General features: G+C 34.4%; 114 protein-coding genes, 1 pseudogene and 1 other annotated feature (2 of these 116 only partly in view). Of the genes and pseudogenes, 19 read left to right on the top strand and 96 right to left on the bottom strand.

What is annotated here, in order from left to right:
* A protein-coding gene (locus IGL98_RS05190; protein ID WP_206911427.1) for a helix-turn-helix domain-containing protein crosses the window boundary here: on the top strand, positions 1-1,313 show its 3' portion. Its footprint begins 181 nt before the window's first position; only the last 1,313 of its 1,494 coding nucleotides appear in the window; its start codon lies beyond the left edge, outside the window; its stop codon occupies positions 1,311-1,313.
* A gap of 49 nt (positions 1,314-1,362) precedes the next feature.
* Here IGL98_RS05190 and IGL98_RS05185 read toward each other — a convergent pair whose 3' ends face one another.
* The gene (locus IGL98_RS05185; RefSeq protein WP_206843673.1) at positions 1,363-2,739 is read right to left on the bottom strand and encodes a hemolysin family protein; all 1,377 of its coding nucleotides are present in this window, start codon (positions 2,737-2,739) and stop codon (positions 1,363-1,365) included.
* A 166-nt stretch (positions 2,740-2,905) separates the two neighbouring features.
* Positions 2,906-4,042 (bottom strand): AI-2E family transporter, encoded by a 1,137-nt coding sequence (locus IGL98_RS05180; protein ID WP_206911426.1) that lies wholly within the window; start codon positions 4,040-4,042, stop codon positions 2,906-2,908.
* 384 nt (positions 4,043-4,426) lie between these two features.
* Between IGL98_RS05180 and IGL98_RS05175 the strand changes: the two genes are divergently transcribed.
* Together IGL98_RS05175 and IGL98_RS05170 are read left to right on the top strand one after the other, a co-directional pair.
* A complete protein-coding gene (locus tag IGL98_RS05175; RefSeq protein ID WP_242590047.1) occupies positions 4,427-6,415 on the top strand; it encodes a C40 family peptidase in 1,989 nt (662 codons plus the stop codon).
* Between the two features lie 126 nt (positions 6,416-6,541).
* Positions 6,542-6,976 (top strand): GNAT family N-acetyltransferase, encoded by a 435-nt coding sequence (locus tag IGL98_RS05170; RefSeq protein ID WP_206911425.1) that lies wholly within the window; start codon positions 6,542-6,544, stop codon positions 6,974-6,976.
* Positions 6,977-7,050: 74 nt separating this feature from the next.
* Here IGL98_RS05170 and bph read toward each other — a convergent pair whose 3' ends face one another.
* The 3 genes from bph to recX all read right to left on the bottom strand — a co-directional run bounded on the left by bph (position 7,051) and on the right by recX (position 9,750).
* Positions 7,051-7,584 carry a biofilm phosphatase Bph gene (gene bph / locus IGL98_RS05165; protein ID WP_010773241.1) on the bottom strand — a complete coding sequence of 178 codons (534 nt, stop codon included), beginning with the start codon at positions 7,582-7,584 and terminating at the stop codon, positions 7,051-7,053.
* A 200-nt stretch (positions 7,585-7,784) separates the two neighbouring features.
* On the bottom strand, positions 7,785-8,960 hold the full coding sequence (gene mutY, locus IGL98_RS05160; protein WP_206911424.1) for an A/G-specific adenine glycosylase: 1,176 nt from the start codon (positions 8,958-8,960) through the stop codon (positions 7,785-7,787).
* Positions 8,950-9,750 carry a recombination regulator RecX gene (gene recX, locus IGL98_RS05155; RefSeq protein WP_069645391.1) on the bottom strand — a complete coding sequence of 267 codons (801 nt, stop codon included), beginning with the start codon at positions 9,748-9,750 and terminating at the stop codon, positions 8,950-8,952. Before recX ends, mutY begins: the two co-directional genes overlap by 11 nt.
* A 137-nt stretch (positions 9,751-9,887) precedes the next feature.
* Between recX and rlmD the strand changes: the two genes are divergently transcribed.
* Positions 9,888-11,258: a 23S rRNA (uracil(1939)-C(5))-methyltransferase RlmD gene (rlmD, locus tag IGL98_RS05150; RefSeq protein WP_206911423.1), complete on the top strand. Its 1,371-nt coding sequence runs from the start codon at positions 9,888-9,890 to the stop codon at positions 11,256-11,258.
* Positions 11,259-11,323: 65 nt separating this feature from the next.
* On the opposite strand, the gene IGL98_RS05145 is transcribed toward rlmD, so the two are convergent.
* Genes IGL98_RS05145 through IGL98_RS05130 form a run of 4 tightly spaced genes read right to left on the bottom strand, consistent with a single transcriptional unit; the run spans position 11,324 to position 14,703 of the window.
* Positions 11,324-12,748 (bottom strand): glycoside hydrolase family 1 protein, encoded by a 1,425-nt coding sequence (locus IGL98_RS05145; RefSeq protein WP_206911422.1) that lies wholly within the window; start codon positions 12,746-12,748, stop codon positions 11,324-11,326.
* Between the two features lie 18 nt (positions 12,749-12,766).
* On the bottom strand, positions 12,767-13,111 hold the full coding sequence (locus IGL98_RS05140; protein ID WP_206843685.1) for a PTS lactose/cellobiose transporter subunit IIA: 345 nt from the start codon (positions 13,109-13,111) through the stop codon (positions 12,767-12,769).
* 4 nt (positions 13,112-13,115) lie between these two features.
* On the bottom strand, positions 13,116-14,369 hold the full coding sequence (locus tag IGL98_RS05135; RefSeq protein ID WP_206911421.1) for a PTS sugar transporter subunit IIC: 1,254 nt from the start codon (positions 14,367-14,369) through the stop codon (positions 13,116-13,118).
* 22 nt (positions 14,370-14,391) lie between these two features.
* Positions 14,392-14,703 carry a PTS sugar transporter subunit IIB gene (locus tag IGL98_RS05130; protein ID WP_206911420.1) on the bottom strand — a complete coding sequence of 104 codons (312 nt, stop codon included), beginning with the start codon at positions 14,701-14,703 and terminating at the stop codon, positions 14,392-14,394.
* 317 nt (positions 14,704-15,020) lie between these two features.
* Between IGL98_RS05130 and IGL98_RS05125 the strand changes: the two genes are divergently transcribed.
* Both IGL98_RS05125 and IGL98_RS05120 read left to right on the top strand, forming a co-directional pair.
* Positions 15,021-16,205 carry an IS110 family transposase gene (locus IGL98_RS05125; protein WP_206912427.1) on the top strand — a complete coding sequence of 395 codons (1,185 nt, stop codon included), beginning with the start codon at positions 15,021-15,023 and terminating at the stop codon, positions 16,203-16,205.
* 292 nt (positions 16,206-16,497) lie between these two features.
* Positions 16,498-18,396 (top strand): PRD domain-containing protein, encoded by a 1,899-nt coding sequence (locus IGL98_RS05120; protein ID WP_206913302.1) that lies wholly within the window; start codon positions 16,498-16,500, stop codon positions 18,394-18,396.
* A gap of 86 nt (positions 18,397-18,482) precedes the next feature.
* Here the strand turns inward: IGL98_RS05120 and IGL98_RS05115 are convergent, their stop codons facing one another.
* The 7 genes from IGL98_RS05115 to IGL98_RS05085 form a co-directional block, all read right to left on the bottom strand.
* On the bottom strand, positions 18,483-18,725 hold the full coding sequence (locus IGL98_RS05115) for a GlsB/YeaQ/YmgE family stress response membrane protein (RefSeq protein WP_010760581.1): 243 nt from the start codon (positions 18,723-18,725) through the stop codon (positions 18,483-18,485).
* A gap of 125 nt (positions 18,726-18,850) precedes the next feature.
* Positions 18,851-19,114 (bottom strand): hypothetical protein, encoded by a 264-nt coding sequence (locus IGL98_RS05110; RefSeq protein ID WP_206913303.1) that lies wholly within the window; start codon positions 19,112-19,114, stop codon positions 18,851-18,853.
* Between the two features lie 160 nt (positions 19,115-19,274).
* Positions 19,275-19,640: a 50S ribosomal protein L7/L12 gene (rplL, locus tag IGL98_RS05105; protein ID WP_025872833.1), complete on the bottom strand. Its 366-nt coding sequence runs from the start codon at positions 19,638-19,640 to the stop codon at positions 19,275-19,277.
* A 60-nt stretch (positions 19,641-19,700) separates the two neighbouring features.
* Positions 19,701-20,201, bottom strand: coding sequence for a 50S ribosomal protein L10 (rplJ, locus tag IGL98_RS05100; protein ID WP_025872835.1), 501 nt, complete (start codon positions 20,199-20,201; stop codon positions 19,701-19,703).
* 142 nt (positions 20,202-20,343) lie between these two features.
* Positions 20,344-20,470: a sequence feature (ribosomal protein L10 leader region), on the bottom strand.
* Positions 20,471-20,535: 65 nt separating this feature from the next.
* Positions 20,536-21,225, bottom strand: a complete 690-nt coding sequence (gene rplA, locus IGL98_RS05095; protein ID WP_069640995.1) for a 50S ribosomal protein L1 — start codon at positions 21,223-21,225, stop codon at positions 20,536-20,538.
* Positions 21,226-21,336: 111 nt separating this feature from the next.
* The gene (gene rplK, locus IGL98_RS05090) at positions 21,337-21,759 is read right to left on the bottom strand and encodes a 50S ribosomal protein L11 (RefSeq protein WP_069645399.1); all 423 of its coding nucleotides are present in this window, start codon (positions 21,757-21,759) and stop codon (positions 21,337-21,339) included.
* Between the two features lie 234 nt (positions 21,760-21,993).
* Complete coding sequence (locus tag IGL98_RS05085) at positions 21,994-22,302, bottom strand: hypothetical protein (protein ID WP_206913305.1); 309 nt, start codon at positions 22,300-22,302, stop codon at positions 21,994-21,996.
* Between the two features lie 221 nt (positions 22,303-22,523).
* On the opposite strand from IGL98_RS05085, the gene sdaAB reads away from it, so the two are divergent.
* Positions 22,524-23,192: an L-serine ammonia-lyase, iron-sulfur-dependent subunit beta gene (gene sdaAB / locus IGL98_RS05080; RefSeq protein WP_206843745.1), complete on the top strand. Its 669-nt coding sequence runs from the start codon at positions 22,524-22,526 to the stop codon at positions 23,190-23,192.
* Between the two features lie 25 nt (positions 23,193-23,217).
* On the top strand, positions 23,218-24,105 hold the full coding sequence (sdaAA, locus tag IGL98_RS05075) for an L-serine ammonia-lyase, iron-sulfur-dependent, subunit alpha (RefSeq protein ID WP_206913321.1): 888 nt from the start codon (positions 23,218-23,220) through the stop codon (positions 24,103-24,105).
* Positions 24,106-24,226: 121 nt separating this feature from the next.
* Here the strand turns inward: sdaAA and rbsK are convergent, their stop codons facing one another.
* The 9 genes from rbsK to rpmG form a co-directional block, all read right to left on the bottom strand.
* Positions 24,227-25,126 (bottom strand): ribokinase, encoded by a 900-nt coding sequence (gene rbsK / locus IGL98_RS05070; RefSeq protein WP_206913338.1) that lies wholly within the window; start codon positions 25,124-25,126, stop codon positions 24,227-24,229.
* Between the two features lie 16 nt (positions 25,127-25,142).
* A complete protein-coding gene (locus IGL98_RS05065; RefSeq protein ID WP_206843752.1) occupies positions 25,143-25,610 on the bottom strand; it encodes a GNAT family N-acetyltransferase in 468 nt (155 codons plus the stop codon).
* A 37-nt stretch (positions 25,611-25,647) separates the two neighbouring features.
* Complete coding sequence (dcuC, locus tag IGL98_RS05060) at positions 25,648-27,021, bottom strand: C4-dicarboxylate transporter DcuC (protein ID WP_206913349.1); 1,374 nt, start codon at positions 27,019-27,021, stop codon at positions 25,648-25,650.
* 15 nt (positions 27,022-27,036) lie between these two features.
* On the bottom strand, positions 27,037-27,957 hold the full coding sequence (rihC, locus tag IGL98_RS05055; RefSeq protein ID WP_206843754.1) for a ribonucleoside hydrolase RihC: 921 nt from the start codon (positions 27,955-27,957) through the stop codon (positions 27,037-27,039).
* A gap of 143 nt (positions 27,958-28,100) precedes the next feature.
* Positions 28,101-29,117, bottom strand: coding sequence for a LacI family DNA-binding transcriptional regulator (locus IGL98_RS05050; RefSeq protein WP_206843756.1), 1,017 nt, complete (start codon positions 29,115-29,117; stop codon positions 28,101-28,103).
* A 36-nt stretch (positions 29,118-29,153) separates the two neighbouring features.
* The gene (locus tag IGL98_RS05045; RefSeq protein ID WP_206843759.1) at positions 29,154-30,014 is read right to left on the bottom strand and encodes an alpha/beta fold hydrolase; all 861 of its coding nucleotides are present in this window, start codon (positions 30,012-30,014) and stop codon (positions 29,154-29,156) included.
* An 88-nt stretch (positions 30,015-30,102) separates the two neighbouring features.
* Positions 30,103-30,648 (bottom strand): transcription termination/antitermination protein NusG, encoded by a 546-nt coding sequence (nusG, locus tag IGL98_RS05040; protein ID WP_010760566.1) that lies wholly within the window; start codon positions 30,646-30,648, stop codon positions 30,103-30,105.
* 174 nt (positions 30,649-30,822) lie between these two features.
* Positions 30,823-30,993 carry a preprotein translocase subunit SecE gene (gene secE / locus IGL98_RS05035; RefSeq protein WP_206843760.1) on the bottom strand — a complete coding sequence of 57 codons (171 nt, stop codon included), beginning with the start codon at positions 30,991-30,993 and terminating at the stop codon, positions 30,823-30,825.
* A gap of 17 nt (positions 30,994-31,010) precedes the next feature.
* Positions 31,011-31,163: a 50S ribosomal protein L33 gene (rpmG, locus tag IGL98_RS05030; RefSeq protein WP_010760564.1), complete on the bottom strand. Its 153-nt coding sequence runs from the start codon at positions 31,161-31,163 to the stop codon at positions 31,011-31,013.
* A 148-nt stretch (positions 31,164-31,311) separates the two neighbouring features.
* Between rpmG and cbpA the strand changes: the two genes are divergently transcribed.
* Positions 31,312-31,956 (top strand): cyclic di-AMP binding protein CbpA, encoded by a 645-nt coding sequence (gene cbpA / locus IGL98_RS05025; protein ID WP_206843762.1) that lies wholly within the window; start codon positions 31,312-31,314, stop codon positions 31,954-31,956.
* 278 nt (positions 31,957-32,234) lie between these two features.
* Here cbpA and IGL98_RS05020 read toward each other — a convergent pair whose 3' ends face one another.
* Positions 32,235-34,886 carry a scabin-related ADP-ribosyltransferase gene (locus IGL98_RS05020; RefSeq protein WP_206843764.1) on the bottom strand — a complete coding sequence of 884 codons (2,652 nt, stop codon included), beginning with the start codon at positions 34,884-34,886 and terminating at the stop codon, positions 32,235-32,237.
* Positions 34,887-35,253: 367 nt separating this feature from the next.
* Here IGL98_RS05020 and IGL98_RS05015 point away from each other — a divergent pair.
* Positions 35,254-35,499 (top strand): annotated as a pseudogene (locus IGL98_RS05015) (transposase); the annotation flags it as partial.
* Between the two features lie 53 nt (positions 35,500-35,552).
* On the opposite strand, the gene murB reads toward IGL98_RS05015, so the two are convergent.
* The gene (murB, locus tag IGL98_RS05010) at positions 35,553-36,455 is read right to left on the bottom strand and encodes a UDP-N-acetylmuramate dehydrogenase (protein ID WP_206846746.1); all 903 of its coding nucleotides are present in this window, start codon (positions 36,453-36,455) and stop codon (positions 35,553-35,555) included.
* Positions 36,456-36,526: 71 nt separating this feature from the next.
* On the bottom strand, positions 36,527-37,441 hold the full coding sequence (locus IGL98_RS05005) for a Gfo/Idh/MocA family protein (RefSeq protein ID WP_206912647.1): 915 nt from the start codon (positions 37,439-37,441) through the stop codon (positions 36,527-36,529).
* Between the two features lie 173 nt (positions 37,442-37,614).
* Here IGL98_RS05005 and IGL98_RS05000 point away from each other — a divergent pair, with 173 nt between their 5' ends.
* Both IGL98_RS05000 and IGL98_RS04995 read left to right on the top strand, forming a co-directional pair.
* Positions 37,615-38,373: an exodeoxyribonuclease III gene (locus IGL98_RS05000; protein WP_206912649.1), complete on the top strand. Its 759-nt coding sequence runs from the start codon at positions 37,615-37,617 to the stop codon at positions 38,371-38,373.
* A gap of 126 nt (positions 38,374-38,499) precedes the next feature.
* A complete protein-coding gene (locus IGL98_RS04995) occupies positions 38,500-39,033 on the top strand; it encodes a 3'-5' exonuclease (RefSeq protein ID WP_206912652.1) in 534 nt (177 codons plus the stop codon).
* A gap of 47 nt (positions 39,034-39,080) precedes the next feature.
* Here IGL98_RS04995 and IGL98_RS04990 read toward each other — a convergent pair whose 3' ends face one another.
* From IGL98_RS04990 to IGL98_RS04895, 20 genes are all read right to left on the bottom strand, one after another.
* On the bottom strand, positions 39,081-40,769 hold the full coding sequence (locus tag IGL98_RS04990; RefSeq protein ID WP_206846742.1) for an FAD-dependent oxidoreductase: 1,689 nt from the start codon (positions 40,767-40,769) through the stop codon (positions 39,081-39,083).
* A gap of 96 nt (positions 40,770-40,865) precedes the next feature.
* Positions 40,866-41,429, bottom strand: a complete 564-nt coding sequence (ahpC, locus tag IGL98_RS04985; RefSeq protein ID WP_087639415.1) for an alkyl hydroperoxide reductase subunit C — start codon at positions 41,427-41,429, stop codon at positions 40,866-40,868.
* Between the two features lie 273 nt (positions 41,430-41,702).
* Positions 41,703-42,548 (bottom strand): alpha/beta hydrolase, encoded by an 846-nt coding sequence (locus IGL98_RS04980; RefSeq protein WP_206912654.1) that lies wholly within the window; start codon positions 42,546-42,548, stop codon positions 41,703-41,705.
* 83 nt (positions 42,549-42,631) lie between these two features.
* On the bottom strand, positions 42,632-43,258 hold the full coding sequence (locus IGL98_RS04975) for an endonuclease III domain-containing protein (RefSeq protein WP_206846740.1): 627 nt from the start codon (positions 43,256-43,258) through the stop codon (positions 42,632-42,634).
* A 76-nt stretch (positions 43,259-43,334) separates the two neighbouring features.
* A complete protein-coding gene (locus IGL98_RS04970) occupies positions 43,335-44,015 on the bottom strand; it encodes a class I SAM-dependent methyltransferase (protein WP_206846738.1) in 681 nt (226 codons plus the stop codon).
* 142 nt (positions 44,016-44,157) lie between these two features.
* Positions 44,158-45,045, bottom strand: coding sequence for a phytoene/squalene synthase family protein (locus IGL98_RS04965; RefSeq protein ID WP_242590260.1), 888 nt, complete (start codon positions 45,043-45,045; stop codon positions 44,158-44,160).
* Positions 45,026-46,522 carry a phytoene desaturase family protein gene (locus IGL98_RS04960; protein ID WP_206846736.1) on the bottom strand — a complete coding sequence of 499 codons (1,497 nt, stop codon included), beginning with the start codon at positions 46,520-46,522 and terminating at the stop codon, positions 45,026-45,028. Before IGL98_RS04960 ends, IGL98_RS04965 begins: the two co-directional genes overlap by 20 nt.
* A gap of 163 nt (positions 46,523-46,685) precedes the next feature.
* A complete protein-coding gene (locus IGL98_RS04955) occupies positions 46,686-47,690 on the bottom strand; it encodes a lipoate--protein ligase (protein WP_206846734.1) in 1,005 nt (334 codons plus the stop codon).
* A gap of 13 nt (positions 47,691-47,703) precedes the next feature.
* Positions 47,704-48,444, bottom strand: coding sequence for an MBL fold metallo-hydrolase (locus tag IGL98_RS04950; RefSeq protein WP_277989064.1), 741 nt, complete (start codon positions 48,442-48,444; stop codon positions 47,704-47,706).
* A 162-nt stretch (positions 48,445-48,606) separates the two neighbouring features.
* The gene (locus IGL98_RS04945; protein WP_206846731.1) at positions 48,607-50,589 is read right to left on the bottom strand and encodes a MucBP domain-containing protein; all 1,983 of its coding nucleotides are present in this window, start codon (positions 50,587-50,589) and stop codon (positions 48,607-48,609) included.
* A 238-nt stretch (positions 50,590-50,827) separates the two neighbouring features.
* Positions 50,828-51,625 (bottom strand): DUF975 family protein, encoded by a 798-nt coding sequence (locus IGL98_RS04940; RefSeq protein WP_206912657.1) that lies wholly within the window; start codon positions 51,623-51,625, stop codon positions 50,828-50,830.
* A 20-nt stretch (positions 51,626-51,645) separates the two neighbouring features.
* Positions 51,646-52,728 (bottom strand): M42 family metallopeptidase, encoded by a 1,083-nt coding sequence (locus IGL98_RS04935; RefSeq protein WP_206846729.1) that lies wholly within the window; start codon positions 52,726-52,728, stop codon positions 51,646-51,648.
* A gap of 886 nt (positions 52,729-53,614) precedes the next feature.
* Positions 53,615-57,952 carry a SpaA isopeptide-forming pilin-related protein gene (locus IGL98_RS04930; RefSeq protein ID WP_206911582.1) on the bottom strand — a complete coding sequence of 1,446 codons (4,338 nt, stop codon included), beginning with the start codon at positions 57,950-57,952 and terminating at the stop codon, positions 53,615-53,617.
* Between the two features lie 154 nt (positions 57,953-58,106).
* Complete coding sequence (gene dltD, locus IGL98_RS04925; protein ID WP_206846397.1) at positions 58,107-59,378, bottom strand: D-alanyl-lipoteichoic acid biosynthesis protein DltD; 1,272 nt, start codon at positions 59,376-59,378, stop codon at positions 58,107-58,109.
* Positions 59,378-59,614, bottom strand: a complete 237-nt coding sequence (dltC, locus tag IGL98_RS04920; protein WP_069645427.1) for a D-alanine--poly(phosphoribitol) ligase subunit DltC — start codon at positions 59,612-59,614, stop codon at positions 59,378-59,380. The genes dltD and dltC overlap by 1 nt, the downstream gene beginning before the upstream one ends.
* Positions 59,615-59,661: 47 nt before the next feature.
* On the bottom strand, positions 59,662-60,867 hold the full coding sequence (gene dltB / locus IGL98_RS04915) for a D-alanyl-lipoteichoic acid biosynthesis protein DltB (RefSeq protein ID WP_206911583.1): 1,206 nt from the start codon (positions 60,865-60,867) through the stop codon (positions 59,662-59,664).
* Positions 60,864-62,381, bottom strand: a complete 1,518-nt coding sequence (dltA, locus tag IGL98_RS04910; protein ID WP_206911584.1) for a D-alanine--poly(phosphoribitol) ligase subunit DltA — start codon at positions 62,379-62,381, stop codon at positions 60,864-60,866. The genes dltB and dltA overlap by 4 nt, the downstream gene beginning before the upstream one ends.
* A gap of 14 nt (positions 62,382-62,395) precedes the next feature.
* Positions 62,396-62,545 (bottom strand): teichoic acid D-Ala incorporation-associated protein DltX, encoded by a 150-nt coding sequence (locus tag IGL98_RS04905; RefSeq protein WP_069645430.1) that lies wholly within the window; start codon positions 62,543-62,545, stop codon positions 62,396-62,398.
* A 264-nt stretch (positions 62,546-62,809) separates the two neighbouring features.
* Positions 62,810-64,894, bottom strand: a complete 2,085-nt coding sequence (locus tag IGL98_RS04900) for an ABC transporter permease (RefSeq protein WP_206846400.1) — start codon at positions 64,892-64,894, stop codon at positions 62,810-62,812.
* A complete protein-coding gene (locus IGL98_RS04895) occupies positions 64,884-65,651 on the bottom strand; it encodes an ABC transporter ATP-binding protein (RefSeq protein ID WP_206911585.1) in 768 nt (255 codons plus the stop codon). The genes IGL98_RS04900 and IGL98_RS04895 overlap by 11 nt, the downstream gene beginning before the upstream one ends.
* Positions 65,652-65,961: 310 nt before the next feature.
* Here IGL98_RS04895 and nrdD point away from each other — a divergent pair, with 310 nt between their 5' ends.
* The 3 genes from nrdD to IGL98_RS04880 all read left to right on the top strand — a co-directional run bounded on the left by nrdD (position 65,962) and on the right by IGL98_RS04880 (position 70,051).
* On the top strand, positions 65,962-68,154 hold the full coding sequence (gene nrdD / locus IGL98_RS04890; RefSeq protein ID WP_206846401.1) for an anaerobic ribonucleoside-triphosphate reductase: 2,193 nt from the start codon (positions 65,962-65,964) through the stop codon (positions 68,152-68,154).
* 323 nt (positions 68,155-68,477) lie between these two features.
* Complete coding sequence (gene nrdG / locus IGL98_RS04885; protein ID WP_069645434.1) at positions 68,478-69,080, top strand: anaerobic ribonucleoside-triphosphate reductase activating protein; 603 nt, start codon at positions 68,478-68,480, stop codon at positions 69,078-69,080.
* A 182-nt stretch (positions 69,081-69,262) separates the two neighbouring features.
* Positions 69,263-70,051 (top strand): SDR family oxidoreductase, encoded by a 789-nt coding sequence (locus tag IGL98_RS04880; RefSeq protein WP_206846403.1) that lies wholly within the window; start codon positions 69,263-69,265, stop codon positions 70,049-70,051.
* Positions 70,052-70,106: 55 nt separating this feature from the next.
* On the opposite strand, the gene IGL98_RS04875 is transcribed toward IGL98_RS04880, so the two are convergent.
* The 11 genes from IGL98_RS04875 to tmk all read right to left on the bottom strand — a co-directional run bounded on the left by IGL98_RS04875 (position 70,107) and on the right by tmk (position 79,857).
* Positions 70,107-71,525: a cryptochrome/photolyase family protein gene (locus IGL98_RS04875; RefSeq protein ID WP_206911586.1), complete on the bottom strand. Its 1,419-nt coding sequence runs from the start codon at positions 71,523-71,525 to the stop codon at positions 70,107-70,109.
* Between the two features lie 113 nt (positions 71,526-71,638).
* Positions 71,639-72,787 carry a DNA polymerase IV gene (gene dinB / locus IGL98_RS04870; RefSeq protein ID WP_069645439.1) on the bottom strand — a complete coding sequence of 383 codons (1,149 nt, stop codon included), beginning with the start codon at positions 72,785-72,787 and terminating at the stop codon, positions 71,639-71,641.
* 45 nt (positions 72,788-72,832) lie between these two features.
* Positions 72,833-73,810, bottom strand: coding sequence for an HD domain-containing protein (locus tag IGL98_RS04865; RefSeq protein WP_206846406.1), 978 nt, complete (start codon positions 73,808-73,810; stop codon positions 72,833-72,835).
* 130 nt (positions 73,811-73,940) lie between these two features.
* Positions 73,941-74,282 (bottom strand): P-II family nitrogen regulator, encoded by a 342-nt coding sequence (locus tag IGL98_RS04860; RefSeq protein ID WP_069645441.1) that lies wholly within the window; start codon positions 74,280-74,282, stop codon positions 73,941-73,943.
* Positions 74,283-74,293: 11 nt separating this feature from the next.
* Positions 74,294-75,511: an ammonium transporter gene (locus IGL98_RS04855; protein ID WP_206846408.1), complete on the bottom strand. Its 1,218-nt coding sequence runs from the start codon at positions 75,509-75,511 to the stop codon at positions 74,294-74,296.
* A 260-nt stretch (positions 75,512-75,771) separates the two neighbouring features.
* Positions 75,772-76,638 carry a 16S rRNA (cytidine(1402)-2'-O)-methyltransferase gene (rsmI, locus tag IGL98_RS04850; RefSeq protein WP_206846409.1) on the bottom strand — a complete coding sequence of 289 codons (867 nt, stop codon included), beginning with the start codon at positions 76,636-76,638 and terminating at the stop codon, positions 75,772-75,774.
* 84 nt (positions 76,639-76,722) lie between these two features.
* Positions 76,723-77,070 carry a DNA replication initiation control protein YabA gene (locus IGL98_RS04845; protein ID WP_010773302.1) on the bottom strand — a complete coding sequence of 116 codons (348 nt, stop codon included), beginning with the start codon at positions 77,068-77,070 and terminating at the stop codon, positions 76,723-76,725.
* Positions 77,063-77,902, bottom strand: a complete 840-nt coding sequence (locus IGL98_RS04840; protein ID WP_069645444.1) for a PSP1 domain-containing protein — start codon at positions 77,900-77,902, stop codon at positions 77,063-77,065. Before IGL98_RS04840 ends, IGL98_RS04845 begins: the two co-directional genes overlap by 8 nt.
* A gap of 14 nt (positions 77,903-77,916) precedes the next feature.
* Positions 77,917-78,867, bottom strand: a complete 951-nt coding sequence (gene holB, locus IGL98_RS04835) for a DNA polymerase III subunit delta' (RefSeq protein WP_206846411.1) — start codon at positions 78,865-78,867, stop codon at positions 77,917-77,919.
* 1 nt (position 78,868) lies between these two features.
* Positions 78,869-79,198: a cyclic-di-AMP receptor gene (locus IGL98_RS04830; RefSeq protein WP_206846412.1), complete on the bottom strand. Its 330-nt coding sequence runs from the start codon at positions 79,196-79,198 to the stop codon at positions 78,869-78,871.
* Positions 79,199-79,212: 14 nt separating this feature from the next.
* On the bottom strand, positions 79,213-79,857 hold the full coding sequence (tmk, locus tag IGL98_RS04825) for a dTMP kinase (protein ID WP_069645447.1): 645 nt from the start codon (positions 79,855-79,857) through the stop codon (positions 79,213-79,215).
* A 202-nt stretch (positions 79,858-80,059) separates the two neighbouring features.
* Between tmk and IGL98_RS04820 the strand changes: the two genes are divergently transcribed.
* On the top strand, positions 80,060-80,725 hold the full coding sequence (locus IGL98_RS04820) for an O-methyltransferase (protein WP_206911587.1): 666 nt from the start codon (positions 80,060-80,062) through the stop codon (positions 80,723-80,725).
* Positions 80,726-80,896: 171 nt separating this feature from the next.
* Here IGL98_RS04820 and recR read toward each other — a convergent pair whose 3' ends face one another.
* From recR to IGL98_RS04665, 31 genes are all read right to left on the bottom strand, one after another.
* A complete protein-coding gene (gene recR / locus IGL98_RS04815) occupies positions 80,897-81,493 on the bottom strand; it encodes a recombination mediator RecR (protein WP_206846415.1) in 597 nt (198 codons plus the stop codon).
* 79 nt (positions 81,494-81,572) lie between these two features.
* Positions 81,573-82,730, bottom strand: a complete 1,158-nt coding sequence (locus IGL98_RS04810) for a tyrosine-type recombinase/integrase (protein ID WP_206911588.1) — start codon at positions 82,728-82,730, stop codon at positions 81,573-81,575.
* Position 82,731: 1 nt separating this feature from the next.
* Positions 82,732-82,917: a DUF3173 family protein gene (locus IGL98_RS04805; RefSeq protein ID WP_206911589.1), complete on the bottom strand. Its 186-nt coding sequence runs from the start codon at positions 82,915-82,917 to the stop codon at positions 82,732-82,734.
* Positions 82,918-83,010: 93 nt separating this feature from the next.
* Entirely contained in the window at positions 83,011-83,523 is a 513-nt protein-coding gene (locus IGL98_RS04800; RefSeq protein ID WP_206911590.1) for a hypothetical protein, read from the bottom strand.
* Between the two features lie 302 nt (positions 83,524-83,825).
* The gene (locus tag IGL98_RS04795; protein ID WP_206911591.1) at positions 83,826-84,350 is read right to left on the bottom strand and encodes an EF0163 family protein; all 525 of its coding nucleotides are present in this window, start codon (positions 84,348-84,350) and stop codon (positions 83,826-83,828) included.
* A 12-nt stretch (positions 84,351-84,362) separates the two neighbouring features.
* Positions 84,363-84,572 carry a hypothetical protein gene (locus IGL98_RS04790; protein ID WP_206911592.1) on the bottom strand — a complete coding sequence of 70 codons (210 nt, stop codon included), beginning with the start codon at positions 84,570-84,572 and terminating at the stop codon, positions 84,363-84,365.
* Positions 84,573-84,581: 9 nt separating this feature from the next.
* Positions 84,582-85,577: a phage tail tip lysozyme gene (locus IGL98_RS04785; RefSeq protein WP_242590089.1), complete on the bottom strand. Its 996-nt coding sequence runs from the start codon at positions 85,575-85,577 to the stop codon at positions 84,582-84,584.
* 101 nt (positions 85,578-85,678) lie between these two features.
* Positions 85,679-87,502, bottom strand: coding sequence for a hypothetical protein (locus tag IGL98_RS04780; protein ID WP_206911594.1), 1,824 nt, complete (start codon positions 87,500-87,502; stop codon positions 85,679-85,681).
* A 14-nt stretch (positions 87,503-87,516) separates the two neighbouring features.
* Positions 87,517-90,021 (bottom strand): ATP-binding protein, encoded by a 2,505-nt coding sequence (locus IGL98_RS04775; protein ID WP_206911595.1) that lies wholly within the window; start codon positions 90,019-90,021, stop codon positions 87,517-87,519.
* A 14-nt stretch (positions 90,022-90,035) separates the two neighbouring features.
* Positions 90,036-90,425, bottom strand: coding sequence for a TcpE family conjugal transfer membrane protein (locus tag IGL98_RS04770; protein ID WP_206911596.1), 390 nt, complete (start codon positions 90,423-90,425; stop codon positions 90,036-90,038).
* Between the two features lie 10 nt (positions 90,426-90,435).
* A complete protein-coding gene (locus IGL98_RS04765; RefSeq protein WP_206911597.1) occupies positions 90,436-90,663 on the bottom strand; it encodes a hypothetical protein in 228 nt (75 codons plus the stop codon).
* A gap of 4 nt (positions 90,664-90,667) precedes the next feature.
* A complete protein-coding gene (locus IGL98_RS04760) occupies positions 90,668-91,630 on the bottom strand; it encodes a conjugal transfer protein (protein WP_206911598.1) in 963 nt (320 codons plus the stop codon).
* Positions 91,631-91,853: 223 nt separating this feature from the next.
* The gene (locus tag IGL98_RS04755) at positions 91,854-92,102 is read right to left on the bottom strand and encodes a hypothetical protein (protein WP_206911599.1); all 249 of its coding nucleotides are present in this window, start codon (positions 92,100-92,102) and stop codon (positions 91,854-91,856) included.
* A 34-nt stretch (positions 92,103-92,136) separates the two neighbouring features.
* Positions 92,137-92,592 (bottom strand): hypothetical protein, encoded by a 456-nt coding sequence (locus IGL98_RS04750; RefSeq protein WP_206911600.1) that lies wholly within the window; start codon positions 92,590-92,592, stop codon positions 92,137-92,139.
* The gene (locus IGL98_RS04745; RefSeq protein ID WP_206911601.1) at positions 92,593-93,147 is read right to left on the bottom strand and encodes a hypothetical protein; all 555 of its coding nucleotides are present in this window, start codon (positions 93,145-93,147) and stop codon (positions 92,593-92,595) included.
* A 79-nt stretch (positions 93,148-93,226) separates the two neighbouring features.
* On the bottom strand, positions 93,227-93,835 hold the full coding sequence (locus IGL98_RS04740) for a Phi-29-like late activator (RefSeq protein WP_206911602.1): 609 nt from the start codon (positions 93,833-93,835) through the stop codon (positions 93,227-93,229).
* 21 nt (positions 93,836-93,856) lie between these two features.
* A complete protein-coding gene (locus tag IGL98_RS04735; protein ID WP_206911603.1) occupies positions 93,857-95,140 on the bottom strand; it encodes a replication initiation factor domain-containing protein in 1,284 nt (427 codons plus the stop codon).
* Between the two features lie 6 nt (positions 95,141-95,146).
* Positions 95,147-95,431, bottom strand: a complete 285-nt coding sequence (locus IGL98_RS04730; RefSeq protein WP_206911604.1) for a hypothetical protein — start codon at positions 95,429-95,431, stop codon at positions 95,147-95,149.
* A gap of 270 nt (positions 95,432-95,701) precedes the next feature.
* A complete protein-coding gene (locus tag IGL98_RS04725; RefSeq protein WP_206911605.1) occupies positions 95,702-95,986 on the bottom strand; it encodes a hypothetical protein in 285 nt (94 codons plus the stop codon).
* Positions 95,987-96,011: 25 nt separating this feature from the next.
* Complete coding sequence (locus IGL98_RS04720) at positions 96,012-96,431, bottom strand: hypothetical protein (protein ID WP_206911636.1); 420 nt, start codon at positions 96,429-96,431, stop codon at positions 96,012-96,014.
* Between the two features lie 8 nt (positions 96,432-96,439).
* Positions 96,440-96,739 (bottom strand): hypothetical protein, encoded by a 300-nt coding sequence (locus IGL98_RS04715; RefSeq protein WP_206911606.1) that lies wholly within the window; start codon positions 96,737-96,739, stop codon positions 96,440-96,442.
* A gap of 16 nt (positions 96,740-96,755) precedes the next feature.
* The gene (locus tag IGL98_RS04710) at positions 96,756-97,256 is read right to left on the bottom strand and encodes a hypothetical protein (RefSeq protein ID WP_206911607.1); all 501 of its coding nucleotides are present in this window, start codon (positions 97,254-97,256) and stop codon (positions 96,756-96,758) included.
* An 11-nt stretch (positions 97,257-97,267) separates the two neighbouring features.
* Positions 97,268-98,767 carry a cell division protein FtsK gene (locus IGL98_RS04705; RefSeq protein ID WP_206911608.1) on the bottom strand — a complete coding sequence of 500 codons (1,500 nt, stop codon included), beginning with the start codon at positions 98,765-98,767 and terminating at the stop codon, positions 97,268-97,270.
* A 48-nt stretch (positions 98,768-98,815) separates the two neighbouring features.
* The gene (locus IGL98_RS04700) at positions 98,816-99,133 is read right to left on the bottom strand and encodes a hypothetical protein (RefSeq protein WP_339099613.1); all 318 of its coding nucleotides are present in this window, start codon (positions 99,131-99,133) and stop codon (positions 98,816-98,818) included.
* Positions 99,134-99,278: 145 nt separating this feature from the next.
* A complete protein-coding gene (locus tag IGL98_RS04695) occupies positions 99,279-99,686 on the bottom strand; it encodes a DUF961 family protein (RefSeq protein WP_206911610.1) in 408 nt (135 codons plus the stop codon).
* A 1-nt stretch (position 99,687) separates the two neighbouring features.
* Complete coding sequence (locus IGL98_RS04690) at positions 99,688-100,020, bottom strand: hypothetical protein (RefSeq protein WP_206911611.1); 333 nt, start codon at positions 100,018-100,020, stop codon at positions 99,688-99,690.
* Between the two features lie 78 nt (positions 100,021-100,098).
* Complete coding sequence (locus tag IGL98_RS04685; RefSeq protein ID WP_206911612.1) at positions 100,099-102,495, bottom strand: MSCRAMM family protein; 2,397 nt, start codon at positions 102,493-102,495, stop codon at positions 100,099-100,101.
* A 147-nt stretch (positions 102,496-102,642) separates the two neighbouring features.
* Entirely contained in the window at positions 102,643-103,665 is a 1,023-nt protein-coding gene (locus IGL98_RS04680; RefSeq protein WP_206911613.1) for a hypothetical protein, read from the bottom strand.
* A gap of 64 nt (positions 103,666-103,729) precedes the next feature.
* The gene (locus tag IGL98_RS04675; protein ID WP_206911614.1) at positions 103,730-104,440 is read right to left on the bottom strand and encodes a DUF2786 domain-containing protein; all 711 of its coding nucleotides are present in this window, start codon (positions 104,438-104,440) and stop codon (positions 103,730-103,732) included.
* A gap of 22 nt (positions 104,441-104,462) precedes the next feature.
* On the bottom strand, positions 104,463-104,633 hold the full coding sequence (locus IGL98_RS04670; RefSeq protein ID WP_206911615.1) for a DUF6906 family protein: 171 nt from the start codon (positions 104,631-104,633) through the stop codon (positions 104,463-104,465).
* On the bottom strand, positions 104,633-104,830 hold the full coding sequence (locus IGL98_RS04665) for a hypothetical protein (protein WP_206911616.1): 198 nt from the start codon (positions 104,828-104,830) through the stop codon (positions 104,633-104,635). The genes IGL98_RS04670 and IGL98_RS04665 overlap by 1 nt, the downstream gene beginning before the upstream one ends.
* A gap of 1,142 nt (positions 104,831-105,972) precedes the next feature.
* Here IGL98_RS04665 and IGL98_RS04660 point away from each other — a divergent pair.
* On the top strand, positions 105,973-106,464 hold the full coding sequence (locus IGL98_RS04660) for a helix-turn-helix domain-containing protein (protein WP_430605016.1): 492 nt from the start codon (positions 105,973-105,975) through the stop codon (positions 106,462-106,464).
* A 677-nt stretch (positions 106,465-107,141) separates the two neighbouring features.
* Complete coding sequence (locus IGL98_RS04655; protein WP_206911617.1) at positions 107,142-108,053, top strand: helix-turn-helix domain-containing protein; 912 nt, start codon at positions 107,142-107,144, stop codon at positions 108,051-108,053.
* Positions 108,054-108,147: 94 nt separating this feature from the next.
* On the opposite strand, the gene IGL98_RS04650 is transcribed toward IGL98_RS04655, so the two are convergent.
* The 6 genes from IGL98_RS04650 to IGL98_RS04625 all read right to left on the bottom strand — a co-directional run bounded on the left by IGL98_RS04650 (position 108,148) and on the right by IGL98_RS04625 (position 113,863).
* The gene (locus tag IGL98_RS04650; protein WP_206911618.1) at positions 108,148-108,411 is read right to left on the bottom strand and encodes a hypothetical protein; all 264 of its coding nucleotides are present in this window, start codon (positions 108,409-108,411) and stop codon (positions 108,148-108,150) included.
* Position 108,412: 1 nt separating this feature from the next.
* Positions 108,413-108,727, bottom strand: coding sequence for a hypothetical protein (locus IGL98_RS04645; protein ID WP_206911619.1), 315 nt, complete (start codon positions 108,725-108,727; stop codon positions 108,413-108,415).
* 14 nt (positions 108,728-108,741) lie between these two features.
* Positions 108,742-109,986, bottom strand: a complete 1,245-nt coding sequence (locus IGL98_RS04640) for a lipase (protein ID WP_206911620.1) — start codon at positions 109,984-109,986, stop codon at positions 108,742-108,744.
* Entirely contained in the window at positions 109,983-110,375 is a 393-nt protein-coding gene (locus IGL98_RS04635) for a hypothetical protein (protein WP_206911621.1), read from the bottom strand. Before IGL98_RS04635 ends, IGL98_RS04640 begins: the two co-directional genes overlap by 4 nt.
* Positions 110,376-110,703: 328 nt before the next feature.
* Positions 110,704-111,732 carry a reverse transcriptase family protein gene (locus tag IGL98_RS04630; RefSeq protein WP_206911622.1) on the bottom strand — a complete coding sequence of 343 codons (1,029 nt, stop codon included), beginning with the start codon at positions 111,730-111,732 and terminating at the stop codon, positions 110,704-110,706.
* A gap of 199 nt (positions 111,733-111,931) precedes the next feature.
* Positions 111,932-113,863 (bottom strand): retron Eco8 family effector endonuclease, encoded by a 1,932-nt coding sequence (locus IGL98_RS04625; protein ID WP_206911623.1) that lies wholly within the window; start codon positions 113,861-113,863, stop codon positions 111,932-111,934.
* A 902-nt stretch (positions 113,864-114,765) separates the two neighbouring features.
* On the opposite strand from IGL98_RS04625, the gene IGL98_RS04620 reads away from it, so the two are divergent.
* Positions 114,766-115,343 carry the 5' portion of an LPXTG cell wall anchor domain-containing protein gene (locus IGL98_RS04620; RefSeq protein ID WP_206911624.1) on the top strand. Its footprint extends 574 nt past the window's final position, so 578 of the gene's 1,152 nt are visible here — the first part of the coding sequence; its start codon is at positions 114,766-114,768; its stop codon lies beyond the right edge, outside the window.

The raw sequence follows: 115,343 nt of genomic DNA, 5'->3' as shown, positions 1-115,343 counted from the left end.
GAAAAAAGACAGAGATACTGCAAATAAATGGGGTTCATTATAAACAAAATATTTCATATGATACCTATTATCAGTTTCTAATAACTCAAAGTGTTCCCTATCAATTATTAATTTCGATCCTCTTTTATCCAAATGATAACCTAGCAAAATTTTGTAAAAAAAAATATCATAGCAAAACAACTGTTGTCCGAAAGTCTAAGTTATTAAGTAACTACTTTAAACAATTCAACATCAAAATGAATACCTCTCAATTAAGTCTTGATGGTGATGAGCGGGTCATTCGAATAACCTTGTACACATTGATTTGGCTAGCTTCTCGGGGAACTCACCTACCAAAAATAAAGAGCAATTCAATTGATTATAAAGAAATCACCCAAATAATCAGCCCCTATTTCCCTGACAGCTACAGCTATTCTGCCAATAAACAAATCACTTTGATATTGGATATTGTTTATCTAAGAGTAAGATCTGGTAATGTGCTGACAGAAAAAACAGCTATCGATCCTTATATTCCAACAAGTAAAACCCATGCAGAAACTTTCTTTGGAGACTTAATTAAAGAGACAAAAATATTGGAAACAGAAGCTCAGTTCGCTGCATACTTATTGATTGCAACACCAAACTTTTTCAGAAATAATGATCATCGCCTGACCTTGTTGAACACTTACTTAGATAATCAAACCAATTCAGCAACCAAGCTATTAGAAGACTTTTGTACTTTATTTAGTGAAGAAATTATACCTAGCGACTTTTCTTGGGAAGATGAACCCATTTTATTTGGAAATGTGGCAAATATTATTTTCTCAACAACGATCATTGAAAAAAACTTTCCAACCTTATTTCATTTGATTGATCATTCTCTTTACGTAAAAAATGAGTATTACTATCACTTGCTTACACATTTCAAAGCATTCTTTCAAAAATTTTCTAAAAGAAAGAATTTTGGCTGGCTTAAAGCTAATATCACTCAACTATCAGATACACTAGCAGCCTTATTAGTTCCACTTTATGGTTCATTCCAAACCGAAAATATTGTTCGTATCGCTTTAATAGCAGAGTCTAATTACTTACTCGTTCAACCTTTGACACAGTTTATTGAAGAATTGCCTTTTGTTCAATTAGTTGCCTATAAAGACGGCGAATTCTCTTCCTTTGATTTTATTGTAGCCACATCATCTTATTTAATACCGGAAGAATGCCAACTCCCCTCTTTTGTTTTTCGATTTTCGGCAGACAACGATCAACAATATATCGGTCTCTATCAAGCTATTAAAACCATCCATAATAAAAAAGAGATTAATCAATTTAAATAAAAAAAAGGAACTGAAGCAGCTTAATTCAGCTACTTCAGTTCCTTCTTTTTTATCTTCTTGGCTCGTCGTCTTCCATTTCTTTACGGAAAAAACGACGGTATTCTTCTGGTTCTTCATCTACGATTTCTTCATCATGGAACACAACTTTTAATGCTAAAACTCTTGTTCCTTCCATTTCTTCAGAAGTCAGTGTGATATTGCCAACATCAAATGACAATTTTTCACCTTCATCAGGAATCGTGCCTAATGCGGTGATCAAATACCCTGCCATTGTATCAACATCGCTCATGTGCAAATCTGTTCCGAATACTTCGTTGAATTCATCGATCAGCATTCTTCCTTGCACTAAATATTCATGCTCGTTAATCTTAGCATATAAGTTTTCTACTTCATCGGTCTCATCATCGATTTCTCCAACGATTTCTTCTAATAAATCTTCTAACGTAGCCAAACCAACGACACCGCCATATTCATCTAATAAAATGGCCATTTGGTTTTGTGTTCGTTTTAATTCATATAGTAGATCATCAATGAAAATCGTTTCTGGAACAAATAGTGGTTCTTGTATGATATTTTTTAATTGAATTTTTTCAAAGCCTAATTTATGGGCTGCTTTTAATAAGTTTTTAGTATGAAGAACACCAACGATTTTATCTTTATCTTCGTTATAAACTGGTATTCTTGAATAGTTTTCTGATAAAACAGCATTAATATTATCTTGGATGTCGTCTTCAATATCGATCATAAAAGCATCTGTTCGTGGAACCATTACTTCACGAGCGACTTTTGTATCTAAAGAAAAGACACCTTGAAGCATTTCTAATTCATCATTATCTAGAACACCTTCTGATTCCAACATATAACGCATTTCGTCACGCGTCATTTTTGAATCAGCATCATCAAATTTCATTGGTGTAATCTTTGAAAGTAAGTCTGTTGAAGCTGATAACAACCACACAAATGGTTTGGCAATCACTCCTATGATACGCACAAATCCAGAAGTTGCTTGAGCGACCTCTTCTGATTTATTCATTGCGATTCGTTTTGGATACAATTCACCAAAAACAATAGAAACATAGGTCAACATAGCTAAAATAATAATACTAGCAATACTTTTTGCAGCAGCTCCGCCACCAAGTACAGGTGCTAATCTTGCTGATAAAGTATCCGCTAAGGAAGCCCCAGACAAGATGTTAACTAAAGTGATACCAACTTGGATTGTTGATAAAAAGCTCGTAGGATCTTGTAAAATCTTTAATAGCTTCTTAGCTTTCGCGTCTCCTTCTTCTGCTTTTTGTTCGACACGATTCTTATTTACCGAAACAACTGCTATCTCCGCTGCAGCAAGAAACGCATTGATCAATGTTAATACGATCAATAATAAAATTTGCGCTATAAGCGACTGACTCTCGGGGTCAGCATTCATAATGTGCACTCTCTCCTCTTAAAATTATTCGAAAAACGCTGTATTTTGTTTTCCAATTTCATTTAGTAACAAACTGTTTACTAATCAATTTGATAAAAAACGTGACCACAATAAGTAGTCACGTTAAAATCCTATCACAAACAGCAATTAATTTCAATAATCGATGTCATTTTTCTTTCATCGATATTTCATTTCCTTCACCAGTCAATACGATTTTTTCACTTCTGCTTTCCCGAATCATTCCCATGACATGAATAACGATAGTTTTAACAATCGCATAAAACGGAACACCTAAGAAGATTCCCAATAGTCCTGCGATATTTCCTGCGACCAGCAAAACAATGATAATTGTCAATGGATGTATTTGTAATGACTTTCCGATTACATTTGGGTAAATAATATTGCCATCGATTTGTTGAACGACTAAAACAACGACACAACATAATAAAGCTTTTATCGGTTCATCAAAAACAGTTACAAAAACGGCTGGAGCAAGACCCAGATATGGACCAAGATAAGGAATCAAATTTGTGAAACCTGCAATGACACCGAATAAAAAGGCATAACGGACGCCGATCAACGAATAACCAATCGCTGTAAAGGTCCCGACGAATAAACATTCAATTGCTTGTCCACTTATATAATTTGCCAACGTCTTGTTGATTTTACTCAACAATTCAGCAATACTTTCCTGACGCTTTTCTGGCAAAAAGCGCTCGATTGATGGAACCAATCGATCTCCATCTTTTAACATGTAAAATAAGATAAATGGTGCTGTAAAGACAACAATCGTAGTCGACGCTACAGTCGATACTACTGAACCTAAGCTATTAGATAAGCCACTTAAAAACTGCTGAATGATCGTTCCATAAGAAATATCCAACTTCTCTATATAACTTGTTAAATCGACCTCTTTAAATAAAGGTAACTCGGCCATTCTATAGACCCACGCTTCCACGTTACTGAAAACTGTCGGCATATTTGAAGCCAAACTAGCAAGCTGAGACGCTAACTTAGGGATAACGCTGACTAAAATCAAAACAATAGCTACTACTAATATCAACAAAACAAGAAGAACTGCTAAAGGCCGTTTCATTTTGATTTTCATTAGTAAATTGACGATTGGATTTAAGATATAATACAAAAATCCTGCTACCAAAACCGGTGCAAACAAGGTTGAGAAAAATGTACCAATTGGCGCAAATAGAAAATTGATTTTACTAGAGACAAAAATCAAAGTTGCGATAACTAGCAATTCTGCTGACCAAAAAAATAATTTTGACTGTCTTAATTTTTCAAACAAAGATTCTCCTCCTTAAATTAAAAGCTGAACAGGCTCGTTTAATCTTGATAGAAAATCATATATTATCTTTTTTCAGATAATCGAAAGACTAACCTGTGAAGCTAAAAAACTACATTACCATTATTATAAATTTATGGTCTTTGTTAATAGATTTTAGCATAACCTTTACTAAATAGTATAGCAATAATTATTTCATATATACTGCTGTACTATTCTGTGGTTTCTCCTATTCTAATCTAATAGTTACTTTTAAAAAAATATAGAACTTATTAACCAAAAAACGACTTAATAATAAAACAAACTTCCCCTTTAAAAATCAATAAACGTTTACAAAACGGCTACATAATGATATTATTTCCCCAAATAAAAAAAGGAGTTTTTATGATGTCTAAAAAAAATAATACTTACTTTATGTTTATTATAACATTTCTATTTATAACTAGTAACTCTATGGTTTTTGCTGAGGATGTTTCAACTGAAATTTCTGAAAACACTGGTAGTTCTTTAACGACCGAAAGTACAATCGAACATATTGATAACTCGTCTAGCACTAAAGAAACAATTGAGTCTAGTCAAAATGTTATAAACGAATCCACACAATCACTCCCCACTGATGACGCTGTAACTGAATTAAGAACCCAATTTGAAATGGATTCTAGAAATGAAGTCATGTCATTTGAAGAATACAAAACATTTATCGAAACAATCAATAGCTTAGCTACTTCTCAATCAGCAGTACCAGCAGCTCGTTCAATAAAAGCAGGAACTCAAAGAGACCAAATTGTAGCCGAAGCAAAAAAGCATATAGGTAAGCCTTATACACAAAAACATCCTGATCGTTTGGGACCAAATAAATTTGACTGCTCTGGTCTGACTCGCTATGTATTTTTGCAAGTAACTGGAAAAAATATTGGTGATTGGACTGTTCCACAAGAAAAATCAGGAACGAAAGTAAGCATTTCTAAATCAAACATTTCCCAATTAGAACCTGGAGATCTACTTTTCTGGGGAAACTCAGGTGCTACTTATCATGTTGCAATTTATATTGGTAATGGACAATATATACATGCTCCAAATTATGACCAAAATGTAGAGGTCTCTCCTATTTGGTGGACAGAATTTCCTCCTAGTTTTGCACTAAAAATGAACTTTACAGATTCTAAACCACAAGGAAATCCTATTAATGATGGTAGCTATGTCACGATTACCCAGAAAGGATACAGCATTTTTAGTTCATTCGACTGGTCTCAAAAAAATACTTCAGATAAATTACTTAATAACACTTACCAGGCTAAATTAAGATATAATCACTCGAATGGCGCCACGTATTACTCTTTATATGACAGTAACGGAAACTGGCAAGGTTATATAAATTCTAAGGCTGTAAAAAAAGGAAATGGCAAACAAGGTGTTTGGTTAAAGAATGATGATTTTGTTACCGTTACAAGTAAGGATGCTATTATTTGGGAAGATATTAATGATTTCTCCTCTAAGAAAGGCTCTTCTGCTAATCTTTATCAAAAAACTTATCACGCACAAGGTCGCTACAACCACTTTTCTGGTGAAGTCTACTATTCTTTATTTAACGACAAAGGTATCTGGCAAGGTTACATCAATAAGAAAAGTGTAGAAAAAGGACCAGGCAAACAAGGAATATGGATCCGCAATGATGAATTTGTCACTATTACAAGCAAAGATGCTATTATTTGGGAAGATATCAATGATTTCTCCTCTAAGAAAGGCTCTTCTGCTAATCTTTATCAAAAAACTTATCACGCACAGGGACGTTATAACCACTTTTCTGGTGAAGTCTACTATTCTTTATTTAACAACAAAGGTATCTGGCAAGGTTACATCAATAAGAAAAGTGTAGAAAAAGGACCAGGCGAACAAGGAATATGGATGCGCAATGATGAATTTGTCACTATTACAAACAAAGATGCTATTATTTGGGAAAATATCAATGATTTCTCCTCTAAGAAAGGCTCTTCTGCTAATCTTTATCAAAAAACTTATCACGCACAAGGTCGCTACAACCACTTTTCTGGTGAAGTCTACTATTCTTTATTTAACGACAAAGGTATCTGGCAAGGTTACATCAATAAGAAAAGTGTAGAAAAAGGACCAGGCGAACAAGGAATATGGATCCGTAACGACGAACACGTAACAATTACAAAAAAAGATTATACTATTTGGGCTGATATTAATGATTTTTCTTCAAAAAAAGGTACGACGAATAGCATTTACAAAAAAACTTATCATGCACAAGGTCGTTACAATCATTTTTCAGGTGAAATTTATTATTCTTTATATGATAGTAATAAAAAATGGATAGGTTATATTAACAAAACAGGTGTATCTGTTAATAAATAATCTTACGTTTATTGCTCGCACACTAAATAATATAATTAGTTACAAGTTATATTATTTAGTGTGACTTTTTTATACAATTACCTAGTAATACAGAGATTAAAAAAATAATTATAACAGAGGTGCCAAATGAAAATCGTCCACACTAGAGATACTATGAGTGATATTTACTTAGATGCTGTTAAAATCCGCCGTCAGGTTTTCATGCTGGAACAAGGTGTTCCTGGTGAAATTGAGATTGATAAATATGAAGCTGCTTGTATTCATTTTGTTTTATACGGTGATGAAAACGAAGCAATTTCAACTTGCCGCTTATTACCGCTTGAAGATGGTCTAATTAAATTACAGCGGATGGCTGTGCAAAAAGAATATAGAGGTAAAGATTATGGTCGGTTGATCGTAGAAAGTGCAGAGCAATTTTCTAAAGAACAAGGGTATAGAGCCATGACTTTAGGCGCTCAAATCACAGCTCTTGGTTTTTATGAGAGAATGGGTTATATCAAAGAAGGCGAAATGTTCTTAGATGCAAATATCGAGCATTATCAAATGAATAAACCACTTTAAGTGAGAAAAGAACTGTCCGCCAACTTGATCAAGTTAGCGGACAGTTCTTTTTTTCACTTAACATCTTACATTGGCTATTTTTTCGATAGCTCTTGGTAACGTTGATACCAGATATCTACATAGGCTTCGGAGAATGGGCCTTTTTCATTATTAATCCAATCTACTAACGTCTTAACATTTTCTTTTAGAATAAAATCGATATCTTCTGGATAATCCATAATCTTACTGTGAAATTCATATTCATCTACATCCAATAAACGTTTTTCACCATCAGGAAAAACTTTGATATCCAGATCATAATCAATATACTTCAATGCTTCATCATCTAAAAGATACGGTGACGCCAAATTGCAGTAATAAGAAACCCCCTTTTCTCTAATCATCGCTATTATGTTGAACCAGTATTTTTTATGGAAATAAACTATAGCTGGTTCGCGAGTAACCCAACGTCGCCCATCAGACTCTGTTACCAAAGTATGATCGTTTACGCCAATCAAAGAATACTCGCTCGTTTTTAATACCATAGTATCTCGCCATGTTCGATGCAAATGCCCATCGTGTTTGTAACTTTGGATCGTTACAAATTCACCTTCTTTTGGAATTGCCATAGTCCCCCAACTTTCCCTAGTACGAAAAATCGCTTCTAACTTTTCGTTTGGGTGTTCATTACACCGATATCAACATAATTATATCATAATTTTCAACTTTGCATACTAAGGAGTTTGGTTTTGACTATTCAAAATAAAATAAATGAGAATTCCCGTTATTTTTAGAGATATTTGACTAGTTTTTACGGTTCTTTTTCAAATTACTGATGTTTTTTACGATCTTTCTCAAAAAGCTCTACCATTTTTTGTTGAGGCTTTGGAAAAACTAAATTTGAATAATCCGCTTTTTGTACCCAGCGCTGATTTTTAGCCAACTGTGATAAGCCTGTCTGGCGTCCGTAAAACACAAGAATATGCCATTTTAAATGACTGAAAATATGAGTTACTTCACCTAATGTTCGCTTTTGCCAAACAACTTCCGGATACTCTTCAAAAATTTCTGTTGTATCTTCTGCCACCTTATTTTGCTCTTCAAAATCGAATGACATTTGCTGATCTTCTTTAGCCCAATTCTTTTGTAAAAAATCGAAGCGTTCTTTTGTTATCTCAGTAATCGGAAACAGCCACATATTCGCTAATAAACCTGTTGAATCACGCTGGCCTAATAAAAATTCCTGTTTTTTATTTTCGATGATTCCACCGATATAGTAGACATCTTTTGGTTTCATTTTTTTGGATTTAACTGGAAAATTTGTCATTGTATTATTCTTATAACTTAAACAATAAGACTGGATCGGGCATTCCTCACACTTTGGTGAGGTGGGTGTACAAATCGAAGAGCCTAGATCCATCATCGCTTGATTGAAGTCACCAGGACGATTTTGATCAATGATTTTATACATTGCTTCTTCAAAAACCTTACGACTGCTAGGTTTGGCAATATCATCACTGATTTCAAACAAACGACTTACAACACGCATAACGTTGCCATCGATTGCAGGCTCTGGGATTTGAAACGCAATACTCCCGATTGCACCTGCCGTATAAGGTCCGATTCCCTTTAATTGGCGAATTTCTTCGATTGTTTCTGGCATCTGGCCATTAAATTCTGCCATGATCTGCTGAGCTGCAACTTTTAAATTTCTTGCTCTGGAGTAATACCCTAAACCTTCCCAAGCTTTTAATAATCGATCATCTGGAGCTTCAGCTAAATCCTTGATCGTCGGAAACCACTCCATAAAACGATAATAATAATCGATCACCGTATCAACACGGGTTTGCTGCAGCATGATTTCTGAGATCCAAATACGATATGGATCTAGATTGACTCGCCAAGGTAAATTTCGTTTTTCTTTTTCATACCAAGCTATAAATTCTTCTTGAAATGACTGAAGCTCTTCCGTACTCCAAGTCTCCCAATATTTTTCATTCTTCATTTTCTAATTCCTTTTCATCAAAATATTGCTGAATCAAATCTGAGTCAAAGCGTTTCTGGAAAAGTCCTTGTTTGACTTTCATTAGGCGTTTATAGGAATCTAATTTACGATGCTTTTCCCATAATTTATCGCCTTCTTTTCTGATCACATCTAATTCTTGGTCTTCATCTTTTTCAAAAGATAGCTCTTCTAAAGCCAAATCGATCACTTCACGATTAAACCCTTTTTGCATCAAATGCATTTGGACTTTTTGGAGCGCATCTTTGAAACTCTTTGTCCGGTAACGTCTCATGGCCTTTTCAGCCGTTGCTTTTGCTACTTCTACTTGTTCATCCATAGTATAAAAAGTTAACCCATGTTGAATGTCTTCGTCATTCAAGCCTTTTCGTTTTAGTTGTTGTTCAATCATTTTGGGTCCTTTATCACTTGTTCGCATCAAGGTACGGACATAACTTTCACTAAATATTTTATCGTCTAAAAGGTTCATTTCTTCTAAGCGGATCACTATGCTTTTGCGATCTTCTGGTAAAATTTCCTTTTCTTTCAAATAATCTAAAATTTCTTTTTTCGAACGTAACTGATAGCTCAAATAATTTAAGGACATTTGCAAGCCCACATCATAAGAACCAGCTTTTTTTATTTTTTCGACCATTTCATCTGATAATTCTTGTCCTTTTAACAACCGTTGTCGGACTAAAGTATCTTCAGATACACGTAATTTTTCTCCTGAAGACAGCCAGATAAGATAAAACTGACCTTTGTCTTTTGTAATTTTCGTGATTGTTTCCATCTTTCTCCGCCTTTCTAGTGAGAACATATATTCTACTATAACATATATTTGACAGAAGCTAAACTAGGCAAATTGTGCTAAAATAAGAACTATCGATATATTTGATTAATAGATCTACGGATCAAAAGGATGGAATTATGACCACACAACTATTAAAAGAAGGACAAACGATTCTTTTAAAAATAAAACGTTTAGGTATCAACGGTGAAGGCATCGGCTACTACAAAAAGACGATCGTATTCGTACCTGGTGCTTTACCAAAAGAAGAAATCTCTGTAGAAATCACAAAAATAGCCCCTCGTTTTGTTGAAGGGCAATTGAAAAAAATCGTAAAAGCAGCCCCTGAACGTGTCGTGCCGCCTTGTCCAGTTTACGAAGCTTGTGGTGGATGTCAGCTGCAACATTTAGCTTATCCGGCACAGCTACTCTTCAAAAGAGATCTATTAAAACAGTCACTAAATAAGTTCAGACCAAGAAACTATGAAAATTATCAGCTACCCAAAACAATCGGAATGAAAAATCCTTGGAATTATCGGAATAAAGCGCAATTTCAATTACGTAAAATCGAGGGAGAAGTTGAGGCTGGTCTTTATCAAGCAGATTCTCATCGTTTAGTTCCTATTGATGATTGCCTCGTTCAACAACCAGCGACAACTAAAGTCATGAACGCTTTAGTAGAGTTATTGAACAAATATCAATTTCCAATTTATAATGAACGAAAAAACAGCGGTATCTTCCGAACTTTAATGGTGCGTGTCGGTGTCAAAACAAATGAAGTCCAAGTTGTTTTTATTACGCAATCCGTAAAATTTCCACAGAAAAAAGCCTTGATCGAAGAAATCACACAACATCTTCCAGAGGTTGTTTCGATTATGCAAAACGTTCAAAATAAACGAACATCGATTGTTATGGGTGATGAAACTATTCATGTTTGGGGTAAAGAAAGTATTGAAGAGAAAATCAACGAAGTAACTTTTGATTTATCTCCTAGAGCCTTTTTCCAGCTAAATCCAGAACAAACGGAAGTTCTATATAATGAAGCCTTGAAAGCTTTAGACTTACAACCAAATGAAACAGTTGTTGACGCCTATTGTGGTGTCGGCACAATTGGTTTAAGTATTGCTAAACAAGCCAAAGAAGTTCGGGGGATGGATATCATTCCCGCAGCGATCGAAGATGCTAAGATGAACGCTGAGCGCTTAGGTGTTACGAATACCCTTTATGAAGTGGGAACCGCTGAAGAATTGTTGCCTAAATGGCTTCAGAGCGGTTTTAAACCTGATGCAATCATTGTTGACCCTCCTAGAACCGGATTGGATCAAAAACTGCTGAAGGCCATTTTAAAGCAACCTCCAAAGAAGATGGTTTATATATCTTGTAATGTGTCGACCCTTGCAAAAGATTTAGTTGATTTAGCTAAAGTGTTTGATGTGAAATATATGCAGTCAGTTGATATGTTTCCGCAAACAGCCCGATGTGAAGTTGTTGTGAAATTGACTAAGAGATAATTTGATAAGAAAAAGATCCGACAACCAAATTTTATCTTGGTTGTTGGATCTTTTTTTAAACACTGCTATAGTACTTCTCCGTTACTAGCTATAACCTTTTTCATCCAATCATAACTATCCTTCAAATACCGTTTTTGACTCCCTTTTCCGTAATCATCTTGATCTATATAAATAAATCCATATCTTTTGCTCATTTCAGAAGAAGAACAGCTGATAATATCGATTGGTCCCCAAGCACAATAGCCTCTAAGATCAACGCCATCTTTGATTGCTTCTTTCATTTGTTCGATATGGCTTTTGTAATAATCGATTCGATAATTATCGTGAACTCTTCCGTCTTCTTCTAACTTATCATAACAGCCGATGCCATTTTCTGTTATGTAGAGTGGACATTGATAGCGGTCATAAAAAGAATTAAGTAATGTTCTTAACCCAAGTGGATCAATTGTCCAGCCCCAAGGATTTGCTGGCAGAGTTTTATTCCGATATGGTTCATCATGTTTTGCATCACAAATTTGCGTATAATAATAAGAAAATGACAAGTAATCTGCTGTATTTTTCAGAGCAGCTTCATCCCCTTTTGCAAATTCTATCTTAATGTCATGTTCTTCAAAATAGCGAAACGCATAACCTGGATAGTAGCCTCTCAATAATACATCAGCAAAAAAATACTGCATTTGATTGATTTTCAGCGTTGCCAAAACATCTTCTGGATCACAGGTTGCCGCATATTCTGGACCACCACAAAGCATCATCCCTACTTCATAATTTTCGTCGACTTGATGAGCATATTCAGTCGCTAAGGCCGATGCTACCATCATATGATGCACCCCTTGATATTTTGCCTCCTGCAAATTTTCTACTTTATCCTCGGCTATCCCTAAATGATTAAATGATTCATGACCGATCAAATTGATCTGATTGATCACGATCCAATATTTTACTTTGCCTCGGTAGCGGTCAAAAATAACTTTACAGTAACGAACAAAGAAATCCACGACTTCTCTTGAATACCAGCCTTTATAATTTAATGTAAGATTCAATGGCATCTCATAGTGAGAAAGTGTAATCATTGGTTCCATGCCATTTGCGATAATTTCATCAATCAGTTTGTCATAAAAAAGCAACCCTGCTTCGTTTGGTTCAAGGTCATCGCCATTTGGGAAAATTCGCGACCAGTCGATCGAGGTTCTAAATAATTTCAACCCCATATCTCCTAATAATTTTAAATCTGTTGGATAGGTTTCCTTAAAATCGATTCCCCATCTTTTTGGAAATATACCTGTTTTACTATTTAAAGCTTCTTCAATATAGCTGGTAGAAATTTCTGCGTTCGATCTTTTTTCTAATGGCAGATCTGGTCGAAACTCATTGATATCAGCAACACTTATACCTTTTGCTTCGTACTCATACGCTCCTTCGCATTGATTAGCAGCAACAGCTCCGCCCCATAAAAAATCTTTTGGAAACCCAGTTGGTACTTGATACATACTTTTGCCCTCTTTTCTTTAATTTTTTTCAAGTATTGTTAAACGATCATTGAGTTGCTTGGCTATTTTGATTAAGTGATTAGCCATATTGATTTCACTATAAATCGTCATCAACGTATCTTGCGCATGTGTGAATAACAAAGAATGCTCATGTTGTTTTGTCTCTTCGCCCATTTCACTTTGGATAGCTTGCGTTTGAATTTTATGTGCTTCAGTAATATTCGTTTTGGCAACTTTCATTTCTTCTGCAGCCGTTTCAAAATCATTCTTTTCAGTTGCAACAAGGGCATTTTTACAATTGACTCTGGCATCTCCTGCGAATAAAATAATTTTCATAGCTTGTTGTGACAATACATCGTCCATATAATTAAGCCTCCTTCAACACTTGATTTTCAGCCTTTGTCTCTTGGTCATCATATGCTTTAAAAAATGGATACCAAATAGCTGTAGATATCACAAAAATGATCAACATCAAGAGAATCCCAGTAATCGTTCCGGTCGTAAACCAAGTAGCAAACGGAAATGGACAATACCACAATTCAAATTGAACTTTAGGAATTGGTGCGAATGGAATTACCTTTGTAAAAATATAAATCACGATCGGTAAAATAATTCCTTGCAGCCACATTGGAATCATCAACAACGGATTCCACGCCACAGCACCAAAAATCACTGGCTCATTGATATTAAAAATCGATGGTACGATACACGCCTTGCCTAGTGCACTGATTTTCTTAGATCGAGCTCGCATCATCATTAAAACCAAGGGCATCGTGCAACCAATTCCACCAATCCATAGATAAGCTGAATATAAGGTACTGCTGGTAACTAAATTTAACGTCTCAACAGATGCTGTACCATTTTGAACTAGTGCAATATTTTCGGCAATTGCTTTTAGCAAAACTGGCTGAACCACAGGTGTTAAAACCCAAGTAGAAATCCCCATTGAATAGAGAAAACAAATTAAAAACATCATCCCTACAAAACCTCCAGGAGATTCCATAAAGCTTGATAATGGCATAAAAATACTTAAAACAATGTTGTATAAATCCACTTTCATGATCAAAACAACGACCCAGCCAAAAATGATAATAATTCCTATTGGCAACATAGAATCAAACCAAGCTCTGACAAAATCAGGAATCACTGATTCTTCTTTAAAGAATGTAAATTTTCCTAAGGTAACCAAGACAAATCCAGCAATCAATCCGGCAACGATTGCAACAAACATCCCGCCAGCTCCTAATGCGTCATGACCAAAACCGACCACACCATCTTTCTCGACTTGGGGTGAAATAATCATTAAGAACAAAACTAAACCGCTCATCCCAGCAACAATTCTTTGCTTTCGTAATCGTTTTTTCTCCATTAAGTTAAATGGAATCAAAAATGCTACAAACAGTGAAATTTTTCCCATCGTCCAACCAAATGGCACCCAAAAACTTGGTAAAGCTGGAAAATACTCATTCAAAATGGCCAACATCGAAAAAATTGAACCTAAGAAAATAAAAGGTAACGTCTGCATGATTGAATCTTTAATGCTAACGATCCAAGGATTATTGTTTACTTTGTTCATTTTAGGTGAGAAACTATTTTCCAACCAAAAGATCAACTTATTCATATTTACGTCTCCTTTTTTTACATTATTCGTCTTCTTTTAACGAACGTAACAAGTGCTCAACAGCCGCATCTCCATCTAACGTCGCATAATACTCTTTTTTCATCAGAATAACTTTTACTGGAAAGCCATGAATGATTTCATCAATGATATATTCAAGATGTGGCCCTACCATCAACGCATCGATTTCCTCAATATAGTTTTCAATTTCCGATTCACTTCTCGCTACAATATTCATGTCTAAATTTTTTAGTTTGGCTGCCTTACGCATATTAGCAGCCATAAATCCACTGCTTGCACCTGATCCGCAGACTAATAATACATTTAATTCACTCATGTTTTTCTCCTTGTATATTATATTTAAGGTTTTAATCTTCCGATTTTAGTGGATAACCTTATGAACCATTGTTATTTTTCATTAGGTATTAACTCAATAAATTTGAGATAATATAATTACTGGATTGAGAGGCTATGTCGTTTTCTCCTTGAGTCTATGAGCTCGTCATCGAAAGACTGACACCTCTCTCTGTTTAGCTGTTTACGAATGAGTTAGATGTTGAAAGCCTTCTGGCTTTACTCCGTATCTAGAACAAGGTAGTAACGCTTTTCAGTTGAGTGGATTTCAATCCAAATCCTTATGAAGGCGGTATAATTATGTTCTACATTGGAATTGATATTGGGAAACGTTCCCATGTTGCTTCAATCATGAATGATGAAGGAAAGGTTGTTCTTAAAGGATTTTCTTTTCCGAATACCATTGAAGGTGGAGAAAAATTACTTGGAAAAATTCATGATTTTTCTTCTTCATCAGATGATTTTACTGTAGGTATGGAAGCTACCGGTCATTATTGGTTAACGGTTTTTTCATACTTACATGAAAAAGAGTTTTTAATTCATGTTCTTAACCCCCTCCAAACGGATGGGTGGCGTAAAGGGACAGAAATTCGTAAACGTAAGAATGATATTATTGATTCAGTTTTAATTGCAGATCTGATTCGCTTCGGTTCCTTTGTTGAAACGACACTCTCTGATGAAAATATTTTTTCTCTTAAACAGCTTTCCCGTTATCGTACTTACCTAGTTGGGACAGCGAGTGACTTTAAACGTAAAATCATTGCCGTATTAGACCAAGTTTTCCCTGAGTATGACTCAGTATTCGGTAAATCAGGTGTTTTTGGTAAAGCATCAAAAGAAATTTTACTTGAATTTAGTTCTCCTGAAACACTCCATGATATCTCTGCGAATACTCTTGCGAAACTACTTAAAGAAGCGAGTCACAATCGTTTAGGGATAGATAAAGCCAATGCCTTAAAAAGTGCTGCGAGTCGATCTTTTGGTATTACTTTTGCTCAAGAGACCTTTACTTTCCAATTACGATCAATGATTGAACAACTTAAATTTCTGGAAGCCCAAATTAAAGATACTGAAACTGAAATCAAAAAAATCATGGTTACTCTGCATTCTGTCATTGAAACGATCCCAGGGATCGGACCAATCAATGGCGCTACTATTCTTGGGGAAATTGGAGACATTAGTAAATTTTCCAATCCTACAAAATTAGTCGCATACGCTGGTCTAGACGCGACTGTTTCTCAGTCTGGTCAATATCAAGCAACACATAACGTTATGAGTAAACGTGGTTCCCCTTATCTTAGAAAAGCCTTATTTTCAGCTGCTTTAATTGCAGTACAACATGATCCTGTTCTTAAAGCCTTCTACGAAAAGAAACGTTCTGAAGGGAAACACCACCTCACAGCTCTTGGAGCAGTTTCCAGAAAGTTATGTTACATCGTTCATGCGATTCTCAAAAAGAACGAACCTTACGAAATACGAATGTAACTCAAAAAAATACCTTTGCTTTCTCTTATTTGTTATGCACTTTTTTGTTATTAAATTTTGGACTAATTCTTTTATTCTTTACTTGACTTCTTATAGTTAGTCTTTCTAATTTAACAATAAAAACTAAACAAGCTCGCTCAGTTATTACACTCTTATCATCTACGTTTTACACATCCCTATCAAATATGATTCTTTCCTCCTCTTACTGCTTTGGCGGAAGCAACTGTACTTGATTTGCTATTTAAAACAAAGAATAATAAGAGATATAAAAACGTTGAGAGGAGCGGATATTGTGTCCTTAAATAAGAAAGAAGCGGCACTCGTAAAGCTTTTGATTCAACATCATAATTGGCTATCTTCAACTTTTCTAGCTGAAGCGTTGTCCACGTCAACAAGAACGATACGTAACTATGTAGCTCGAATCAATCAAAATGCTAATGTTGAAATGATCCAATCCTCCAGACAAGGGTATAAGCTCGACAGCAGTGTTCAAATCGACGAATTTGTTTCTTATACTAAACAGGAATTGAATACACCTGTCGAACGTATGAATTATTTGATGAATTTATTAATCAAACATAAAAATGTCGATTACTTTGAAGTTGCAGAAACTCTATTTGTCAGTATTCCAACTATAGAAAAAGATACTATTCGGCTACGTAAAAAAATGAATAACTATCATTTAAAAATCATAAAACATAGGCATTTTTTAAGTATGGAAGGTGACGAATCTAACTTTCGAAAGCTCACTAGTGATATGCTACAGGATGAAGCTCTCCAAAGTTTCCAATCCGTCGATTACATTCAAACAGTATTCCCAGATATTTCGATTGAAATAATTCAAAAAATTGTGATCCACCATTTGAGTAGCCAACATCTCTACATAAACGGTTATGCTATTAACAGTCTATTGCTCCATATCGCTATCGCTATTAATCGTCTTCAACATCATCAACGATCTGAAGTTGATTTTATTCCTAAACTGTTTACTAACGATCAAATTGAATATAAAATTGCTACGGAGATTGGAAAAGATATCGATCAAGCTTTTACTGTAGAAATGGATCATTATGAAATCAACAATTTGACCCTTTTATTAATGACCAAAATTTCACCTTCAAATGATGCTTTCTTAAAAGATTACATGGGCACTTCTGTCTATACCTTTATTTCAACGATGATGAAAACTGTTGCCGAAAAATATTTTATTACTCATATTTCAGACGAGTTGGTATTGAATTTAGCGTTACATGTGTCGAATTTGATCTCACGAGCAAAGAATGGTAAGCAAGTTCATAATCCTTTATCTGAAGAAATCAAACAATCCTATGCTTTTATTTATGAAGTCGCTGTTTTCATTGCCAAACAGATTCAAAAACAAATCAATATTCCAATTTCAGATGATGAAATTACCTTTATTGCACTTCACATTGGCTCTTACTTTGAGGAAAAATTTGAGACAGAGAATAAATTAAGTTGTGTGATTTATACACCTGAATACTATAATATGCACAAGCGTTTGATCTATAAAATCGGGGATACATTCAAATCTAGTTTGAATATTGTAGGAACTTTTTATCAATTAGACAGTAAAAATCTAACCGAAATGCAAAAAGCCGATTTAGTTTTATCGACTATAGAAATAAAGAAACTGGAGCATATCGTTCCAATTTCACCCTTTTTATCAGGAAAAGATATAAAAAAAATCCAACAATCTATCCAACTAGTAAAGCAGGAAAAATTGTTGAAATTTTTAAAAGAAAGCGTCCAAACATACTTAACACCAGAAAGGTTTGAACGAAACATTTATCTAAACACTCCAAATCTATACATTGAACATCTAGGTGCTCAATTGATCGAAAAAAACTATATAGATGCTCATTTTATTGACTTAATCAAAGAACGAGAGGAAATGTCTGCGACCTCATTCAATAACTCAGTCGCTTTACCACATGCAATTGAAATGAGTGCTGAAAAAACGGGGATCTCTATTATTTTAAATGATCGGCCTGTAAAATGGGGGAATCACTATGTTCAAGTGATTATTATGATCGTCATAAATCAAGATGATATGAAAAAATTTCGGCAATTATTTGATTTTATGATCGATACCTTTTCAAATCAAGAGAAGTTAAATAATCTTTTAAGAGTGAAAGATTATGAAGGATTTATTGATGAATTATTTAGTTAAATATTTAAGCACAATTACTAATTGATTTACATTATGACAAAAAGCTAAGAGAATTTAATCTCCTAGCTTTTTTCTTATTGATCTATTTAGTTTTTACCAACAAAAAATGATACAACAGCAACTAAAATCACGGCACCAATAATTGATGGAAACAATGCCATACCGGCAACTTGAGGTCCCCAACTTCCTAGAAGTGCTTGACCAATTGATGAGCCTACAAGACCTGCAATAATATTGAAGATCCAGCCCATTGATTTTCCTTTGCTTGTGATCGCTCCGGCAATTGCTCCGATAACGCCACCTACGATTAAAACCCATAACCAATGCATACATATGACCTCCCTTACAAATAGAATAAAAGTAATAATGATTACTTAGTTATGCTAACAGATTATTTATTTTCTTGCGAAAGAAATGCTCTTAAAATTCAATTTATATCATTTAATTATCATTTTTATTTCATCTCATCTGTCACCAAAATCGTTACATGATTTTTAGTACCACAATTCTCACAATCATAGTGTAGATTTATTTCATCATCCACTAAAATATCATCACAAACTAATTCAATTTCATTATCTGAAAGCGTCAATTCTCCTAAAGGAATGTTTACTCTTTGATGATCTGCTTTGTCGGTTCTCGTATTTAATAAAAATTTGCCTGTCATTTCGTTTTCACAAGTTTTACAAGTTACTGCAATGCTGATTTCTCTTTCCATCGTAAGCTCTCCTTCTACTCTTTATCAATAGATGATTATACATCTATAATTTTAAACGCCCCCGTCAAAAAATTCGATTAATATGCTCTGAACTTCATTTGGTTAAATAAAAAAGCTAGAATCCAAATGGACTCTAGCTCGAAATTCAATCTTAAAAAGATTATTTTACTGTTACTGAAGCGCCAACTTCTTCTAAAGCAGCTTTTAAAGCTTCTGCTTCATCTTTAGAAACGCCTTCTTTAACTGGTGCAGGTGCGCCATCAACTACTGCTTTAGCTTCTTTCAAGCCAAGACCAGTTGCTTCACGAACTGCTTTGATAACTTTAACTTTTTGGTCTCCAGCTGCAGTTAATTCTACAGTGAATTCAGTTTGTTCTTCGCCAGCTGCTGCTGGTCCTGCTGCTGCTGCTACAGGAGCTGCTGCAGATACGTCAAATTTTTCTTCAATAGCTTTTACTAAGTCGTTTAATTCTAAAATAGTTGCGCCTTCTAATTCTGCAACAATGTTTTCAATGTTCAATGCCATTATGGTTTCCTCCGTTTTAATAATTCATTATTTTTAGTTTAGTTTGTTACTAAGCTGCAATTATGCAACTTCGTCTTCTTTTTCTGCCACTGCTTTGACAGCGTAAGCCACTTGTCTGACTGGCGCTTGTAATACAGATAATAGCATAGAAAGTAGTCCATCGCGACTTGGAAGTTTTGCTAAAGATGTCATTTCTTCTACTGAAGATACTTTACCTTCAATAACGCCACCTTTGATTTCCAATGCTTTTGCAGTACTTGCAAATTCGTCGATGATTTTAGCAGGTGCTACTACATCGTCGTTACTGAAAGCGACTGCTGTAGGGCCTGTAAATACTTCGTCCATACCTTCTAGTCCAGCTTTTTTAGCTGCACGTGAAAGGATAGAGTTTTTGATAACTTTCATTTCAACATTTGCATCACGCAATTGTTTACGTAAGTTAGTCACTTCTTCTACAGTTAAACCACGATAGTCAACGATGACTACAGAAGCTGCTGATTGGAACTTAGCTGTTGCTTCTTCGACTAGGGTTTCTTTTTTAGCGATTGCTGCTTCACTCATTTATTTTCACCTCCTGATTATTGATGGTTAGAGCTCAATTGTTGTGATTAAAGATAAGTACAGGCTCGCTCCACTCGTAATGATTCTACAGTCGCTTCGCTCCTCTAGTACTGTTCAACATCAGTTTTCATAAAAAACTGTGTTTCACAGCAAAAAACTCCATGCCACCGTTGACATAGAGGGACGTAATTGTATGTATCAACAATTGTCCTCGGTAGGAAATTAAGACTTGCGTCACCTACTGTCTTCGGTACAGTTAATTATTAACCTCAACTACCTTACCATGAGACAGGTAGTTGAGTCAATAATTTTTTTACTTATTCAGCTTTTCTAATTAGAAAGAAGCTTGGTCAACATGGATTCCAGGTCCAAATGTAGTTGTTACTGAAATATTTTTGATATATTGACCTTTTGCTGCTGATGGTTTAGCTTTTAACAATACATCGTTGATTGTATTGAAGTTTTCTAGTAATTTTTCATTATCAAATGAAACTTTACCGATTGGTACGTGGATGTTTCCAGCTTTGTCAACACGGTAAGTTACTTTACCAGCTTTTACTTCGTTAACAGCTTTTGTTACGTCCATTGTTACAGTACCAGTTTTAGGGTTAGGCATAAGACCTTTAGGACCTAAGACACGACCTAATTTACCAACTTCAGCCATCATGTCTGGAGTTGCTACAACTACGTCAAATCCAAACCATCCACCTTGGATTTTTTGAACCATGTCAGCGTCACCTACGTAATCAGCACCAGCTGCTTCAGCTTCTTTGGCTTTATCGCCTTTAGCGAAAACTAAAACGCTTTGTGTTTTACCAGTTCCGTTAGGTAATACTACTGCACCACGGATTTGTTGGTCTGCTTTTTTAGGGTCTACATTTAAACGGTAAGCAACTTCAACAGTTGCGTCGAATTTTGCAATATTTGTGTCTTTAGCCAAAGCGATTGCTTCTGCTACAGGGTAAACTTTTGTTGCTTCAACTTTTTTTAATGCATCTTGCATTTTTTTGCTTTTTTTAGCCATTTTGTTTCCTCCTTGATTGTGGTTATAACGGTCGAACCTCCCACGTAATTCATATCTTTGAATATGAAATAAACTGAGAAGCTACTTCTTTGGGTTACCTAGAATAAAAAATTATCCTACAGTGATTCCCATGCTTCTTGCAGTTCCTTCAACCATGCGCATAGCCGCTTCAACGTCTGCTGCGTTTAGGTCTGCCATTTTAAGTTCAGCGATTTCTTTCACTTGATCTTTAGAAACATTCGCTACTTTATTTTTGTTTGGCTCACCAGAACCTTTTTCGATTTTTGCAGCTTTTTTAAGTAATACTGCAGCTGGTGGTGTTTTAGTAATGAATGTAAATGAACGGTCTTCATATACAGAAATTACTACTGGAATAATCAAACCAGCTTGATCAGCTGTACGAGCGTTGAATTCTTTAGTGAATCCCATAATGTTGATACCCGCTTGACCTAGTGCTGGACCTACTGGCGGAGCTGGTGTTGCTTTACCTGCAGGAATTTGCAATTTAACTAATTTTTCTACTTTTTTTGCCACGAGACATACCTCCTTGAGTCCGTGATGTGGTTAATTGGAGATGAAGATTTCTCCTCCCACGTCATTCTTTGACGAATCAAAGAAAACCTGTATGCAAAAAATGCACACTTAGCTATTATACTCTCTCTCTAATTAATTTTCAAGTGTTCTATCATGAAATAGTGTTTTTATCTAACTTTCTGCAAAAAAATCCACAAGAGACTCTCTCCTGCGGACTTCTTGGTTCAAATGTTCTTATTGAATGTGACCGCTATATTTTGCATACCATTCAATAGAGTTGGGTAATTTATAATATTCTTTCCTAGTTAAAAAACCAGTTTTTTTCCCCTTCGTATGGCGTATGATAAGCGGTGGAACTCCAGCAGTATTGGTTTCATGAATTACAAATTCAGGTGCCTTATTGCCACTTGCCCAACTTGGAATTTCGATTGACTCTTCTATATCAATAATATTCCATTTATTCGCTGCTTCTGCTGTTTTAGGCATAGCAAACAAACTCACTAATGTAGCACCTACAAATATAGTTCCAATTATTTTATCCATTTAAAATCCTCCTTATTTCCGATTCACAATCTTATTCTAACATATTGTAAAAATGAAATCCAATTAAATTATTATTTTCCTATCCCAATATTCAAATTAGGACTACCAAATGAAAAAGATATTCTAAAATATAAATAACTATCAACGTTTCTGTAGTTTCTTGTATTTAGTTGTGATAGACTCTTGTTAGTTTTAAATTAAGAAGATAGGTGAAATAAACAATGGAGAATTTACGTTATAAAAGTGTTTTTGATATCATTGGTCCAGTTATGATCGGTCCAAGTAGCTCTCATACAGCTGGTGCTGCCCGAATTGGAAAAATCGTTCGAAGTATTTTTGGTGAACAGCCTGATACTGTTGATATTTATTTATATGAATCTTTCGCAAAAACATATCGTGGTCATGGAACAGATATTGCCTTAGTAGGTGGTTTATTGGATATGGAGCCTGATGACGAGCGTCTTGCTGACTCTTTAAAGATCGCTCATGAACAAGACATGGAAGTTTTATTCGTTCCATTAAAAGAAAAAGCTGAGCATCCGAATTCAGTTAAATTACTTGTCTCTAAAGGCGATCGAAAACTTTCTGTCACAGGGATATCGATTGGCGGCGGTAATATTCAAATCTCTGAGTTAAACGGTTTTAAAATTTCTTTGACGATGGGGACCCCTACCTTTATTATCGTTCATCAAGATGTACCAGGAATGATCGCTAAGGTCACCAATCTATTGTCTGATACAAATATAAATATCGGAACAATGACAGTGACACGGGAATCCAAAGGTGAAAAAGCAATTATGATCATTGAAATCGACCACGCTGATATTGGTGATGTTACAATGAAGCTGGTACAAATCCCTCACATTTATAGTGTAAATTATTTTGATTAATCTAAATTAAAGGAGCAAACTATTTATGTTTCTATCTATAGAAGAATTAGTGAAACAAGCCGCAGAATTTCCATCGGTTGCCGAATTGATGATCGCAACCGAGATAGAAAATCACGGTCACAGCCGCGAACGAATCATCGAAACAATGGAACGTAATCTTACTGTTATGAAGCAATCAATTGAAGAAGGGGTCGATGGTGTGACCTCTGTAACAGGAATTACTGGTGGTGATGCCACTCGGCTTGATGAATATATCCAAAATGGAAACTTTTTAAGCGGAGAAACGATTTTAACGGCTGTTAGAAATGCTGTTGCAGTAAATGAAGTCAATGCCAATATGGGCTTGATTTGTGCAACACCGACCGCTGGAAGTGCTGGTGTAGTACCAGGTGTTTTGATGGCGGCGATTGAAAAATTACAGCTCACACATGAACAGCAATTAGATTTTCTATTTACTGCCGGCGCTTTTGGTCTGGTGATTGCCAATAATTCATCAATCAGTGGTGCTGAAGGCGGTTGCCAGGCAGAAATTGGTTCTGCTAGTGCGATGGCCAGTGCCGCTTTAGTATGTGCTGCGGGCGGCTCAGCTGACCAAGCTGCACAAGCAATTGCAATTACTTTAAAAAACATGATGGGATTAATTTGTGATCCTGTAGCTGGCCTAGTGGAGGTTCCTTGTGTAAAGCGTAATGCCTTAGGCTCTTCACAAGCTTTTATTTCAGCTGACATGGCCTTAGCCGGTATTCGTAGTGTAATTCCACCAGACGAAGTCGTGGCTGCGATGTATCAAGTTGGCCGTCAAATGCCTCAAATTTTTAAAGAAACGGCTGAAGGCGGTTTGGCCGTTACACCGACTGCCAAGCGATTAGCAAAGGAAATTTTAGATAATCAAACAGAGAAATCAAATAAATAATACATAAAAGCAGCATTCAAAATAAGGTGATTTTTAAAGCTCACTTCATTTGAATGCTGCTTTTATAATAAGCTATTTTTTGTTGTATTAAATGAAAAAAACTGCTTTTAACATTATATAATCAAAATGCTTCAACTTCAGTTAACGTTGGCATTCCCGTTTGGGCGCCTAGTTTAGTAACAGAAAGGGATGCTCCTTTTCCTGAAATCTTAACTGACTCTGAAATAGGCATACCTTTTGCTAAACACGCTGCTAAAATCCCATTAAATGTGTCTCCCGCACCTGTCGTATCAACAACGGTTACTTTTTCGGCTGGAATCGTGATCACGTCATTCTCCATTGTATAAGAAATTCCATCCCCGCCACGAGTTACAATCAGCTGTGTGTTATTTGCTTTTGACCATTTCAGCATTTCTTTTTCAAACTGTTCACCATCAGTGATCGAGTGGCCTAATAAACCTTCAAATTCTGTTTCATTCGGTGTGATGATATCTACGAATGGCAGCATATCAATCACTTTTTCGTTATACGGCGCTGGATTTAAAATTGTTATTGCGCCTTTATCTTTTGCTGATGCCAAACCTTTTTTTACTGTTTCGGTTGGAATTTCGAGTTGAGTCAATAGTACATCCTCAGCCTTGATTTTTTTGTTCAAAGCATCTTCGATGGCACTCAACAACATATTTGCTCCTGGTAAAACAACAATCGCATTGTCTTCTTTTAATTTAAAGATAGAGGCAACACCTGTAAAAATATTTTTTTCAGATGTGACTGCACTAACATCAACTTTTTCATTTTCCAGGTGCTTATAGACTTTTGACCCAAATGTATCATCACCGATTTTCCCAATCAAAGACACATCCGCTCCGATACGAGCAGCGGCAACGGCTTGATTGGCTCCTTTCCCGCCAACATAATAGTCGATGCTTTCCCCCAAAAGGGTTTCTCCTACTTTGGGCAGTCGGTCTGTTTCCATGACCATATCCATATTGATACTTCCTAAAACAATTACTTTGTTCATCGCGGACTCTCCTTACTTATATTTTCTTCAAATACTTATAGAAAGAACCCAGATGCTCTCTTTCAATTTCAGTATACTCTGAAATCTTTTCAAAACCGTGCTTTTTAAAAAAATGCTGCATTTTGAGATTGGAGTGATTTGTACTTGAATAAATATGTTTTCCATTTTTTTCTTTTGCTCTATTTATTATATCATTCAGTAAAATAGAAGCATAACCATTTGACAGATAATTTGGATCTGTTGCAATCCGTTTTACTATATATTCCTTTTCCCGTGTAATATTCAAGGTTGCAACTGCAACTATTTTATCATTATCCACTAATTTAACTAACAAATGATCCCTAATATCATTTTGAACGATTTGTTCATTTGGATAGGCCTTTGTCCATTGGTGTATATTATCTTGAATCATTTGGCTTTTTGCTGCTTCAAATAACTGATTGATTACGTTGAAATCTTTTGGCTCAGCCAAGGTTATTTCCATTTATAGTCATCTCCGAAAATACTGATTATATTCTTCATTAATACGGTAACAGGAGAATAGATAATACGACCACACAAATAATCCCTATGATTGTTGGGACACTTGTCCGTTTCAAAACTCGAACTGGACTCACACCAACTGTTGACGCTACGATCATTACAACAGCTGCAACTGGTGAAATCGTTCTTGCTAGGTTTGCGATCATTTGCATAGGTAAGGCAATCAGAATACCATCGATATCAGCTTTTGTTGCAATATCAGGAATCAATTCAATCACCGCATAAAACATTGCTAGACCGCCGCCACTTAATATTCCGAAAAGTGTAGTTGCACCACTGAAAATCAGCGTTGTCACAAGGCCAGCAGAAGCTGAAGTTTCTATAGAGGACATCATATTATCAATGATTCCTAAGGATTGGATAGCAGTTGTGAATAATGAACCACCAACAACCAACATAACGACTTGACTAAAACCTTGACCCATACCTTTAAACATTTCTGCTGCTGAGTCTTGAATTTTTTTATATGATTTATGTCGAATCGTTTCAAATGCTACTGCCACAAAAAATGAAATAAAGGTCAAGACGAAAATATCCATTTGAATTCCCTTAACGAACATTCCTGTAATCCCAACAATCAAAATCAAAATTAATGGTAACAACGGTAACAATGCATATATTTTCGGTGTATTTGATTCTTCTTGTTTCGTTAAACCTGCATCGTCAATCGCGACAAATGCAGAATCGCCTTCTTTTTTATCACAATATTTTTGCCAGAAATAGTGTGCCACTGCCATAATCAATAATGTCGGAATTGAAATTTTAGCATGCCAAGCAACATACGTTAAAAGATCATAACCTAATGTTTGAGCGGCGATCACATTATCTGCCCCAAGTGGAGATGGCATGATCGTTGCAGTCATCGCGATTACCCCAGCAGCCGTTAGCGAAGAAATTCCCATACTAGATAACATTGGATACAAGATCGCCATCAAAATAATTGCTAAACTAGAAGCACTTGGGACTACCAAAGACATTAGATTTCCTACTAAGAAAACAAGAGGTACAAACAAGGCTTTTGATTTAATTTTTTGCAATGGTTTTACTAGAATGTTCACAGCCACCTGATTGGCACCGATTACATTCATATACCCAGAGTAACCAAATAAAATCATGATCACGATCCCCGCTGAACTGACTTGAGCGATGATTGTATCTTTAAATTTCAAAAAGATATCGAAAAAGGCTAAACCTGTTCCTTCCCCCGCAGGATAAAGAGGATGGCCTAACAAGACCGCAAACAGTAACAAAATCAATGCTCCACTAATCAAACTTAGAGCGGGATGATAATTTTTAATAATCAAATAAGCAACCAGAGCTAAGACAACTAACACTAACAATGACTCAATCATAATATGACTCCTTCTTTAATTTATTTTTTCTAAATTTAAAACAACCCATTGTTGAAACGCTGGTATATCAATATCTAAACAAACAGCTGCATTCGTCGTATCATGATATTTCATTTTTAAATCAGCAACTGTAGCACCTGCTGCTGGTCCATCTAAAGCAATTTCAATAAACGTTTCTTGAACTGTGAATAATTCTGGGTCAGTTAAGTAGGCAATGGCACACACATCATGCATTTTTAACCCAGTCTGTAAACTACCGCCACGATAATGTTGGAATAAGGAGTAAAACATATTACCTACTTCACCGAATTCTTTGATTTTTTCTATTTCATTTTTAGTCAATACTGCTGTACTGGTCACATCCAAACCAAACATCACAATTGGAACGCCTGATTGGAAAACGATTTGTGCGGCATGTGGATCGACATATGTGTTGAATTCTGCACTAGTATTCGTGTTTCCTCTCGCTAACGAACCGCCCATCATGATGATTTCTTTAATGTTTTGCTTTGTTTCTGGATACATACTGAAAAGTAATGCGATGTTTGTTAATGCTGCTATTGGAACTAAGGTGATCGGCTCTGTACTTTTAATGATACAGTCTTTCATTGCTTCAACAGCGTGAACATCGAGCGCTTTTGCAATAGCTTCTGGAAAATCGTAGCCGTCCATCCCACTTTCACCATGAATGTCTGCTGAATCTTCAAGCTGAATCAATAAAGGTTTGTCGCAACCTTTAGCAACAGGTACTTGTTTATCAAAAAATGACACTAGTTTCAATGTGTTCTCGGTTGTTTTGTGTGCGTTTACATTTCCTGCAACAGTTGTTAATAACTTAACGTCTAATTTCGGATGGTTAAGGGCAATCGATAAAGCTACTGTGTCGTCAATTCCTGGGTCTGTGTCGATGATGATCGGTCTTTTTTCTTTTAGCATAAATCCTTCCTCCTTCTAAGGTTAAGCGCATTACCTAAATGGTATAAAAAAATACTTTTTCAATGATTAAAAAAGTATTTTTAGATTAACCGCTTAATCTATCTGTTTATTATGATAGCGTTTTATTTCTGCTTAGTCAATAACTATTTTAATTTTTTGACACTTTCACCTTTAAATAACTTGGGTTTCAAAATAATCGACTCTGTTTTTTGTTTCTGCTTGGTAAGAATATTCTTCAATAACATAACAGCTTGCTCTGTTAAAGCCGAACTATTTTGCTCTACTGTGGCTAATGAAATCCCTAGAATATCCGCCATCTCTAAACGGTCATACCCAATAATCGATAGATCTTCTGGAATCGACTTTCCACTACTCAATGCTTGTTTTAATACACCAAAAGCAACCATATCATTGGATGTGAGCACAGCTGTTGCCGCTGGAAGCGCAAAAAGTTCCTTTGCTTTTTCCATACCGTCATTAAAACGATAGCCGGTTTCAATGATGTAGTCTTCTCTTACTTTTACACCATAACTTTCTAAAGCTTGTTTATAGCCGTTGATACGATCGAGAGTACTTGGAACTTTAAAATCCCCTGTCATAAAGGCAATATTTTGATGCCCATTTTCCAAAAGATATTCTGTAGAAATTTTGCCACCAGCTTGGCTATCAAAATAGACTTGATTAACACCAGTAAATGAAACCTGCCTATCAACTAAAACAAAGGGAGCATCGATCTCCTTCAAGAAACGTTCTTGTTCTTCTTTGAAGGAAAAAGACTCATTTGATAATGCAATGATCAGTCCATCAACACCACGATTCAACAACATTTGAATCAGATTTTTTTCTACAGTAAAATCGTCATTGGAATTAACAATAATCGTTAAATAGCCTAATGCTCTAAATTGTTCTTCTAATTGTTTGCAAAGCTTTGAAAAAAATGGATTTTCAATATCTGGAATAACGACGCCGATGGTTTGAGAAGCTTTCTTTGCTAGACTTTGAGCGGCAATATTTGGAACATAATTTAATTCTTTTGCGATCGTTTTTATTTCTTGCTTCTTTTTTTCAGAGATTCTTGAAGGTTTATCATTTAAAACTAAAGAAACCGCAGCTTCAGATACATTGGCCATTTTTGCAATGTCTTTCATTCTGATTTTCATGGCTCTCTCCTTTATCAATACGCTTGTTTGAATCGTTTATTTCCATAAAAAGTCTGTCACAAGTTGATCTACTTCTTCATTTTCGTGTAGCTGACTATGCTGTGCTGATTTTCCATAAAAGATTTTTTCTCGTACTTCATTACCGTGTGTTTTAAACAATGAAACAACACTTAGTGCATCGGCAACAGGAACCGCTTCATCACTTAAACTGCCATCCTCTACATCTCCTGCGATGATCAAAACGCTCATGTCTTTAGCAATTTTTTCGATCCCACTAACATAGTCAGTATACCGCTCACTTTGAACAGTAGGACCGTTATTGATGATGTCATCGATTGTCTCTGCGTTTGATAACTCTACAAAATTATTAAAAGGTGCTGCTATACCAACAAATTTGTTGATTTTTGGAAGGCTTGTGTCATCACCATATGTTGTGAGATAACGTAAGGAGCTCGCTCCACCCATTGAATGACCTACTAAATCAACTTGTGTTACACCATAACTATCTTTAATGTAAGTCAAACAATTCTTGATCCACTCAGCTTGATTCCATTCATTGTTTTTGTTATCTTCGAAAAGAACTTGGATACTGGGGTTATTTTCTTTACCAGTCAGCTTACCTTTTGCCTGAACTTCACCCTCAACACTAACCGTCAAAACTAGCTCTTTTTTAGTAAGATCCTTTTTCTCCATCCGTTTGATCATACGACCAAAAGAATTATTGCCGCCGCTGTATCCATGAATGAATAGTGTGGGGATCGATGATTTTAAGGTCGTTTCACTAGGCTCTGAATTCTTAGTGACTTGATGATTTTCGGATGTTTTTTTACTCGCACAACCAGCAAAGAATAACAGAACACAGAACGTTGCTAATAAATAATACTTCTTATTTTTCATATTACCACCTTTTCACTCATCACTATAGTAAGAAGAGAGCAGGACAAAACTATGGTTAGTTTTGCTCCACTCTCTCATCTTCCAACTTCTATTGAATTGAATCTACTTGTTCAAAGTCTAATTCTGTACTTGTTTCACGACCAAACATGTCGATATTAACTTTTAATTTTTGACGTTCTTCATCGACTTCTGTCACTTCACCTTCAAGACCTGAAAATGCCCCTTCGATAATACGTACTGTATCGCCGAGTGCAACATCTAAATCTGATTGACGCGTGCTCATACCAATTGAACGCAAGATATGATTGATTTCTTCTTGTAATAATGGCGCTGGCTTGCTTCCGGCACCATGTGAACCGACAAATCCAGTAACACCCGGTGTATTACGCACTACATACCAAGAATCATCTGTCATCGTCATTTCTACTAATACATAACCTGGGAAAGTTTTATGAACGATTTCTTTTGACTTACCGTTTTTTACTTCTGTCTCTGTTTCTTCTGGAACGACTACACGGAAAATGAAATCTCCCATGCCCATGCTTTGTGCACGTGATTCAATGTTTGCTTTTACTTTGTTTTCGTAACCTGAGTATGTATGCAATACATACCAATTTTTTTCAAATGATTCCATGTTTGATTGGCCCCTTTAGTTTATTAGTTGGTTAAAATAATACATCAAGAGTAGCAAGTAAATCCTTGATACTCATTTTCTTTTTTTTCATGTGAAAATAAAAAAACCTCAGTTCCCCGAAGTTTTTCCTCACTTGTTATTATAGCACTGTTTGCAATGAAATACTAGTTTGAATTACTTAAGAATCCAACCAAAAACGGTTTGGATCGCTGTATCCATTACGAAGAATAATGCTGCAAAAATGATTGATGTTTCGATAACAACCAACGTGTCTTTGCGTAATTGTTTTTTAGATGGCCAAGAAACTTGTTTCATCTCATCTTTAACACTACGTAAAAATTTCATTTGAACTCCTCCTAAATCTATTTCGTCTCTTTATGTAACGTGTATTTTTGACAGTATTTACAGAATTTTTTGATTTCTAACCGTTCTCCACGTTTTCCTTCACTGACGGCTTTAGAATAGTTTCTGGAGCCACAATCTGAACAAGCAAGTGCTGATTTTTTTGTTGCCATTGTTCAACCTCCTCTATTCACAAATTTACTCAATAACATTATCATTCTTTTAGTAAAATGTCAATGGATACTCAATAAACTATGGTTTTCTTTCAAATTATGTTATCATTAGCTTGTTAGACGAATTTAACCTACGGGGGGTCAAGACATGTTATTAAAATCCGTTGTTATCAAAAAGAAAAATCTTACAACAGTCAATGAATCTTGCACTTTGGAAGAGGCTTTGAAAATCCTTGAAGATTCAGGTTATCGTTGTGTACCGATCTTAGATGAATCGGAAAAGATTTTTAGAGGAAATATCTATAAAATGCACATCTACCGCCATAAAGCAAACGGTGGAGACATGAGTTTACCAGTTACTTATTTATTAAAAAATGCAACAAAATTTATTTTTGTAAACACGTCTTTCTTTAAAGTCTTCTTTACGATCAAAGAATTACCTTACATTGCTGTGCTGGATGAGAATAACTATTTTTATGGAATCTTAACACACAGCACGTTATTGAATATCCTTGCTCAATCTTGGAATATTCAGCGTGGTAGTTATGTTTTGACAATTGCTACGACAGGTAAACAAGGAGATCTGGCCGCTATGACGAAAATCATTGCGAAACATAGCAGTATCGCCAGCTGTATTACATTGGATATCGGTGAGGATGAATTTATCCGCCGTACCTTGATCACTTTACCTGCAGAAACAACTGAAGAAACGTGTGCAGTGATTGTTGAGAATTTAGAGCGTAAGAATCTTAAAGTCGTTGAGATCGAAGATTTACAAGCAACTGCTGAATAGAACATTTTTCCAACTAATGTTTAGCAATGCATGGATGATAACACTTTCTCAAAAAAAACAAGTTTAATTTTGAACTATAAATCAAAATTAAACTTGTTTTTATACTTCGCAAATTTTTAAATATCTTTCTCTAACCCCTTCATATTGAAAACTTTAACAGCTACTCCAATGACTATCTTCGCTTCGTTTTTTCTTACTGATAAATCACGAATTGAAAAGAAACCTTATATAGTTTTCAAAAAAAATTAGTGTACTATTTGACTATATACAGTAAACTTTTACTGACTTAAGTTCCAAATTTGATTTGCATCATATGTGGCATCGTAACTATAAATTTTTGCTTTATCAACTATCTCACCCTTATTTAAAGCAACTACTTGATACGGATCATACAGACTTCTTATCAAATATCCCCCTTGCTTTACATCATATTCTATTAACCAATACGGAGTTAAATCATCAGGATTTAATATATCTAAGTTAATTACCTCTATCTTTGTGTCTATATGTTGATATCGTAAACCATCTCGAGTATATTGGTCGTTAAATATTCTGTATGCTTTTTTATCTGAATCATATTCGAATCTCCATCCTTGAGTCTTCAGGCCAATATAGCTACTTATCTCAGCATCAAGGACCGTTGCTTTAATTACTTTTTTATAATTTAATTTACTCGAAATATTATAAACGCCATCCTCAACTATCCCTTTGTCGGTACTTTGGAATTGCCATTTTTGAGCATTGCCTTCATTATAAGGATTACCTTTAAGTTTAGTTCCATTATTTATATTGGAATTTGGCACTTCAATTCCCCTACCAGGAATAATATAATTTCGAATAGAATATCTGCCCTCTTCATTTACTTCTATTCTCCAATATGCTCGATGTGGTATATCTGATTCGTAAAATTCTTTTTGAATATCTCCGTTATCATTGATTATTAACAAGTTGTATTTTTCACTATTCATATCATCATTTCTATCTCGAATAGTATAAGCTCTTCTTATATTATCATAAGTGAGTCTCCATTTTTGATTTTCTGTATTTTTTTTCGTATTTATTACTACAGACGGAACAGAGCTATTATCTACATCTATCGCTTTATTGGAATCTAAAATCGTACTTATTTGATATTCTCCATCAGCTATAGGATTATTTTGTACTTTTTTTATGTGCCATTTTTGAGATTTTTTTTCATCATTAGATTCTACTTTTATTTCATCAAACACTTCTTGTTTTGACTTAGGATTAGACAAAACTTTAGTTGAATCTTTTTTGTTTCTCAAAATATAGTTCCCATCAATTCCTCGTTCGGGTATCCAATAACTACTTATATCTGGAGAAATACCATTTAAATATAATTTTTTCACAGCATAATTATCAGAGTTTTCCTGCCATGTTAAATATTTCCCATCATTTCTTATATCCTGGATTTTATATGCTCTTTCTTTATCGTCATAAATAAACTTCCATTTTGAATTTTCATATCCATAATTTGAACTAATTAAAAGTGGCTCTGAACTTGATATGCTAACACCAGATACTACTTTAGTATTATCCGAACTCGGCATAATTAGGTACTCTCCATCAGCAATCAAATTTTCAGATTCAGGTTTTAGCAACCACTTTTGATTATCCGTATTGCGATATTGATAAACTGTTAGCCGTGTTCCATCTTCAATATTTGAATAAGCTAGATCAAGAACTTGGTCAGGTGATTCATAATTCCTAAAAATGTAATAGTTATCACTTGTAAGCTCAGCTACCCAATATCCACGATCATCTATAGGTTCAGAACTCCTATTTACATATTGTGATCCTACTTTATACCATTCTAAATGTGTTTTTATTTCATTACCATAATGTTCGACACCATGAATTGAATAGGCCTTTTTCGACTCATGATATACGAATCTCCATTTTTGATCATTTCCTTTTGCTTGTTTGTCAATTATTACTTGATCAAATACGTGAGGATTAACATCTATCACTTTGTGCTCAGCAAGCTTAGGACTTATCTGGTATATTCCATCTGCTATTCTTCTAGGATTTTTAGGATCATCTTTAAAAGGATCACGTTGTAAACTACCTGGACGCTTCATTGGATCGACTACTTCTTCAAGAATATTATCATTAGAAGCATCAAGGCTCTCTCTAGTAGTGTTTTCTGGATTCCACTGTATTATCTCAATTCCTTCTGGAACTACAATTTCTGGAAGCCCATCCACTCCTCTGAAATTAGGATTGGTATAGATACGAACCAATTCTCTTTCGTTAGTCGTACCAATTCGTCGTGTTTGCCGAACTGAACGAATAAATTCTGGACGTATTCCTCCAGGAAAAGTAATTTCCAATTGTTCAGGGTATGGCGATTGATTATTTAGTGACGCGTTTATATCAATCCCACCTGGTGCGAATATTTCGTAAATATACTCTTGTTGGTACCAACTATTGGGTGTCCATTGCCGAACTATTTGACCATTTTCATCAACTTCTGGTCTAGTTGTTGATACAAACGGATTGTCCCGATTTCTATATCTTCCCGAAACATATATACCTAAATTCCATCGTAAATTAACAAAGTTTTCATGTTGATTTCGTAGAGCAAATCCTTGTGTAAAAATATCGTTTGGGCCACGAGCATCATGCCTTAATAATAATTGTCTTCTATCAATATCATTCTCATTGCTTCTCCAAACAGGTTCACCACTGTTAAAATAAGAAGCCCAAGTAGACCTAATTAGATTGTGTAAAAATCTAACTCCCGTTTGTGCTATTGCAGTTACGACTGCTGCTTCGGCGCCATTAGTCTTTGAAATATTATTATCTGCGTCTACTTTTATAGGTACCAAAGTCAAACTCTGAGATAGCATCCCCATTACTAAAAAAACTAGAATTACTTTATTGAATGATTTTTTTATATATTTCATATTTCAATTTCTCCTCCCAAAAATATTTCAAACTACATTTCAATCACTTTATTATACAGTCCTCACTGCTTTTTCCCCTCTATGTTTTTTTAATAAAAATTAATTAATATTTCCGTATTAATATTATCATATTAAATATTAGATTACCAGAAAAAACAGAAAAATTCGTTATTTAATAAAAGGAAATAAAGACTCAATCTATATATTAAAAATCACTTTTTTATAGTAATATATATATATATATATATTTATAAAAATAAATATAATGTTTTTCCGCCCAACAAAAAAATCGTTATTTAATTATCATTTCAATTCTAATGAATGAAAATAATCTATCTTGTTTTAACTTAATACTACTAAATTAATACAACATGAAATTAAAAATGCGCTAGAATTGCCTTATTCTAATGCACCACTGGAATATTCAAACAACCATATCAAGGTGCTTAAGAGAAACGCTTATGGGTTTCGTAACTTTTACAATTTCAAGTTGAGAATTTCTTTATGTTTTGGCGCTATTCTTTTTCAAGCAACTAGAAAAAACCTAGAGGAAATTTCATCTAGGAATCATACTAATCGATTTAATTCTTTGGATTTTCTTCACCAACATTAGTTGACAAAAAAACAGGACATTAATCCTAAAAAAATATTATAACCCACCCTTTTTTAACGCTCTTCACCAATAATACGGACTTCAGTCTCCAATACAACATCAAATTTTTCTTTGATCACTTGTTGGATATGTGCAATCAATTCGACATAGTCTGTCGCTGTCGCCTGATCGATATTTACGATAAAACCAGCGTGTTTTTCTGAAATTTGAGCGCCGCCCCATTTCAGACCTTGCAATCCAGCATCTTGAATCAACTTACCCGTAAAATGTCCTTCTGGGCGCTTAAAGACGCTACCGCAAGATGGATATTCTAATGGTTGCTTGGATTCTCTAAGTTCAGTCAATTCTGCCATTTGACTCTTGATTATGCTATTTTCTCCTTCTTCTAAAGAAAAAGTCGCTTCTAACACAATACAGTGCATGTCTTGAATCGTACTGTGACGATAAGAAAAATCCATCTCTTCATTTGTAAATGTTTGAATCGTTCCGTCTTCCAACAGCACATTAACACTGGTGAAAACATCTTTGATTTCTCCGCCGTAAGCCCCAGCATTCATATAAACAGCTCCGCCGATGCTCCCTGGAATCCCACAAGCAAATTCAAAACCAGTCAAATCATGATCTAACGCAACATATGTCGTATCAATCAATTTTGCACCTGCTTCAACAATGATTTGTTTTTCAGAAACAGAAATTTGCTTCATATTTTCCAACATGATCACCATGCCGCGAATACCGCCATCTCGTACAATCAAGTTACTGGCATTGCCTAAAACAAGCCATGGAATTTCATGATTTTTGCAATATTCAACCAGAGTAGCCACTTCAGCTTTTGATTTTGGAAAAGCTAAAACATCTACAGGTCCACCCGTTTTTGTAAAGGTAAAGTTCATCAAAGGTTCATCAAATAGTAACGTTATATCCGTTAATTCATTCATCATTTCAATTTTATTCATCGAAAGTCGTTCCTTTCTTTCAAACATCCTATTTATTCTAGCATGCCAAAGAGAAACTTTCTAGTCTGAGTCTATAAAATATGTTCTTGGTGCTTCTGTAACATTTTGGCACATAGCTCATGACTCGTAAAAACTTTTTCTTGTTTTAACCGCGTTCCGTCATTTGTTTGAACTGCTTTGATGAATTCTTCTACCATTTGTTGGAATCCGCGTTTTTCTAGCGTCGTTGACCAGTCGCCAAAGTTTTTTTGTTGCGTTCCTAGCTGATTTTTGATGGTTAAGTCCGTTAGATTTTCTAATACTAACGTTCCTTGTGGACTTGTCAGTTGGTAGGTTTCAGTATTTGCCCCTGCATAGAGATTCATTGAGGCAATTGCTGTTGTGGTTTCTGTTTCTACATGGAGCAGCGCTCTTTTTAATTGATTATTTTCCTCGATTATTTTGGTTTGGACATGTCCAATCTCGTCATCAAGTAGATAAACAAGCGTGTCAGCTACATGTAAAAACAAATCGTAAATCACAAAATTAGCCGTGGATTCTGATGCTATACGATTTTTTTGAATCAGCAACATATTTTTATTTTCAACTGCTTTTAATTCTTCAACAAATGGCGCAAAACGGCGATTAAAGCCCACCATTAAAAGAAGATTTTTTTCTGCAGCTAAGATTTGGATTTCTTTGACTTCTGCTAAGTTTTCGCTTAAAGGTTTGTCGACAAAAACATGGGTGCCAGCTTCTAATAGTTGTTTTACTAGTTGACCATGAACTTTAGTTGCCGCGTGGACAAAACAAGCCGATATTCCAGCTTCAATCAACTCTTCTGTAGAAGCAACCATTTCGTTGAATCCATATTTTTCACTGATTTCTTTTCGAGTTTGTTCATTTCTGGTAGACAAAATAAACGTTGCTTGATCTCTTAATTGAGAGTATACAGGTAGATACGCTTTTTGCGCGATATTTCCTAAGCCGATGATTCCGATTTTCATGAAAGTCCTCCTTGATTTTAAAAGCTGAACAAGCTGGTTAATATACTTATTTCTTTAAGTTTAGCATATCAGGAATTGATTTAGATGTAAAAAAATAGAATTATTTATACGGTGTAGTCTTTCATAGTTGAAATCACTGACTTTCTTGTTACAATAGTAATGAGGTGAATAAAATGAAATGTATATCATGGAATGTCAACGGCCTGCGTGCTGTTGTTAAAAAGAACTTTATGGAAGTGTTTAACGAATTAGATGCAGATTTTTTCTGTTTACAAGAAACAAAATTACAAGAAGGGCAAATTGATTTGGAGTTGCCTGGTTATCACCAATACTGGAATTATGCTGAGAAAAAAGGTTATTCTGGTACTGCTATTTTTGCTAAAGAAGAAGCTTTAAGCGTTCGTTACGGTATGGATATTGAAGAACATGATCAAGAAGGACGTCTGATTACATTGGAATATCCTAACTTCTTTATGATCACTTGCTATACACCTAATTCACAAAATGAGCTGAAGCGTTTAGATTATCGTATGACATGGGAAGATGCGTTTCGTACTTATTTAAACGAATTAAGTAAAGAAAAACCAGTGATTCTTTGTGGTGATTTAAATGTTGCCCATCAAAATATCGATTTAAAAAACTGGAAAACTAATCAAAAAAATGCTGGGTTTACACCTGAAGAACGTGGAAAGTTCACAGAATTATTAGATAGTGGTTTTATTGATACTTACCGTTATTTCTATCCTGATCAAGAAGGCGTTTATTCTTGGTGGAGCTATCGTTTTAATGCTCGGAAAAATAATGCTGGGTGGAGAATCGATTATTTTGTCGTTTCTGACGCGTTGAAAGAAGCATTGACTAGTGCGAAGATCCATACTGACATTACTGGAAGTGACCACTGTCCAGTTGAGGTTGACTTGACTATTGCTTAACGAGAGGCTCCTTCTCTCGTTTTTTATTTAGTTTCTGTTAATATTTTTAAATTAACCTTACTATCTCTCACTTATTTTGATATACTACATGTATGAATTAATTTTGAACCGAAAGGGATAATGAACATGAATTTTTATTCCATAGACTTTGAAACAGCTAGTTACGCTAAACATAGCGCTTGTTCTGTCGCGCTAGTAAAAGTAGAAAATAATAAAATCGTTGATGAATACTATTCCTTGATTAAACCAGAAACTGATTTTTTCTGGAAAAACTTTCAAGTTCACGGGATCAAACCAGAAGATGTAGCCGATGCACCTAAATTTCCAGAAGTTTGGAAGCAAATTCAAGGTTGCTTTAAAGCGAATAGTTTAGTTGTCGCTCATAATGCGCCTTTCGACTGTGGTGTTTTAGCTGGATGCTTGGATTATTATGGCATTGATCAGCCAAATTACCTTTCATTATGTACGGTGAAGACTAGCCGTAAGCTATTCCCGGAGATGCCGAATCACAAGTTGAACACCATTTGTGATAATCTAGATATCCAGCTGAACAATCACCATGATGCTCTAGAAGATAGTCGAGCTTGTGCTGAAATTCTTTTGTATCAAGAAAAACATTTTGGTGTTGAACCGTTAAAAAAACTTGTTACAATAAAATAAAAAAAGCCGAATCCTGAACAAAATGTTCAGTGGATTCGGCTTTTTTTTTATTTCTCTAAAATCTCAACGATCTCATCCATATTTTTAGAACCAAAAACAATATCCTTATCATCAATGATCATCGCTGGGACGCTCATGATTTTCTTTTCTGTTTTCAATTCTGGGAAAACACCGATATCGATCATTTCAGCTTCAACATTATGATTGATCGAAGCAATACGCTGACATGCTGCTACAACATCTGGGCAGTAATGACAAGTCAATGAAACGAAAATCTGTACTTTTTTCTTCGGTAATTCTTTGATTTTATTAACGACTGGCTCCTCTATTGGCTGTCCAGCGCTACCTACATTATAAACAGCTAACACAATCGAGTTGACTTCATGTCCGCTTGGAATACCGCTAAATTTAATTCCTGTGTATTCACCTTGGTCATTTAAGACAACAACACTTGGTAATTTATCAATGCCATATTTCGCTTCTACGTCAGATTCAGCACCTTTTTGAACGGTTTCCAACAGGATTTTATCACTTAATGATGCAAACTCTGTTAGGAAAGAATTTAATTCGAGTGATTTCTCTTCGCTACTATCCATGACTTGTAATAAGGTTACATTCTTCGTTAATTTACCGAAAATACCACCTAGCTGCTCTCTCATTGCATCAGGGAACCATGTGTTATTACCACTTGTTGCTTTAGCAGGTTTCTTCTCTGCTTTTGGTTGTGTTTCTTTATTTTCAGCATGCTGTTTCGCTAAACGTTTTTCCATACGTTCATTGACGATCGGCAAGCCAGCTTTTGTTTTTTCTTCTGTGATGTACTTTTGTGCATTGGTTGCAGCGATTGCACCATCTGCAACAGCGGTAACGATTTGACGTAATTCTTTGATCCGTAAATCTCCGGCTGCATAGACACCAGGAACGTTGGTTTCCATATTTTCATTTGTCGGTACATAGCCACGATCTAATTCGACTTTGCCTTCAAAAATCTCAGTACTTGGTTTATTTCCTGCAAAAACAAACATCCCAAAAGTACTGTCAGCTGGTGCTTCATACGTCGTCTCTTCGCCTGTTTCATTATTAACAAAAACAGCTTTACGAACAAAGTCATCGCCAGTGATTTCTTTGACTTCTGTATTGTAGACGATCTTGATATCAGGATGTTGTTTGGCTGCTTCTGCTGTTAATTTAGCACAAGTAAAATCAGGTTCACGAATGATCATCGTCACTGATTTACCATAACGAGTTAAATAAACCGCTTCTTCGGCTGCCGCATAACCGCCACCCAGTACGAAAATATCTAATCCTTGGAAGAATTCACCATCACAGGTTGAACAATAAGCAATCCCACGTCCTGTAAATTCAACTTCACCTGGGAAACCGATTTTACGTGCTGACGCACCTGTTGCGATGATCACAGCATAGGCTTGATAGGTCTTTGTAGCAGATTTGACGGTTTTGACAGTTTGGCTTAAATCAACATCAATAATTTCATCCGTTGTAAATTCAACCCCGAAATCCAGCGCTTGTAAACGCATATCTTCCATCAATTCAGGACCAGTTGTTGCACGGATCGCTGGATAGTTCACGATTTCAGACGTCGTCGTTACTTGTCCACCAATCTTGTCTTTTTCAATGATCAATGTATCTAACATCGCACGTCCTGCATATATCCCAGCTGATAAAGCAGCTGATCCGCCGCCGATTACGATCAAATCATAAATTTCTTGACTCATGTATGTTCTCCTTTTGTACGTCTCATTATTTTGATCTATAAATTTTAAGAAAGACTCCCCTAAAAAAGGAAGTCTTACAGTTATCTATTTAATGGTTTAGATTTTACCAACTAAGTCTAAACTTGGTGCGATTGTTTCTTCGCCTGGTTTCCAGTTTGCTGGACAAACTTTATCGCCGTGTTCTGCTACAAATTGAGACGCTTCTAATTTACGAACTAACTCATCAGCGTTACGGCCGATTCCCATGTCATTGATTTCGTATGATTTGATTTCGCCTTCTGGGCTAACGATAAATGTGCCACGGTATGCTTGACCTAACTCTTCATTTAAAACACCGAAGAAACGAGCAATTTTACCATTTGGATCAGCTAACATTGGGTATTTGATCTTACCGATCGTATCTGTCGCGTCCGCCCAAGCTTTATGCACAAAGTGGCTATCTTCAGATACAGAGTAAACTTCACAATTCAACTCTTTTAAATGATCATAGTGATCCTGCATGTCGCCAAGTTCTGTTGGACAAACAAATGAAAAGTCAGCTGGATAGAAGAAGAAAATACTCCATTTACCTAATACATCTGCCGTTGAAACTTTGATAAAATCTCCATCTTGGTATGCGTCACATTCAAAGTCTAATAGTTTTGTGTTGATTAAATTCATATACATATTCCTCCTAAAATTTAAAAGTTAGCCGCAAAGCCACTCCATTTTTCTACACTCTTAGCGTATCAATTTAAAATTATTATGTCAATAGAATTATTATAGTTTAGTTATTTTATTTTTGCCATTTTCGTCTTTTCTTTGAGAAAATAGCTCTTTCATTCTCAATAACATGAAAGAACACCCTTTCTTGTTTGTCTGATCATATTTACACAATAAAACAAAAACAGAACAAAGAAAAGAATCCCTGTCCTGTTTCATCTTCATTCTATTCTACCAAAAGAATTCTTTCAATAATTGAACGACTTTCTGATTTTCAACTAGCTCACTATGACTCGTATTTTCTCCTTGAATCAGTATTTCTTGATAATCAGCTACTTGCTCCTGATAAATATACCTTCCAGAAAAAACACTTTGTACCGGAACCGTATTGTCCGATGCCGTATCATCAACTTCTCCAGCAATATTTAACATCTCGATCGTATCAGGGATATTTTCTAGATTGTTTAAATAGCCGTTGAGCAAATCGCTAGTTTCTTTTAGTTGTGTAAATGATGTCACAGCGTCATTATATTTTTTTGATGTATCGTTGTATGGTGTTCCTAGTGTTATCAATTTGGCTAATTTAGGATCATCAGGTTGCTGAAATTCTTCCAGATATGATGTGATCACTAATCCACCATTGGAATGGCCTAGATAGTTATATGTTTCAAATGAATACTTTTTTTGAATATAGCTTAATGCTAATTGATACCATTTTCCTTGAACAGGCAATGTCTTGTCACTACTATCTTCAAATGCAATCACGATCATAGGATGTTCAGTTGAACTGGTTAGTTTCCCTTTAGAAGAAACAGTTCCGTCCGTTGCTACAGTAACTTTTAACACATCCGCTTTTGAATCTAACGTTTTAATCAAGCCATTGAATCGATTGGCCGTTCCATTAGTGCCTGGAACAAAAATCGTTGGCGTTTGAATTTCCACAGGTTCACTCGTTGGTGTAAATTTTTCGGCAAATGCCGTTAAGCTTTTTTGAAATAAAAGAAAGAGCATTAGAACAACACCTACAATCAAAAGTATTTTAGAAACCCCTCTTTTTATGTTTTTAGTATTATCCATGACGTTTCCCTCCTCTTATAGGGAAAGTGTACGCCTTGAAACTTAAACGAAAATTAAACACAAAATAAAGAGAACAATTTAGTTTAGGAGATTAAAAACGTTTCATCCATCTTCTTATCTTTGCCAAAATGCTTACCATGAACATCGATTGCTGCATGCCATTCTTTACATAAATCATGTGGGATTGTTTCTGTCAAATGAATAAAATCTTTCCGCATTTCTTCATAGGTCTTATATGGACCAAACCCTAAACGATTAAATAAACGAATCGCATATTGATCCGCGATAAAGACATTTCGTTCAAATATATAAAGAAGCATCGCATCTGCTGTTTCTGACCCGACACCTTTGATCGTCAACAGCTCTTTTCTAAGTTCCTCAGTTGAGTATGCACGGAATTTATCAAAATCACTATCATGAGAAACAAACCAATTGATCAATGCTTTGATATAGTTACTTTTTTGGGTGAAAAATCCTGCTGGACGAATCAGTTCCTGTAGTGTTTCCAACTCGATTTCCTGAAGTCTTTCTACGGTTAAATAAGGGGCCAAATTCCCTAATGCTTTATGAGCATTTTTTTCAGTCGTTTGCTGGATCAAAATCATCGATACCCAATCAGATATACGATTCTCATCTTCCCACCAATATTGGAAACCATAATGGGCGACTAAGTTATTTAACACTTGTTGCTTCTCTTCATCTGATTTCATATTTATCTATTCCTTTATTATCACATAAAAAAACTCAGATCAAAATAATTAAATCCTGACCCAAGCCTTATCATCGTTATTCAGTTATTTCTCTTTCTTTTGTGATCATGATCACGCCATCACCCAATGGCAATAAAGTCGATGTCAAATCTGGATGAGTCATGACTGTATCTAAGAATTGATTCAACTTTCTATGAATTGTTCTTTGACTACGTGGAATTTCCTCGATTGGGTCTAAAATCGTTCCTGCTTGGAAAACATCATCTACCATCAGCACGCCGCCAACACGTAATAAACGTAAACATTCAGGTAAAAATTCAATATATTTGGATTTCGCACTATCCATAAATATAAAGTCATAAGGACCTGTTAACGTAGGTAAAACTTCTGCCGCTTGTCCTTCCAATAAGGTCACTTTATCTGTCAATCCTAAACGTTCATACGTTACTTTGGCTTTTCTGATCATGACATCAAATCGATCGATGGTCGTGACATGTCCGTCTTCTCCAACGTATTGCGCCATCAAGCTAGAAGAAAATCCAATTGCTGTTCCGATTTCTAAAATATTTTTGGGTTTGATTTGATCTAAGAAAAATTGTAAAAACGCAACGGTTTCATGAGGTATGATCGGTACTCCTGCCTCGTGTGCTTCTTCTTCAATCACGCCAAGTTCACCTTGGACTTTTTTTTGTTTATTGCGCATAAAATCAACAAGTTCTTGTTTTACAACTGGTCGATGCATCATTTCGTTTCGCACTCTCTTCATCCTTCCAACTGTCAATCATTTCTACTCTTCACTAATAGTAATATAGCAGAAATTTTTTTCAGATGATAGACTTTCTTTACAGTTTTTAATAAAAAAAGTATTTACATTTTTTTATACCATCGATTCATTTATTTTATTCAAATAAGGCGCCATTCAATCGGCTTTTCACCATTTGATAGAGTTCAAATTGCTGCTTTTTCTTCACAAAATTTCTTTTGTTATAACATTGGTAGCCGCTTTGTCTAACTGCATCTAGAATTCCTTTGTAAAAATACATAGCAAGCAGCAATGCTTCTTGGCAGTCGTCATCTATATCCGGAAGCATTGTTAGAGATTGTTTATACAAATATTCTGCTCTATGCGCTTCGTACTCCCATAATTCGATAAATGAATCATTGATTATTTCTTTTTCTAACATTTCCAAAGAAACATCGAAATTCTTCATCACTTCTTTAGGAAGATACACGCGTTGTTTTTTTAAATCTTCCCCAATATCCCTTAATATATTTGTAATTTGCATTGCTTGTCCTAATTGAATCGCTTGTTTTTTTATATTGTCAGCTTTAGTTGAAAGAATGGGCAGCAACATTAATCCCACTGAACTTGCAACGAAATAAGAATACTCTTCTAATTGCGCTTGTGTATCTGGTTGTTGGAAATCCCAATCTTTTTCTTGGCCACTCAACATATCATAAAAAGGTTGGTGATCCATTTTATATGTTTCAAAAACTGGAACTAACGCACGCCAAAAATAGCGATCTGGGATGTCACCTGCTAAGAAATCGTCCAATTCATGCTTTAATTTATTTAGACTCTCAAGGTCATTATACACATCGATACTATCATCCGCTTCACGACAGAAAGAATAAATTGCAAAAATACTTAATGCTTTTTGCTTTGGGAGTTTAGAAAAAGCTTTATAAAAGCTTTTCGAATGATTTTGAATCGTTTGCTTACAAATAGCAAAGTCTGACTCATACATTGAAAATAGTTCATTTAATTCATTTTTTCTTTGCATCATCTTTCAATAACTCCTCTGCTGCTAACTTTGCGCTCGTTAAAACAATTGGAACTCCTGCACCTGGATGCGTACTACTTCCACAAAAATAAAGATTATCTGCATAATCAAATTTATTATGTGGACGATAATAATTACTTTGCTTCAAAGTAGGTTTTAGTCCAAAAGTTGCACCATTATACGCATTGAAATTTTTCTTAAAATCTTCAGGTGTATAAACTGTCTCAAAAACGATATGTTCTTCAATATCTGTAAAAATAGTTTCCTTTTTTACTAAGTCCACAATTTTTTGACGAAATTCACTCGTTGTTGACTCATTCCAGTTCACTCCTTGAGAAAGTTCTGGAACAGGTACTAAAACATAGACGCCCTCATGTCCTTCTGGCGCTAAACTCTCATCGATGGATGAGGGTACATATACGTAAAAAGAAGGATCTTCTGGTAAATGACCATCTTCAAAAATATCGTTAATATTTTTCTCAAAATCTGCAGCAAATCGAATTGTGTGAAGAGAATCAACTGGATATTTTTTATCCAGCCCAAGATAAAGAATAAAACATGAACAGGAATAGTCTAACTGATCAATTTTTTTATCTGTATATTTTCCTCTTGTTTTTTCATCCGGCAACAATGATTTCATTGCGTAAGGAAAGTCAGCATTACAAACCACATAATCGCTTGAAATAAGCCCTTCTTCTGTCCTGATTCCTTTTGCTTGCTTGTTTTCAATAATAATTTCTTCCACAGCTGTATCAAGGTGGATCGTACCGCCAAGTTCTTCAAATGCCTTGGCCATCCCTGTAGCTAAAGTATACATTCCGCCTTCAATAAACCAAATGCCATAAATCAATTCGATCATAGGAATAATCGTATAAAGAGATGGACCATTATATGGAGAAACACCTATATAAAGCGTTTGAAATGCCAATGCTTTGCGTAATCTTTCGTCTTTTACAAATTTTGAAATCGAACTATACGCATCATTAAATGTATGCAATCTAAAACCATCAATCAATGATTTGGGATTGTAAAAATCCCAAAAAGACCGAAATGACTTCATAATAAAGGCTTTTTTTGCGATTTGATAACGTTTGTAGATACTCGCCAAATAGTCTAAATACCCTTGCATATCATCTTCTGAAATCCCCTCTAAAAGAGTAGTTAAAGAAACCAAATCTGATGACATGTTCAATGTTTCTTCGTTGGGAAAATTTAAGGATAACATCGGATCAACTTTTTTCATTGGTATGTATTGTTCAGGATCTTTCCCACATTGTTCAAACACTTCACGATAAATTTCTGGCATCATTACAATCGTTGGACCTACATCAAACGTAAATCCTTGCTCCTTGATTTGATACATTTTACCGCCGACTTGCTTATTTTTCTCATATAAATGGACTTCATAACCTTCATGTTGCAAACGAATAGCAGCTGCTAAACCAGCTGCTCCAGCACCAATTACTATAATTTTTTTCAATATACTACACCGCCAACTTGTTTTTTTTAGTATACCTTTATCAGAAGATAATGTAAATTATTTAGATTTTTCAGACAAAAAAATATGTGATTGTACTATAACTCAAAGGTTATAGTACGATCACATATAATTCCAATAAACTATACTGACACATTATATATGTTTAGTATAACAAACCAACCAAATCGTCTTTTTCAATATTACCGAAATATTTTTTAATATCGATTTGATCAACAGCTGCCTCAATCGCTGTTTTTTCATATTTTGTGCCAGTCAAAATTTCTTCTACGTCTTTGATTTCACCTAGTCCAAAGAAATCGCCAAAGATTTTGATTTCTTTGATTTCGCCATCTTCTACATTCATTTGCGCATCGATGGAACCAATCGGAAAGCGTTGATGACGTTCTAAGTTAAAGGCTGGTGATTTACCATAATTCCAATCCCAATTACGATAATAATCATCTGAGATCTTGTTGATTTTCACCCAGTCTTCATCCGTTAGTTCGTATGTTTTTACTTGATCAACAGAATTGACACCAAAGATCTTCAATAAAATATCTTGACGGAACTCTTCGGTCGTCATGTCTTGTTTATCTGCTGGTAGAAACGGTTTGATATTGGTTACTCGCGAGCGAACGGATTTAATGCCCTTAGATTCGATCTTATCTTTGCGAACTTTTAATGTGTTCACAACTTCATCAATATCACTGTCAAACATCAACGTGCCATGAGCAAACATTCTACCAGCGGTTGCATACATCGCATTTCCAGAAAATTTCATTCCATCAATGACCAAATCGTTACGACCTTTTAATTCTGCACCTGAAACACCTAGCTCATGCAACGCTTGAATGATTGGTTGTGTTACTTTAGCAAAATCACGGAAAGAGTTGCCATCGTCTGGCATGATAAAACTGAAATTCAAATTCCCGTGATCATGATACACTGCACCGCCACCGCTTAATCGGCGAACCACATGGATGCCATGTTCATCTACATATTCTTTGTTGATTTCTTCTATCGTATTTTGGTTACGCCCAATTATAATTGATGGATCATTGATATAGAATAATAGAATCGGTTCATCTAATGGTTTTTCTTTTAATAAATACGTCTCGATCGCTAAGTTAACTCTTGGGTCGTTATTTTCATTTGGTACAAAAATCACAGTTCACCACTCCTTAAATTTCGATAACTAAATTTTTCTCTGCCAGACTAACGGATACTTGATTTCCAGCTGCTTTTTCCGCTTGTTGTTTCAGCTCTTCTAATGAGCCATGTTGGGGCAAATGGGTCAGGATCAGATGTTTAACGGCTGCTGCTTTTGCGATTTCTCCTGATTCTTTAGAGGTGAAATGAGCATGATGTTTCTCATTTCCTTCAAATAAATAGGTATCCGCCAAAAAGACATCCGCATCTTTCGCAAAATCGACAAAACTTTCCAAGTAACCAGAGTCACCGGTGAAAACAAACACTTTCCCCGTTTTTTCTTCTACAAAACGCATCGCATAGCAAGGGACAGGATGGATTGTTTTCATAAATGTTACAAGGAATGGTCCTAATTTTAATTCTTCTGCTTCAAAATAAGGAACGGCTTTCGACACTCCTGGCATATTCAAGGCTTCAAAGTGAATAGGGTCATCTGTATGGCCATAGATAGGCAACACAGGTGTTGGTTCCATCACCGGATATAGCTGGCGATAATACTGTAGCACGCCGAGATCTGCGATATGATCGTAATGATAATGGGTCAAAATCACTGCATCTAATGTTAATGGGTCAAGATGCTCTTCTAAATTGACTAAGGTTGTGCTTCCGGCATCTAACAATAGCTTAAAACCATCTGATTCTAAAAGGTAAGAACTGGTTCCTTCTCCTTTATAAGGATAGGCACCTAAACAGCCTAGAACAGTTATTTTCAACTTCATCGACCTCCTTGATTCGTCTTCACTTAATGGTAACATAAAAAATGAAATCATTGATAAAAACAGGTATGATTGAACAAAAAAAACTAAAAAATAACTATTTAAGTTATCTTTTAGTCCTTGATTGACTTTATGAGTGGTTCAATTAGAATAATTGAATCAGCTATTTTGTTGTTTTCTTTTTTTAACAAAGTATAAAGTACCGCTTAATAATATAATTCCCGCTCCAATCAGCATCAACGATTTTTTATTATCCTCACCAGCTAAAGGCAACTGGTCTTTTGTATTAGTCGGTTTTGGGTTATTTTGAGTTAGATTATTTTTGTTATATACATAAGTTATTATTTGATTTTGTTTTTCAAAAGTACCTTTTAAATTTTCGGGTAATTTATTTTCATTTAGTGTGTAGCCATCTATTGTAAGTTTATAAGTTGCTGTTGAAACATCGTAAAGGGCACCAATACGACCACTAATCACTTTAGAATCATGGATTTTTTTCCCTGTCTCATCTACATAATTTATCGTTATAGTTGCCATTTCCGATGGATTTTTTGTATAAACATACTCCACTTTTTGGGGTTGATCGCTTAGTACTCCTATCATATGTTCAGGTAACTTACTTTCATCTAGTGTGTAACCTTCTATTGCAAGCTTATAGTCCGGACTTGTTGCGTCATATGGATCTCCAATATTTCCACCAATTGTTTGGGCAGTGTGGATTTCTTCACCTGCTTCATCTACATAGGTTACTGTAACATCTGCTGCTTTTACTAGATCTTTTGTATACTTATACACAACAGTTTGGGCATCAGCACCTAATGTTCCTGTCGCATTCTCTGGTAGATTCGTTTCATCTAGTGTATAGCCGTCTATTGCAAGCTTATAGTCTGGACTTGTTGCGTCATATGGATCTCCAATATTTCCACCAATTGTTTGGGCAGTGTGGATTTCTTCGCCTGCTTCATCTACATAGGTTACTGTAACATCCGCTGCTATTCTATTAACAGGTTGCCAAACGTATGTATCATTTTTTGGAGCAAAATCAAAGTTGCTCATCAGATCTTTACTCGTCCATATATCTGCACCTTTAGGGTTAGTGATCGTACCATCACCAATGTTTTGCCACATTCCAGTATACATATCATTTTCAGGAATCATCGGTAATTCAGGATTAGTACTTGCGTTTCTCCCTATAAATCTGAAATTTGAACTCAGCTTTAATTCTTTTAATGCACTAGCATTTTGGAAAAATAAAGCTGTTGCATAAATACTATTAGCGTCTAATCTAGTCATGTTAAAGCCTGTCAAGTCTAATGATTCTAATGAACTATCTCCCATAAAGACTCCTTGGGCTGCATTAACCGGAGTCAGTTTCCAATTTGATAGATCAAGTACTTTTAATTTCGCCATACTTGAAAATGCATAGGTTATCGAAGTCATATTTTGTGTATTCCATGTTGAAACATCTAGTGTTTCAAGGTTCACACATCCGTTAAAAAGTGAAAAAATATCTTGAACGTTAGACGTATCCCAACTAGTTAAATCAAGTGAGACCAATTTAGAACATTCAGCAAAAACACGTTGCATATTGACTGTATTCGAAGTATCTAGATAGGAAATATTTTCAATTTCGGTCACATTAGAAAATCTTTCAAACAGCCGGTCCATAATAGCTGATGCTACAACAGGCCCCTCAAAGACAATTTTATTTATTAATGTCCCATAGTCCATCCAAGGACTTTGATACGTACCATTACTATTTTTCGGTGAATCGGCAAATTCTCCTGGTTGAATATGAAGAACACCTGCGTCATCAATAGACCAGTCACTTGTTCCAAAGCTACCTGATGCAATATTAGTAGTAGCTGAATCACGCTCGGAAGCGTCGCGCGTACTGCTATTATCTTGTGAGACTGTAAAATCGATTGATTCCTGACTATCCGATAATTCAGTTTTTTCGATTGTTGCACTAGATTGTACAGAATCTGAAAGAAATGCTTCTTCACTTGATTCTTCTACTGCTTCTTTTGAAGTGTCACTGGTTTGCGGAATACTGCTGTTAATAGTTTCAGCCAAAACCAAACCAGGCTGGCAAACACTCATTAATAAAGTAAAAAGTAATGTAAAACTTGTTTTTTTCACAAATATTCTCCTATCGGATTCTCATTTTTAAATAATACTAATTGAAAACAACCGTTATGTATAATAAAAGAACTCCTAAAAATTCGTTATACTTATGCTTTCAAAGAAAAATTGTCTTTTAAAATAGTGTGTCTTAGTCAAGTTAAAAAATCTCTTTTGTTATATCTAGTTTATTAAAACCAAACAAAAGAGATTTTTATTATAGTAATATGTTGTTAATGATTAAAATTTTGACTTCTTATTCAACAACAACCGGTGCTCCTTTTTCTTCACGAGCTGTATCATAAAAACTTGCCACAGCAACGTCATGATAAGGAATCACCCATAATAAACCGATTCCGAATACTAAAGCCCCAATAATAAACCAACCGATAAATGAAATTTGTAAAAGTAAATATTGACCAAAACGGCCTTTCATCAAGAACAATGCATATTTAAGGGCATCTCCTACTGATAATTCTGGGTCATCAAGCTTTACCCACACAGCGAACTGAAACACACCACTAACAAAAATACCGACTAAAATCATTAAAAATCCGAAGATCAGTAATAATAGAGCTAAAAACATATCTCCACCCATTTCGGATTGAAATTGGTCAACTGAAACAGTATTAAACATCAACCCAAAATACATCGTTACTCCAGAAGATAGGAGAATTGGCAGCAACACAATTAGATTCAACACTAATTCAACAAGATATTGAATTAAGTTAATCAATAGCATTGGAAGATAAAACTTGCCTTGAAAAATATTTGTTAGCATTCCTGGTTGAACTCTTTTTCCTCGTAATACTTGTAGTGCACAGTAATATGTCCCATAAGTAATTGCAAAGAAGAGGAAATTATTTAGTAAAAATGACATAACATTGCTTCCCGCACCATCTTTTGGTAAATTGGCAATGCTACCAACCACTGAACTAATAATAAAGCGAATAAATACAGCTAAAAAGGTAATCCAAGCCATCGTTCCCCATTGATTTTTTAGTGATATTCGAGCTTTTTCTCGATGCATTCCATTTGTTATTTGACTTTTCATGTTAATCATCTCCTCTTTATTTAATAACTGCGAAGCTTGTCTACTGTTTCTTTATCTAATCGCTTCACTACTTCTGTCACTAATTTAACTGTATTTAAATAATCATCTTCATGAATCATCGATGTATGCGAATGTAAATAACGAACTGGAACTGTGATTGCAAGTGACGGAACACCATTTCTAGTTAAATGCATTCTACCAGCATCAGTACCCCCACCTGTGATCACCGTGTATTGGAAAGGAATATTATTTTCTTCTGCCACTTGGATCACAAAATCACGTAATTTTTTATGTGGAATCATCGACGCATCAAAAATTAGGATCTGCGGTCCCTTGCCTAATTCAGAGTCTGCTTCTTTAGGCGTCATACCAGGAGTATCCCCTGCAGTTCCAGTATCTAGTGCAAAGGCAATATCTGGATCAACTAAATGTGTACTTGTTTGTGCACCACGCAAGCCAACTTCTTCTTGGACATCGCTTCCAGCAAATAAAATATTAGGATGTCCTTCTGTCGCTAAATTTTCTAAAACTCTTAAAGATACAGCTGTACCAATACGATTATCCCAAGCCTTAGCCAACATAAACTTAGTATCATTCATCCGGCGGTATTCAATATAAGGCGTAATCATATCACCTGGTTTAATGCCCCATTCAGCCACTTGCTCATCACTTGATGCACCAATATCAATAAACATATCTGCAACATCGTACGGTTGTTTTCTAGCTTCTGCGGTTAAAACATGAGGCGGTTTTAAACCGATCACACCATGAAATAACTTACCTTTACTTGTTTTGATTTGCACTTGCTGAGCTAACATAACTTGTCCCCACCAGCCACCAAGTGTTTGGAATTTAATGAATCCTTTTTGTGTGATTTGAGTGACCATAAAACCAACTTCATCTAAATGTCCTGAGAAGAAAACTTTCGGTCCTTCTTTATCCCCAACCCGTTTGGCGATAATACTGCCTAAACCATCATACATGATTTTATCCGCAAATGGTTCCGCATATTTTTTGAATATCTCTCTGACTTCCCCTTCATTTCCGGGTACTCCTTTAGCATTTGTTAAGTCTATTAATAAACGTTCTTCTTTTTGATCCATTATTATTCCTCCCTAAATTTAAAAGTGTAGCGGGCTCATTCAGCTCCGACTGAAAAATAGGAAAATAGGAGGGTGGCGCTTTTTGCCACAATCAGATTTTATCTTTTTTCCGAGAGCTAGCCCGTGAAGCTAGACAACAATAAAAGTGCAGCGGGCTCGTTTAGCTCCGACTGAAAAATAGGAAAATAGGAGGGTGGCGCCTTTTGCCACAATCAGATTTTATCTTTTTTCCGAGGAGCTAGCCCGTGAAGCTAGACAACAATAAAAGTGCAGCGGGCTCGTTTAGCTCCGACTGAAAAATAGGAAAATAGGAGGGTGGCGCCTTTTGCCACAATCAGATTTTATCTTTTTTCCGAGGAGCTAGCCCGTGAAGCTAGACAACTATAAAAGTGCAGCGGGCTCGTTTAGCTCCGACTGAAAAATAGGAGGGTGGCGCCTTTTGCCACAATCAGATTTTATCTTTTTTCCGAGGAGCTAGCCCGTGAAGCTAGACAACTATAAAAGTGCAGCGGGCTCGTTTAGCTCCGACTGAAAAATAGGAAAATAGGAGGGTGGCGCCTTTTGCCACAATCAGATTTTATCTTTTTTCCGAGGAGCTAGCCCGTGAAGCTAGACAACTATAAAAGTGCAGCGGGCTCGTTTAGCTCCGACTGAAAAATAGGGAAATAGGAGAGTGGCGCCTTTTGCCACAATCAGATTTTATCTTTTTTCCGAGGAGCTAGCCCGTGAAGCTAGACAACTATAAACTACTCGTTTATCGCTAATCGTATTATAACACTTCTTAACATTCTTGAAAAATTAACTATATTTAAAAAAATAAAAAATGAAAAGCAATAGAAATACCCAACAAGGGCATTCCTATCGCTTTTTTGCCTTATCTAAAAAATTATATTTTATCTATTTGTTTTTTTCTATAATAATAAATAATGTAATAACCAAGTAAGCTGACAATCAAACTAGTTCCTAATACGCTGTACCAGTTTTCGTTTTGTTCATTTGTACTTGGTAATTTTTTCTTCGTAGCTGTGGTTGCTTTTGTGGAATTATTGATTTTAGTCTTTGTCACAAATTTTTCTTTCGGTACATCAGGATCAGTGATAGGCGGTACCGTTTCTTGCTCATAAACATAGACAACTTTTTGTGATGCCTCAGTAAACATGATTTCATCTACTCCAAGTAGCTGATCCATTCTATTTCTTAATTGAGGCGCTGGTTTTTGTACTTCTTTAAAGCGATAGCCTTTGATTTCTTTCGGCTGGATTGTTTGTTTTGTTCCCACTTTTCCTGTTAATAAGTTGTCCTCATCAATTTTGTTTCCACTTGTATCTACATGCTGGAATAGGATTTCTCCAACGATATGTTCATTTTCTACGGTTCGTTCGACAGTCAAATGCTCTGTATCGATCGTGATATCTTCTGCATAGTCTTTCAAATGGTAGCCACTAGGTGCTTGTGTTTCAGTAATCGTGTACATCCCTTGCGGTACTCTTTCAAACTCTGCTAACCCGTTAGCATCTGTCGTCTTGCTGATTTCTTTAGTAGGATCATTTTTAGGTACGAGTGTAAATTGAGCTCCGCTTAATGCTTGCTTTGTTTCTTGATCAATTTTTTTCACACGTATCGTTCCCAACAGTAATTGGTTGACCTTAGTTCCCTTTGCCACAGCTTCTGCTTCTATCAGCTCTTTCGTCAAGGTTAAAGGAACAGGTGCCGTATCTAATTCGTAACCTTTCGGTGCTCTTACTTCTGTAAATTCATAAGCCCCATCAGTCAGGTCAGAAACAGTGATCAAGCCTTGTTCATTTGAGCTGAAAACGTGGGCTTCTTTTTTGTCATTTGACCAAGTAACCACGCTTTGTTCATCTATCTGGTAATATTCTATTTCGCCCTGATGATCACGGGATAAAATGAACGCAGCATCTTGTAAAGCTTTATCTTGAGGATCTACTTTTCTCAATTCTATAGTTCCAGTTGTGATGATTGGTTGGTTTTCAACAATAGTTACATAGCTTGGGTCATTTGTTTCATCATCTGATTTTGTTGATAAAAGGACGCCTTCTCGATATTCCTCAGATAATTTATAGCCCGCTGGTGCTGTGATTTCTTTGATTAAATACTCGCCTTCAGCCACTGATTGGAATGCTGCATTTCCAGCTTGGTCAGATGTCACTTTTAATCCTAGTGATTGTTTGCTATCTTTGTCAAACAGTTCAAATACTGCTCCCTTTAATGGTTCTTGCGTACGTGCATCAACTTTTTTCAACGGAATCTGTCCTACACCTTTTCCTGAACCAGAACCACTTGTAACTGTATGATTCACCGTTGCCCAATCTATTTTGATTGCTTTATCATTTGAAAATACAGCGCTATTAAGTACGTTCGCTGATTTTGTCGTAACAGTTTGATACTCTACAGAAACTCCTCTCGTTTCCTTTTTAAAGGTAATTTTGAAATAATTCGTGTCAAAATTTTTAAGAGATGATCCTGCTGGACTCTGATCTGCGTCGTATGTGAAAGTAATTTCGTAGTCTTCACCTAGAGTAAGAACTTTATTCGTAACCAAATCTCTGACAACAAATGCATCATTTCCTATCACAAAATTAGTATTTTCGGCTTTTGTTGAATCACTCAGTGTGAAGCTATCCTCCAAAACTAAGTTTTTATAGGGATGGTTTTCTGGCATAATATTTGTTTTGACAAACCAACTAGCCAGTTTATTATCTACCGTAGAAACCCTACCCGTTTTGTAAGTATTGATTCCTAAAGCAACCAGTTGTTCCGCTTTAAGATCATGTTTGTAGTCCTGTTCATCGCTAATTTTGGCTATATTTGTAAAATTAGTGTAGTAATCAGAAACAGGAGCTATACTTGGTGCTGTTTTATATCTGATTGCGACTTTTTTATTTCCGATCGAAGAAAATTCTAAATGAATGTGATTGTCTTGGATTTCCATAACAGTTGGATAACGGGCATCTCCGGGTTGGATTTTTTCTCCCGTCAGAACTACTTCCTTACCATTTTCATTGATAATTTTATCGAGTTCAAGAATCTCAATAGAATCTTTATCCAATTTTTGAATCGACTCAATGTCATCATCTAAAATCAGATTTTTGTATTTATGTCGCTCTTCATTAATTCCAATCGTCCAAGTAAATAGTCCAGCAATGGTCGTATAGGCCACGTTTTTCTTACCGCCTCCAACTAAGAAGTTAGGAATACTAAAAGTTGCCGAAGCTTCCATTGGAATCGTGCCATTACCTGCAAGAGAGACTTTATTACTTAGTTCGTCTCCTACCTTAACATCTGTATTATCAAATTTACTTGTATAGGTTAAAACATATTTATTGGTTGTAATGCCGTTATGAACACCTAACATATCCACTGTAAAACCAGAACTTGTTTTACGAATCGTATAATCTTGTCCGGCAACTAGTGGATGTTTAGTGTCATCATCACCTTTAGCATAATAGTAAAAATCAGCAGATCCATCTACTAATTCTTTCACTCGTTCACCAAAGGCATCGATCATTTGATTGAACTGCATCCCCCAATGTTTGTTATTGACAATGATTGACCAGTCCACCGTACCATCTGCCAAATCTAGAGAATCTTCTTCCAATATCTTAGAAATATTTGATGGTGCTAAGTTGATTTTTGCTTCATCGCTTCCTAACGCATCTGAAGCTTTATTTTCTATCTCACGCGGACTAGGATTTTGAACTGCCGTTTCATAGATAAATCGATATGCCTGTGTAGATGGCTGGGTTGGATTATTGGTATAAGTGTAATCTGTTGTGTATTGGCCAAAACCACTGGTATCCCAATGACTTGTTGGGGCAAAACCACCTTGGCTGATTAAATTGGTGCCGTAAATATATAAATAGTAGATTTTCAAATTGGAGAAGGTTAAATCATTGGCAACCTCATCTTTGAGAATATCTGTAAATTTAGTTCCTTGACTCAGTTCTGTGCTGTCTAAATTGTAATCGATCGTCCAGACAATTGTATTTGTCTTAACATTGTACTCACCTTTTTTAGTTATATGAGGGTTGTGGTTATACTGGAAGTAAACATAACTTGAAAGTAATGTTCCATACACAGTCGCCTCAGTTCTCAGATTGTTTAGCTCTTCATTAGCAATCGACTCTTCTTTAATGACCGATTCATACGTAAGAATCACAGCTTTATTTGTTTCTTTTGCTAAAGTAACTTCTAAATTAGCACCATTTTGTTGAAGTGTATAACCCCCGCTTCCTAACAAAACAGGCTCTCCAATCAAATTACCACCCATAGAAACATTCTGTTCAAAGACTTTCACATCTCTGTTATTGATATAAGCTGATGCATCTTCATTCTGATTTGAGTCTTTTTTATTAACTGTATTTTTGACTACTATTTTTTGATTTGTCTGTATTGTTTCTCGATTGATATTGGTTTTTATTTCTGTAGAAACAACATCTGTATTGAAGTTTTTATTTTTATTCAGGTGAATGCTTCCTTCACCTGAAAGCTTAAATAAAAGCTCGTATTGTTTTTCCTGATCGTTTGCTAAAGGGAAAACAATCGTTTTAAGTAAATCACTATCATTACTGTAGGGAATAAAACTGGTTTCAATATTGATTTGATATTTTCCATTGATTACAGTTTCTGTAAAAATAATAGTAAGCTTTCCTGTAGTATCTATTGTCCAGCTTCCAACTGTCTCTAATTTTCCAGATATGTTGTTTGAAATTGCAATATCTGCTGGTAATTGATATTCATATGTCCCAGCCTGAATCGTTTGATTGTCCGTTCCAACTTGTAATGTTAAGTTTAATGGCGCTTGTCTTTGCGGACGATTTGTTGTTGTGTCGTACTCTACTCCTTTAGGATCGGTCAGCGTAACATTTGTTACTAGGTTCTCTGTTTGTTGTGTTTCTGCTTGATTTGATTTCATTAAGCTTTCAATAGAATCACTTGTTCCTGAGTGCTCAGGTACTTCTATGCTGGTAGAAGTTTCAGTTGATTCTGCGGGTTTAGCTGTCATGTTGTCGGATGAAGACTCACTTGTAATAGCGCTTTCTGAACTTTCCGAAGCAATTTCTTTGTTCAACATCTCACTTGTTTGTCCAGTATTCAACGTTTCTTCAGATGTTAATGTTTCAGCAAAACTAAACACAGGAATCAAAGAGTTAGCAATCATTAATAGTAACACCATTACTATCCAAAATTTCTGTTTTTTCATCAATATCCTCTTTTCTTTTTATTAAAAAAAATATAACTATCATTATTTTAACATATAAAATAAATTCTTATAGTAAAAATCACAATATTTTTTAATTAATATATAAAAATAAAAAGCATAACTGTTTTAAAGACAGTTATACTTTCCATTTTGATTACTTATTTATCTCATTTGGTTCTTTTTGCTGCCATTCTTTTGAATAAAATGACTCGTCAAGTTTGTAATTTGGTGTTTTAACTGAATCGCTTTCAAGAAATGGCTTGATTCTTTGATCTGCAGCTAGCCAACCTCGCCACCCTAAGTGAATCGTGTCCGCCATAAAATATTGAGTGCCGCTTTCTTTAGTAAAGTCTGCAATATTATTAAAGCCTTGAGTAGTTAATTGATACTTGACCTTTTTTGCAAAGTCCTGCAGCATTTCTTGAGAAAGTCCTGTAAAATCCGACCAATGCTTGTTCACTGGCGGGATAATAAATAGCACTTCAGCATTGTCTTGAGCCAATTGACTTAATACTAGCTGTAAATCAGAAAATTCAGGAGAATAGCGATAATCCAGTTTTGTTTGTGAATTTTCTAACCGATTTAATTTCTTTTTAAGTCGTTTAGTGTAAAAAGAATTCGAGATTTCAAACGAATTATTACTAGTGGCTTTCTGACCTATTTCAGCAGCTAGTTGATCTAGCTCATTGACATTATAAGTATTAGGCAAGGGTTTTTCAGCTTTTGTAATTTCTTTCTCTTTGCTTACCATACCGATTTTGCCAAATAATTCATCTTCACGGGAAAACATATTGATCATCAAATCGATGTATTGCTTATCAGATGAACTTGGCAATTTTCCAGAAATGATAGCTTTTAACGCACTGTCTAAACGCTTGTCTTCTTTTACTTTTGGAAAATCCATTAAACGTTTTGCTAGATACACATCGTCAGCAGTTATTTTTTTTAAATCACTGACCCATTGATAGGTTTGCAACTCAGAGTAATAGGCATTGAAGTAATCATCGGTTACCCCATTTTTCACGAACCACTGTGGTGAAATAATGAAGACGACTTTTTTATGAGAAAGATTTTCCCCCATTGATTGCATCATCAAAGCTTGCGTTAAAGATTGTGTACCTGGCGCTCCTAATAAAAATGGACGATAGCTACGATCGTATTTTTCTGCTAAAACAGAAGGATGAAATGGACTGATACGGCTCAGCTCTGAAGAGCCAAAAAATGGAATGTACTCCTTTGAACCGATTGCTTTATTTTTTATTGCATTTCCTCTCAGCACATTGGTCGCCATAGAAGTGGAAGCATCCGCTAAGACACGTTTGCTGTCCATATCTATTTTAAATGGTGCAAAGAAGAACGCAACTAGTAGTACCGCAGAAATCAGAATCGGTCCAAAGATTCCAAAGATTTTTTTCTTCATGCTCATTATTGTAATGCTTTCACTTGTTCGATAACTTTATTTGGTGTGTTCCATAAATCGCGGTCAAATTCTGAAACTGGTACTTGTACATCTAATTGTCCATCAATTTCAACTAATAGTTGAACCGTTGCTAGTGAATCCATCAAACCTTCTTCAAATAAATCTACGTCTCTGTTTTCTTTGACTTCATCTGTACCAGCAATTTCTTCTAAAATATCTAAAATGGTTTCTTCTATATTCATGTGTAGTTCTCCTCTGTCATACAGTTTTTCACTGTAGGTTATTTGTTTTATTTAAAGAATAATGTATCTAAAAATCCTGAGAAAATCAAGAAGCTAAAGCAAACTGCATTAAAAGTTAAGAAAATCGCAAACGCATGTGTGAATTTGTTCGAAGGAATATGCTCTTTATGTTTTTTCTTAAAACGTAACCAAGCATCGGTCAAACAAATCAACGCGGCATGATAAAATCCGTAAGCCAGATAATACCATGTTAGTCCGTGCCATACGCCCATCAATAAGAATAAAGCAAAATATCCTACATTTGAAGCGACAATTCTACTTTTAAACACTTTTTTCTTGATCAAGGTAAACATCAAACGCATATAGACATAATCCCGGAACCAAAAAGATAGCGTCATGTGCCAACGATTCCAAAATTCTTTAATATTCCAGCTCAAGAAAGGCTTGTTAAAATTGACTGGTGTATCGTATCCCATCAAATAGCTAGTTCCGACTGCAAATAAACTATAACCAGCAAAATCAAAGAATAAATACATACTATAAATATACATATAAGCGACTAATTCCCAAGAAAAACCGCCTGTTTTCAAAGCTATCTTAGAAACAACTGGCATCAAAACTTGACCAAAATAATACCCGATAATAAATTTATATAAGAAGCCTAGGAAAAAATTATGAATTCCTTTTCCTAGAAAATCGACATATTTTTCAGGTGTTGGTGGATTTTCTACATCTTTTTCAAAGCGGCGATAACGATCGATCGGTCCAGACGAAATCGTCGGAAAGAATAACAGAAATTCAATATAACGGAAGATATTGTATTCTTTGATCGACCCATCACGCATTTCCATGATGATCTGCACAGACTTGAAGGTCAAATAAGAAATACCAAGAAATCCTAACAATGAAGCATGTCCAGAAACAAAAGGCATTACCTTAACTAAAACTAATGGCAAAATTGCTAAAAATACAGCCAGATAAAAGACCATACTTTCATTTTTCTTTTGGCGATAATGAAAATAAAACCAAACTAAGATCGTCTGCCAAATGACATAACCAATCAATGCTACGCCTTGTTTCCAATCTTCACCGCCAAAGCTCATATATAAGAACAATAGTGTAACTAAAACCTGATACCATGCCCAACGTTTACCTTTGATCAATAAAGTCAGGATCATCGGTAAAAGTGCGATCAGCAAGTAAATAAAATAAATCGGATTCGCATAAGGAATCATATGAGGAAAGTCGATCATGTTGCATTCACCTCATTCATCAGCCCTTTACGGTCGATCTTTCCATTAGCTGTCAGCGGTAATTGTTCCACATAAATGAATTTCTGAGGAATCATATACTCCATCACCGATTGGCTTAATTCTTCTTTAATTGCTTTTGATAGTTTAAATTCTTTGTCAAAATCATGAGGATTAGCGACTACAAAAGCTACTAGTTGCTGAACTTTATGATTTTGATATTTAGGTACAACTGCTGCTTGTTTTACAAAAGAAACGCCAGCAAGGTGGTGATCGATATCTTCAAGTTCGATCCGATATCCATGAAGTTTGACTTGAAAATCGATCCGTCCATCATAAATCAGCTTACCCTCTTTTAATTTTCCAGCATCACCTGTGCGATAAGCAGGTTGGCCTTTATATTCAAAAAAAGCATCCGCTGTTTTTTCTGGATTATTTAGATAGCCTTTAGAAACGCTTGGTCCTGCAATTACGATTTCGCCAACTTCTTCTGCTGAGACTTCATGTTCATCATTCATGATGTAAACATTCGTATCACTTTTTACACGACCAATTGGTACACGACTGTATTCATTTAATAGTTCTTGTGTGATCTCCACGCCAGAAATGGCTACTGTTGCTTCTGTCGGTCCATACGTATTAAAGACATGTGCTTTAGGAAAACGTTCCAATAATTTCTGTGCTGTTGCTTTAGGCAACTCTTCTCCACAGAAAAGAAAAATCTTCAAGCCATCAACATGTTCTCCATCAAATGTCGGTTCCATCAAACAGATATCCACAAATGAAGGTGTCGAAACCCAAACTTCTATTTCTAAAGTCGGCAACACCGTAAATAATTGCTTAAAGTCATTGATCACCTCTTTACGCATTGGTGTTAAAGAACCACCCGAAGTCAACGCAGGATAGACATCCATCACTGATAAATCAAATGAATAAGGTGCTTGGGATAAAAAGCGCATGCCTTCATTGATCCCAAAGTCTGTCAATTCCCAATTAACAAAGCTTAAAAGATTTGTATGACTAATCTGAACACCCTTGGGCACACCTGTTGTTCCAGAAGTAAAAATAATATAGTAGGTTTCTGATTCTACAACAGGTTCTAGTGACGCGTCTGCAGTCCAAGATTTAGCACAAATATCCTGTAGTTTTTCTAATGAAATTATTTCAGCACTAGTTTCCAGCTCGGGCCAGTCCCTGACAGAAAAAATCACTGCAGGTTCTGCTACCTCTAAAATCATTTCGATTCTTTCTTTTGGTGTATGTGCTTCGATCGGTATATATGGGTGTCCCGCTTTTGATGCCCCTAAAAAACACGCCAACATTTCAAATTCTAATTCTCCGTAAACAACTACTGGACGAGTGCGCTCTATGTTTTCTTGCAAATACGCAGCCACTGCATCAGAATCTTTTTTCAACTCTCCATAAGTATACGTTCGATTGGTTTCAATATAAACGGGGCGGTTCGGCTCCTTGATTCCCCAACGATCGATTGCTTCAATAATATTTAAAATCGTCATGAAGTCTTCCCTCCCTAAAACTCATTGTAAATAAACGAGCCACCATCAATATTTTTGTAATGATATAAATAAATCAACATTAGCAGTATCCCAAAATAAAAAAGGGTTTTTCCAATGAATTTGCCCCAATATTGTACATTAGGTTTATCAAAAAATTGTTTCATTTTATTTTATGCCTCCAAAATTACACATATTCACATTTTTGTACTGCTATTGTAATCAAAACCAACAAGAAAAGAAACTTAATTCGTGAATAAAAGCTTCTTTTACACTAACAGTTTTGTCACTTGTGCATAAAAAGAAGATGGGACAAAAATCAAAATTATTGTTCCACCCTCTTTATAGTAAAGAAAATACAAGAAAAATCATTGTTTTTATCATTTTTCATATAATTATTGCATAGAATCACTTTAAAAAAATTTAAACTATTACCAATCTCTTCCATGGATAATCCGAGAATAAATCGCTGATGTTAAGAAATAATACGCTAAATAAATCAATATCAACATCCCGCAAGAAAGATAGGCTAACCAATAACCAGAACTTGAGATATATTTACTAAAAACATAAATCGCAAACGTTGCATGTAAGACACCAATGATCATCGGTGGAAAGAAAATAATGCTGTTTTGCTGATAAACAAGTTTGGTGATTTCTTTTTTAGGAATACCGATTTTCTTTAACAGATCATAACTTTCTTTTTCTCGCTCAGCCTCAGAAAATTGTTGCAACATCAAAATACTGCCTGTTATGATCAGTGCTAAAATGCCTAAAAACATTGCCACGTAAATAAATAATCCCATTACTCTTCTCTGATATCTTAGTTCAGTAAAACGACTAGCATAGTTTAATTGGGAATATTCCTGTTCATCTTCTTCTGAGTACTCCTGGGGATTCTTTTTTTCAGGGTGTAGGCTAGTTTTTGATGTATAGCCTTCCAACCGATTATTGTCCCACTGATACTTGTAATAAACAGGTGCGATCCAATTAGGTTTTACAGCCTCCGATAATTTGTTAGCCAAAGCTTCTTCATCTTTTGCTTGTACACTAAAGGCCCTGAGCGTGTATGTAATGCCGGAGTTTATCGCATTAAACTGTTCATCCGATACCACAATTGTAGGGAAACTGTACCTTAATAAAACTTGACCCAAATAATCTAGCCGCACATCAGAAACATGAAGTTTAATTCCTTGTGATAAATTAATAGTAGAGTCGTAACGAATAAAACCACTTAGCATATTCTGTATACTATCTAAAATAACAACGTCCTGTTTACTTTTTAGATTGATATTTTTTAAATAAGGGTTTATTTTTTGAAATTCCCGATAATTTGAAAGTGACAATAGATTTACAGGACTAATTCTGCTTTCTTTTTCGTCCTGTCCAATTTTAAGATGAAATTGGCCACCCGTCAACTTATAATTTAATTTAACTAATGAATCAATATTTGTATCCGTTTCCTTTTCGATTATTTGCTCTACTTCCTTGAAAGTATCTTCTGCGACAATAAAATCAGTTGGTGCTGTTGAATTTACTGAATTCATTCCTAATGTATAAATAGATGCTGCTCCGCCGATCATCCCTAATGCAATTGCAATAAAAATAGTCACTGTAAATAACGTATTTCCACTTCTTTTAATATGAAGTTTGGTATTTCCTAATGCTAACATATTCAAATCTCGATAATAATTGAATTTACTCTTTCCAAACAGAAACGCAATTAAGTACATCGTGTATTTAAAAAATAGATACGTTCCCACTATGCAAGTAAACATTATTACTAAAGGAACAAGAAAAAAACCAGAAAAACCTATGGATGTATGTGTTAAAGCTGCCCCAAAACGAATGACGTTATACGACAAAAAATAACCCATACTAATAAACACTAACCCAAGAATACCTAAACACCCTTTTAATAGTGACAATTTATTTGGGTTAGCTGTATTTTTTTCGATTGGTTTAAGTAAGTTTGTTACTTGATAACGATAAATCAGCCAACTACTTCGAAGTGAGACCGCCAGCAACATGAAAACAAATACTATACTTGTTTGAACCATAGATGGAATTGAAACGAAAAATAGACTTTCCACTTGTAAAAACATCGCTTTTGCCAGAATCATCGAAAATAGCTTAGATAAAATAATCCCTAGTAAAATCCCAGTAACTAAAGATGCTGCCCCTAAAATGAGTGTTTCCACAAAAAATAAATATGAAATCCGACCTTTTCGCATACCGATTAAATGATATAAACCGATTTCTTTCCCTCGTTTTAATAAGAAGAAATGATTCGCTGCAAACATAAAGCCTAAAATCATGACCACAACAAGAACACCGCCCAAATTCATCGCTCCGTTGATGTGGACCTCTTGCCCGACTCGATTTGCCAGTGCTCTATTATAAGTAATCGCACTAAAACAATAGTAAACAACTACCGCAAAGGTCATACTGACAAAGTAAACTAAATAATTGAGAAATTGGCCTTTGAAATTTTTCCATGACAAATTAAAAATCATTGGCACGACCACCTCCACCAATCGTTGCCTGCATATCGATTACCCGATTAAAAAATTCTTTTCTTGAGCCTTGTCGAACCACTTCTGAAAAAATCACACCATCTTTAATAAACAAAATACGATTGCAGTAACTTGCAGTATAAGGATCATGCGTGACCATCATGATCGTCGCATCATCTTGTAAGTTCATATTTGTCATATATTGCAGCAACTCAGCCGCCGACTTAGAGTCCAAAGATCCTGTTGGTTCATCTGCAAAAATTATTTTTGGTTTGGTGATCAACGCACGAGCTGCAGCTGCTCGTTGTTTTTGTCCAACAGAAATAGCATTTGGATAAGCATTCAATATTTGGTCGATCCCCAAAACGTTGGCAACATGTACTAAGCGCTCCTCCATTTCAGCTAAGGACATTCGATCAACAGTCAAAGGCAGCAAGATATTATCTTTTACAGTCAAGGTATCCATTAGGTTAAAATTTTGAAAGATAAAGCCTAACTTTTTGCGTCGGAAATCACTAATTTGATTATCTCGCATTTTTAAAATGTCTTGACCATCGATTTGAACCGTTCCGATCGTTGGTAACGCAATTGTTGAGATAGTGCTCAATAAAGTGGATTTACCTGCGCCGCTTGGTCCCATGATCCCTACAAATTCCCCTTGATCAACTGAAAAGGAAATATTATTCAATACCTGCACTTTATTATTTCGATACCCATATGATTTGCTCAAATGATTTACTTCTAAAATTTTTTTCATATTTTTTCGCTCCAGTTTATTCGTTATCCCTATTCTATCAATATTTTGTGTGGCTGAACATCGTTTCCTCTTACAATTAAGTAATAATAAAAAAAAATTTAGTAATCATTTATTTTTCTAAGGGAGAATGTTGTGACAATTTCCACAAACCTTTTAGGCAGTTGTTTTCACTATTTTTTCATTTCTCATAAACACTATATGTAGTTGTGAATGTATGTGAAAAATTAAATTTCACACTATATATAGTTGAAAGATTTATTGAATTGTTTTATGATAGTGAAGGAATAAATCTATGAGGAGATGGGTAGCAATGATGGAGATTAAGCAAGCTAATAATGAAGTGAGTTCTACTGATTCAGCCTTACACACGATGAAAATCGTTAAAAGAGATGGACGATTGGTTGATTTTGATGATCGAAAAATTTATGACGCTTTGATCAAAGCTGAACAAAAAATTCGCGGTTCTTTGGACCCGCTTGCCCATGAACGCATTCAAGAAATTGTGGAAAGAATCGATCAGGAAATTTCAGATCGTTTCGTTGAAGATGTAAAAATCTATGAAATCCAAAATATCGTCGAACATATTTTACTAGCAAGAAATGAATATGAGTTAGCAGAAGAATACATCAATTACCGTACTCGCCGTGATTTTCAGCGTAGTAAAGCTACAGATATCAACTTTACAATTGGTAAGTTGATCAATAAAGATCAATCTGTCGTGAATGAAAACGCCAATAAAGACAGTGATGTCTTCAATACACAACGAGATTTAACAGCTGGGATCGTAGGTAAATCGATTGGGCTTAAAATGTTGCCTCCTCATGTTGCTAATGCACATCAAAAAGGCGATATCCATTATCACGACTTAGACTACCATCCATATACACCAATGACAAACTGCTGTTTGATTGATTTTAAAGGTATGCTGAATAATGGATTTAAAATCGGAAATGCAGAAGTTGAAGCACCAAAGTCTATCCAAACAGCGACTGCCCAAATCTCGCAAATCATTGCAAACGTAGCATCAAGCCAGTACGGCGGTTGTTCAGCAGACCGTGTGGATGAATTATTAGCACCATTTGCTGAATTAAATTATCAAAAACATTTAGCAGATGCAAAAGAATGGATCGAAGGCTCTGATCGTCAAGAAGCCTACGCTAAAAGTAAAACAAAAAAAGACATTTACGATGCGATGCAAAGTTTAGAATATGAAATCAATACCTTATTCACTTCCAATGGTCAGACACCTTTTACTTCTTTAGGATTTGGTTTGGGTCTGAGCTGGTTTGAACGTGAAATTCAACGAGCAATTTTACAAATTCGGATCAATGGTTTAGGAAGTGAACATAGAACGGCTATTTTTCCTAAATTGATTTTCACATTAAAACGTGGTGTAAATTTAAATGAAACAGATCCAAACTACGATGTAAAACAATTGGCATTAGAATGTGCAACAAAGCGGATGTACCCTGATGTCTTAAATTATGATAAGTTAGTTGATTTAACAGGCAGCTTTAAAGTACCGATGGGATGTCGTTCTTTCCTACAAGGCTGGAAAGATGAACAGGGAGAAGAAATCAATGTAGGCCGTATGAATTTAGGCGTTGTTACCTTGAACCTTCCGAGAATTGCAATGGAAGCCCAGGGTGATGTGGATAAATTCTGGACACTTTTAGGTGAGCGTCTTGAAACAATGAAAGATGCTTTAGTTTATCGTGTTGAACGTTGTAAAGAAGCAACACCTGCAAATGCTCCTATCCTTTATATGTACGGGGCTTTTGGAAAACGTTTGTCTAGAAAAGAATCGGTTAATGAATTATTCAAAAATAAACGTGCGACTGTTTCGCTAGGTTATATTGGTTTATACGAAGTCGCATCTGCATTTTACGGTGGTGACTGGGAAACCAATCCTGAAGCGAAAGACTTTACGATTGAAATTTTAAAGGATTTAAAAGCTCATGCAGATGAATGGGGCAATGATTATGGGTATCACTTTAGCGTGTATTCAACGCCTAGTGAAAGTTTGACTGATCGCTTCTGTCGTTTAGATACTGAAAAATTCGGAGTGGTAGAAAATATTACGGATAAAGAATATTACACAAACAGTTTCCATTATGATGTTCGTAAAAATCCAACTCCTTTTGAAAAACTAGATTTTGAAAAAGATTATCCACAATATTGCTCTGGCGGTTTTATTCATTACTGTGAATATCCTGTTTTACAGCAAAATCCTAAAGCTTTGGAATCTGTTTGGGATTATGCTTATGATCGTGTTGGCTATCTGGGAACAAATACACCGATCGATCACTGTTACGAATGCAACTTTGAAGGTGATTTTAATCCAACACAACGTGGCTTTGAATGCCCACAATGCGGTAACCACGATCCAAAATCCTGTGATGTTGTGAAACGAACTTGCGGCTATCTAGGCAATCCCCAAGCACGGCCTATGGTTCATGGAAGACATAAAGAAATATCTTCTCGAGTAAAACATATGAAATAAAAAGCGGAACGAACCGGTTAGATCTCGAACAAATTAGGAAAATAATGTGAAGATGCTTTTTATCTTTACAGTATTTTATCTATTTGTTGAGAGTTCTGGTTCGTGCAGCTAGATTAAATAAAAAGCGGAATAAGCCGTTTAGCTCTCGAATAATAAGGAAGAAAAATATAGCGATGTTTTTTATCGCGGATTTTTACTCCTTATTATTAAGAGAGCTGGCTTATGCAGCTAGATTAAATAAAAAACGGAACGAACCAATCACCAAAAAACGATGTCTCCTGCACTTTTGCAGGCATCGTTTTTATTTGAAAGGATGACTAAAAATGAGAAATCCTAAACCACAAGAATGGCTAGCAGAGGAACTTAGTCAAAATTATATTGCCGATTATAAAGCATTTAACTTTGTAGATGGTGAAGGTGTCCGAAATAGCCTATATGTTAGCGGTTGTTTATTTGCTTGTGAAGGTTGCTTTAATCAAGCAGTCCAAAATTTTCGCTACGGCAAACCTTTTACCAAAGAATTAGAAGATAAAATTATTGAAGATTTATCTCACGATTATGTACAAGGACTGACCTTATTAGGCGGTGAACCCTTTTTAAATACAGAAGTTTGTTTGACTGTTGTTGATCGAGTTCATCAAGAATTTGGACAAGAAAAAGATATCTGGTCTTGGTCTGGTTATACTTTTGAAGAACTCCTGTTAGAGTCCGACGATAAACTTGAATTATTAAGAAAAATAGATATTTTAGTTGACGGACGTTTTGAGTTATCGAAAAGAAATTTGAATTTACAATTCAGAGGCAGCAGCAATCAGCGAATCATCGATGTCAAAAAATCTTTAGCTAGTGGGCAAGCTGTCATTTGGGACAAATGCCATGATGCTGAACAAGCCTATGAGCAAATAAAAAAAGGCAAATTGATTTAAAGTTTAGATCATAAATAAAACTAACATTACCTGATAAAGTAGCAGAAGAATTCTTTTGCTACTTTATTTGATTTTCGTATTTAATTTTAATCCCCTATCGAATTATTGGCTCATCTTTTATATGTATATTACAATAGAAAATAGAATAATCTGTTATCAAAAATATAGGAGGATCAACTATTATGACAAGAAATCAACCTTCAGCTACTAAAAAAGCCATCATCACTGGAGCCGCTTCAGGAATTGGTTATGCTACAGCTAAATTATTTATTGAACAAGGATTCATTGTTGGTTTGATTGATGCCGATCAAAATCGTTTAGAAACTATTTCTAAAGATTTTAAGCACAAAGGACATGAATGTTATTATCGAAGTGTGGATGTGACGGATGAAATCAGCCTAAAAAAAGCGATTGATGCGTTGACTGACAGTCTAGAAGGGTTAGATATCTTTTTCAGTAATGCCGGAATAAATGGAACTTGGGCGCCAATTGAAACATTGACAATTGATGAATGGGATCGTACGTTGAACACAAATCTACGTAGTACGTTTTTATGTACAAAATTTGCAATACCACATATGAAAGAAAACGGCGGTTCGATCATTATAACAAGCTCTATCAATGGTACTAGAATTTTTAATAATTTTGGTGCTTCAGCATATAGTGCTTCTAAAGCTGGACAAGTAGCGTTTACAAAAATGGCCGCATTAGAGCTCGCTCGTTATAACATTCGTGTAAATGCAATCTGTCCGGGAGCTATCGACACAGCAATCAATGAAAAGACAACTTATTCTGATGAATTAAAAGAAGTGGAGATCAAAGTGGAATTTCCCGAAGGTGATCGTCCGTTAAAAAATGAAACAGGAACCAGTGACCAAGTTGCTCAATCTGTTTTATTTTTAGCAACGGATGCTTCAGCTAATATTTCTGGAACTGAACTTTATGTGGATGGAGCAGAATCTTTGCTTTAATAAATACAAAAGAAGGACAAAACTACTATTTTTAGTATTGTCCTTCTTTTGTATTCTATGAAGAAGCTGCTTTAAAAAATGCAAGAATCTCTGAGCGAATTTTACTATGATCAACAATTGGATCTGGATATTCTTTTCCAATCAAAACATCAATAGACTTTTGGAGCTCCATAGGCATCTTACTTGGCTCATGAATATATTTATTTGGTACAGCCTTTAATTCTGGAATAAATTGACGAATAAAATCACCCTGCGAATCAAATTTTTCACCTTGTGTGGTAGGATTGAATATCCTAAAATAAGGAACTGCATCTGTTCCGGTAGAAGATGCCCATTGCCAGCCGCCAATGTTACTTGCAGCATCATAATCGATCAACTTTTGTTGAAAGTACTTTTCCCCTAGCTGCCAATCGATCATTAAATCTTTTGTCAAAAATGAAGCTACGATCATTCGCAAACGGTTATGCATCCAGCCAGTCTGATTGAGTTGTCTCATTCCAGCGTCTACGATTGGAAAACCAGTCTGACCATTTTTCCAACGCTCAAAAACTTCTTGATTATAATTCCAGTGCAGTTGTCTGTATTGCTCTTTGATTTCTTGTGTTTTCTGTTTAGGATTCTCATGATAAATCATATTATAAAAATCTCGCCAGCAAAGTTCTGAAATAAAGGTTTGACGACCATCAGAATCCGGCTCAGCATTAAGCGCATACCAAACTTTACGGATCGATAGTTCACCTGTCCTTAAAAATCTTGAAAGTTTACTTGTTTGATCCGAAAAAGGAAAATCTCGTCCTTTTTGATAATCGTGTAAGTGTTTTTTTATAAATTCTTTTAGATAATTCTCAGCTACCGCCTCTCCACATTCATAATCAAAGGGCAACTCTATTTTTTCAATGATTTGGCTAAACTGTTTTTCGCCCTCACTAAATAATGGATGAGTAAGTTTGACAAATGTTCGATCAAGCCTCCTTGTTCTTTCATAGGGGCGTTTGGGCATTGTCAGCCACTTTCTAAAATAAGGAGTAAATACTTTATAACTTTCACCATTTGGCTTTTTAATTTCCTGTACGCCATGTAAATGACTATCTTGATACGAATGTACCTGAATTTGATTGCGCTCAAAAAAAGCAGTCATTTTTTGATCACGTTCTCTGCCAAAACCACGTTCATCTTTATTAAAATATACTGTATTCCAATCTTGATACGTCTTTTTTAATTCTATAAAATTTTCTTCCACATCTCCATATAAAAAATGGATTACTATATTATTTGCTTTAGCATGCTCAACAAAAGTAACCAAACTGTAGAAAAAAGTATCATGATTATAACTATCTTCTAAAAATTGTGTTGGATTTAGCTGAAAAAGACAGACGAGTTCATCTGTATCTTTGCTATTCTTTATCATTTCACTAAAAGCTGTATTATCATCTAAACGAAGGTCTTTGCGAAACCACATAATTGTTTTGCTCATTGAATTTTTTCCTTTCGTATTTATGAATAGTATTTAGATCGTAACATAGATACTAATTTATCACTAAAATTTACAAACCTCTGCCTAATTCAACTAAAAAATTGATTACCGAGTTAGTTCCTTAACTCTTCACTCTCTTCTGTCTTTTGCTTTTCCCATAAAGGTAAAACCATATTCTCGTAGGACATTGGATCAAGATTTGTTAATGTTATTCCTAATAATCGAATCCCTTGTTCAAGTCCAAGAATTTCTTCCCAAATCAAGTTTGCTTGATAATATAGTTCTTCTTTTTTAGAAATATATTCTGGAAGCGTCTGACGTTTCGTCACCGTTGTATAATCTGCATATCGAACCTTTAAAACAACGGTTTTACCATGCTTTTGGACTCTTTCTAATGATTCCTCCACCCGTTGTGCCAGCTGTCGTAACTGAGCAGTCACTTGTGCTTCAGTCGTAAGCGGGGTGCCATATGTATGTTCTTTGCCTACTGATTTACGGTCTCTTGTTATATTTACTGGGGAATCATGAATTCCACGAACCTTTCGGTAAAGTGAATAACCCATTTTACCAAAATTACGGATCAGTTCCATTTCATCTTGTTTGTACAGATCTTCACCAGTGTATATGCCTAAATCATGCATTTTTGGGACTGTTTTTTTACCCACTCCATGAAATGCTTCGATCGGCAGTGCCTTCAAAAATGTTTCAGCATCATCTGGCATCACAACTGTTAAGCCTTTAGGTTTTTGAAAATCAGAAGCTAATTTCGCTAAAAACTTGTTATAGCTGACACCTGCTGAACAAGTTAAATGCAGTTCATTCCATATGTCGTATTGAATTAATTTAGCAATCTTGATCGCTGATTTGCTGTTTATTTTATTTGTTGTTACATCTAAATAAGCCTCATCGATTGAAACTGGCTCGATAATATCTGTATAGCGATGAAAAATTTCTCTAATTTGCTTAGAAATTTCAGAATATTTTTCATAATTTCCTGGTTTAAAAATAGCATCTGGGCACAATTCAAAGGCTTTTTGAGCACTCATTGCGGAATGGATTCCGAATTTTCGGGCTTCATAGTTCGCGGTCGTCACAACACCTTTACCACCGGTATCACTAGGATGTCGGGCGATCACTAAAGGATGTCCGACTAGTTCTGGATGATCTCGTTCTTCTACAGAAGCAAAAAATGCGTCCATATCGATATGAATAATTTTGCGAGAAGTATCCTTCTTTAAGGGAAAACGTAGTTCACTGATCATAATCGCCCTCCTCCTTTCAAGTAGATACAGCGGATCATTTGATCCTTAATAAAATTTAAGAAAAATTCCTCTTTTACTATCATCAAGCAATTTTTCAATCTTTATTTGAGCTAGTTGTGACACAGTTGACACTGAAACAATTTTATCAGTTTCTTCTACCAAAGGATCAACAAATCTTATTTTTTTCTTTTGCTGAATATCATAGTTATCATCACTAGAGCAAACAGTATATTTCGGCGGATGATCCATTTTTTTCAATAGTTGTATGATTTCATTAGAATCACTTGATTTTAACCTTTCAAGAAATATAGAATCGGTCGTCAATAAATCATCCAGAGTAACTTCATTATTCTCAAATCCAAGTCTAATTGCGTTTGCCATCCACTCATAGCTACAAATATTTCGTGGATCATAAAAAAAGTCGATCACTACTTTTCTATACTGATCTATAAACCAAATTGCCTCATCAATTGAGCTCAAAACAATCTTTTCCTTTATGATTTTGATTGAATTTAAAAATTGCTGGATTTCTTGTATTGGAACAGAAAAATATCGGTACACTTCTCTCAATGTATAATCGATTCTATCGCAGCAAAGTAAAGGTGCTTTTTGTTCTAGTAACGGCCATTTTTCATCATCCAATAAAATCTTTTCATAATCAAAACCATACTGCCTCAATAGAGTTGGAATTGCTGATTGTTCAATTAATCGTGCCTTGATCTGCTCGTGATAGTCATCGGCTTCATTAGATAAAGCCAAATCGATCACATGGGAAAATACAGTATGTGATACATCATGAAGCAGCCCTGCTATTTGTTCTTCCACGGTCCCGCCAAGTCGTCTAATCAACATCATAACACCAATAGAATGCTCGTATCTTGTCTCATTCCATGCTGAATTGATCAAAAATGCTGGTCCAGCCATATGAACATCCTTTAAACGCTGAATCTCTTCTGATAAAATCAATGTCGCTAGAACTTCTTCTACTTCATACGAACCATATAGAACATCCTCAACAATCATTCTTTTCTCCTTTATAAATCCCATCATCTTTTATAAACATTATATACGAACATTTGTTCATTTACAACTGATTTTATTCAACAAAAAAAGAGCAGAACTACTTTTAGCTCTGCTCCCACATCTATAATAATCAAATCGCTTCTGCTCCACGTTCACCTGTTCTAATTCGGATCGCTTCTTCTACATTATAAACAAAAATCTTGCCATCTCCTACTTCACCTGTCTGGCAAATAGACAAAATCAAGGAAATAACTTCTTCTACTTCTTCATCCAAAACAACAAAACTAACTTTTACTTTAGGTAATAATGTCGTAATGATTTCTTGGCCACGGACATATTCTTTTAACCCTTTTTGGTTACCAAAACCTAACACCTGGCTTACCGTCATCCCTAATGCTTCAAAATTGTCATCCATTTTCACTTTCAGTTCTTCTAATTTTTCCTGCTGAATGATTGCTTCTACATTTTTCATCGATTTTCCTCCTAAGAATCTAACCCCATAAATGTCGGATACGCTGTTTCATCATGTTCGATTCGATCTAATCCTAATGCTTCTTCTTTGGCTGAAACTCGAATCGGCATGAATAATTGAATTCCTTTGATGATGAGAAAACTAGCGGCTCCAGCAAATACGATCGTAAAAGCTATACTAGCAACTTGAGCCACAAATAATTCTGTCCCACCATAGATTAATCCAGTTTTACCACCAATAGCAGGGTCTGCAAATATTCCAGTCATAACCCCGCCAAAAATACCACCAACACCATGACAACCAAAAGCATCTAGCGCATCATCATACCCAAATTTATGTTTAACAAATGAAATAAAATAATAACAAAACGGACTAACTAACGCTCCTAGAACAAAGGAACTCCAAAGGGAAACAAAACCCGCACCTGGTGTGATCGCAACTAAGCCCACGACAGCACCTGTACAGGCACCGACCACTGTAGGTTTTCCAATTGCCAACTTTTCGATCAACATCCATGAAAGCATCCCGCTTGCAGCCGCCGTATTCGTCGTAAGCATTGCGTGGATCGCCAACCCGTCGGCTGCCAACGCAGATCCAGCATTAAATCCAAACCAGCCAAACCATAGTAGACCAGCACCTAAAACGACGAACGGAATGTTATGTGGACGATACTCAGTTTGCCGATATTCTCGACGTTGTCCTAAAACAATAGCTAATACAAGACCTGAAATCCCAGAACTAATATGAACTACATTTCCGCCTGCAAAATCGATCGACCCTATTTCGTCTAAGAAACCTCCGCCCCAAACCATATGAGCCATCGGATAATAAACGATGATCGACCAAATACCAATGAATAAAAAGATCGCAGAAAATCGCATCCGTCCAACAACGGCGCCTGTAATAATTGCTGTCGTAATCAAGGCAAACATCATTTGAAAACCAGCAAATAGACCTTCTGGAATCGTATCACCTTTCGTCATTGAAACATGATTAAAAAATAGCTTGTCAAAGTTTCCAACAAATAAATTTCCCTCGCTAAAAGACATTGAATAACCTAAGATGATCCAAAGAACCGAAGCTAATCCCATCACACAAATCACCATCATCATTGTGTTGAGGATATTTTTTCTTCGTTCCAGTCCGCCGTAAAAAAATGCTAAGGCAGGTGTCATTAAAAAGACCATTGCTGAACAAATCATAATAAATGCAATATTTCCTGTTTCCATAACAAACCCCTCCAATTAAAAAATTAAGCCAACCTTCATTTTAGCTTTGTCGGTTATTTTAGCACCATTTTTTGAATTATCCTAGCAAAAATCCTTTAAACAAACAAAATAATTTCATTTTTCTGACAATTTACGTTATAAAAAATAACATCTATACCAATATAACGGTTTCATTCTATTCTCTGGGGTCAATTGAGTAAACCGATTACTGCAAAAAAAATAAACTGACTTTTTTAATCAGCTTATTTTCCACTCTCATTTCAATCTATATGAAACTCTTTATAAACTTCTTGTTTTTTCAATCCTCGTAGCTTTGCAACTTCTTTGATTGCTTCTTTAGAAGAACTTCCTGTATTCATCAATACATCGATATGTTCCTTGATTGAAAGTTCTAAATCTGCATTTTCTGCTACTTCCGATCCATCAGCACCTTCAACTAAAAGACAACACTCCCCTTTTAACGTGTGCTCGGCTAAATAATCTCTCAATTCCGCCAAAGTGCCGCGGAGATATTCTTCATGGAGTTTCGTTAATTCACGACAAATCACGGCTTTCCGCTCTTCCCCAAATACTTCTGAAAAATGCTTTATCGTTGTAGCAATTCGATGAGGTGATTCGTAAAAAATTTGCGTTGGTACTGCTGTTTTTAGCTTCTCTAAAACATCCATTTGTTCTTTTTTCTTTCTAGGTAAAAAGCCATAAAATGTAAATGGTTGCGGCGATAATCCTGAAGCAATCAATGCTGTGATTCCTGCTGTTGGACCAGGTAACGCGATCACTTTGATTCCTGCTTCGATGCACGCTTCAACTAATTCATGACCTGGATCACTAATCGAAGGCATTCCCGCATCGCTTACTTGAGCAATCAATTCGCCAGCTTCTAAACGTTCAATAAACTGTGGAATCCGTTCTTTATAATTATGCTCATGGAAACTGATTTGAGGAGTCGATACCTCAAAGTGATTCAGTAATTTTTGCGTATTTCTGGTATCTTCACTCGCAATGATCGTTGCTTCTTTTAAGATATTGATACAGCGAAAGCTCATATCTTCTAAGTTTCCGATTGGTGTCGGCACCAAATATAGCTGCCCAATGCTGGATGAATCAAAACTTTTTTGTTTTTGCATAATTACTCCTTTTCAGCGCTAAGGTTAATATAAAAGAGGCTGAGACAAATTTTGTCACAGCCTCTCCAATTAATTTGATTAAATTTATTTGTATCTTTCGCCATAAATGACATCTAAACAAAAAGCACATTCTTCATCATTTTCACGACGTGAACCGTATAAAATATTACAGACATGAAATCCTTCTTCATAAAGTTTTTCCAAATTCATTCGAGATTTAGATAACTCCTGCTTAGCTGGGTCATTTGGGTCACTGGCTAATTTAGTCAATTCCTGTAAATGTTCCCGTAAGCGTTGATTTTCAATTTCAAGGGTTGTATTTTTTTCAACTAACTCGTGAAGTGCTTCTTTAATCTCTGATAATTGTCCCAAAGTTCCTTGTAGATCCGTCTCTAAAGAACTCAGACCATCGTATAAAGAACGTTTATCCATTGTGATCACCTTTTTCGGCTTGAGCTTTTTCTGTCGCTTCTTTTATTTCTTCGTAATCGTATTCTACAGCCGTTTCACGTCCTACTAAACGGACTTTGATGATACGGCTCAATAGATTCAAACCAACTACTCGGCCTTTTCCATCAGGTGTGATCACATCTTTACCATAATCAGGTAATTCTTTTTTCGCTGCTTCGTATTCATCATTTTCGTATTTTAAACAACACATCAAGCGTCCGCATAAACCAGAAATTTTTACTGGATTTAACGATAAACCTTGATCTTTTGCCATTTTGATCGATACTGGCATAAAGTCACCTAAAAAAGTCGAACAGCATAATTGTCTACCGCATGGACCGATTCCACCTAAAATCTTAGCTTCATCTCTGACACCGATTTGACGCAATTCGATTCTCGTACGGAAAATCGCCGCTAAATCTTTGACGAGTTCACGAAAGTCGATTCGACCATCTGCTGTAAAATAAAAAACCATCTTGCTGCGGTCAAATGTATATTCAACACGAATTAATTTCATTTCTAATTCATGTGCTCGAATTTTTTCTTTGGCCACACTTAATGCAGCTTTTGCATCGTCTACGTTCTTTTGTTCCTTATCTAAATCAGTTTCTGATGCTTTATTTAAAATGGGCTTTAAATCCTCAGGTAAATCTTCCGGATCAATAGATTTTTTCGGTATCGCCACTGTGGCAAGCTGTTTAGACTGCTGTGATTCCACAAGCACTTTGTCATTATAAAAATACTCTGATTTTCCAGGAGCAAAATAATAGATATGACCTGCTTCACGGAAGCGAACTCCTACTACTTCTACCATTTTCATCCTCCTATTTATGTTTTAGGGTGAATCATTCGTATCACTAATTGCTCACAAACACTTTGAAAGCTGACATTTGCTTCCCACTTTTGGCGTGCTTTCAAAATCAGTTCAACTCGTTGTGCTTGTTGTTCTATCACACGTTTGAGCTGTTCTTCTGCTACACTTTCAGTGAGTTGTTTGCGGTAATAAGCAAGTAATAAATCAAAACTCAACGCTTGTTGATCTTTTTCTTTAAAGACCTTGATCATCTTTTTTTGAACATAGACAAAAGCTTGTAAATCATCTTTTATCATGTAATCAAACCACTGTTGAGTTATTTCCCTAGCTTCATTAAACCATTCATCTTGAGAGATTTCAACTGCTTTGTCAAAACTATTTGTCAACTCTGCCAAAAGAGTTGCTGTATTTTTATTGATGCCAGATTCTACCAAAGCATGAACCAGTCTTTCCTTAACTAAAGGTTGGAAATGAAGAACCTGACAGCGTGATTGGATCGTCGGTAAAATTTTCGCTAAAGACGTCGTCTCTAATATCGCTAAAACCTTTCCTTCCGGCTCTTCTAGAAATTTTAACAAGCTGTTCGCAGCACCTATACTCATCTTATCTGCTTGTTCGATCAAGAAGACTTTTTGAGCGGTCTCTACCCCACTTTTGCTAAATTCTGCCTTCAAGGCTCTGATTTGATCCACTTTGATCGTCTGACCATCTGGTGCGATTCGTAAGACATCTGGGTGTTCATTTTCATTGATCCGCAGACAATTATTGCACTGATTGCAAGGATTATTTTCGGTCAGATTCGTACAGAAAATGTGTTTTGCCATCCATAAACCAAATTCTTTTTTACCAGTTCCTGTATCGCCTTCAAAAAGATAAGCATGGGCAAGACGACCATGCTCAAAACTTTTTTGAAGTTGCTGGTAAAGCAACGGTTGTTGTTCATTTAAAACGTATGCTTCATTCATCTTAATATTGATGGAATCCTTCTACTGGGAGAACAAAGACAGTTGCGCCGCCCACCTCAACCTCAACAGGATAAGGCACTTGTCCATCCATCGTAATATCTAGTGTTACAGGAGTTGACACATATTGTTTACGAGATTGGCATGTTTTTTTGATCAATTCCAATGCTTCATCCACACGATCATCATCGATCCCTACGATAAATGTACTATTTCCAGCTTTTAAAAAGCCGCCTGTTGAAGAAAGTTTTGTTGCACGAATATTGGTATCAATAAGTTCATTGGCTAAACGGTTACTATCTTTATCTTGGACAATCGCTAAAATAATTTTCATATTCGGTCACCTTCCTAGTTTCTAAAATATTCTGGATAACGTTTTACGATCGCTTGAAAGGTTGCTTCCACAACATCTTCCAAACTCATTCTGGCATCAATCTTCGTAATTCTTTCTGGGTTTTCTTCTACTAGTTTTAAATACTCGTGACGAACCCGTTGATGAAACTCAAGTCCTTCAGAATCCAATCGATCGATTTGCTGTTGACGATTATTTTTGATACGGTTCAGTCCTGTATCTGAATCTACGTCTAAGTAAATCGTAAAATCAGGTACCGTCCCTTCAATCGCAAACTCATTGATTGCAGCTATTGCTTCAACGCCAATACGTCGCCCAGCACCTTGATAGGCTAATGAGCTGTCTACAAAACGATCACATAAAACAATTTTGCCTTCTTCTAATGCAGGCAAAACTTTTTCCATCAAATGCTGACGTCTAGCTGCTGCATAAAGCAATGCTTCAGTCCGCTCATCCATCTCCTGATTTCTTGGATCTAAGATGATTTGACGAATTTTCTCAGCAATGGGAATACCGCCAGGCTCTCTTGTCTTAATGATGCTTCTCTCTGCTGCCAGATCCAGTCTTGGATATAACTCATTCAATACACTTGTCTTTCCTGCGCCATCTGGCCCTTCGATCGTTATAAAAATACCTTGCACTTTACTAATCCCCTTACTTACTTTGATTCCTTCTATCTATTATACTTTATCTGCTACAATCAGTCTAATTGAATTCCTTATTATTAAAAATTTCTTGATGAATAAATAAAACTGGAATGAAAAGCCCAATAGATTTTGCCATTTGATTGAAAAGACGTATAATCGAATTAGAGATAATAACAACAAAATGGGAGTGAGTTTTTTGGAAAATTTATTTGCAGCAGTTGATGCTTATTTTATTGAAAAATTAGTAGAAAACGATCCTGTCTTTGATCAAATCCTGACCAATAACCAAAAGTATAAATTACCGCCTCACGATGTATCCCCTTCTCAAGGAAAATTTCTTTATCTTCTTGCAAAAATAAAAGGAGCCAAACGTATTTTAGAAATTGGTACACTTGGCGGATATAGTACACTTTGGTTTGCTAAAGCTTTAGATGATGATGGACAGATCATCTCCCTTGAATATGATAAAACCCATGCAGACGTTGCTAAAGAGAATTTAGCCCTAGCTGGTGTTTCAAATAAAACAACGATTGTTGTAGGAGCTGCTTGTGATAGTTTAGAAGAAATGATCCAAACTCAAACGGCACCATTCGATTTAATCTTTATTGATGCAGATAAAGAAAATAATTCAGTTTATTTACACTACGCACTGCAACTTTCAACACCAGGAACCATTATTATTGGTGACAACGTTGTTCGTGAAGGGACTGTTCTTGATTCAAAAAGTTCTGATAGAAGAGTTTTAGGGGTACGCTCTTTTGTCGATGATCTTTCAACTTCTAAAACCTTAACTTCAACAGCTATTGAAACAGTGGGCGTTAAGGGATACGATGGTTTCACGATCAGTATAGTTGAAAAGTAAAAAAATGATTCAGGGAAAATTTCTCTGAATCATTTTTTCTTTACTTTTTAGGTCATCTTTGGGGCGTGGTATTGTTTCGATTTGAAGTATCGTATTCAATTCAAGATTTTAATGTCACGTTTGTTTATAACTTACTTTCAGTTATAGACTTTTTTCGTAATCTTTTCTATTCTAAAGTTCTCGTCGTCCTTCTACCGCTTTTAATAAAGTTACTTCATCTGCATACTCAATATCGCTGCCGACAGATAATCCGTGCGCTAATCTTGTCACTGTGATTCCTGCTGGTTTAATCAATCGAGAAAGATACATTGCAGTCGCTTCTCCTTCTGTGGTAGCATTTGTCGCAATGATGACTTCGTTCACTTCATCATCATGGAGACGTTGAATCAATGAAGCAATATTGATATCTTCTGGACCAGTTCCTTCCATTGGTGACAGTACACCATGAAGCACATGATAAAGACCATGGTATTCACGCATTTTTTCCATAGCCATAACATCTTTTGATTCTTCAACGACTAAAATAATACTACGGTCTCTAGTTGTATCCTGACAAATATCACAAGGATCTTCTTCTGTGATATTCCCACAAATACTGCAAAAATGTAGATCACGTTTCACACTGATCAAGGCTTTAGCAAAAGCATTAACATCTTCTTCTTTCATATCAAGTGTATAAAAAGCCAAACGAACGGCCGTTTTTTGACCGATACCTGGTAATTTCATGTAACTTTCGACTAATTTGGCGATAGGTTCTGGATAGTGCATATTTTCCAACAATTCCTTTCATATCAATCATTCAAAGAATGATTTTTTGGTTAAGGTAACAAAAAGGGTAACAAAACAATTAATATAATTCAAGTACATTCGTTTCATTTTCTTGTATTTTATCAAGATAATAACTCATAGTTGTTTTAGCATTCTCATGTCTGAGACGTTTTTGTATGGTCTTTATGTCAACGCCCATACTTAACAACCACATGGCATGACTATCTCTAAAATCATGTGTACGTATTTTTCTAAGCCGATCGCCTTTCTCTTTCTCGATATTATATTTATCTATTATTTGATTTTGCCAAAGTTTCCAGTTTCTTATAGCATACATACTACCATCATACATAAATATATATTCCATATCTCCCACAAGTTGTTGTTGGCTTTTCCATTTTTTAAGTAATTCTAAGTTTTTAGGAGATAGTTTAACCCAGCCTTTACTTCCAAAAGTTTTAGCTCCATCCATTGGACTAGCGGTCCAATTAATTTTATTTCTGTAATCTAAAGTACTGTTAATATAAATCGATCCTTTTTCCCAATCAATATCTGTCCACTTCCGAGCCATTAGTTCACCTACTCGTAAACCACTAAAAAATAAAGTATAAAATCCTGCTCTTCTCATCACATCAATATATTTGTATTCAGATATTGAATTAAAAAAATTATTAAATTCATTTACAGTCCAATAAGATATTTCACGCTTCGAATATTCCTTAACTCTTTTCACATCATGACCAACATTTTCAGTGATTATCTCTCTTTCAACAGCTAAATCAAGTACCTGATTGACACCGATTAAAACATTGTTAATATAGTGTGAAGATAAAGTCTCTCCATTAGAATTAGTTTTTTTCTGCAAATAATCTTTAAAATTAGCAATATCTTTTTTCTGTATATCCGCAATTTTATGTCCACTAAAATATGGAAAATAATATTTATAGATAAACATACGGTTTCTAAATGTACTAGCTTTTAAGGAACGTTCAAAATGAGGAATCGCTACAGATTCAAAAAAATCCATAAATTCCACTTTATTGGTATTAACATTTTCTATAGTTCTTTTTTCTAAATCATTTAAAAAAATGTTTAGCATTTCTTTTGCTTCACTTGCAGATTCAAAACCTTTTTTTATTGCCCATTCTTTTCCTAATATATTATTTTTGGGCAATCTTTTTTTATAAAACCATTTTTTTGATTTTTTATCTTTATAAACATTTTGTATCTTTGCCATGTCAATTCAACTCCATACCCAACTGCAATTCAACAGCATATAATGGAACACGTTGTACTTTCTTTCCAGCATAAAAGTTACAACCTTTTTCAACCACCATATATCGTTTTGCACTTCGGAAAATTCTTCTTGCTTGCGTTGAGTTAAAACCATGACTCTCAATGTCTTTTGTAGTTATGGTTTTCATTTTACCACACCTTTCATTTAAAAAATAAAAAAGCTTCCTTATTTCAAGGTAGCTTCAATTACAACTATTTTTATTCAACTACAAACTTATCTCTCACTCAATAAAATCACCATCGTTAAAATATTCATCGCAAAAATCCTCTATCTCTTTTGTGATTTCAAGTTCGATATCCTCGTAAGGATTATCACTATCATTATGTTTGTTAGACCACTTTGTAAAATTATGAATAATCACATGCCTAATATCAGTAAAATCTATATATTGATCATATTGATTTGTACCACTGGTTGTATTAATTACTATAGTATCTAAATCAACAAACCCTCGAAAGGTTCCAAATACATGATCTTTAACTCTTCCAAGGTGATCGCGAGAATTAAGTTGTATCTCAAGTACCTTATTTTGTGTAATGGAACGTTCTAAGCATTGCTCTATGTATGAAAGTTCTTGCTGCGGCAACCTAGTAATATTTTTCAAAGCTTCATTTTTTCCTTTTGTTATTGCCGCAGTAAGTTCTCCTAAAGCAAATGCTGTCATCCACTTTTTCATTTTTCGATCTTCGTATCGCATAAAATAAGTATCTAGCAAATCTGGTCTATCCGTCATAAAAACACCATCCTTTAAGATAGCATAATTATACGAACTTACGTTCTCTTTGTCTAGCCTGAGATATTTACCTTTACGTTAAAAAGACAACATACTTAAAAGCTCCACAACACTTTTGATTCCATTATATTTAATTTTATGACCTCAGCCATTCATCAATTGTTTTCACATTCCCTTTTGAAGCATACTCTGGACAACGTTCTTTCAACAACTTCTGAACTAAAACCTTTTTCTTTTAAATCCTCAACATTATATATTTTTTCATCTTAAATCCTCTTTTCTTATTAAATAGTTTTTTTCACTTAATACTCTTGCTTGACTGTGTTATAGGTCATTTCCGCTACTTTGCCATCTTTAACTTTCACTAGTAACAAAACCCTCACTTCCGAACCATTCTGCTGACAGTTCAGTAAAATAAAGTATTGGTCCTTTTCTCCATCAATTGGCTGATAAATACTAACAACTTCACCTCTTGAAGCCATCATAACCGCAGAATCAAAGTTAATTCCATTCATTCTAATACATTTATCTGTCATAACTTTTTTTAATTTACTGTTTCGATCATTGATACTATCATAGTTCGCATAAGCTTCACCAAATTCATTTAACAGCTTTTCAATGTCTACTGATTCTTTTTTACTATTTACACTGGGATCTTTTGTCTCTGTTATTTCACTACGTATATTAGAATCATTTTCTGTTCCCTCAACTTGTTTCATTTCTAAAGTAGCTGTTTCTGTTGTTTTTACTTCTTTTTTTTCTTGCTTACATGCTATTAAACCAACTATAAATAAAACTGCCACAAAAGATAATATAATTTTTTTCATTATCCATCCCCCTTATTTCTTTACTACTCGTTGAACTTCTTTTGCATAAACAATTTTTGGACTAAAGCCTTCTGAAAATTTAACTCGATATTCCTTACTTCTCACAGTTACCAAATAGCCATCCTCAAACTTTCTAGCCACAAACTCATTTTTATTGCATTTAAATCTTACACATACCTCTTTTACTTGTTTTCTTGTTAACACCTTTTGCTTTCCAAACATAATTTCCTCCTATTTTTTCCTTATAATACTTGTTACATTAGGAAAATTCACACCCCACGTAAGATTATATTTAGCACAAATCCGTCCTTGACCTGAATTTTGCTCATACGTAGTAAACTCATTGTCACCTGATACACTAGCGATAATTCCTGTGTGACCATAAATACTGGTTGCACCACCGCCTTGTCCCCAATTGATAATATCGCCAGCTTTGATATCAGAATAACTAGGATTGTGTACAACAGTCCATCCGTTACTTTCCCAAGCATAACTTGACCCAATCAATGAAGCACTAATTGTTTCACCAACATTACCTGAAATACCATTAGGACTTCCAGCGCCTAAATGAATCCCTGTATTGAAACTATCGACATAAAAACTTGTCAATCCATAACATTCACCGTTATATACTTGTTGTCCCATTTTTGTTTCCAGTACATCAATTTTGCCACCACCAACATTTGCTGAACCACCACCTTGACTTCCTTTAGAAAGACGATTGTACCAATTGTTTGCACTTGTTTTTCGTTGTGCTTGTTGAATTGGATCAAATTTTGTCCCTGCACGTTCCCAATGAACCAAGATATCAATTGTTATTTGGTTAATATCTGTTCCTTTAGAAAATTTCTTCAACAGCATACTATCAGAGGAATCATGGTTCCATGCAAAATCAAGTTGGACCGCAATATCTTTCCAATCTTTTTTCTGTTCTTTGGCAAAATTTAGCAGATTAACTCGTCTACCACTATCCCATTGAGCCAATCCCATTGCATATCCACCCAGACTTGGATTGAATGCTATAGCATCTTGAAATGGCAAATCACTTTGTATACGACTAGGAATTAAACCACTTTCATGTTCCATATTTCCTAACCACGCACTAGCAAATTCTTTCGTCCCACCATTTTTTAATACAAATTGATACACTTCAAACGCAACTTTTTCTTGATCTGTTTGTGGTGATAAATCTGTTGTTGTCCCATCTTCTGGCGACCCAGCTATCATAACAATAATAATTATGACAGGCAGAAAGAACACAAACAAAGCAACACTAATCTTTTTCACTCCTTCACCTCCAAAAAAAACGAAAAAAGACTGAATCATTATCAGTCTTCATCGTTTAATTCACTTTCTATTTCTTTCCCAAAAAATATATCTTCTGGAAATTCTTTGTCTAGTTCGTATTCGTCCCTTTCAACCACAGTTTCTTTTTCCACTTGTTCTAGTTCTTTTAATTCATTTATTTCATCACTTGATTCTAAACTAATTTCATCTAAATTATCAACCGACACTGTTGTTCCATCTTCTAAGCTTTCTTCTGTTACATCCGTGTACATTTCAGGCATCTTATCATCTACTAAACCACGATCAACATTAACGTCTTCCAATTCTATTTTCGACTCAATACCATTCGTAGAATCATCGTCTATTTCGACAAATTCAACATCTTCTGTAGGGCTTTCTGATGGAATCGTTGGTGAATCTTCTTGATTTTCTACCCATTCATCCAATCCATTTTGTCCCTCTGGTTCGTTCATGTCGCTATCTTTAAAGTTATAGCGCCCTAAATTCATTGCTTTATCGTTTGGCATTAGTTTATTAGCACCATCCATCATTAACATTTGATTACCCGTATAGGCACCCGCTGCTAATTCTACACCTCCAACCCCAATCTCTTTGGCACGCTCTTTCTTTTCTTCCATTTTTTCTTCTGTTTTCTGTAGTATTTCTGGTTGTTCAACTTGACCATCTGTAAAAAATCCTAATAATTCATATTTATTTTTCCAAATAGATTTATACAGAAAGTATTTAATGATAATCAACACAAAATTACTAACTAAAATAAAAATACCGCCTGTCATTAGAGTTAGAATAGGCGTAGCAACTAATTTCATTGCATTTAAATAAATCGTATCGATCACTTTATTAGCCCAAAAGAACACCGCTAAGAAGACACCTAAAACAACTGGAAAGAATAGTAACCCAATCAACAATTTAAAGAACTTAAATAGCATCGACTGACAAGCTGGTACAAACGATAGTAAAAAAAAGACTGGCGCAACAATGATCAATAATGTAATAATCAACTGTATCACGCTTAACATCGCATTTACATACAATGATGGATATGACGTAACCATTGTATTAACTCCACCTGTAAAAATTGCCACAAGCTTCTCCATTGTTTTATCCAAACTAACCTGAACATAAGGATTATCTTCTTTTATACTATCAATGTACTTTTTACGATCCTGTTCAAACGTCTTTTTCTTTTCTTTGGATAACCCACTGGGCATTAATAGTTTTTTCTCGTCTATCTTCTTACCATTTTCCATCTCACCGTCTAATGATCCTGTGTTTACGTAATAAAAGGTTTGCTTAATTGTCGCATTAAACAGTGGCGTATCATCTATTGCTTGTTCCGAACTAACGTTAGAAAAATCATTAGAACCACTAGTAAAATTATTTTTAACGGCTGTCGCAACATTCGAGACACTTTCCACTAAAAATAGCCCACCAGATTGTGAACCCGAAGGTATAGCAATTGATCCAAACCAAAATACAAAAAGTACAAATACAGCCAGATAGTGAAGCAAAACCTTGCTAAAACTTTTCTTGCTCACAAAGAAATTATAAAGAAGGTAATAAGCACTCAAAAGGATTAGCAACGCTAGAATACTTCCTTTTGTAATTTCTTTACCACCAAAATTCTTTAAAATTTCCACAGAAAGCGTATAGGCCTCTTGTTGTTTTGACATGATTAAATCTGTTTGATCTAATAACTGTTGTTGTATCAATACACCAGAAGTAAATAATCGCAAAATAAAAAAAGGCATATCGACAAATAGCCAATTTATCCCTTCCGCAAGCTTCCCAAGAACACCACCATCTGCCAGATAAGGAGCATAGCTATCAATCAAATAATTCATATCTATTCCCCCTTCTATGCAACAAATTGATTTTCCATGATCGAAGCATCTGTATCATCAACTGTTTTGAACAGTTCTAGCCACTCATCAAACAACACATGAACAACAACACGATTAATTTGACCAAACATATCTTTAAATAGACACTGTCCTTGCACCATATTCGATACCCATTTCAAATTAATTTCATTTATCGGTAGGTTTAAATGTTTCAGAATTCCTTCACGATTGTTCACTTCATCAAAACAAATTACCATACCGAATCCTGTTCCGTCTTCGTTATCATCCAAATCTTCTACAGATTGTGTAATCAGGACTAAGAAGTTATTTTGAGAACGTCCAACACGTTTCATTGATTTTAGAATCCCTTTCCCTTCGGAAGAAGATTGGAAAATCCAACTTTCATCAAAGAAAACAATTGTTTCTTCTTTAGGATCACGAGAACCAAACTTACTACAAAACATTCCCAATGCAAACATCAACGTTACCGAGAGACGTTTATTTTCATCTAATACTTCACCTTTTTCTTTTGGCAAATCTAAATCTTGAATTTCTAAAATAGTGACCTTTTTATCAAAGGAAAGTCCTTCTATATCACCATTAGAAAATGCCAGCTCTAAAATGGAGCCTTTAATCGTAGAAGTCAAATAACGTCCCATATCTCGTACATTTTCGTTTTCATCACTCTTGAATTCTTCAATCACATGCCAGAAACCAACCTGTTTTCCTTTTACTCGTTCCTCAATAATTTTGGAAATAGCTTCATTAATGGCTGTTTTTTGTTTTAAATCCCACGTACCTTCATAAATATTCGTCAACATTGCTTTCGCTGTACTAATTGCTTCTGTTGGATCAAATAATACGATAGGATCAAGAACTCCTCGATTATCTTTGTTTCTGACATCTAACGTTACAAAATTAAAAGACTCAATAAACTCAACATCCAATGGATATTTTTTACGATACTCTGGATCATTAATCGTATGCATGAATTGCCTACGCATTTCTTTTTTAGGGTCAATATACAATACTTTATCTTTCAATAAAGCACATTCCATAAATAATTTTTTCGCTGTTACAGATTTTCCATTCCCTGTATCGCCTGTTAAAGCAATATGAGGATTATTTGTTTTCTTCCCTTTTATACCTTGCTTATTAGACAGAAGCATATTCAAATAGATCAAATTTTTTGAACTAGCAATAATAGATTCTCTATCTTCTTTTTCTTCTAACGTGCTATCCACACGCCCAAAATAGAATCCTAAATTTGTTCCAGATCGCAAAGACGTAAAGAAATTTAATTCTGCAAAACTATCTACTGTACTTGTATGTTGCCATTTAGAAGGCTTCATACGGATAAAATTTCCAAATAACGTAGATTGGTAAATATACGGTGTATCAAACGTTGCCTTCCATAACGGAATACCAAAACCATCAAAACGATTCAATAGATATTTTTTACGGGCTTTCATTTGTTTTTTCGTTGCACCAGTCACAATTAGATAGGCTGACCAATCTAAAATATCTTTACCATCATCTATTTGCTGGTCTAAATCATCTAAAGACAACTGACCTTCCATGATTTTTCTTTTTTGTTTAGAACCAGCTATTTTCGCTTCTTGCATAATGTTTTTTGTCCGAGTTTTAGCTCTTGAACTACGACCTGTTAATCCTAATTGACCACTACGTTCACTAAATAAACTACCAATCTTCACTTCAACAGGAAACGGCATTTTTTGAACTATCTCTAATAAATGGTTGCCATCTAAAAAGACCCCCATATCGCCGATCGGTAAGGCATCAACAAAGCTTTCTCCATAACCAGAAGATAATTTCAATCCACCACCAAACAATGGTTTTATTCTCGTATCCATTAAATTGTCCACTGACTGGCACGTCATAACGTCTTTTCGTTCATGCGGAATATTCTTTAAGAATTGATAGGCTTGATAATAATACAATTCATCTTCTGTTAGTCGTTCCGCCAACAATTCGGATAAATTTTGAAAGACTTCATTTTCTTGTTCCTTGTATTTTCTACCCCACCCTTCGTCCAGCTCTACTTCTAAGCCTAAACCATTCACCACTTTTTCCGAAAATGAGTCGGTACGCTGGCGTATTCCCTCCTTAAAATCAACGGCTATTTCTGCTTTACTTAGCGGAACACCAACTAACCAACAATACTCATACACCATTCCCATTTCTTTTTCCAAAGCAACAACAGTTTGCTTTAATTTATCGACACCGACCTTATAGTTACTTTGATCAATGATAGAACGCAATGCGCCCATTTTCCCTCGTATATCTGTATTCACAGGAGATAATGTAACCTCAACCCCTTTATTTCCTGACAAACGTTTCAACGCTCTTGCGACCTTACGTTTTGTTTTTTCTTTCTTTTCTCCATCTGTCAACATGACTGTTTCGCTTTTAATCCGATAATAAGCGATAGCAACCTTTTCTTTGGTTAACACAATATTTTTATGCGTTTCCGCTCGTAGCGGATATTCTAATAACATTCTTTTCCTCCTTACTATCTTTCAAATGAGAACTCTTCCACTTCTTTCACGCGTTCAAAGCGATAAATACATCGGCTATCAATGACGAATTCTCGAATATAAGAAAATACATCCATGACATATACCAGCCCCTTTTTTCCATCAATTTCTGTTTCTGAATACCAACGTGCGATCTTGTGTGGTATAAAAAATAAAATAATCAAATTTACATTAATATCAAAAAATATAGGAAACGTATAAACTTGTCCCAGCATTAAAAATAAAACAAAGAATAAAAAATAGACAAGAAAATAAGAAAGTCCTATAGGCTGAGAAAATGCCCATAACAACTTTCCTTTTGGCGACCGTATAACTTGTATTTGATAAGGGGCTTTTAATCCCCTACTGTAATCATAATATTTCATTGCTTTCTCCTTACTTGAAATTAACTCCAAATAGACTTGTAATCCATTTAACCAAACCTAATACTGTTTTCCCCTGATTGTTAGCGAAATCCATTACCACTAAAGCAATTAAAATAGTTGAGCCAATCTTTAACCACTCTGCACCCTTCCAGTGTTTCATAATCATTCCAATCACTACAGCTGAAACAATTGTGATAAATCCACCTTTTAAAAAACTATCTAAATTAGTAACGTTCATCTACTTACTCCCTACTTTCTGTAAAATAATGTTTAAGTGTATAAATAAATCGAGAATTTTCTGTTTCTCCAATCCATAACGTGAAATTCTCTGTATGTGTCCTTTTTGTTTCTTTATCTTCAAAAACTGCTGAAACTTGTACCCCTTGTGATTCTTTGTCATTGGTCTCAAAGAAATTCAACGAGCCTTTTTCTAACTCTTTTAACTTCATAGAACCTGTAGTTAATACTGGTTCTTTCATTAACAAAGCAAGTTCTTCTTTCGTCCCTTCTGCATACTTCCCGAAAAACAATACTAAGAATGTTTCAATTTTTTTTCGTTCTTTATCATCAACATCCAATGGTTTTTTTACTGTTTCTAATGGAGCTGTCTTTCCTTTAGGCATATCCAATGCTAAAACATATGGACGTGAGACAATCGCATACAATCCATCTTTTTCAACAATCGGCAATACCAACACTTCACTCTTTTGAATCGTTTTCTTTTCCAATTTTTCTTCATAACTTATCGTCACATGCGCTAACAAACTTTCAGAAGACTTTTCTACCTCTGATAATTCGACACTTTTCATGGTCCGTTTGTATTTGCCTTTGATCCCTTCATCTAATTGTCCGACATCAAATGAAACATATGAGGACAAACGTTTAAAACGCTTCTCAGTATCTTTTTCTTCGGAATCATAGGTGATATACTCTTTCATAAACCCTTTAACATAGTGTGACAAACTAACCACATCAATTTCTTTTGTTTCTTGTGGCTTTTCCTGTTTTTCCAGCATCTCTACTTTTTTAACTGTTTCTGACATATTTGTAGCCATTACATTAGAACGCACAACAGCAACACCAGAAAACATCAGCAGTGCAACAAAGCTGATCGAAACAGCGGTGGTCGCTTTTTTTCTTGACACTTTTTTGACTTTTGGTGTTTTTTCTACTTTTTCTTTCTTTTTAATTTTTTTCCAATTCATACAGTGTTACTTCTCCTTCCCATTATTATTGATTAGATTTCTTGATCCCAAGTCAATTAGTATTCTATATATTTTTCTTGTGCAAAGAAAAATAGAATAAAAAAAAGAACACGGCACAAAAATATTCATTGCAAATGGTACTTGTAGAAAAAATATCATCATTGCACTACTAGCTAAGATCAAAAAAGGACGATTAATTAAATTATCAAATCGTCTTTCACTACTATTTTTTTTGGTAATTCGTTTTTTCTGATCCACCATTTAACATTCCTTCCAATTCTTTTTTTGTATTTTTAACTCCTTTTAAAACAAGAACGTTCCCTTCAATACTTACCCCATCCAAAATCTGTGATCGCCCTTCTACATAACTAAAATCTCTCATTGAATTTTCTTTATATCCTTCTACCGAAACTCTGACTTCAAAGTCATCATCCAACGCAGAGAGAAAATTTCTTAACTGACTTAACTTCATTTTCGCCTCCCTTTCTATTTTTAATGTTTAACTATTAATTCAAGTTTTTTTCACTAAACATCAATAACTGTTTTTCAAATGTTCTCAAAAATACTGACTTAATGACTCTATCAGCATAAACACGACCATTAATAGTAGCACCGTTTGGTAAATAACCACTTTTATAAAAATAGTAGTAATAGCTACTATACATTTTTTCTCCAGTTGGCTTCCGAATATAACGCCCTTCAACGAAAACACTGGTAATAGCTGTTAACGGATATTCTGCAACAAATTCTCGTTTCACATTAAAAGAGATATCATCTATTCCAATATTTTCGAAAACAAATTTTTTGTGGTCTTCAAAATGGACAATATCTTCATCATCAATCGTTGTTTCATTGACTACAAAACCATGTAATGACAACATTTCAACAACCGATCGCTTAGAATATTTTTTAAAGAAGTCACTTTGCTCTCTGAAAACAGGCATGATATTCCTTGACCCCATTTAGTTAACCCTCCTCATGTAATTTCGATAATAGGATTTAAAATTGTCTCTAAAATCAATTAGAAGCCTTTCGAGTCCTCTATTAACAGCAGTAATTGATCGACTAATAATTAACTCTTCATATCCCTCAGGGTAATCATCATGCTTCCTGAAATAATCACGAGCTATTTTCTTTTCTCGCTCTAAAATATGTCCATAGCCATCTTCAACAAACATTTCACGCTTCATCTGATTCATTCGCTTTAATTGGTCCAAGTGAGATAAGATAAAATTTTCTTCATCTATAATTTGAGAAGACCTTTTAAATAAGTGAGAACGTTTCAGAAAATTAGTTTTTACTTGCTCAGACAGAACATCTTGATCTGGTGATCGCCCGTGTTGTTTAGTAAATGAATCATAAAACAACTCACTTGATTCTTTTTCTAGTTCTAACAATGATTCTTCACGAGCAGTCATTTTCTTTGCATCACCAATCAATAAAAGCTTCCTGAATAATTGGATATAAGTATTCACAAAATATTCTTTGCTTAATTCTTCATTTAAATATCGAACCATTGAAACACCTCCCTAATTTTTCAAAATAAAAAAAACAGCTATTCGATAACAGCTGTTTTCCAAAAAAATTCAACAAATTTTATTGTTCTATCAATTCATTATTAACAACTTTCCATTCAAACCATTCCGAGAAATCTTGTTTAAATCCATTTTGACTATACTTCTCTTGCAACAAGTACTCTTCTTCATTGTTTGCATCTAAATATGTTGGCTTATCTTTTGGACGGGCATACACACCGATCCACGTTGCATAATCACCTTCAAAATAACTATCTGGTACAAAATTTTTCGCTAACAATAACTTTCTTACTTTTGCTTCCAGTTCACTTTTATTTTTTGGTCGATAATTTTTATATTTTTTACGAATATCACAGAAATTAGCAACCCTAAAACTATAATATTTTAAAGCATTAAAATATTCCTCCCAAACTCCTTTATCTACATTCTGAATGTCTTTTTCATACACAGAGAATAAATGACGAAATCTTTTACTCTCTTTTTCGCGCTCTTCAATTTCAAAAAAGCAATTTTCAAATGTTTTTTTCAAAAATGGAATGGTCAAATCGCCTCCTTCATCTAGAGTTTTGATATCTTCCATTGTCCTTTCCAATAAACTATTTGTCATTTTTACTAGCTCTACTTTTTGACGAACTTCTCGTGTAAATTTTGTAGCAAGTTCTTGACTCATAAATATCTCTCCTTTCATTTTTTAGAAAGCATATTCTTCTTCTAAATCGAACTCTTGACTCATATATCCTCTTAGATCACTATTATTTCCATTGCCTAAAAGTAAATCTTTTGCATCGACACAAACCATGTCAATCATTTCTTCATGCTTTTCTTTTAGTTCCGCCAGATCAATACGCTCCATCAATTCGTTCGTTCCCATGTAATTATCAATCAGTTTTATCATTTTTAGGGAAGGTGCTAGATAATTTGTTAACCAACGAAGTGTTTTTTCAATACTCGGTTTTTCGCCTTTCACAGAAAGCTTTAAACCCTCCATTTTATCAATGACGTTATACCATGACTGACAGAAAACTTTCATCTCATTTTCAATTTCATAAACATTTAGTGAAGCATTGATAATTTCCTTCACTAGCCAATCTAAGCTTTCACCACTTGATAAAAAATATTCAACAAATAGGAACGCTTTTTCATCGGCTAAACGAATTTCATATCGGTTTTTAACTTCATGTTTCAATCGAGCATCTTCGACTGACATTTTTTCTTTTTTTGCCAACTCATAGTCCTTTTGATAAAAGTTGAAATATAACGGTGATTGTCTACTGCCGAAATAAAGAGACAATCCTTTATTTACCATTTTTCCACCTTCATAAGAACATCCACCGTTAAAATCAAAATTTTTAAATGTTGTATCAACTAACCCTTGTTCCATTTTTTCTTTGAGATTATATAAATCAAAATTTTCTTCGCCTTCTACGATCAGCTCGTCTAATGCAATATCGATACGTGTTATTTTTGTATCAACAACCATTCCTTGACCAAACAAATCATCTTCATACAGCGACCAGAAAAATTCCGTCCATGATCGGTCATTGTCCTCTTCAAAAATTTGTTCTAATTGACGACAACCTTCGCCAGATAAATCCAACATGATCCCCATGTTACTATCTTCTGGATTTCTGAATATCCTAATCGATCCATAATAAAATGTTTCGGTATAGTGATAAAAACCTCTATTTTCATGAGTGAACCAATTCATATCCATGTGTAACACTTTTTCAATCACAGTTTGTATATCCAATGTTTTAAAACGGACACGCAAGAAATCAATTTTCGCTTCAACTGAGTTTACACCGCCATTCAAATGCAAAACCTTTTTAATTTTTTTCTCCACCGTTTTTGAAATTGTACGTTGACCTGATTCAATTTTTGAAATTAAACTGCGTTCTACTTCTAGCCTTACGGCTAATTCGCTTTGCTTAATTCCTAACTCTTTTCTATATCGCTTCAACCCTACACCATCCACTTAAATCTAAACACCTCTTTTTGATGCTAGATTATTAACTCTTTTACGAAGCGATAGCTTAATTAAAGCTTGATACCGTTCTTTTATTCCAGAACTCTCAACAATTGGAATAGCACCATCCACGAAACGGTGATATAAATTTTTCTTCATCCGTAACACTTCATCATCCGTTTCATACATTTCATAAAACCCAGCTTCTCTAGCATTTAGCCATTCAAATTCATGAATTATTTCAGGAACAACGATATCTTTTATTTCTTGTTTTATTTGATCTATATTTATCGTATTCATTTTCCTCAAACCTTTCTTTTTGGATAATGTGACAAACTACTGTAAAAAATGTGACAAAATAAAAATCGCTCAATCCCTTGTTAAGCAAGGAGTTACAGCGACTATTTTACGTTATAATTTAATTTCTACCCCCATATTATAAAACGGGGGTAAACAGTTCAGCTAAAAGTACGTGAGGATATACGATATGTTTTTACGTATACAGTGAGGTTAGGGGCAGGTGCCTGACGGCACCGCCCCTAACCTCACTTACGAAAAACATATCAATCCTCAACGACTTTTAGCTATGAGCATTTTTTCTACTCCAAAACCAAAGCCAATCTCAAAAAAACTATCTACCGTATAGACCGTTTCGATTTCTTTATTTTTCCAGCGTTCTATCAGTGTCTCTAAGTGTTTACTACTAGAGTTATTGAAAAACTCAAGAAAATCGATCATTCTAACATCATCCTTAGATATCCCTTTTTTATTAAATTTTTGCAAACACTCTAATTTCATTTCTTCACATTTACTATTCCAGTATTCTCGTAAATGGTTTTCTGATTTAATTTCCATATCTTGACTCCTTTTTAATAGATACTTAGATGTTACAATTCTCATTTTTCAGTTCTAGGATTTGCTTCTTCAAATTACCATTTTCATCCAGTACCTTTTTAGTCAATTCAATCAATTGTTTTGTATCGTTACGTAATTCATTAAATTCTTTCTTACTAACTTCAATAGTTTCTTTTTGTTCCTTTTCTTCAACTGACATAAAAATGGTTTTTATTGCTTCATCAACAGAAATATTTTGCTTTCTCATGGAAACTAAATTTTTAAACTGTTCTACTTGATCAAAACTAAACACCTTATAACCATATGATCTACCAGCAGTATTTTTTGCATACTGTCTTACAAACCTAGTATCCGTTAATTTTTCAACTTTATTTGCCCAATTTTTCAAAGTTTTTAAACTGATAGCAAAATTAAGTTCTTGAATTACTTCATCAAATGAATACACAGCAACCATCACCTACGCTTACTGGTATAATCTTTCCACACAATTTCTGCTTTAGGCTCTAAATTATTTTCGACATAACGATCCACTTCAACAGTAGTTCTATATTTGTTTTCTTTGTTATACAAATAACAAATGTGGTCTAAATCTTGCCGAAATGTGAAACTAAACCAAAACTCAAAAAAATTCCGAACTCCTTCATCGTCTTCACTTCTGCCTTCTTTTTTTGATTGATCTAAGAACTTTCTCCGAATTCTCTCTCTCCCTATTTCCCAATAATCACGTAAATGATTTTCTGATTTAAATTGCAATATAACTCACCTCCATTTACAATAATTCATCGATCAATGCAGTAACATCACTAGCAATTAAAATATCAAAATCATCATTGTAAATAACACCTTCGACATCTGCCATTTGTTTTACAGATTTTAGCATTAGCTTGTAATTTTCGGCACTCTTATATCGATCATCAAATTCAACTCGATCAAGTGTTTCATTCGTTCCATTTCTTATAACCTCTTTGAATACTTCTCTTTTAACTTCTGTAAGATATTCTTCAATTGTTTTCGATGGAACTTTTTTTAATAGAGCTAAAACTTCAGTTACAATTTCATCTACAAATAAGTCTTGATATTCTGCATAGTCTTCAAAGTGATAATCTGTTAAACCATCTTTTTTCACTCTTGCCATCAAATCAGCAAAACCATTTGTTTTAACATATAAAAGATTAAATCTTTTATTTAAATCACTTGCAGTATACTGAGTTTCAACTTCCTTAAAAATATCCATTTTCAATCTTTTTAACAATTCATTTTGACTATACACTTTTGTTCCCCCTAATATTTTTGACTTAATTCATCAAGAAACGCTTTTTCCTCGTTTCCACTTGATGCTACAGCTAAAGCTTCTCTATCAAATGTTTTTTCAATTGTTTCAGATAGTTTTTGAACTTCTGCTTCTGCAATTCGTTCATATCCTAGTTCATCACTAATTTTCAAAAATTCCTCGATAAAATCAAAATCACTAGGAACAAACGGACTATAAAGTTCACTAGCCACATCTCCGCCTTTGGCAACGTAGCCACGACCATAAACAACTTCACCGTCAACTTTTTCAACAAATTTGAAATTCTTGTTTTTATTTTCATCACCAAAAATCATCCAGTTACCAGTTTCACTTAAACGCCCCACAGACATACGGAACATAAAGTTATCTCGTAGAGCAGTTTTGATAAACTCACCATCTGGACGTTGCATTGCAACAATAAGAAAGATACCGCATTGACGAGCTTTTAACACAATTTGAGTTAAGTATTCTTCTACTTCTCCTGCTGTTTTAAAATCATTGGATAGTTCAGCCATCCATGCAGCGAACTCATCAATGACTATAAATTTAGGTTTCAATCCATAATAAGCATAGTTTTTACCCATTTTGTACTTAGGTGAGGTGTTCATTTCTTCAAAACGATCATTCATTTCTGATACAGCATTTTTTAAACAGGTAACCATGTCTTTGCCACTATGAACTTTCCCTTCAAACAAAGGTAATTTCCCTAATGCCATCAAATCAGAACGTTTTGGATCACAAATCTCAATATCTGCCACTCGAACTAATGCATAAATAAGCGATAGCAACGTGAACGTCTTTCCTCCACCAGTACCACCGCCTAGCAATAAATGTGGGTCTTTATCAAAATACCAATATAGCCCCTTCATCAACTGAACTTTTCCTTTGTCAGCAACCATTTCTCGAATAGAAATTCGTTTGTTATACACATTCGCTCTTAATTCATAGACAATAAATCCCTTTTCATCGACTTTTTTTATCATATCGGCAGTTAATGCCGTTTCCAAAAATCCTCCAATCGTTAAAAATTTATCTTGAAATTTATTGCCTTTTGTTTCAAAAGCAACTTCAAACGTTTCTTTTCGTTTTCGGTAATAGATTTTCGGGAAAATAATTTTTTCTTTCGTTTTTCCCTCACTCGTTTTTTTCTGTACTTTGTTGTAATACGTGTTATCAATCACCATTTTAGCTAAAATTTGACGTTGTTCTACTCTTGCAAAATAGCCATCACGTACAATTGAAATTCGTTTTAGTAACAAAATAAGGATATTTGATACAACCGTTACAATAAGGATCGTTGCAATAGGTAATACATACGCTTGCCACTCTTTTGTTCCAGCATCAACTAATGGATAAATTTGTTTGTAGCCAATAAAATAACCCAATAACGCAAATATAGGAGCAAATAATGCAAGTTGATAATACAAAAGTAACTTTCTACTGGAATGACGAATACGCCTACCACGATATTTGAATATCTTCTTTAGCATTTAATTCCACCAATCTCATTCAGAATCTTTAATAATTTCAATCATTTATTAAAACCCTTTCTCTTTAAAAAATTGTGTTGCTTGTTTCCAAATTTCATGCTTTGCCGTATCAAATTTACTAGATATCAACTGTTCCGCTTGATCTTGTGGGATTGGATCATCTAGTAAAAATAATTCCTTTCTAAATTCCTGACAAGCATTTGAGAGATTAAAAAAAGCATCAAAATATTGTCTTTTTCTATCTGATTCAAATTTTGTATCAAAGAATTGTTGTAACTGTTTCTTAAAATTGTAATAGATTGTTTCATAGGGTTGCTTATCTAATGTACTCAAAAAATTCTCCTTTCTTTTCAATTTTTTAAACATTTCTTTTTTCCTATATGCATAACTCCTCTCTAACTTTTTATATAAACTAATATCTGACTATGTTTTTTTCATAATCACAGATTAATCTATATAAAAAGGACACTTCCAAAACTGGAATGCCCTTTTCATCTTTATTTTAATAGACCTAATTTTTTGCAGATTGAGGTTTCTTATCTTCATTCGGTGGTGCAACTACCCCACTTTTCGCTTTTTTAATTCCAGCAGAACGAACTTTAAATGCTTGTTCAGACTGGATTTGATCGTTGTAGCCTTTATAAGAATTAAGCCACGCTAACGCAGTAACATGACCTGTAAGTACTACTTCATCATCATAGGCAATTCCTGACAATTCAAAGTCAGCAGGAATAGCAATTTCAATTTGATCGTTTAATTCCTCAGAATACAGAGTTACATTTTGTTCTCTTACAACCTCAGTTACATTGTTTTCTGAATCTCGTTCAAAAATTTGTTGAACAGATAAATAATTTAAAGTCCCAAATGTAGCTTCTACATCAAAATCATTAATAATTCGATCTTCAAATAATAATCCCATTTTATTTTCCTCCCTTTTCGACAACTTCTAATTTTTCTGCATACACAACCAAATCAATCGTTCGACTTCCGCCATTAATATTATTTCGTTTTGCATTGATCCTAACACTAGGCTTAACCAATCGAACAATCATTCTTCCTTTAAATGCTACTGAATTTCTCAAAACAGGTACAATAATTTCAAAGTCTGGTTGTTGTTCACTAGAAGCTGTAAATACACGTCCTTTTACTGGTGATCCATCCACATAAACATCTCTTTCACCTTTATAAGTAGCTTTGATTTTATTTCCTAATTGACTTTCTTTTAGTACGATTCCAGCAATTCTATTTGACATTTCTTTTCCTCTTTTCTATTTTTTAAATTTATTTTTGTTGTCAACAATAAAAAAAGAAGAAGCTTTTTTCACTTCTTCTTACTCATTTTCTTCTGTTGTGTTTTCTGTTTCTTCATATGATTTCTTACGTTTTAAGAACATAGCTCCAGCAACTCCTAAAAGAACTAACAGACCTACTACAGTAGCGCCACGCATCATTTGCTCACCAGTGTAAGGCAATGAACCTTTTGGTGTTTCTTTTGGCGTTTCTGGTGTTTTAGGTGTTTCTTTTGTAACTGGTGTGATATCTTGCGTTTTTTCTTTGCCGTCAAAGTTATGTTTCGCTTCAACTGGTTTATGCACTAATTCTTTAAAGCGATAACGTGTGCCTTTTGGGTCTTTTTTGTAGTCATAATCTGACAATACACGTTCAGTCATTTTCTCATCAGTCATCTTCAAATCGACTTTCCCAGAAGACCAAACATCTTTTTCTTTTCCATCAGGATAAATAGCTACTTGAATTGTTTCATATACAAGAACACTCCCTTTCGGAATATTCTTAGTTGTAATAGTCACATCATCATAGAATTTAACATTTTCACCCCATATAAACGTCTGAGTTTTACCATCTCCAGTATGCGCTTGCGTTGAGATACCCACTTCTGGTTTTTCAACAACTTCTGCCTTGTCTTTCAGGGTATACGTACCTAAATCCACATTTTCACCTTTAGATAATTCTAATTGTGTGAATTTTTCTTCGTTTAATACATTCCCGCTCTTTTGATCCTTGATAACGAAGGTAAATGTTTTCGTTTCTTTGTCATAAGAATGTGTAATCTCAATAGGATCAACATTCTTATACCCTTCAACACCTTTTGTTTCAGTCAAGACATAATCATCAAGTGCAATGTCAGCAAACCTAAAGTATCCTTTTTTACTGTCTACTGTAGCCGTTTTAACAACGTGAGTTTCTCCTGTTCGCTTGTTTGTCAGCGTAAACTCAACATCATTTTTGAACATTTCGTTTGTTTCATTTTGAATCAGTTTTTGACCATCAAAATTCATACGAATAACATCTTCATTACTTTTACTGTCTTTAATAACAACTGGAGTATCTTGATCTTTATAGGTCAATACAACAACGTGTTTTTCTGGATCAAGTGCATAACCAACTGGAGCAACGGTTTCTTTCCAATAATAAGTCGCCAATGGCTGTCCCTCGATTGTAGCTGTTTGATTTTTGTCTAATGTAAATTCTTTAACCAACTTGCCATCCTCTTTAAACCAACCATATTTTGCACCAGTCATAGGATAGTTAGGATTCAAAGGCTTGTCTGTTTCAGTTGTTTTATCAACCTTTGTTAGTGTTGATTTACCTGTTGCACGTTCATTTCTAAACTCAACTGGTGTTACTTGACCAACTTTAACTGTTACTTTTTTAGTATTGTTTTTCGCTTTGATATAAGGAGCAGGTACAAACGTTTCAGTAATTTCTACTTCCGTTCCGTCGTAAACATCTTTTAGAAGCCCTTCACCTTTCGCATCTGTTTTCACTTTTTGCGTTTTTCCGTCTGAAAGATTTTTCATATCAAACTCGGTATTTGGCACTACTTCTCCTGTACCTTCATCAAGTTTAGTTACCTTAATATCGCCTGTTTTAATTACTTTTAGATTAATTTGAGTCCAATTTGGATCATCAATAGCTCCAGCCATTGTTTGTTGTGAACCTGCTAATGAATAAGCTACTGGAGTTCCTACATCTAACGATTTAGAAAGCCGTAACACTCCTTCAATATTAGAATCCTTTCGAGGTGTGATGGTGATTTTATTACCATCAATTGAATAATCAACTTTTGCAGAGTTCAATGCCTCATTATCAAATCGAGATAGCCCTGAATTGTTAGAATCCGTCAAAGTCATTGATTCGCCAACTTTTATAGTCACTTTTTTACCATCGAAACTCGGCTTTTTCTCATAATCAGTAATGATTTGATTGATTTTTGCTTTTACACTAGCAACATCAATTAAACTTCCATCTGGTCGGCGTAAATAATTGAGCGTTTTTCCATATTGATGTTCCCAAAGCATAAGTTGTGCAACTTGCTGTGTATCTTCATCATCTCCAGCATACTTCCACAAAACTGTTAAATATTTTGATCGTTGATCATTCGCAAATGCAGGCAACGGATTTGACGTATAACCTGGAGTTACTGAATTTACAATTGGTACTGCAGGTTCAATACAGAAAATCGGTTGACGTTTTCCTTCATATACCGCATATAACGGCGGAATACGTTCATCAAATGCACTACCATCTGAATTTGTCCCTTTCGCTACATACATCCTATTGTTGTCATATTCCACAGTTACTTCTTTTGGAAAAATAACCCCAGCATTTGCGACCACTGGTAAAATTGTTGTTGAGACCACTTGACCTAAAACAACTAAACTAGCAAATAAATATTTTGCTTTCTTCTTAAAATTAATTTTCTTCATAATATCCTCCTATTTTATTGTATGAAAAATAACAATCTTAATGGTGGTTCTCTGCTCCTAATACTTATAACTCTCACCTCTTTCTATTATTTTTGAGCATAAAAAAAGCAACCTCTAATTTAGAAGTTGCTACCTAAAACTATTTAATTAGTATGGACGAATATAACCATCTGAATGATCATATCCACTATAACCTTGACCTGCTAACCAATTTACTAATTCCATGCTTCCAACAGGATAGGGAGGTACAATCCAACCTGCTGGTGGTCCAACTGGTTTCTCTGGTTCTGGTGTTGGCTCTGGATCTGAAGGAGTAGGTGTTTGTGTTCCTCCTGTATTTCCATTATTCTCTGGTGCTGTTGATGTTACGTTTTGATTTGCTCCAGTTCCATTATTAGTGGCTGGGGCTTGTGGTTCATAATAACCTGTATCTTGACCATTATTATTTTGTGGTGCTTGTTGTTCAACTTGGTTCGTTTGTTGTCCTGTTGCATCTGCTACTTGTTGTTCTGAACTATTGTTTTTTGTAGCTACATTATCAGTAGTCGTTTTTGCTTCTGATGTTTGTTGGGAAGCTTTTTCTGCTTCTTTTTTATTCTCTTCTTTTGTTTTATTCTGTTTATCAATATCAGCTTTTACTTTCGCTAATTTATCAGATAATTCTTTTTTAGCTTTGGCATTTTTGATTTTGTCGACTTCTTTTTTAGCAGCATCAACATTTTTTTGATCTGTATTCACTACTTTATTATCTTTAAATACTTTTTCAACTGCTTTTATTGCTGTATCAATTTGTTTTAATTGATTATCAGCATTAACAATAGAATTATTAATAACTTTTTGCCACGCATCATTTGTTTTTTCAACAAAATATTGTTCCTTAACTTTTTTGACAGTATCATCCTTTAAATCATTTTTGATTGCAATCTTTTCAGCATCCTTATTATCAATAATAGCTTTTTCAAATAAATCATTTACTGCTTTTTCAGTATCAGTTTTTAACTGTTTTTCTTTTGCTTGTTGGTCTTTTTCAACTTTTGCAATACGTTCTTGTTCTTGAGCTTTTTGATTATCTGCATAAACTTTACCACCTACGGCAACACCAGCCACTAACAGTACTACAATACTTGCTGTTACAATTTTTTTATTCTTGATCATTTCTTTTAAGTTCATTTCTTATTCCTCCTCATACATAGTTTAACAAATGTTTGATATTATTTCCATTACATTAAGATTTTCACCCGTCAATTGTACTTCTAGTGAAATCAATTTCGCTTCCATTTTCAAAACCTCTTCTATACGCTTCTCCTACTTCAATTGCTGGTTCTTCAATACTATAAGATTTAAAATCAGCAGAATACTCTTTAAAAGATTTTTCAACCTCCTTCGGAATAAGCACTAATACTTCATACTGTTCTCTTAATTCTGAAATTTGTTCTGAAAAACGTTTTTCTAAACCAAGTAAAAATCCGCTTATATAACTACTTTTTAAGCTTTCAGTAAAATATCTAGTTCTGTTTTGCGATGAAGATTCATAATAATTATTAATAAATTCTTTGCTGTGAAATAACAAGACCTCATACGCCAAAATAAACATTTCCTTGCCTAATTCCAAATCCTTTCCAAACCCATAGAATTTGATTCTACTCTTACCGTATTTCCGTTCATAGAACATCTTCAAACGAAAATTTTTCGCAATAATTGAACCTAGCTTTCTTTCCCACCAGTACATTCTTTTAAATATAGTCACGCTTTCTTCATTTATATCGTCCTGATCAATTTCTGTTTCTTCTACATCATGTTTATTAATTTGATACTCCATCATTAATTTTTGTGCCAAAAGAAAAGCTGATTGGCTCTCTTCATCATTGCGTTGATCTCTGGAGATTGCCAATAAGCCTTTAACTTTTTTTACTATTTTTTGATATTTTTTGTCTTTTTCACCCAAAAGAATCACCTTCCTTTTTTATTTAAATCATCACCATCGATCTTGTCTTACCTGTCTCTCTATGAATAAGAACCACGTCATTTCCTGATAATTTTCTTACTAACCATTTTTCTGGATTGAGATATTGATTTCCAATTTTCTGCTGTCCAATCAATTCTTTCTGTTTTCTTGTTGGTCTTTTTCCTTGCTTCATTAATATCTTCCTTCCATAATTGAATTAATAACATTATCTAAAATACTTTTTGGAGTTTCAGAATAAACTAAAAAATAACATCCCGAAATTATTGCAATAATGAATAGCAATAATACTAAATATGCGAGAAACTCTATAGCACTGTCTACCTCTTGTTTTTCCCTTTCTTTATCTTTTTTTCGTTGCACTTCTTTCATTTCAGCTTTTTCTAAAAAATTAAAAACCGCCTACATCAACAAAGTTTTGGAAATCTTTTTCTCTTTCCTCTTTCTTCCTCATTATCATCACCTTTATTTTCTACTAAAATTTCTATACCCTACCAAAAGAAACCTATTCAGATTTCCTTTAGTAGAACATAGAAAAAAGGACACTCTTTAGAGAATGTCCTTCAAAATATGTTCTTTCAAAATCAATTAGTCTCTGAAAAAAATCTTTTCCATCCTGTTTTGACTTGTGATTTTGAATTATTTAAGTGATTCTTATATTCATGGTAGTAGAATGTGCAACATAACAGTTGCTAGTAGGAACCCTGCAAGTTCGCTCTAAAGCTATGAAATCAGGTCTACTCATTCGTTTCATAGAATCATCGTTCAACGGCTAATAGATATGTAATCTACATCACAGCACGTTAGATAGACCTACCACATACGGTGTACAACTTCTCCTCCTCTAATTTTACGTTTTTACACTTCTTTTGAAGAAATGTATCAACCTTTTCGTCAGCAGTATCATCACGACACGGCTATAGACTTAAAGTGATCTTATTCCATCAGACACCGACTTACCCTAAGCGAATCTTATTCAATGTTTTCATTGCCCTTCTCCTTAAATAGAAGTCAAACCGAAAACCTAGCCCTTAGGAGTAAACAAGAAATTCTAATCTCGAAAAATCAATAAAATATTCGGCTTCATTTACGAATACTTGTTGCCACCTTGTAGTTCATTCATAGGCTGAACTTACAACACCTCAAAAAGATTTACAGCACAATTGGAAAATTTAGTTCTTGTATTATTTCGTAATATCCCTTAAAATTAAAATGACTAGTTTTATATAAGGGTGTTTGCGAAACAGAAATTCATTTTCGTTTTGTGAACACTTTTTTGTTTATCTACATTTTTATTAAGATAATTGAGTTCTAAGCTCTAAACCAATTGACTTGGTTTAAACTTTAATATAGACTAATTATATAACGAAACAATCAATTTAATTACTTAACTAGTCGCATTGTTTTATTAATCAATTACCTTACAAATACATTATATTAAACTTTAAAATAGATGTCAACTCTAATCTACATAAAAGTTTAATATAATTGTTTTTTGTTGAAAGAAGGACGCTATGAATACATTTGATAGGGTAAAAAAACTAGCAGATAAGCAAAAAATTACTATAGTAGAATTAGAAGAACGCCTAAAATTTGGAAAAAATTCCCTTTACGCATGGAAAAAGAAAGTCCCTAACGGATCAAACCTTTCTAAAGTAGCAGATTATTTTAATGTCTCGACAGACTATTTATTAGGAAGAACTAATATTGACATTCCTGTAAATGAATTAGTCTTTTCAAAAGCACAGAGTAGTTATCTAGAAAATATTGCACAAGATTCAGAAATAATCTCTATTAACGAAGACTACGAACCACTTTATGAAATAAACGACCTTGAAAAAATGAAAGCACAACTTGCTGATCCCCAATATTTAAACAAACAAAAAGAACGTTATGAAGATATTAGAAAACTTCTAGCATCTTTCAACGTTCCCGATACTCCCGAATCAAGGGAAGCATTATTATTTTTTATGTTTGAACTAAAAGAAAATTTTAGTCTTCATTAGAAACAACTAAACAAAAAGCTTCCTCAAGAGTTATATCTAGTTCTTTACTAAATTTTTCTAACAGTAACAGCAATTCTTTGTCTTTTATCTCCAAATCCAACACTCCATTTTTTTTGGATTCGAGACTACTCAATAGAAATATGTATACAAAATCTGTACTACAATTAGTTAAATTTTAACAAATTGTCAAATACTAATGAAATATCTTAAATATTTTGATATACTCAATAGTTGTAGCAGTCTGCTACAAAAATAAGAGTAGCGCACCAAAGCCCTATACTTTAGTGCCTGTCTTTAATGTTTGACATAGGTTGGTAGCCTATGGATATTAAAGACAGCTCTTTTTTTATGCGCTCTTTACTTACACGTAAATTATGACTTAAAAATTTTAAATCGTTTATTATCCACCTACTGTAATAACAAAAATTGATATTAAACTTGAAACTGCAACTAATAACTCCATTCCAAAACCTCCTATCTAAAGATTCTTAAGATTTGATTCACATGTGATTCTCACCTACAAGACAAGATTACCAGACATTTAGAAAAATGAGAACCACTTTTATTAAGATTTGATTATATGACAAAAAGTAATTACTTATTTTATATAAATACAAAAAATTATAAGATTACAGACGTTTTATTTGTTATAATGACAAAAGAAAGGAGTTAAACCCATGAATATAGGCGATACTTTAAGATTTATTCGTACTAAAAAAAATATCAAACAAAAAGAAATGCTACCAAACCATCAAGATTCTTCAACATACTCTCGAATTGAAAATAATCAAAGAATAATTAAGTTAAATGATTTAGAAGTTATATTACAGCAACTTGACATTCAAGCAGAAGAACTTTTTACTTTAACCAGCTTAGACGATCAACAGGAGATTTTCAATCATCTTTACTATTATTGTGGAAATCATCCAAACAAACAATCCACAAAAAAGAAACTCCTAGAAATTTACTATCAAATAGAGAATAAAGCACATAAAAGTATAAAAGACTTATCAAACTATTATGCAATTAAATGTTTCTTTCACAAAAAGTGGGAAGAAGTTGCACCCGTCAATTCTGATGAAATAAATATGATCTACGAAAGACTTGTAGAAACAAATTATTATTTTGGTTTTGAATACAAACTACTATGTAATATGATTACATTTTTTTCGCCTAAACAAGCAAATGTACTTATTTACAAAGCCTTTCCAATAAAAGATGAAGACAAAAGAGAATATACTACTAAAAAGTTTGCGTATAACACGCTTATAAATGCCATCACTGTCACACTTTATAAAAAAGATTACGATCTAACTAGAAAATACATAAAAATCGCCAAAAATTTAGACAAATCAAACAGTAATTATAGTTACCGTATGAACTTAAAATATCTTGAAAACTTAGCCGATTGGTTGGAAACTGGCGAACTAAAATACATGCAGCAAATTAATAATTTTATTACAATTTTAGAAGATATCGGAGATTATGAACATGCTAAAAATGTCAACAATGAAGTAAAAGAATTAACTCACAATAAAGATAGTGTTGATAATGTTTCATACTCCGTTGGACTTATCAAAGAAAGTTAAAAATAAACATAAAAAAACCTACTGGGAACATTCGTGAAAACAGTAGGACTTTTTTATGTTTATTTGCACAAAACATGTTTAGTATAAACTTGTTCTAAAAATTATCTAATGTTTGTTTTTGCTTATCAAATACTTCTGTTACCTTTTTACCAAATTGACCCTTTACAGTGTCTTGTAGCCCTGTTGTCGCTTTAGAGATAGATTTTTGAGCTCTTTTACTTTCTTGTTCACCTAATCGTATTATTTTTTCTTTCTTTAGTTCTTTACTCTGAACACCAGATCGACCTATTGCTCTTACTTTTGTTTTTTGCGCATTTTTCTTATACTCTTTCAGCAGTTTCTCTAACGCTTCTAACATTTTACTCTCCTTCTTTTAAAACCCTTAATTCTTTTCGATAACGTTGTTCTTCCTCTTCTTGTCGATTCAATAATTTTTTCTTTTCTTTATCTATGTTCATCATAAACCCTTCTTCTAAATTAGCTAGTTCTATTCGTGCATCATTCAAAACTTCATCATCTTCACTAATATCAGATAATAAAAAACGAATTTCTGAATAAGTTTCATCCGCTATTTGTTGTCCTTGTCTTTGAAACTTTTTTATGTCATCTTCTTGTTCTTCGAATTTTCGTCTATTATTTTGATACTCTTTTAGCAACTGTTCCTCTTTATCCATTTAGTTGTTCTCCATTATCCTAATTGTCTTGCTAATTCCTGGTCTCTTTGTACCAATTCAGAAATCTTTCCCTTGATTTCTGATGCTAACTGATTGAATTGTTCGTTCATTTTTTTCGCTTTTTGTATTTTTTCTCTAAATTTTTCATTGGGCTCGGTGACTATACTTCGCTCTGTAGAACCTGATGACTCTAGTACGTCCATGACCTCACCATAACTCAAATCTGGAACATCAGAAAACGCTTTTGAATAAATTTTTTGCCATAATTCTTCTAACTCTCTTATACCATCTTGATAAATTTTCACTGTATTTGTCATTACTGCTTCAAATTCAGAAGACGCATATTGAACAACTGCCAAAGCTTGACTGTTATCTAAATAAATTTGCTCATTCGTTGAAAGACCTCCACCACTTGCGGTAAATTTTTTTTTCAACATTTCTAATATATACATTCCTAAAATAAACTGATTTCTTAATTGTCTTTCTGCTTGTTCTTGAATTGCACCTTTATTGTAATCATTATTCTTAATAATCAATCGTCCATCTTTATCAAACGTCCATTTTCCTAAATCGTGATACGTACCAAGCGATTGTAGCCCCATTTCCATACTAATTTTTATCTCTGCCCCTGTACCATTCCCCATTAAATTACCAATCATATCGGCACGATTACGATAATTTGTTAATACACCAGGGTTTTCTTGAATCCATTTTTTTGCATCCGCAGACAATAACTCATAAGGATCTGGTCCATTAAACCCAACGTTTTTCCATTGATTCTCAGCTGCAATATACAACGCTAAAAATTCACCCAGTGAATGACCTGTTGTTGAGATTGTTGCCCCACTGTAGTCTTGTTTCACGCTGTCTGCAAAAGCAATTGCTGAATTTAATTGTCCTGAAAGACGAGCCTCACTAGGAGACATTGAAAAACCAGGGCTTGTTGTTTTATCAAAGAATCCTCCCACTGTACGTAAATCAGTTTCCAAGTCATTAAAATCTTTAGGATTAGTTCCAGCATAAGCAATCACAATTTGAGAAGTATCTACATTCCCTTGCTTATCCAAAGGTGCGATTGCCATTGCTTGCATCCCATCCGTTTTTGAATTTTCCTGTATTTGTAATATCTCATACTCTTTATTACCAACCTTAACCACGGAACCTTCTGCCATATCAGGAGCATACTTCTTCTTGTCATTAGGATCTAACCAATAGGCTCTATCACTAAATTCTTTATACTCTTCATCGGTAAATATCATATATCTTCCTCCGAATTATTTGAAAATATTACATGAACTTTAATTTTCGTACTTCCTTCTTTTTGAACTGCCCTATCATTAATAATATAAGAACCTATTTCATTCTTTTCTTTCCAAAAAATAAATGAAAAAGAAACTTCTTTACCTTCATCATTTTTTATTGTTACATACATACCATAAGATCCTGTCATGTTATTTTTTCCAGCCTCATTAAACTTAACTTCTGAGATATCCGCAAACGTACTTTTTAATACCTTCACTGATTGCTTCTCTACTGTTAATAACTCTTCTTCCTTCTTTGCTTCGCCCTTATCCATATATACTTTCCCTCCTACTCCAATAATAATGATAGCAACTATTCCAAAGACTATTAGCATTTTTTTTTTCATATTTTACCTCTTTATATTTATTGTGGAAATACCATATAAGTATAGTTCTTCGCATTAATTATATACTACAAAGAATTAAAAATATACTTATTCTAACAAATAATATAAAATAAATCCACATTATTTCGTATCATCAAACAAATATAAAAAAGACCTACTGGGAACATTCGTGAGAACAGTAGGTCTTTTTTATGTTTATTTGCACAAAACAAGATTGATAGAAATGCTTATTTTACAGTGTTTTTGCCTTATCCGTTACTAGTTCTGAACTCATATGAAAACATCGACTTTATAATAATAAAAATAGTTGTTTTTAAAGAATACAACTTTAATACATTTTCAATATAACTGCTTCTACTCTTACTATCAACTTGCTTGCAGTTTTGTACCAATCACTTTTAGTACTAATGTTTTTCAATGAAGATATCAAAAAAGCTCGAATACCACTTAAATATTTTAATAGATACTCAGTTGAGTAATATCTTTTTTTATTTTTACTGTTTATTTTTTTATCTGAATTAATCAAATCGAGCAATTGATCACTATTTTTACATTGATTGTGTTCAATAATAAAAAGAACCCTTCTCAATTCTTTGAGTTTACTTTGGCTTAATCTGACTTCTGAGGAAATAACGAAACCGTTTAATACTAATTCCCTTTTCGCTACTCTAGTCTTACTTCTATTCAATTTCAGATCAAAATCAGCAATTATTCTGTCTATCATTGATACTGTACCTTTAGAAAACAATTTTTCTCCTTTAGACAAAGTAGATATTATGATGTCATCAGCATACCTACTATATTTAAAATCTAATTTATCACAATACTTTTTTATTCGTAAATCCGCCCTTAAGAAATAGTAATTTGATAGATAAGGAGATGTTTGAAACCCTTGAGGTAATTGATCCTTATAAGTAAGAACCACTTTAAATAACATTTTTAACTCTTCTTTTTTATATGTATCTTCCTCAAAATCATTTACAATATCCTCAATTAGCACTTCAGTATCAATTGATCCAAAAAAATTTTTAATATCCAATTTAAGAAAATTATTAGTATTTTTTTTGCTTACATGATATTGTAAAAATCCAAAGTAAGATTTGCCTTTTAGAAAACCAAATACATATTCTGGAAAGTTATTTTGATAAAAATATTTATTGTTTAAGAAGTTTTGAACCTTCCACATAGTGGTTTTTGTATCTACACTGTGAATCTCTCTTTTTTCCTTATTCTTCTTTTCTATACTAAAGATTTCGACTCTATCTTTTGCTTCTAAACTAGTTGTTATTGTCAATTCATTAACACTCATAGAAAAATAATTTTCTAAATCATCATATAATTTACTATTAATTCTCATATTTTCTCCAATATAAAAAGTGATGAGTACTTTCTACAAACCTCGCAACGCGTCATAAGTTTGCGAGCAAACTTTAGGGAGGCGATATAAATTTTGTTCTTACATATCCCAATGTCTTTTTCATTGATAATTGGATTGTCAGTCTAATTATCTGAAGTACCACGGGCTTTATTCCAAATCTAGCTAGGAATAAAACATACTACTCATCACTTAATCTACTTTCTATACTGATAATTATATCATACAATTCAGGAAAATCAGCTGAAAACCGTTTAATTTTTTTAGAATTATCAAAATCCCTTTGGTATTGCTTTTGGCATAATATAGTTTTTTCATAATAGTCAAAAAAGTCTGTTATCCAATGGGTATTTTTCTTTCTCATTTCCAATTTGATACTATTATATTTGCTTTCAAATTTGGCTTCCTCATAATTCATTAAAGTATCAGTCTTCCCTAAAAATATTAGTCTATTCAGGATAACTTTTCCATTTAAATTATGTTCACGTAGGAGATTTCTCACTTTTTCATTTCTATAAATATGCCATTTAGATATATACTTATTGCTTTTATTATTTATTATTGCACCTTCTAAGGTTGTTCTTACAGTAAAAACATTGTTAAATAAACAGTAGTCTTTTATTTTTCTGAAAGTATTTTCAAAACCATCAACTGATTTCAACTGATCATCATAAGAAAACATTTTTTTTGTATCCTTTAATATTTCTTTTTTTAAATTTAAATATTTTCTAGATTTAAACTGTGAATAGTTATATTTTAACTGTTTTTCAAGCTTATTATCACTTAACGGTGAATACCATAATTGCTTTATACTAAATTTACAATTAGGTTTAGTATTGCAAGGTTTAAACATTACTAATTTATCAAAATCAATGACTACTAAATAAGGTATTTCAACTTTATTATTTTTAGGTAGAATCATTTTTAGAATATGATCATTCGAAGTCGTATTTACAATATCAATTTTTTTTAAAATCGGAAACAAACTTTGAATTACTTTATTATTAAACAACTCTATTTCTGATACACCTTCAACAAATAAGAGAAAATCTGCGAAAAGATAGCTAGCTTCTCTTTCAGTCATTATTAAATGATGTCTTTCATCTAAAGATTTAATTATCTTTTTTATCCTTGTGTATTTATTATGATTATAAACACTATATAATTCACCTGAATTTCTCAATACATATGCTACAAGCCTAGGAGAGTGAGAAAAAATCAGAAATTTTACTCTAGCTGAATACTCAACTATCTTCTCCATCAACTGATCAATCATTTTAGGATGCAAACCTAACTCAGGTTCATCTAAAAATATTGTTGCATCTTTTAACCTTTTCACAGAGATCTCATAAGCAATATAAGATAAAAATAAAATGAAATTTTTTGAGTTTGTTCCATCAGAAAAGTAATCTAAATTTTCATTCTCATTAATAAACTCTTTTCCACCTAACTGTAATTGCAAAAGAGATATAATCTTTTCTTTTTTTGTATAAGAATTTATAGACAGATTATTATTAGATAAAAATTTTTCAAATAAATTTACATAATTTTTGAAACTCAAGAAACTTTTTTCTTGTAACGAAACATTAAACTCCGCACTAATTTCATTAGCATCTTTTGCATTTACTAAATCACCAACTACATCCCATAGTGCATCCCAATTAGTTAAACTGATTGCTCTTGTATTACAAAAATACACTGGATTGGAGTTGTAAATTATGTATCTTTCTTTATAACCAACATTCCATTCAATAGAACTATTTTTTTCTTGTACCATTCTTACAGTATATAATTCATCTAAATAATGACCATCAGAATACATCATCCCAAATAGTTTATAACCATAAGAACCGTTGGCATATGTTGTAATTCTTGATAAATCATATTCAATAGCAATCTCAAGTTTTCTTTTATGAAAATTATTTGTATCAAAGTTACTATTATTTGCTTTAAGATCTATTAAATTATCATAAAAATACTCGACTGCTTTTAAAATAGTTGATTTTCCAGCTCCATTTTTCCCAACAAAAGCATTCAAATCAGTTAAATTAATTTTTAAGTATTCAATTGATTTAAAATTTTTAATTTCAATTGACTTTATAGCCAAATCCACACACCTACCTGCTTTTTAATATACATAATCATAGAAAAGAATAAATCTACCAGTTCTTATTTTAACATATGAAAAGCATTACATAAATGACTCGAAAGCAGAAATGTATCACTTTAGTATCGTTTAAAAAAATCAGAACTACAACTTATTATCTATTTAATTAATAGCTCAATTTTTAACAAGGTATTAATTACTAATGGAACTATTGCAACAGAACATCGTGTACCCTTACATGAATTCATTATATTACATACTACTCTAATTAAAAGGTAACACTACGGGTAACATAAACCTATGTATAAACTTTTCACTAATAACTACAAAAGTTGAAAGTCCTTTAACATCAACATTTCGATCGATAACAATATATAACTTTTATGCAAACACCATTGGTTCTGGGTAATGCATTTTCAACAAATCCTTTCAAACTCAAACGATTCACGATTGGTTGTAAACTATGTACTTATTAAGAATCCAATGTACATTATAGCATTTTTTCCTGATAATTAAGTATAATAATGATTTTTTCTTTACTAACAATCAGCTTTTGACTACTCAGAAAAATCTTCATTCATACAATCCATCCTATCACTAACTATCAAAATATTATCTCTTTCACATACTTTATAACCAAATATAAAAAAATGATAAATAAAGATTCCGTTCAACGAAATTACAGATTGTTTTAAATTCCCATGCAACTAATCCTTTGTTTTAAAGGAATATCAAATATAATAGTCTTTCAAACTATATTCAAACACAATTTAACATAACAAGTATAAAATTATATAACATAATGTATTTATTTGTTTTTTATCCGCGAAAAGTATTGACTTTTATTCTGTGTATCGTATATTTATTATGGTTGCAAAACTAATTTTTACAAAAAAAGGAGATTTTTTATGAAAAAAAGTTTAAAGATTATGGCTGCTTTATTATTAATCAGCTCAGTTGTTGGTTCAACACCATTGGTAAATTCAGTTGTTCATGCGGAAGAATCATCAGGATATAATGATGAAAATAACGCTTTGCTCCGTGAGGGTTTACAAAAAGAAGTGGATCTTGCTAAGGAACGCTTGGCCGCTCCTGATTTACACGACTTGTACACTCCAGAGTCTATCCAAAGTTTATCTGACCTATTAGCTCACGCTCAGAATGTTTTAGATAACTATTTAGTAAATAGCTATCAAGCTTGTACCATAGACTTGATGAGTGCCACCCTAACTCCAATTACTAACGATACTGAGTCTAGTTCTACTGAATCTAGCTCTACGGAGTCTACTTCTACTGAATCTAGCTCTACGGAGTCTACTTCTACTGAATCTAGCTCTACAGAGTCTACTTCTACTGAATCTAGCTCTACAGAGTCTACTTCTACTGAATCTAGCTCTACAGAGTCTACTTCTACTGAATCTAGCTCTACAGAGTCTACTTCTACTGAATCTAGCTCTACAGAGTCTACTTCTACGGAGTCTACTTC

The organism is Enterococcus sp. DIV0840 (assembly GCF_050527835.1).
Taxonomy (GTDB): domain Bacteria; phylum Bacillota; class Bacilli; order Lactobacillales; family Enterococcaceae; genus Enterococcus_L; species Enterococcus_L ureasiticus.
The sequence above is the reverse complement of the archived record's forward strand: the minus strand, read 5'-3'. Positions and strand labels throughout refer to the sequence as shown.

What these genes read in the sequence shown, in the direction of transcription:
- IGL98_RS05185 (WP_206843673.1), bottom strand. Translation starts at nt 2,739, where the DNA reads ATGAATGCTGACCCCGAGAGTCAGTCGCTTATAGCGCAAATTTTATTA.
- IGL98_RS05175 (WP_242590047.1), top strand. Translation starts at nt 4,427, where the DNA reads ATGTCTAAAAAAAATAATACTTACTTTATGTTTATTATAACATTTCTA.
- IGL98_RS05170 (WP_206911425.1), top strand. Translation starts at nt 6,542, where the DNA reads ATGAAAATCGTCCACACTAGAGATACTATGAGTGATATTTACTTAGAT.
- bph (WP_010773241.1), bottom strand. Translation starts at nt 7,584, where the DNA reads ATGGCAATTCCAAAAGAAGGTGAATTTGTAACGATCCAAAGTTACAAA.
- mutY (WP_206911424.1), bottom strand. Translation starts at nt 8,960, where the DNA reads ATGAAGAATGAAAAATATTGGGAGACTTGGAGTACGGAAGAGCTTCAG.
- recX (WP_069645391.1), bottom strand. Translation starts at nt 9,750, where the DNA reads ATGGAAACAATCACGAAAATTACAAAAGACAAAGGTCAGTTTTATCTT.
- rlmD (WP_206911423.1), top strand. Translation starts at nt 9,888, where the DNA reads ATGACCACACAACTATTAAAAGAAGGACAAACGATTCTTTTAAAAATA.
- IGL98_RS05145 (WP_206911422.1), bottom strand. Translation starts at nt 12,748, where the DNA reads ATGTATCAAGTACCAACTGGGTTTCCAAAAGATTTTTTATGGGGCGGA.
- IGL98_RS05140 (WP_206843685.1), bottom strand. Translation starts at nt 13,111, where the DNA reads ATGGACGATGTATTGTCACAACAAGCTATGAAAATTATTTTATTCGCA.
- IGL98_RS05135 (WP_206911421.1), bottom strand. Translation starts at nt 14,369, where the DNA reads ATGAATAAGTTGATCTTTTGGTTGGAAAATAGTTTCTCACCTAAAATG.
- IGL98_RS05130 (WP_206911420.1), bottom strand. Translation starts at nt 14,703, where the DNA reads ATGAGTGAATTAAATGTATTATTAGTCTGCGGATCAGGTGCAAGCAGT.
- IGL98_RS05125 (WP_206912427.1), top strand. Translation starts at nt 15,021, where the DNA reads ATGTTCTACATTGGAATTGATATTGGGAAACGTTCCCATGTTGCTTCA.
- IGL98_RS05115 (WP_010760581.1), bottom strand. Translation starts at nt 18,725, where the DNA reads ATGCATTGGTTATGGGTTTTAATCGTAGGTGGCGTTATCGGAGCAATT.
- IGL98_RS05110 (WP_206913303.1), bottom strand. Translation starts at nt 19,114, where the DNA reads ATGGAAAGAGAAATCAGCATTGCAGTAACTTGTAAAACTTGTGAAAAC.
- rplL (WP_025872833.1), bottom strand. Translation starts at nt 19,640, where the DNA reads ATGGCATTGAACATTGAAAACATTGTTGCAGAATTAGAAGGCGCAACT.
- rplJ (WP_025872835.1), bottom strand. Translation starts at nt 20,201, where the DNA reads ATGAGTGAAGCAGCAATCGCTAAAAAAGAAACCCTAGTCGAAGAAGCA.
- rplA (WP_069640995.1), bottom strand. Translation starts at nt 21,225, where the DNA reads ATGGCTAAAAAAAGCAAAAAAATGCAAGATGCATTAAAAAAAGTTGAA.
- IGL98_RS05085 (WP_206913305.1), bottom strand. Translation starts at nt 22,302, where the DNA reads ATGGATAAAATAATTGGAACTATATTTGTAGGTGCTACATTAGTGAGT.
- sdaAB (WP_206843745.1), top strand. Translation starts at nt 22,524, where the DNA reads ATGGAGAATTTACGTTATAAAAGTGTTTTTGATATCATTGGTCCAGTT.
- sdaAA (WP_206913321.1), top strand. Translation starts at nt 23,218, where the DNA reads ATGTTTCTATCTATAGAAGAATTAGTGAAACAAGCCGCAGAATTTCCA.
- rbsK (WP_206913338.1), bottom strand. Translation starts at nt 25,126, where the DNA reads ATGAACAAAGTAATTGTTTTAGGAAGTATCAATATGGATATGGTCATG.
- IGL98_RS05065 (WP_206843752.1), bottom strand. Translation starts at nt 25,610, where the DNA reads ATGGAAATAACCTTGGCTGAGCCAAAAGATTTCAACGTAATCAATCAG.
- dcuC (WP_206913349.1), bottom strand. Translation starts at nt 27,021, where the DNA reads ATGATTGAGTCATTGTTAGTGTTAGTTGTCTTAGCTCTGGTTGCTTAT.
- rihC (WP_206843754.1), bottom strand. Translation starts at nt 27,957, where the DNA reads ATGCTAAAAGAAAAAAGACCGATCATCATCGACACAGACCCAGGAATT.
- IGL98_RS05050 (WP_206843756.1), bottom strand. Translation starts at nt 29,117, where the DNA reads ATGAAAATCAGAATGAAAGACATTGCAAAAATGGCCAATGTATCTGAA.
- IGL98_RS05045 (WP_206843759.1), bottom strand. Translation starts at nt 30,014, where the DNA reads ATGAAAAATAAGAAGTATTATTTATTAGCAACGTTCTGTGTTCTGTTA.
- nusG (WP_010760566.1), bottom strand. Translation starts at nt 30,648, where the DNA reads ATGGAATCATTTGAAAAAAATTGGTATGTATTGCATACATACTCAGGT.
- secE (WP_206843760.1), bottom strand. Translation starts at nt 30,993, where the DNA reads ATGAAATTTTTACGTAGTGTTAAAGATGAGATGAAACAAGTTTCTTGG.
- rpmG (WP_010760564.1), bottom strand. Translation starts at nt 31,163, where the DNA reads ATGGCAACAAAAAAATCAGCACTTGCTTGTTCAGATTGTGGCTCCAGA.
- cbpA (WP_206843762.1), top strand. Translation starts at nt 31,312, where the DNA reads ATGTTATTAAAATCCGTTGTTATCAAAAAGAAAAATCTTACAACAGTC.
- IGL98_RS05020 (WP_206843764.1), bottom strand. Translation starts at nt 34,886, where the DNA reads ATGAAATATATAAAAAAATCATTCAATAAAGTAATTCTAGTTTTTTTA.
- murB (WP_206846746.1), bottom strand. Translation starts at nt 36,455, where the DNA reads ATGAATAAAATTGAAATGATGAATGAATTAACGGATATAACGTTACTA.
- IGL98_RS05005 (WP_206912647.1), bottom strand. Translation starts at nt 37,441, where the DNA reads ATGAAAATCGGAATCATCGGCTTAGGAAATATCGCGCAAAAAGCGTAT.
- IGL98_RS05000 (WP_206912649.1), top strand. Translation starts at nt 37,615, where the DNA reads ATGAAATGTATATCATGGAATGTCAACGGCCTGCGTGCTGTTGTTAAA.
- IGL98_RS04995 (WP_206912652.1), top strand. Translation starts at nt 38,500, where the DNA reads ATGAATTTTTATTCCATAGACTTTGAAACAGCTAGTTACGCTAAACAT.
- IGL98_RS04990 (WP_206846742.1), bottom strand. Translation starts at nt 40,769, where the DNA reads ATGAGTCAAGAAATTTATGATTTGATCGTAATCGGCGGCGGATCAGCT.
- ahpC (WP_087639415.1), bottom strand. Translation starts at nt 41,429, where the DNA reads ATGAATTTAATCAACACAAAACTATTAGACTTTGAATGTGACGCATAC.
- IGL98_RS04980 (WP_206912654.1), bottom strand. Translation starts at nt 42,548, where the DNA reads ATGGATAATACTAAAAACATAAAAAGAGGGGTTTCTAAAATACTTTTG.
- IGL98_RS04975 (WP_206846740.1), bottom strand. Translation starts at nt 43,258, where the DNA reads ATGAAATCAGATGAAGAGAAGCAACAAGTGTTAAATAACTTAGTCGCC.
- IGL98_RS04965 (WP_242590260.1), bottom strand. Translation starts at nt 45,045, where the DNA reads ATGATGCAAAGAAAAAATGAATTAAATGAACTATTTTCAATGTATGAG.
- IGL98_RS04940 (WP_206912657.1), bottom strand. Translation starts at nt 51,625, where the DNA reads ATGAAAAGTCAAATAACAAATGGAATGCATCGAGAAAAAGCTCGAATA.
- IGL98_RS04935 (WP_206846729.1), bottom strand. Translation starts at nt 52,728, where the DNA reads ATGGATCAAAAAGAAGAACGTTTATTAATAGACTTAACAAATGCTAAA.
- IGL98_RS04930 (WP_206911582.1), bottom strand. Translation starts at nt 57,952, where the DNA reads ATGAAAAAACAGAAATTTTGGATAGTAATGGTGTTACTATTAATGATT.
- dltD (WP_206846397.1), bottom strand. Translation starts at nt 59,378, where the DNA reads ATGAGCATGAAGAAAAAAATCTTTGGAATCTTTGGACCGATTCTGATT.
- dltC (WP_069645427.1), bottom strand. Translation starts at nt 59,614, where the DNA reads ATGAATATAGAAGAAACCATTTTAGATATTTTAGAAGAAATTGCTGGT.
- dltB (WP_206911583.1), bottom strand. Translation starts at nt 60,867, where the DNA reads ATGATCGACTTTCCTCATATGATTCCTTATGCGAATCCGATTTATTTT.
- dltA (WP_206911584.1), bottom strand. Translation starts at nt 62,381, where the DNA reads ATGACGATTTTAAATATTATTGAAGCAATCGATCGTTGGGGAATCAAG.
- IGL98_RS04905 (WP_069645430.1), bottom strand. Translation starts at nt 62,545, where the DNA reads ATGAAACAATTTTTTGATAAACCTAATGTACAATATTGGGGCAAATTC.
- IGL98_RS04900 (WP_206846400.1), bottom strand. Translation starts at nt 64,894, where the DNA reads ATGATTTTTAATTTGTCATGGAAAAATTTCAAAGGCCAATTTCTCAAT.
- IGL98_RS04895 (WP_206911585.1), bottom strand. Translation starts at nt 65,651, where the DNA reads ATGAAAAAAATTTTAGAAGTAAATCATTTGAGCAAATCATATGGGTAT.
- nrdD (WP_206846401.1), top strand. Translation starts at nt 65,962, where the DNA reads ATGATGGAGATTAAGCAAGCTAATAATGAAGTGAGTTCTACTGATTCA.
- nrdG (WP_069645434.1), top strand. Translation starts at nt 68,478, where the DNA reads ATGAGAAATCCTAAACCACAAGAATGGCTAGCAGAGGAACTTAGTCAA.
- IGL98_RS04880 (WP_206846403.1), top strand. Translation starts at nt 69,263, where the DNA reads ATGACAAGAAATCAACCTTCAGCTACTAAAAAAGCCATCATCACTGGA.
- IGL98_RS04875 (WP_206911586.1), bottom strand. Translation starts at nt 71,525, where the DNA reads ATGAGCAAAACAATTATGTGGTTTCGCAAAGACCTTCGTTTAGATGAT.
- dinB (WP_069645439.1), bottom strand. Translation starts at nt 72,787, where the DNA reads ATGATCAGTGAACTACGTTTTCCCTTAAAGAAGGATACTTCTCGCAAA.
- IGL98_RS04865 (WP_206846406.1), bottom strand. Translation starts at nt 73,810, where the DNA reads ATGATTGTTGAGGATGTTCTATATGGTTCGTATGAAGTAGAAGAAGTT.
- IGL98_RS04860 (WP_069645441.1), bottom strand. Translation starts at nt 74,282, where the DNA reads ATGAAAAATGTAGAAGCAATCATTCAGCAGGAAAAATTAGAAGAACTG.
- IGL98_RS04855 (WP_206846408.1), bottom strand. Translation starts at nt 75,511, where the DNA reads ATGGAAACAGGAAATATTGCATTTATTATGATTTGTTCAGCAATGGTC.
- rsmI (WP_206846409.1), bottom strand. Translation starts at nt 76,638, where the DNA reads ATGCAAAAACAAAAAAGTTTTGATTCATCCAGCATTGGGCAGCTATAT.
- IGL98_RS04845 (WP_010773302.1), bottom strand. Translation starts at nt 77,070, where the DNA reads ATGGATAAACGTTCTTTATACGATGGTCTGAGTTCTTTAGAGACGGAT.
- IGL98_RS04840 (WP_069645444.1), bottom strand. Translation starts at nt 77,902, where the DNA reads ATGGTAGAAGTAGTAGGAGTTCGCTTCCGTGAAGCAGGTCATATCTAT.
- holB (WP_206846411.1), bottom strand. Translation starts at nt 78,867, where the DNA reads ATGAATGAAGCATACGTTTTAAATGAACAACAACCGTTGCTTTACCAG.
- IGL98_RS04830 (WP_206846412.1), bottom strand. Translation starts at nt 79,198, where the DNA reads ATGAAAATTATTTTAGCGATTGTCCAAGATAAAGATAGTAACCGTTTA.
- recR (WP_206846415.1), bottom strand. Translation starts at nt 81,493, where the DNA reads ATGCACTATCCAGAACCTATCGCCAAATTAGTCGAAAGTTACATGAAA.
- IGL98_RS04810 (WP_206911588.1), bottom strand. Translation starts at nt 82,730, where the DNA reads ATGGCAAAGATACAAAATGTTTATAAAGATAAAAAATCAAAAAAATGG.
- IGL98_RS04805 (WP_206911589.1), bottom strand. Translation starts at nt 82,917, where the DNA reads ATGAAAACCATAACTACAAAAGACATTGAGAGTCATGGTTTTAACTCA.
- IGL98_RS04800 (WP_206911590.1), bottom strand. Translation starts at nt 83,523, where the DNA reads ATGACGGATAGACCAGATTTGCTAGATACTTATTTTATGCGATACGAA.
- IGL98_RS04795 (WP_206911591.1), bottom strand. Translation starts at nt 84,350, where the DNA reads ATGAAAAAAATTATATTATCTTTTGTGGCAGTTTTATTTATAGTTGGT.
- IGL98_RS04790 (WP_206911592.1), bottom strand. Translation starts at nt 84,572, where the DNA reads ATGTTTGGAAAGCAAAAGGTGTTAACAAGAAAACAAGTAAAAGAGGTA.
- IGL98_RS04785 (WP_242590089.1), bottom strand. Translation starts at nt 85,577, where the DNA reads ATGATAGCTGGGTCGCCAGAAGATGGGACAACAACAGATTTATCACCA.
- IGL98_RS04780 (WP_206911594.1), bottom strand. Translation starts at nt 87,502, where the DNA reads ATGAATTATTTGATTGATAGCTATGCTCCTTATCTGGCAGATGGTGGT.
- IGL98_RS04775 (WP_206911595.1), bottom strand. Translation starts at nt 90,021, where the DNA reads ATGTTATTAGAATATCCGCTACGAGCGGAAACGCATAAAAATATTGTG.
- IGL98_RS04770 (WP_206911596.1), bottom strand. Translation starts at nt 90,425, where the DNA reads ATGAAATATTATGATTACAGTAGGGGATTAAAAGCCCCTTATCAAATA.
- IGL98_RS04765 (WP_206911597.1), bottom strand. Translation starts at nt 90,663, where the DNA reads ATGAACGTTACTAATTTAGATAGTTTTTTAAAAGGTGGATTTATCACA.
- IGL98_RS04760 (WP_206911598.1), bottom strand. Translation starts at nt 91,630, where the DNA reads ATGAATTGGAAAAAAATTAAAAAGAAAGAAAAAGTAGAAAAAACACCA.
- IGL98_RS04755 (WP_206911599.1), bottom strand. Translation starts at nt 92,102, where the DNA reads ATGAAGTTAAGTCAGTTAAGAAATTTTCTCTCTGCGTTGGATGATGAC.
- IGL98_RS04750 (WP_206911600.1), bottom strand. Translation starts at nt 92,592, where the DNA reads ATGGGGTCAAGGAATATCATGCCTGTTTTCAGAGAGCAAAGTGACTTC.
- IGL98_RS04745 (WP_206911601.1), bottom strand. Translation starts at nt 93,147, where the DNA reads ATGGTTCGATATTTAAATGAAGAATTAAGCAAAGAATATTTTGTGAAT.
- IGL98_RS04740 (WP_206911602.1), bottom strand. Translation starts at nt 93,835, where the DNA reads ATGAGTCAAGAACTTGCTACAAAATTTACACGAGAAGTTCGTCAAAAA.
- IGL98_RS04730 (WP_206911604.1), bottom strand. Translation starts at nt 95,431, where the DNA reads ATGAATACGATAAATATAGATCAAATAAAACAAGAAATAAAAGATATC.
- IGL98_RS04725 (WP_206911605.1), bottom strand. Translation starts at nt 95,986, where the DNA reads ATGGAAATTAAATCAGAAAACCATTTACGAGAATACTGGAATAGTAAA.
- IGL98_RS04705 (WP_206911608.1), bottom strand. Translation starts at nt 98,767, where the DNA reads ATGCTAAAGAAGATATTCAAATATCGTGGTAGGCGTATTCGTCATTCC.
- IGL98_RS04700 (WP_339099613.1), bottom strand. Translation starts at nt 99,133, where the DNA reads ATGTTTAAAAAATTGAAAAGAAAGGAGAATTTTTTGAGTACATTAGAT.
- IGL98_RS04695 (WP_206911610.1), bottom strand. Translation starts at nt 99,686, where the DNA reads ATGGGATTATTATTTGAAGATCGAATTATTAATGATTTTGATGTAGAA.
- IGL98_RS04690 (WP_206911611.1), bottom strand. Translation starts at nt 100,020, where the DNA reads ATGTCAAATAGAATTGCTGGAATCGTACTAAAAGAAAGTCAATTAGGA.
- IGL98_RS04685 (WP_206911612.1), bottom strand. Translation starts at nt 102,495, where the DNA reads ATGAAGAAAATTAATTTTAAGAAGAAAGCAAAATATTTATTTGCTAGT.
- IGL98_RS04680 (WP_206911613.1), bottom strand. Translation starts at nt 103,665, where the DNA reads ATGAACTTAAAAGAAATGATCAAGAATAAAAAAATTGTAACAGCAAGT.
- IGL98_RS04670 (WP_206911615.1), bottom strand. Translation starts at nt 104,633, where the DNA reads ATGAAGCAAGGAAAAAGACCAACAAGAAAACAGAAAGAATTGATTGGA.
- IGL98_RS04665 (WP_206911616.1), bottom strand. Translation starts at nt 104,830, where the DNA reads ATGAAAGAAGTGCAACGAAAAAAAGATAAAGAAAGGGAAAAACAAGAG.
- IGL98_RS04660 (WP_430605016.1), top strand. Translation starts at nt 105,973, where the DNA reads ATGAATACATTTGATAGGGTAAAAAAACTAGCAGATAAGCAAAAAATT.
- IGL98_RS04655 (WP_206911617.1), top strand. Translation starts at nt 107,142, where the DNA reads ATGAATATAGGCGATACTTTAAGATTTATTCGTACTAAAAAAAATATC.
- IGL98_RS04650 (WP_206911618.1), bottom strand. Translation starts at nt 108,411, where the DNA reads ATGTTAGAAGCGTTAGAGAAACTGCTGAAAGAGTATAAGAAAAATGCG.
- IGL98_RS04645 (WP_206911619.1), bottom strand. Translation starts at nt 108,727, where the DNA reads ATGGATAAAGAGGAACAGTTGCTAAAAGAGTATCAAAATAATAGACGA.
- IGL98_RS04640 (WP_206911620.1), bottom strand. Translation starts at nt 109,986, where the DNA reads ATGATATTTACCGATGAAGAGTATAAAGAATTTAGTGATAGAGCCTAT.
- IGL98_RS04635 (WP_206911621.1), bottom strand. Translation starts at nt 110,375, where the DNA reads ATGAAAAAAAAAATGCTAATAGTCTTTGGAATAGTTGCTATCATTATT.
- IGL98_RS04630 (WP_206911622.1), bottom strand. Translation starts at nt 111,732, where the DNA reads ATGAGAATTAATAGTAAATTATATGATGATTTAGAAAATTATTTTTCT.